Genomic DNA, 115343 nt, shown 5'->3' with positions numbered 1-115343 from the left:
TGGAGCGCAGGAACGGCGAGCACTGGGCCGGCGTGCTCTACATGCGCCGCCTGTCCATCTACGTCACCTGGCTCATGGCGCGCACCCGGGTCACGCCCAACCAGCTCACCTGGGTGATGACGGTGGCCGGGGTGCTGGCCGGGTTCGTGATCGCGCTGCCCGGGCTCTGGGCGGCCGTGGCCGCCGCCCTGCTCATCCAGGTCTACCTGCTGCTCGACTGCTCCGACGGCGAGCTGGCCCGCTGGACCGGCCGCACCTCGCTGACCGGCGTCTACCTCGACCGGGTGGGGGCCTACTTCGCCGAGGCGGCCGTGCTGGCCGGGCTGGGCTGGCGGGCCTCGGCCGTGCTGCCCGACTGGTACACCGTGCTGGGGGTGGCCGCCGCGCTCGGCGCCATCCTCATCAAGGCCGAGACCGACCTGGTCGAGGTGGCGCGGGCCAAGGGCGGCCTGCCTGCGGCGGGGGAGTCGGGCGCGGTGCAGTTCCGCTCCGGGCTGCTCGGGCTGGGGCGGCGCATCCTGTCGGCCACGAAGTTCCACCGCATCGTGCAGCCGATCGAGCTGTCGCTGCTGGCCCTCGCGACGGCCGTGATCGACGCGGTGCGGGGCGACCTCGCGGCGACCAGGGTGCTGCTGGTGGCCTGCTTCGTCGCGGCCTGCCTACAAGTCGTCCTGCATTTGGTCAGCATCCTGGCGTCGCGGCGGCTGGCGTGATCCGATGTCGGAACCGGAGCGGCCGCTCGTCCGTCGTATTGATCGGACGTCGTCGGTTCGGTGGGGGTTCACCCTCGGTTCCGATACGCTTAGCTCACCCTAGATTCAGGACCATGCGACCAGACTCGGTGATCATGAAAGAATGCTCCGCCCGTGTTCTCAACGCGTCAGGACAGTGATTCGTTGAAGATCTCGTGCGTCATCCTCACCATGGGCAACCGGGTCGCGGAGCTGAACCGGGCGGTCGAGTCCGCGCTCAACCAGATCGACGGCGACGTCGAGGTGGTGATCGTGGGCAATGGCGCCGACGTGCCCGCGGTGTCGGCGACGCCACCCGAAGGGTCGTCCGCGGTCGTCAAATCGATCCGGCTCGACCGTAACACCGGCATCCCCGCCGGCCGCAACCGCGGCGTGGAGGAGTGCTCCGGCGACGTCGTGCTGTTCCTCGACGACGACGGCTGGTACGCCGATCAGAAGGTCGTCGCCCACGTACGCGACCGCTTCGCCACCGAGCCCGACCTCGCGGTGATCTCCTTCCGGGTGATGGACCCCGACGGCGGCATCGGCCAGCGGCGCCACGTCCCGAGGCTGCGGGCCGGCGATCCGCAGCGCTCCTCGCCCGTCACCACGTTCCTCGGCGGCGCCTCGGCCATCAGGCGCTCGGCGTTCCTCCAGGTGGGCGGCCTGCCCGAGCGGTTCTTCTACGCCCACGAGGAAACCGACCTGGCCTGGCGGCTGCTCGGCGAGGGCTACCGCATCGAGTACGACGCCGAGACGGTGATGTACCACCCCCAGGTGCCGCCCACCCGGCACGCCGAGTTCTACCGGCTCAACGCCCGCAACCGGGTCTGGCTGGCGCGGCGCAACCTGCCCTGGCCGCTGGCGGTGCTCTACCTGACCAACTGGGTCGTGCTCACGCTCATCCGCGAGCGCCGCTCGCCGACCGCGATCAAGGCGTGGTTCCGCGGCTTCGGCGAAGGGCTGCGCACGCCCGCCGGCGAGCGGCGGCCGATGGCGTGGCGCACGGCGTGGCGCATGGTCAAGCTGGGCCGCCCGCCGATCGTCTGAGCCTCTGCGTCTCTCAGGCGGGTGACGCCTCGCCGAAGGTCATCTGCGCCCGCGCGACCGTCGTGCTGAACAGCGCCCGCTTGGGCAGCCCCAGCTCGCTCAGCTCCTTGGCGATGGGGTGGTTGCCCAGGCGGATCAGCGCCCCGCCCGGCCGCACCCGCGCGCCGCGGGCCCGTACGGACCACGGCACCCGCCGGGTGACCCCGTCGCGGTGGGTGTAGGCGTCCATGGGCGTCACCGCGGTCGCCCCCGGCACCGGGACGCCGGGCTTGATCAGCAGGTCGAGCACGAGCCGGCCGTCCTTGCGCAGCACACACCGCTTGTACGGCGACCCGAGCCGCAACTCGATGTCCGCCAGCTCCTTCGGGAACCCCCACAGCGTGCGCCCGGCCTCCAGCGTGAACCCCTGGTCCACCGGCAGCCAGTGCACGAACACCCCCGCCCTCAGCACCTCGCCAGGCCCAGGAGAGCCCGCCATGCCCGGCGGCCGGACCAGGAACGCCATGCCGAACTCGTGGTAGGCGTCGAGGTCGCCGTCGCGGTAGTCGACGAACACCAGCACGCAGACGGCCTTGCCGGGCAGCGCCTCGGCCACGTCGAGGCCGGAGTAGGCGATCACCGCCCGCGCGGCGTCGGCACGGACCGGGTAGACGGCACTGCACACCTGCGCGTCCCGCACCCGCACGGGGAACTCGACCGTCCGGCCCTGGATCAGTTGCGATGCCATGGCTTCAGTACATCAACCGCCACGCCGGGCCGCCATGCCCGCCGCGCCCCTGATGCCTACCCCGGACGTGAGGACGCGGGCGGCGCCGAGGCCCGCCCACGACTCGGCGTGACGCACGAAGGCCGCCGCGTGGTCGGGCCAGTGGTGGCGCAGCCGGGCCTCGGCGTGCCCGCGCGCCCCCAGCTCGGCCCGGCGGGCCGGGTCCTCCTTGAGGTCGAGCACGGCGTTCAGCACGGCGTCCACGTCCCGGGGCACGATCAGGCCGCACCCGGCGGACTCCACAGGGGCCGCGCCCTGGGGAGTGGTGACCACCGGGAGGCCGCGGCCCATGTAGTCGAGGATCTTCGTCGGCAGCCACGGCACCGTCTCGTCCGCCAGCGACAGGCCGGCGAGCGCGCCCTCGGCCATGCGCAGGGCGTGGCGGAGCGGCACGTAGCCGTACCAGTCGAGCAGGCCGACCCGCTGGGCGTCGCGCAGCAGCGGGCGCACACCGGGCTCGGCCGGGCCGATGAGGTCGAGCCGGACCCCGTACGGGGCCAGGCGCTCGGCCAGGGCGATCAGCTCCGTCACGCCGCGGTCGGCGGCGAGGCGGCCGAGGTGCACGATCCTGGCGTCGCCGGGCGGCGGCGGCTCGGCGGCGACGAACGTGGCCTCCGGCACCTCCGCCGAGGTGACGATCCGGTGCCGCCGCTCCGCGCGGGCGAGGCGGCGGGGCGTGACCCGCTCGCGTACGTCCCAGACGACCGGTGGGCGCCGGTGCGGCAGCGCCCGCAGCAGCCGGTGCTCGTGGACGACGAGCAGGTCCGCGTCCCTGAGCGCGCGCCTGAGCGCGGCGTGGGCCTTCCGGAGCGAGGCGCGGCGGGGCACGTCCACCGGCGTCAGCCCGGCCGCCGGGGTCACGTTGTGGTAGGTGAACGGCGCGACGTAGGTCACCTCGTGGCCCGCGTCGAGCAGCGCCCGGATCTGCCGGTGCATGATCCGGGCGTCCTCGGGATGATGGACGGTGGTGGCGACACATGCGCGCATGTGTCGATGCTCCGCGCCCACACGGTCACGGGCGTGAACTCGGGTGGAACGCTCGCCTAACTTCCGGCGCTCAGCTTCGCCGACGGCCGCCGGTAGAGCCAGGTCAGGCGTGGCTCCAGCACCCACTTGAAGAGGGTCCTGGTCTCCGGCAGGCACAGGATGATCGCCAGCGCGAAGCAACTGGACGCGATGGCCAGCACCCCCAGCGGCCCGAACAGCCACGGGAACTCCAGCCAGCCCATCTCCTTGGCGATCAGCACAGGGACGCCGTGCAGCAGGTAGCAGTAGAGCGTGCGGGTGCCGAGGTCGGAGAACCACGTCTCGCCCCGCGGCACCAGCGCCAGCACGGCGAAGCACATCGCCAGCGCGCAGATCAGCAGCGCCGTGCGCAGGCCGATGCCCATGTACCAGGACAGGTTGAGGTCGGCGTAGCTGTTCTTGTAGTAGAACGGGCCGAGCTTGGTGTGGGGGGCCACGAGGATCGCCACGGCGGCCGCGCCGAGGATCGTGAACACCGACACGATCTTGATCCAGCGCCGGTTGAGCATCTCGAAGTGCTCGGGCTGCATGACCAGGCCGATGACGAAGAACGGCATCAGGCCGAAGAAGCGGTCCATGCTGAAGTCACCGGAGATCTGGGAGAACCCGGCGAACAGGTAGATGGCGATCGCCACCGGCACCGGGTACTTCATGCGCTTCCACACCGGTGTGGACAGGCGCCAGAACAGCAGCGCCAGCAGATACCAGTTGAGCCAGGCCGGGTCGATGATGGTCAGGCTCCACTTGCTGCCCAGCGCGGTGCGGAGCGCGGCATAGCCGACCTCGACGATGACGTACGGGACCAGGAACGTGTCGACCAGCTTGTTGGTCTTGGCGTTGGAGTTCCAGAAGTTTCTGGACAGGTAGCCGCTGATCAGCACGAACAGCGGCATGTGGAAGGTGTAGATGAAGATGTAGAGCGCCCGCGAGCTGTCGGCGGCGAGCGTGGGCACCAGGGAGTGGCCCACGACCACGAGCGCGATCAGGACGAACTTGACGTTGTCGAGGAACGGGTCGCGGCGGCGACGCGGCGGCTCGGCCTCGGGCCGCGCCTCGGCCTCCGCGCCCTCACCGGGCCCGGTCTGCGCGGTGGCCCCGGTGGCGGTGGCGGTGGCAGCCCCGGTGGCGGTCCCGGCGGCGGGCCCGTCCGGACGGGCGTTCCCGGCGCCCGGCGGCGGGCCTGGACGCCCGGCAGGAGCGCCCGGGACACCCGGCGCACCCGCGTAGCCGGCCGGCCCGGCAGGGGCGGCAGGGGCGGCGGGCCGCTGGAAAGCGGAGCCAGGCCCCCGAGGAGCGGGATCGCGCGGCGGAGTGCCTTGGTGAGCGGGAGCGCCGGGGGCCCGGTTGGGCGGCCCCGCGTGCGAGCCCGGTCCCTGTGGTCCCGGTCCTTGCGCGGCCGGCCTCTGCGGGGCCGGTCCCTGCGGGCCTGATCCCTGTGCGGCTGGCCTCTGCGGGGCGGGTCCCTGCGGGGCGGGTCCCTGCGGGCCGGATCCCTGTGCGGCCGGTCCCTGCGGGCCTGATCCCTGTGTGGCCGGTCCCTGCGGGCGCGGTCCCTGGGGGCCTGCGACGCCGGGGTCGGTGCGGTCGCTCCAGATCGACTCCTCCGGCAGCGGCCACCGCGCGCCCGTCTGGGCGGGGCCGCCTTCCTCGCCCGGAGCCGCCTGGCCCCCGGGAGTCGTGGCCGGTCGGGAGAATCTGGTGTCAGACACGGGGGAAGTCGCTCAGCTTCGCTAGGGGCCGGGGAGCACGGCGCCAACGAGACGTGATGATCCGGTAACGATCCGGTGTCGCGCTGCGTCGCCGACCCGCAACACATTATCCCGCCCGTACGGTTCCTGTCTCCGACAGCCGTCCAGAATGCCGGGTTACACAGCGAATTTGGAGCCTCAGGTGCAGACGTTCTTCTGGTCGGCGGCGGTGATGGTGCTGTTCTTCACACTGTCCGGCAGCTTGGTGACCTTGACCGAGTCGAAGTCCTCGCCCACCACGAGCTGGATGACCGGCGCGCCCTTCGGCGCGGCCCCCGCGGCGGCGGTCGTGGACGTGTACGCCGACGGGTTGGTCACCTTGACCCGCCCCGACGCCGCCGTCGGCTTGGGCAGCACCGCGCCCGCCAGCGTGCCGGCGTAGTCGGGGGCCGTCTCGGCAGTCTTGGCGTAGTGGACCTCGGTCTTGGTCAGGCCGACGCCGCCCGGCGCCTCGTAGTTGCCGAGGCCGACGACGGTGAAGCCCTGCTCGGCGAGCTGGTCGGCGACCTCGCGAGCCTTGCCGACGGTCTTGGTGCCGTTGAGCACCTGCACCTTGACCTGCTCCGGCTTGATCGTGACCTTCGGCTTGCCGGTGCCCGCGCCGGCCGACGGGGCCGGGGTGGCGACCTCGGTGTCGGTCTTGATCGAGGTGAACAGCTTGGTGGCGTCGGGTTCCTTCCACACCACGCGGTTCTCGTCCTCCGGGTCGGGGACCCACGGGATGGTGGTGAACTGCACGCCGCCCGCCGTGAGCTGCTTGGCGCTCGTCGCGATCTCGATGAGCTGCTCGGGGTCGTTGGCGAGCTCGGGGTCCATGGTGACCGAGCCGGCCGCGGCGGAGATGAAGTCCCTGAGCTTGCCGACGTCGGTGAGCAGCTCGCTGCTGGTGGCCTTGGCGACGACCTTGCTGAGGAAGATCTGCTGGCGGCGGATGCGCTGGATGTCGCTGCCGTCGCCGTACTTGCGCAGGCGCACGTAGCCGAGCGCCTTCTCGCCGTCGAGCCGGCTCTTGCCGGCGGGCAGGACGAGCTTGCTGGCCTTGTCGTTGACGGCGGTCCTCAGGCAGATCTCGATGCCGCCGAGCGCGTCCACGATGTTCTTGAAGCCGCTGAAGTCGACCTCGACGAAGTGGTTGACGCGGATGCCGGTGAGGGTCTCGATGGTGGAGATGGTGCAGGCGACGCCGCCCGAGTTGTACGCCGAGTTGATCATGTCACGGCGCGGCGCCATCTCCTGCTTGGTGGTCTCGTTCTTGCACTTGGGGATCTGCACCATGGAGTCGCGCGGGAAGCTGATCAGCCGGGCCTTGTCGCGGTTGGGCGAGATGTGCATGAGGATGATCGTGTCGGTGCGTTTGCCGCCCGCGTCGGCCAGCCGGGCGGTCTGCTGGCCGTACCTCGCGTTGCCCGCGCCCGCCCGCGTGTCGGAGCCGACGAGCAGCACGTTGAGCGCGCCGGTGTCCGGGGGCCGGGGGTTGATGATGTCGTCCTTGACGCTCTTCTGGGTGATGTTGCCGAAGGCGTCGCGGAACGTCGCGTAGGCGGTCAGCGAGCCCGCCACCATGACCGTGGTGACGCCGATGCTGACCCAGGCCAGCACCCGCATCTTGCCGCCTCCGCCACCGCCACCGCCGCCGCGCCGTCCGCGCGGCGGCTCGTCGCCGGGCGGAGGGGGAGGGGGCGGTGGCACGGGGCTCGCGCCGCCGCCGGCGGCGGCCCTGCGGGCCATCCTGCTGCCTGGCTGGGTGGGCGCCGAGCGGTAGCCCTGCTGCGCGGTGTCGACTACCGGCGCGATCCTGTAGTCACTCATACGCCCCCTGGCCTCGTTCCTCGCGCCCGTGCGCCGGCTTGGTCCTGCCGCGCCATGAGATTAGGTGACGTTCCGAGTGTCCGGTGCGACGACCGCCGGAAAGTACCGTGACCTGGGCGTGATGTTTCCGCGGAGAAGCATACTCAGGACCGGACATAAGGGGGAATATTATCGCCGAACTCTTTGCCGCCCTCCGCGTTTGACCGCAGGTCAGGGCGGATGCTGAGGGCCGCGGCCAGGCACGCCAGGGGGACGGCCGGCAGCACGTACCGGTAGTCGAACTCCGCCGCCGCGGCCGGTGTGATCAACAGCACGATCGCCGTGGACCAAGGCAGCGCCCAGTACGCGCCCCCGGGGAGCCGTCCCCCCGAACGCCTGCGCCTGAGCGCCGCGACCGGGGGCACCAGGAGGGCAGCCAGGAGCACCGGGCCGGGCAGTCGCGCCATGCTCTGGTAGGCCCGCAGCCATCCCGCGTAGGGCTCGACGATCTCCGTGCCGATCGCGCCCTGCTCGTAGCGCTGGGCGAACTCCGCGCCCCGCTGCGCGGGATAGCGGCCGGGCGGTCCCGGCGGCGTGACCGGGAACTCGTAGTAGGCGTAGATCTCCTGGTCGGGGTAGACCGGCCGGTCCCAGCGGAACGTACGGGCCAGCTCGCCCAGGACCGAGGCGGCGTAGTCGAGCGGCTGGGTGAGGATCGCCCGCGCCGCGAAGCGGGCGGCGAGGTCGTCGGTCTCCTTGGTGAAGGTGATGCCCGGCAACTGCACGATCGGGGCGTCCTTGGCCCAGATGTACTCCTGCGAGGGCGGGCGCTGCTCCGGCGGGCGCGGGTCGCACAGGACCTTCAGGTCGGCGGGCGGGTCCATCCTGGCGCAGTCGGCGAACGACATCGTGCGGGCGTACAGGAAGACGCCGTTCGCGCCGACCAGGCCCACCCGCTGGTACGTGACGTAGAACCAGGCCCCGTACGCGACCACCGGCACCAGGGCCGCCGCCAGCAGCGCCCCGGTGGGCCGGAACCGCCGCCGCAGCAGGAACCAGGCCGCGAACACCACGATGAGCGGCTGTCCCACGGTCCTCGTCAGGGTGGCGGCGGCGAGCAGCAGGCCGATGGCGACGGCCGCGCCCGTACGGCGGGTGGCGCCCAGCGCCACGGCGGACACCACCAGGAACATGAACAGCGTGTCCGACACCAGCAGGTGCTCCAGCTCGACCTGGTAGGCGTCGAGCAGCACCGGCACCGTGGCGAGCGTCGCCGCCCAGCGCGGCGCCCGCCGGGCCACCCGGTAGATCAGCACGCCGGCGGCCAGGCCCATCAGGTGCTGGACCGCCGCCACGGCGGCGAAGGAGTGCAGCGGCTCCAGCAGCTTGATGAACATCGAGTAGCCGGCCGGGCGGACCAGGTCGGGACGCGGGTGGAAGACGGTGACGACGTAGGTGTAGGTGTCGGGGAACCACAGGGCCGGGCGATAGCCCAGCATGGCGAGGGCGCGGAGCAGCGTGCCGAGCGCGAGCACCACCAGGAACCACCGGTGCCGCCGGGCCAGGGACCTCAGATCGCGCGGCACGCGCCGCCGCCCCCGTCCCCGCCCCTGTTCCCGCGCCGCCGGCCCGTCCGCGCGAACCTCCTCCGTCACGCGCACGTCCTCCCGATCCAGTTCCGGCACGTGCCGTACGGTACCGGTTCCACGCGCCGCGACCGGATACGCTCGCTGCTCGATGGAACGTCTCCTCCCCGGCCGGGCGCTCGCCGCGCTGTCCGTCGCGCCCGCGCTGGCCGTGGCGGGCTGGCTGCTCGCCGGGCTTCCGCTGCTGCTGCTCGGCCGCTTCGCGCCGCTGCCCGCGCTGCTGCTCGGCCTGCCCGCCGCCGCCCTGGTGACCTGGGCCGGAACGCGGGCGCGCGCCGTGGTGGGGGAGACCGCCTGGTGGCAGGTCGCGGCGGTGACGGTGATCGCCGTGGCGTCGGGCGTGTTCAACGCCCTCCTGCACAGCGAGCAGTTGGCCGTCCGGCGCGACCCGGCGACCTACGCCCAGTACACCGCCTGGATCGCCCGCCACGGCGCGCTGCCGATCGACGTGCGCCCCGAGGCGTTCGGCGGGGCCGATCCCGCGCTGGTCTTCGAGAGCGTCGGGTTCTACCGGGTGGACGGGGGCGTGGCGCCGCAGTTCATGCCGGGGGCGCCGATGCTGTTCGCGCCCGGCGACTGGCTGGGCGTGCCGTTCGTGGTGCCCGCCGTGCTGGGGGCGCTCGCCGTGCTCGCCGTGGCCGGGGTGACCGCGCGGCTGGCGGGGGCGCGGTGGGCGCCGGTCGCGGCGGCGGCGTTCGCGGTCAGCCTGCCGGTCCTCTACACCTCGCGGACCACGTTCAGTGAGATCCCGTCGCTGATCCTGCTGTTCGGCGGGCTGGCGTTGGCCTACGACGCGCTGGAGCGGGCCGGCTGGTGGCGGGGCTTCTTGGCGGGCCTGGTGTTCGGGCTGGCCGTGCTGGTGCGGATCGACGGGCTACGGGACGTGCTGCCGGTGCTGGCCTTCGCCGGGCTGCTGGTCGCGATGCGTCGTGTCGGCCGGCCTCGGGGGGCGCTCGGGCCGCCGCTGCTGGCCGGGCTGGCGGCAGGGGCGGGGCTCGGGCTGCTGGCGGCGTACGTGCTGGCGCGGTCCTATCTGAACTATCTGTCGGGCTCGGTGCGGCCGCTGCTGCTGATCTGCGCCGCCGTGCTCGTGCTCACCGCGGCCGGCACGGCCGCCGCGCCGCTCCTGGCCCGCCTGCGGGCGCCGCGCTGGGCGCCGGCGGCGGGGGCGGGGCTGGTCGTGCTGCTCATGGCCGCGCTGTACGCCCGCCCGTGGTTCCAGACCGTCACCCGCGACCCGGTGACCGACGACGACCGGCGCACGTTCGACATGATCGAGGCCATCCAGCGGGCCAACGGCCTGCCGGTGGACGGCCGCCGCCTCTACTTCGAGCAGTCGCTGCACTGGGTCGCCTGGTACGTCGGCCTCCCCGCGCTCGTGCTGGCCACGCTCGCGGCGGCGCTGCTCACCCGGCGGCTGCTGCGCGACGGCACGCCGTTCGCCTGGCTGCTGCCGCTCGCGGTGATCGGCTGGACGACGGTCACCACGCTGGTCCGGCCCGAGATCACGCCCGACCATCCGTGGGCCGCCCGCCGCCTGGTCCCGGTCGTGATCCCGGGGCTGGTGGTGCTGGCCGCGTACGGGCTGGACCGGCTGCGGGCGTGGACCGGCGGCCGGCGCTGGGTGAGCGCGCTCGCGGTCGTGGCCGTGCTGGTCCCGCCCGCCGTGACCTCGATCGGCACCGCGTTCACGCCGGTCGAGCGGGGGGAGGCGGCGGCCGTGGCGGCCATGTGCGCGCGGCTGCCCGAGCGGGCCTCGGTGCTGATCGTCGAGCGGGTCACCGGCGAACGGTTCACCCAGGTCGTACGGGGGATGTGCGACCTGCCGACCGCCCGCGTGCGGCGGCCGGACGGCATGGACGTGGCACGCGACGACGAGACGCGGCGGCTCGCGGAGCGGGTGCGGGCGGCCGGCCGGGTGCCGGTCGTGCTGGCCGCCGAGGCCGACCAGGTCGCGAGGTACGGCACTCCCGTGCAGGTCTTCGCGCTCACCGCCCGCCAGGACGAACGCTCGCTCGTGAGCCCTCCGGACGGCACGTGGTCGCTGCGGATGAACGTGTGGATGGCCGTCCCCGAAGCAGCCGATGTGCACGCTTCCCCTGGACGGGCACAGTAACCTCGATCCCTGTGAGCACGCTAGAGACCCCCAAGAGTGGACCTGCCGTGGAAGAAGCGCCGTACGTCACCATCGTCCTGCCCTGCTACAACGAGCAGGACCACGTCATCGACGAGGTCGAGCGCATCACCAGGGCCATGGACTCCAGCGGCTACACCTACGAGCTGGTCGCCATCGACGACTGCTCCACCGACGACACGCTGGCCCGCCTGCACGAGGCCGCGCCCGCCTACCCCCACCTGCGGGTGCGCGCCTTCCACCGCAACGGCGGCTCCGGCACCGTGCGCCGCATCGGCAGCCAGGACGCCAGGGGCGAGATCGTCGTCTGGACCGACGCCGACATGACCTACCCCAACGACCGCATCCCCGACCTGGTGCAGATCCTCGACAAGGACCCCACGATCGACCAGGTGGTGGGCGCGCGCACCAGCGAGGAGGGCTCGCACAAGCTGCTGCGGGTGCCGGCCAAGTTCGTGATCCGCAAGGTCGCCGAGATGCTGGCCGGGCAGAAGATCCCCGACCTCAACTCGGGGCTGCGCGCCTTCCGCAAGTCGGTGGCCAAGCCCTATCTGCGGCTGCTGCCCCCCGGGTTCTCCTGCGTCACGACGATCACGCTGTCGTTCCTGTCCAACCAGCACGACATCTACTACCTGCCCATCGAGTACGCCAAGCGGGCCGGCAAGTCGAAGTTCAGCTTCGTCTCCGACGCCTACCGCTACATCCTGCAGGTGCTGCGGATGATCATGTACTTCAACCCGCTCAAGGTGCTCATGCCGCCCGCGCTCTGGCTGGTGGGCATCGGGTTCGTCAAGGGCGTCTGGGACATGATCCAGCACCCCTTCTACTTCCCGGCCAACACCGTCATGATCTTCCTGTCCGGGATGCTCATCGGGTCCGTGGCGCTGCTGGCCGACCTGATCGTGCGCTCGCGGGGAGAGTAGGCGCGTGCGGATCGCGATCGTCGGGCCGACTTACCCGTACAAAGGGGGCGGGGCGCAGCACACGACCGAGCTGGCGCACCGGCTGGCCGCGCTGGGGCACGACGTGGTGATCGAGTCCTGGCGGGCGCAATACCCGTCGTTCCTCTATCCGGGGCAGCAGACCATCTCCGCGCCCGAGGGCACCCCCTATCCGGCGACCGCGCGCCGGCTCGACTGGCGCCGTCCCGACGGGTGGCTGGCCGCCGGGCGGCGGATGCGCGCCGCCGACCTGGTGGTGCTGGCCGTGCTGAGCCCGGTGCAGGTCCCGGCCTACCTGGGCATCCTTGCCGGCCTCGGCCGCCGCGCCCCCGCACTCGCCCTCTGCCACAACGTGCTGCCGCACGAGCGCAAGCCGTACGACAGGCCGCTCATGAAGGCCCTGCTCAAGCGGGTGGACGCGGTGCTCGCCCACTCCGAGGAGCAGGCCGGGCTGGCCCGCGGGCTGGCCGCCACGCCGGTACGGGTGGCCGGGCTGCCGCCGCACCTGCCCGTGACCGGGGCGTCGGGATCGGCCGAGGTGCGCAGGCGGCTGCTGTTCTTCGGCATGGTGCGCCCGTACAAGGGGCTGGACCTGCTGCTGCGGGCGCTGCCCGAGGGCGTCTCGCTGACCGTCGCCGGGGAGTTCTGGGGCGGGCTGGACGAGACCGAGGCGCTGATCCGCGAGCTCGGCCTCGGCGACCGCGTGGAGCTGCGGCCCGGCTACGTGCCCGCGGACGACGTGCCGAAGCTGTTCGCCGCCGCCGACGCGCTCGTGCTGCCCTACCGCAGCGCCACCGCCAGCCAGAACGTGTGGCTGGCGCACGAGCACGGCGTCCCGGTGATCGCCACGCGGGTGGGCGCGCTCGCCGACCACGTCACCGACGGCGTGGACGGGCTGCTCGTCGAGCCGGGCGACGCCGGCGCGCTGCGCGCGGCCATCGAGCGCTTCTACGCCTCCGGCGAGCCCGAGAGGTTGCGGTCGGGGGTCAAGGCGGTCGATCCCGAGCCGTTCTGGTCGGCGTACACGGCGGCGCTGCTGGACACCGGCCGGGCCTGACGGCCCAGCAGGAACGACACCCCGGCCAGCGCGGCGTCGGCCAGCGTGAACGCCAGCCGCGACACGATGGCCACCGCCAGCGCCGGCGCGGTGCCGATGACCGGCCCGAGCACCAGCACCAGCGCGCCCTCCCTGATGCCCACGCCGGCCGGCACCACGACGGTGAGGATGCCGGTCGCCCAGGCGAAGGCGTAGGCCCCGGTGCCCGCCAGGTAGAGGTCGGTCCGGCCGGTGAGCAGCCAGATGTGCACGCCGTAGACGAACCAGCCGAGCACCGTCCAGGCCACCGCGACGACCACGGTGCGGCCGGGCAGCACGCTCTCCAGCGGCTCGCGCCGCGCCAGGCGCAGCGCCAGGTTGAGCCCCCAGCCCAGCACCTTCGGATGCAGGCACACGATGATCACGGGGACCAGCAGCACGAGGTACCACGCCTCGCGCACCGCCTCCAGCGAGCCCAGCGTGGCCGCGGCGATCGAGATCGCCACCCCGATGTTGATCACCAGTCCGAGCGAGATGGTGGCGAACGTCCGGCGCGGCGGGCTCCCGTGGTCGCGGCCGAGGTCCATCATCGCCGCGTACGCCCACACCGCGCCCGGGATGTACTTGCCGAGCTGGCCCACGAACATGATCCGCCCGGCGATCCGCAGCGGCACCCGCGTGCCGAGCCCCGCCATGATCTCCCGCCAGGCGACCAGCATGAAGAACTGGCCGAGCATCACCGCGAGGAACGACCCGAGCACCGCCCACGGCGACAGCGCGGCCAGCGCCGTGGTGGTGTCGTCCCAGTTGCGGGCCAGGCCGTAGCCGAGGAACCCGATGGCGACCAGGGCGAGGACGATGCGCAGCAGCCGGCGGAGCATTCGCTCAGGCTACGCGCGTCACGCCCGTGAGTGCCAGAGACCCGCGTCCGACCTCAAGCCCGTCCGAAGGTGGGTACTGTGGGGCCCCGTGGGGAAGCAACGCGTCGCGCAGCTCGCATACTCGGAGTTCCAGTCCGCCATGCTCGACGAGGGCAAGCGGCGGCGGAAGGCGGCGAAGATCATCGCCGTGCTGGAGCACTTCCGCGGGCCGCTCGGCGGGCTGACCGTGGCCGACATCGGCTGCTCGGCCGGGTTCATCGCCGACGAGCTGGCCCAGGCCGGCGCCAAGCACACGATGGGCGTCGACATCGACGTGCCGGGGCTGCGCAAGGCGGCCGACCGGTTCGGCGGGCGGGTGGCGTTCGTGTGCGGCGACGGCACCGCGCTGCCGTTCCCCGACGGCTCGGTGGACGTGCTGGTGTTCAACCACATCTACGAGCACGTGGTCGACCCCGACGCGGTGGTGGCCGAGATGCACCGGGTGCTGTCCGACGACGGGGTGCTCTACCTGGGGCTGGGCAACCGGCTCGGGGTCATGGAGCCGCACTACAAGCTGCCGTTCCTGTCCTACCTGCCGCCCGCGCTGGCCGACCGCTACGTGCGCGCCTCCGGCCGGGCCGACCACTACTACGAGCGTTTCCGCACCCGGCGCGGGCTGCGCAGGATGCTGCGGGCCTTCCACGTCTGGGACTACACCTTCCCGGTGCTGGCCACGCCCACGAGGTTCGCCGGGGGAGAGCTGTTCCCCGGCGTGCTCGGCAAGGTCGTGCGCACGGTGCTCGCCAGGACGCCGCGCGCGGTGCTGCGGCTGCTGCTGCCAGTGGTGCCGACCTACCTGTGGGTGGCGACCAAGCGGCCGGCGCGGCCCGTGGGGGCGGCGCTGCCGCAGCCGCCCGAGCGGGTCCGGCCGCTGTGAAAGCCGAGGAGAGCCCGGCCACCGGCGAGGTCGTCGTGCGGAGGCGCCGGCCGCGGGGGGCGCGGGGGCTGATCCGGGTCGCGTTCCTGCTGGTCGCGCTCGGGTTCGGCGGCTGGGCGGTGGCGCGGGAGTGGGACGGCGTGGTGGCCGGGTTCGCCCGGCTGTCGGCGCCCGCGCTGGCCGGGTCGCTGGTGGCCGTGGTGGCCGCGCTGCTCGGGGCCATGCTCACCTGGCGCACGCTGCTGGCCGACCTGGGCTCGCCGCTGCCGCTCAGTCCGGCGGCCAAGGTGTTCTTCGTGGGGCAGCTCGGCAAGTACATCCCGGGCGCGCTCTGGCCGGTGCTCGCGCAGATGGAGATGGGCCGCGACCTCGGCGTGCCCAGGGCGCGCAGCGCGGCGGCGTTCTTCCTGATGATGCCGATCCAGCTCGCCACCGGCCTGCTGGTGACGCTCGGCACGCTGGGCTGGGACCGTTATGGCTGGCTGCTGCTGGCCCTGCCGGCGCTGCTGGTGCTGCTGGAGCCCAAGGTCATCAACGCGGTGATCGCGTTCGGGCTGCGCAAGCTGAAGCGGGAGCCCCTGGAGCGGCCGCTCACCCGCCGGGGCATGCTCGCCGCGCTCGGCTGGGCGCTGGCCGGGTGGATCGCCTACGGCGTGCACCTCTACTTCGTCGTGCCGCAGGGCGGGCTGGTGTTCGCGGTGGGGGCGTTCGCGCTGTCGTGGTGCCTCGGCATCCTGACCTTCGTCGTGCCGGCGGGCGCGGGGGTGCGGGAGGTCGCCATGGTGGCCGTGCTGGCGCCGCACGTTTCGGGCGGCGCCGCCATCGCGGTGGCCCTTTCGTCCCGAATTGTCATCATTCTGGGTGACTTGATCTGCGCCGGTCTCGCGGGAATCACGGCAAGGCGCTCCTCGGTGTGATTTGGACCACGATTTAGGGGACGTTGGTCATAAGCTGAACTACAGAGGGGGACGTTCAGTCCCACGTTGATCTTGAGGGGAGAAGATCTGCGTATGCCTCGTGTGCTCGTCGATGCGGCGGCGGTTCCCGCCGACCGCGGCGCGCTTACCCGCTACGTGGACGGGCTCGTCGCTGCCCTGCACCGGGCCGGCGCCGATGTCGCTGTCGCATGCCAGCGTGCCGACGCCGAACGCTACCGGCGGCTCGCGCCCAGCGCGAACGTCATCCCGGGGCCCGTCTCGCTCACCAACCGGGCGGCCAGGCTCGCCTGGGAGCAGAGCAGCCTGCCGCTGCTCGCCCGCCACGCCGGCGCGGACGTGATCCACGCTCCCTACTACTCGATCCCGCTCGGCTCCGGCATCCCGACCGTCGTGACGGTGCACGACGCGACCTGGTTCGCCGAGGCCGACCAGCACGGCCCCCGCGCGTCGTTCTTCCGCTCGGCCACCCGCACCGCCGTGCGCCGGGCCAAGCGGGTGATCGTGCCGTCCAAGGCCACCAGGGACGAGCTCGTCCGGGTGCTGTCCGCCGACCCCACCAGCATCGACGTCGCCTACCACGGCGTCGACCTCGCGCTGTTCCATCCGCCGAGCGAGGACGAGATCCGCCGGGCCGCGCTGCGCCTCGGGCTGCACGGGCAGCCGTACGTCGCCTTCCTCGGCAACCTCGACCCGCGCAAGAACGTGCCCAACCTCATCCGCGGGTTCGCCTCGGCGGTCAAGGCGCTGGACAAGCCGCCCGCGCTCGTGATCGGCGGCGGCGTGCACGAGAACGACGTGGACGCCGCCTGCCGGGAGGTCGAGGCCACCGTCCGCGTCATCAGGCCCGGCTACTTGCACGGCCCCGACCTGCCGGGCTTCCTCGGCGGCGCGCTCGTGGTGGCCTTCCCCTCGCGCGGCGAGGGGTTCGGGCTGCCGGTGCTGGAGGCCATGGCCTGCGGCGCGCCCGTGCTCACCACGCACCGCACCTCGCTGCCGGAGGTGGGCGGCGACGCGGTCGCCTACACCGAGCCCGACTCCGACAGCATCGCAAACGCGCTCGGCGGGCTCCTCGCCTCGGCCGAGCGGAGAAAGCAGCTCCAGGAGGCGGGCCTCGCCCGCGCCCGCGAGTTCACCTGGGACGCCTCGGCCGAGGCGCACCTCAGCGCCTATCAACGCGCGATCGAATAGTTCGGTAACCTCACGGAATGATGGAGAGCTCTTTGCCAGACCTCGAGGCGATCCTCCTGGTTGGGGGGCAGGGCACGCGCCTGCGCCCGCTGACACTGGGCACGCCCAAGCCGCTGCTGCCGACTGCCGGGGTGCCGTTCCTGGCCCACCAGTTGGCCCGTGCGCGATCGTTCGGCGTCCGCCGGATCGTCTTCGCGACCTCCTACAAGGCGTCCATGTTCGAGCCGGCCTTCGGCGACGGCGCGGCGTTCGGGCTCTCCCTCAGCTACATGACGGAAGAGACTCCCCTCGGCACCGGCGGAGCCATCCGCAACGCGGCCGAGGCGCTCACCGCGGGGCCGTCCGACCCGGTGCTCGTGCTCAACGGCGACATCCTCTCCGGCCACGACATCGGCGAACAGGTGCGCCTGCACCGCGCGCGGCAGGCCGCTGTAACGCTCCATCTGACGGAGGTCGACGATCCGTCCCGCTTCGGCTGCGTCCCGACGGACGACGACGGGCGGGTCACGGCCTTCCTGGAGAAGACTCCCGAGCCGGTCACCAACCGCATCAACGCCGGCTGCTACGTCTTCACCCGCTCGGTCATCGACTCGATCCCCAAGGACGAGGTGGTGTCGGTCGAGCGGCAGACGTTCCCCGGCCTGATCGAGGCGGGCGAGCTGGTGCTCGGCTACGCCACCCGCACCTACTGGCTCGACGTCGGCACTCCGGCCGCGTTCGTGCAGGGCTCGCGCGACCTGGTGCTGGGCCGCCTGGACTCCCCGGCCGTGCCGGGGCCGGCGGGCGAGTTCCTCGCGCTGCCCGGGGCCGTCGTCGCGCCGACGGCCAAGGTCGAGGGCGGCACCACGGTCGGCGCGCGGGCGGTCGTCGAGGCCGGGGCCATCGTGACCGGCTCGGTGCTGAGCGACGACTGCGTGATCGAGACGGGCGCGGAGGTCACCGACTCGGTGCTGGGCAAGGGCGCGCGGGTCTGCGCGGGCACGGTGGTGCGCGGCGCGGTGATCGGCGACGGCGCCGTGGTCGGGCCGGGCAACGAGCTCCAGGACGGCGTACGCGTCTGGCCGGGCATCGAGCTGCCCGAACGCGCGCTCCGCTACTCCAGCGACGTCTGAGAGGCCGGGGCCGGGAGACGGCGTGACTTCCTCGACTCCCAGGCCCAGCCTCCCAGCAGGACCAGGACGGTGGTGATCACGACCAACGGGATCACCCAGATCCGGTCGCCGTACCTGATGCCCAGCTTCGCCAGCAGGACGGCCATGCCGTCGAAGGCGTAGAACACGGCGCCGGCGCCGGCCACGAACCCGGCGACGGCCCCGATGACGGCGACGGTCTCACCGGCGAGCGGCCGGAGGAACCGGGCCGCGCGGGCGCACAGCAGGCCGGCCAGGCCGTGCTCGACGACGAGGAGGACCGCCAGGGCGAGGCCCCATAAGGCGTGGTGGGACACGATGTGGCCGATGTAGTCCCAGGGGCCGCGGAACCCCCGGACGTCGAGGACGTCGAGCGCCTTCGCGAGGCCGAGGACGCCGAGCGCCAGGATGACCGCCGTCATCGCCGCGACGCCCTTGCGCTGCCATGCCCGCTCGGGGGCCCGCTCGGGGGCCCGCTCCGGCGGCGGGAGCATCCTCGTGCGGCCCATGCCCGGCCGCCGCTCGCCGAGCACGGCCAGCGCCTGCTCGACGGTCGGCCGGTTGCCCGGGTCCTTGTCGAGCAGCCGGGTGATGAGCGGCGCCAGCCGGCCCGCCCGTCGCGGCGGCGGCGGCTCCTCCAGCAGGACCGCGGTCAGCGCCGCCGGCTGGGTGTCGCGGCGGAACGGGGAGACGCCCTCGACGGCCTGGTAGAGGGTCGCGCCGAGGGAGAACAGATCGCCCGCGGGAAGCCCGTCGGTGCCGCGCAGCCGCTCGGGGGCCATGTACTCGGGCGAGCCGACGAGCATCCCGGTGGCCGTCAGGGTGGTGTCGGTGGTGTGGAGCGCGATCCCGAAGTCGGTGAGCAGGACCCTGCCGTCCGTGGAGAGCATGACGTTGGCGGGCTTGACGTCGCGGTGCACGATGCCGGCCCGGTGCGCCGCGCCGAGCGCCGCCAGCAGCGCGCCGGCGACGTGGGCGGCCCGCTCCACCGGCAGCGGTCCGTGCTCGTCGAGGTGCTCGGCCAGCGAGGAGCCGTCGATCAGCTCCATCACGATCCAGGGCAGGCCGTCGGGGACGACGTCGTAGATGGCCAGGATGTTCTCGTGGGTCCGTAACCGGACGGCGTTGCGGGCCTCGCGGGCGGCGCGTTCCAGCCGCTTGTCCTGCTCCGCCTGGGACATCCCGGGCAGCAGGTGCAGCTCCTTGACCGCCACCTCGACGTCCAGGACCTCGTCGTACGCCCGCCAGACCCGCCCGAACCCGCCGGACCCGAGCAGGGCGACCAGCCGGTAACGTCCGCCGACCCTGTAGCCAGGCTGCGCCGATGTCATCGCCATCCCGCCCATCTCGCCCCGCACGACCGTTGGCCAGACTAGATCACGGGGGCCGGCGCCGTGGCCCGTACCGCGATCCCGGGGGCCGCTCCACTCCGGCCGGCGCGGCACACTGAAGGGGTGAGGGAGCGCAGGTGGGCGCCGGACGGGCCGCTCGACGTCGGGCTGGCGTTGCAGCCGCACCGGCGCGGCGGCGGCGACCCCGCCTGGCGGCGGACCGCCGACGGGGCCCTGTGGCGCACCTCCAGGGCGCCCTCCGGCCCCTGCACGCTCCGGGTGAGCGTCGCGGGCGGCGAGGTGCTCGGGCAGGCGTGGGGGCCCGGCGCGGAGTGGGCGCTGGAGACCCTGCCGGCGCTGCTCGGGGCCGAGGACGACCGGTCCGGGTTCAGCGTCAGGCACGAGGTGCTGGCCGACGTCGTACGCCGCCACCCCGGCCTGCGCATCGGCCGCACCGGCCGCGTCATGGAGGCCCTGGTGCCGGCCGTGCTGGAGCAGAAGGTGGTGGGCCGGGAAGCCTGGCGGGCCTGGCGCTGGCTGCTCCACCACTACGGCGAGCCCGCCCCCGGCCCGGCCCCCGATGGCATGCGGGTGATCCCCGAGCCGGCCGTGTGGCGGCAGATCCCCTCCTGGCACTGGCACCGGGCGGGCGCGGAGGCGGTGCGGGCCCGTACGATCGCGACCGCCGCGTGGCACGCCGCCAAGCTGGAGGCGGCCCGCACCACGCAGGAACTCGACCGGCTGCTGCGCGCGCTGCCCGGCGTCGGGGTGTGGACCTCCGCCGAGGTGCGCCAGCGCGCGTTCGGCGATCCCGACGCGGTGAGCGTGGGTGACTTCCACCTGGCCAAGCTGGTCGGCTACGCGCTGACGGGGGAGAAGACCGACGATCCCGGCATGTTGCGGCTGCTGGAGCCGTACGAGGGGCATCGGCACCGGGCGACGGTGCTGGTGTGGCTGTCGGGGCTGCGGCCGCCGGCCCGGGGGCCGCGCATGCCGGCGCGCGACTTTCGGGCGTTTTGACCGACCCTGGGTGCGGGTGGTGAACTCAGCGCGCCGTACTGTGCCTGTATGAGTCCCGTGAACGATTCCGCGCTCCGCCGCGCTCTCGCCCGCGCCCGCGACGGCAAGACCCTCGACGTCACCGAGGCGACCGTGCTGCTGCACGCGCGGGACGAGCACCTCGACGCCCTCCTTGAGCACGCCTCCCGCGTCCGCGACGCCGGCCTCGAGGCCGCAGGACGGCCCGGCGTCGTCACCTACAGCAGGAAGGTGTTCATCCCGCTGACCAGGTTGTGCCGGGACCGGTGCGGCTACTGCACGTTCGCCACCGCGCCGCACAAGCTTGACTCGCCCTTCCTGAGCCCGGACGAGGTGCTGGAGATCGCCAGGCAGGGCGCGGCGATGGGGTGCAAGGAGGCGTTGTTCACGCTGGGGGACCGGCCGGAGGACCGCTGGCACCAGGCCCGCGAGTGGCTGGACGCGCACGGCTACGACGACACGCTGTCGTACGTGCGGGCCATGGCGATCAGGGTGCTGGAGGAGACCGGGCTGCTGCCGCACCTCAACCCCGGGGTGATGAGCTGGCGGGACCTGCAGCGGCTCAAGCCCGTCGCGCCGTCCATGGGGATGATGCTGGAGACGACGTCGCGGCGGTTGTTCGAGGAGAAGGGACAGCCCCACTACGGCTCGCCGGACAAGGACCCGGCGGTGCGGCTGCGGGTGCTGGAGGACGCCGGGCGCAGCAACGTGCCGTTCACCACCGGCATCCTCATCGGGATCGGGGAGACCGTACAGGACCGGGCCGAGTCGATCTTCGCGATCCGGCGGGTGGCCCGCGAGTACGGCGGCGTCCAGGAGGTCATCGTCCAGAACTTCCGCGCCAAGCCGGACACCGCGATGCGCGGCATGCCCGACGCCGACCTCCAGGAGCTGGCCGCCACCATCGCCGTCACGCGCCTGGTGCTCGGCCCGAAGGCCCGCGTCCAGGCCCCGCCGAACCTGGTGGACGCCGAGTACGCGCTCATGCTCCGCGCCGGCATCGACGACTGGGGCGGCGTCTCCCCGCTCACCCCCGACCACGTCAACCCGGAGCGGCCCTGGCCGCAGATCGAGGAGCTGGCGGCCCGCACCGCCGCCGCCGGGTTCGCGCTGCGCGAGCGCCTGACCATCTACCCCGAGTACGTGCTGGCCGGCGAGCCCTGGCTGGACCCGCGCCTGTCCGCCCACGTGGCCGCGCTCGCCGACCCGGCGACCGGCCTGGCCCGCGAGGACGCCGTGCTCGAAGGCCGTCCGTGGCAGGAGCCGGACGGCGGCTTCGTCCCGGCCGGACGGGTGGACCTGCACGTCGAGGTGGACACCGACGGGCGCACGCACGACCGGCGCGCCGACTTCGACCACGTCTACGGCGACTGGGAGGCGCTGAAGGACCGCCTCGGCACGGCGACGCCCACGACGCCGGGCGACGTGCGGCAGGCGCTGCGCAGGGCGGCGGCCGACCCGGCCGGGCTCACCGACGACGAGGCCGTGGCGCTGCTCGGCGCGGACGGGGAGGCGCTGGAGGAGCTGGCCGCCATCGCCGACGACCTTCGGCGGCAGGCGGTGGGCGACGACGTCACCTACGTGGTCAACAGGAACATCAACTTCACCAACGTCTGCTACACCGGCTGCCGGTTCTGCGCGTTCGCGCAGCGGCGTACGGACGCGGACGCGTACACGCTGAGCCTGGACCAGGTGGCCGACCGGGCGCAGGAGGCGTGGGAGGCCGGCGCGACCGAGGTGTGCATGCAGGGCGGCATCCACCCCGACCTGCCGGGGACCGCGTACTTCGACATCGCGAAGGCGGTCAAGGCCCGCACGCCCGACATGCACGTGCACGCCTTCTCCCCGATGGAGGTCATCAACGGGGCGTCCAGGACGAACCTGTCCGTACGGGAGTGGCTGGAGGCCGCCAAGGAGGCCGGGGTGGACTCGCTGCCGGGCACGGCGGCCGAGATCCTGGACGACGACGTGCGCTGGGTGCTCACCAAGGGCAAGCTGCCGGCCAAGGAGTGGATCGACGTCATCACCACGGCGCACAAGGTGGGCATCCCGACCACGTCCACGATGATGTACGGCCACGTGGACAACCACCTGCACTGGGTCAGGCACATCAAGCTGATCCGGCGGCTGCAGGAGGAGACCGGCGGGTTCTCGGAGTTCGTGCTGCTGCCGTTCGTGCACACGAGCGCGCCGATCTACCTGGCCGGCATCGCCCGCCCCGGCCCCACGGCGCGCGAGAACCGGGCCGTGCACGCCCTGGCCAGGATCCTGTTGCACGGCGCGATCGGCAACATCCAGTGCTCGTGGGTGAAGCTCCAGGACGATCTGTGCCGGCAGGTGCTCCAGGGCGGCGTCAACGACCTCGGCGGCACGCTCATGGAGGAGACCATCAGCCGCATGGCGGGCTCGGAGAACGGCTCGTACAAGACGATCAGCGAGCTGCGCGCCATGGTGGAGGTCACCGGGCGGCCGGTGCGCCAGCGCACCACCGAGTACGGCGTCCCGTCGGCGGAGCGGCTGGCCGCCTCGGCGGCGAGCGACGGCGTGTGCCAGAGCGTGCGGCGGGTGCTGCCCCTCGCGTAGTTGTAACTTGTTCTAACAACGGGTTGCGCCCCGAGTGCGGGTCCCTGACAGAATCGGCACGTGCGGTTGGGTCGGCATCGCGCCGCGCTCTCCACCGAGCAGCGGCGCAAGAAGGCGTTACGGCGTGGCGTGCTGGCCGGGCTCGCGGCCGTGGCCATCGTCGTCGCCTCGCTGACCGTGGTGTTCGGCGGCGCGGGCGCGCTGTGCTCCACACGGGAGCCCGTGCTGGTCAGCGTCGCGGCGGCGGTGGACGTCGCGCCCGCCGTCATGGAGGCGGCCGGGCGGTTCAACGACACCAAGGCGTCCGTGGGCGGCCGGTGCGTGCTCGTCCAGGTGACCGAGCAGCCGCCGGCCACCGTCCTGCGCACGCTCATCGGCGACCGCGCGGGCGTGCTGCGCGAGCGGCCCGACGGGTGGATCGCCGACTCCTCGGCCTGGATCCGGCTGGCCCGCCAGCAGGGGGCCAGCTCGCTGCCGTCCGGGGAGAGCGTCGTCGCGACCTCGCCGCTGGTGTTCGCCACACGGCAGTCGCTGGCGCGGCGCTTCTCCGTGGGCAACACCGAGATGAACTGGCGGATGGTCTTCCCGTCCACCGCGCGCGGGCGGCTGACGCCCACCGACGAGGAGCCCGACGTCGTACGCGTGCCCGACCCCTCGCTGGCCGGGGCCGGCATCGCGACCGTGGCCGCCGCCCGCGACGTGGTCGGCACCGGGCCCGAGGCCGACAAGGCGCTGACCGCGTTCGTCCGCTGGGCGCAGGCGGGGTCGGCCCCCGACTACCGCAGCATGCTGGCGGCCGTGGACGACCGTACGTTCTGGCAGCGGCCGGTGGTCATCGTGCCCGAGCAGTCCGTGTGGAACCACAACCAGCGGCCCTCCGCCGACCCGGTCGTGGCGCTGCACCCGCGCGAGGGGACCATCGACCTCGACTACCCCTACGTCGTCACCGCCACCGACCCGGTGGCGGCCGAGGCGTCCACCGCGTTCGCTGACTGGCTGACGGGGCCGGAGGCGCAGCAGATCGTGCGGCGGGCCGGGTTCCGGTCGGGCGACGGCAAGGAAGGGCCGATCTCGCCGGGGCCGCTGCTCCCCACGGCCGCCCCCAAGGTGCGCACGTCCGTCACCCCGCAGGACATCGACGAGGCGCTGCGCGCCTGGAGCCGGCTCGCCCCGCCCACCAACATCCTGGTGCTGGCCGACACCAGCAAGCACATGGCCGAGCCGCTGAAGGGCAGCACCCGCGTGCAGGTGGCGCTGGAGGCCGCCAGGATCGGGCTCCAGCTCTTCCCGGTGTCCACGCACATGGGGCTGTGGGAGTTCGCCGGCGGGCTGGGGCAGGTCAGGGGCTACCGGGAGCTGGTCGGGCTCGGGCCCATCAACGAGCCCGAACGCGGGCAGGTCGTCCGGCGCAGCCGCCTGGAGGAGGCCACCGCCACCATCACCGCTCATCCCACGCGGCCGAGCTCGCTCTACGACGCCGTGCTCAGCGGCTTCCGCCGGGTGAGCGGCGAGTACCGCGAGGAGATGAACAACACGCTGCTGGTGATCACGGCGGGCAAGGACGACGGCAAGGGCATCAGCCGCGAGCGGCTGGTGGACACGCTGCGCCGCGAATGGCGGCCCGACCGGCCGGTGCAGATCATCGTCATCGCCTTCGGCTCCGGCGTGGACCGCGCGGCGCTCGGCCAGATCACCGCCGCCACGAACGGCTCCCTGCACGAGGCGCAGCGGCCGGACGAGATCATCGACGTCTTCCTCGCGGCGCTGGCCCGCCGCCTGTGCCACCCCACCTGCAAGCCCCCCGCATAAAGAGGCCGCATGAGAGAGGGGACGCCCCTGGCGGAGCGTCCCCTTCCCGATCAGCGGGTCACACGCGCTGCCAGAGCGCCGGGACGTTCGGCGGCTCCCACCCGGCGAGCGAGGTGTGAGCCTGGACGCACCGGTAGGTGACGCCGTTGTAGGTGACCGTGTTGCCGACCGCGTACGCCACGCCCGCGCGCCACGTGCCCGACGGGGCGGTGGTGGTCGGCGTCGCGGTCGGGGTGGGCGTCCTGGTCACGGTGGGGGTGGCGGTCGGGGACGGGTTGCCGCCCCCGCCGACCTGCAGGTCGATGCAGGAGTAGAAGGCGTTGGCGGTGTCGGAGATGTTCCAGATCGCCAGGACCTTCTGGCGGCCGGTGAAGCCGGACAGGTTCACGGTGTGCGAGACCGTCGCGGGCGGCTGCTGGTTGTTGCCGCTGAACTCGGCGACCTTGGTGTTGCCGATGTAGTACTGGTAGTTCGCGGTCGCGTGCCGGGCGGTGAACGTCCAGGTGAAGGTCACCATGGTGCCCACCGACGCCACCGGCCAGGGCTTGCTGTCGTCGTTGAGCTGGGCGAACTGCCCCAGGTTGGCGTTGCAGGTGCGCAGGCCCTTCGGGCCCTCGACGCTCTGCGGCTCGTAGACGATGTTGCCGCAGTCGGGCACCTTGCCCTGGGCGCAGTTGGCCTGCCGGCTGGGCGGCGAGTTGACGTAGCCGTGAGCCAGGGCGGGGCCGGTGTTGAAGACCGTGGCGGCGATGGCCATCGCCGCCACGGCGACCAACGTGAGCATCCTTCGCATGAAAGCGGCTCCTTTACATGGGGGGATGCTCCAAATGTAAAGGAAACTTTCCTAACGGTAAATGGCTGGCTGACCGGGCGTGCGGGCTCCGGTCAGTACGGCCAGGTCAGCGCGTCACGATGAAATCGGCCGGATCGCGCGGCGCCCGGTCACGCGGCGGCGCGGCGGCGTGCCCCACGGCCACGCAGCCCATCGGGTCCCACGCGGCGGGCAGGTCGAGCACCTCGCGCACCACCGGCCGGCAGAACATCGTGGACGACACCCATGCCGAGCCCAGCCCCTCGACGGCCAGCTGGACGAGGAAGTTCTCCACCCCCGCGCCGGTCGCCACCACGAACATCTCCCGCTCGGCGGCGTTGCGCCGCTCGTCGCGGTAGGTGTGCGAGCCCTCCATCACCAGGCACGGCACCACCAGGTAGGGCGCGTTGCGCAGCACGTCGCCCCGGCGCACCCGCTTGGCGATCGACTCCTCGCTGAAACCGTCGCCCCGGAGGTCGGCGATCCAAGCCTCGCGCATCGCGTCGAGCAGTTTCGTACGCGTCTCGGGCGACTCGACCAGCACGAACCGCCACGGGGTGGTGTGGTGCGGCGCGGGCGCGGCGATTCCCGCCGCCACCGCCCGCCGCACGGCCTGCGGATCGACGGGCTCGGCGGAGAACTCCCTGATCGTACGGCGGGCGAAGACGACGTCCCGCGAGCCGTAGCGGAACAGGTCCTCGTCGGCCGGTCGCACCAGCGGCGCGACCCCCGGGCCTTCGTCGTCGGTCACCAGGTGGGCGAGCCCGCGGACGATCGCCACCGGCACCCCGTCGAGCTTGCCCTTGACCAGCTCGGCCGCGCCGGCGATCTCGTCGGCCAGCGCCGTCACGGTCGCGCTCAGCTCGTTGCCGTAGGCGTCGGACCGGCCGCGGAAGTCGTCGAGCGGGCGCACGCCCGCCACGCCGATCGCCACGTCGGTCAGCCCGTTGCGCCACGGCCGGCCGAACGTGTCGGAGACGATCACCCCGGCCCGCACCCCGGTCCGCTCCGCGAGGCCCGCCCGGATGCGCCGGGCCGAGGCGTCCGGGTCCTCGGGCAGGAGCAGGACGGTGCCCGGCTCGGTGTTGGAGGCGTCGACCCCGGCGGCGGCCATCACGAAGCCGTGCCGGGTCTGGGAGATCACGGTGTCGCCGCGCCGGGCGACCACGCGCTCGGTCTCGTCGGCGATGGCCCGGGAGCGGTCGGGGGCGTGGCGGACGCGGCCCTCGGCCTTGCTCACGATCTTCGAGGTGACCACGACGATGTCGCCGTCACGCACCTCGGCGCCGCCCAGCAGGGCGGCCACGTCGTCGCCCTCGCGCACCTCGCCGATGCCCTGGACGGCGATCACCTCGACGGTGGGGGGCTGCTGGGGGGTCAGGGTCATCGGGAGAGCTCCAGGGCCAGGTCGAGTGCGGTGCGGGCGATGCCGGCCGCGGCCTCGGCGTCGTGCATGAGGATGGGACGGGCCACGACCCGTACGCCGTCGAGCGCCACCCCGGCGTCCTCCTCGGCCACGAGCCAGCCGTCGATCAGGTCGGAGCCGTAGAGCTCCAGCACGGCCTGCGCGCTCGTCTCCACGCCGATGGCGGTCAGGCAGGCGTCGGCCATGCCGCGCACCGGCGCGCCGCCGATGATCGGCGACACCCCGACGACGGTCTTGGGCAGCAGCGCCTCGCGGATCCCCGGGACCTGGAGGATGGTGCCGATGCTCACGACCGGGTTGGACGGCGGCAGGATCACCACGTCGGCCTGCCGGATCGCGTCGAGCACGCCCGGCGCCGGCTTCGCCTGATCGACCCCCACCAGCGCGAACGACTGGGCGGGCACCGAGGCGCGCAGCCGTACCCACCACTCCTGGAAGTGCACGGCGCGCTTGCCGCGCTCGTCCTCGATCACCACGTGGGTCTCGCAGCGGTCGTCGGTCATCGGCAGCAGGCGCACGCCCGGCTGCCAGCGCGTGCACAGCGCCTCGGTGATCTGCGAGAGCGGGTAGCCGGCCTCCAGCATCTGCGAGCGGACGATGTGAGTGGCGAAGTCGCGGTCGCCGAGGCCGAACCACTGCGGCTCCACGCCGTACGCGGCCAGCTCCTCCTTGACCACGTGGGACTCCTTGGCCCGGCCCCAGCCCTGCTCCTCGTCGATGCCGCCGCCCAGGGTGTACATCACGGTGTCGAGGTCGGGGCAGACCCGCAGCCCGAACAGCGTGATGTCGTCACCGGTGTTGCCGATCACGGTGATCGTGGCGTCCGGCTCGGTCGCGCGCAGACCGCGCAGGAAACGGGCGCCGCCGATGCCGCCGGCGAGTGACACGATGTGCATGTCCCTCAGTCTTCCACTGGCCTTTCACCGGCCTTTCACCGGTCGCCCGAGGGTGCGGATTTTCACCGGCTGCAACCGTGTACTTGCAGGTATAGGCCGAATTGAGATGTAAGGGGTTGCTGGGACGCCCGACGTTTGACGGGGTAATGTGGCAAACTCCCTTCGGGCCAAAGGGTCCGTTGGGGGTTAGCTGTGAGCAAAATTGACGTCACGCGGCTGCGGGAGCCGGCCGCCTGGATCATGCTCGTCGCCGGACTGACGAGCGTGCTGCTGGCGATCGGGCACCTCCTCATCGGCTCGTCGTCCAGCTCGACCTTCACCGGTCGCGCGGCCTCGAACTTCTTCGGACTCACCGACCCGGTCGTGACCGCGTTGCTGCTCGGGGCGGTGCTCCTCGTCACCAAGATCGGCACGCCGTCGGACAAGGCCAAGCCCATCACGTACGGGGCGGCCGTCGGGCTGCTGCTCGCCTCCCTGTTCGGGATGCTGGCGCTGCTGCTCGGGCTGTTCGCCGGTGACGGCGCCCGGCCGACCGTCGAGTTCGTGCTCCTCGGGGTGCCCCGGCTGGCCCTGACGGGGCTGGCGCTCGTGTACCTCATCCCGCAGGCGCTGCCCGCGCGGCCGGTCGCCCCGGTCTACCAGGGCCACTCCGGCCAGCCACAGCCGGGCTTCGGCGGCCCGCAGGACCAGGCTTTCGGTCAGCAGGACCAGGGGTTCGGCCAGCAGGACCAGTCGTTCGGCCCGCAGGATCAGTCGTTCGGCCGCCCGGATCAGGCGTTCGGCCAGCAGGACCAGCAGTTCGGCCAGCAGGACCAGCAGTTCGGCCAGCCCCAGCAGGCCGGCTACGGCCAGCAGCCCCCGGCCCCCCAGCCCCCGGCCCTCCAGCCCTCACCCGGCCAGCACCCCGCCTCCCAGGACCAGCCGGCCCCCGGCTACGGCGGCCCGCAGGACCAGCCCGCCCCCGGCTACGGTCCCCAGGATCAGCCCGCGCCCGGTTACGGCCCTCAGCAGGACCAGCCCGCCCCCGGTTACGGCCCGCAGGACCAGCCCGCCCCTGGTTACGAGCCCGTCCCCGGTTACGGGCAGCCGCCTGTTGCGGCGCAGTACGAGCAGCCTGCCGCCGCCGGTTACGGCCAGCAGCCCCCGACGGGGCAGCAGCCCGTACCCGGCCCGCAGTTCCTCCCCGGCCAGCAGCCGGTCCCCGGGCAACCCGTGCCGGGTCAGCCGGAGCACCTGCCCGCCTACGGCCGCCAGCCGCTCTCCGGCCAGCAGCCGATGCCCGGACAGCCCGCCCCCGGCCAGCCCGAGCACCTGCCCGCTTACGGCCAGCAGCCGCCGTCCGGGCAGCACCCCGTGCCGGGCCAGCCCCAGCCGCTGTCGCCCCAGCCCCAGCCCCAGCCGTTGTCCGGCCAGCACTCCTTGCCCGGCGGCCAGTACGCCCCGCCCGCCGACCCTCAGCAGCCCGCCTACGCCCCCCAGCCGCCGCAGGCCACCGACCAGGCGTACCCCCAGGTCCGGGGCGCCCTTCCGGCCGCCGCGGCCGATCAGCAGCCCCATCAGGGCTTCGGCGGCCAGCCCGCCGACTCGCCCTACGCGCCCCCGCAGGGCCTCGGCGCCCAGGACGCCGGCGGATACGGCACCAACCCCGGCTTCGCCCAGGACCCGCAGCCGTTCCCCCAGAGCCAGCCGCAGTTCGGCCAGGACCCGCAGCCCTTCGGCGGCCAGGACCAGCAGCTGTTCGGCCAGCACTCCTACGCGCCCGCGGACACGGCCCCCACCGTCGACCGCCCGGCCGCCCCCGCCCACTCCCTCCCGGACTACGCCACCCCCGCGCCGTCCCCCGACTACAACACCCCGCCCCCCGTCGAGTACCAGCCCGCCCCGTACGTCCCCGCGGACAGCCAGCCCACCCTGTACGGCCACCAGAGCCCCAACCCGTACGCGCCCCCGGACTCCTTCGCCACCCCGGCCGACCAGTCCTACCCCACGGGTGAGACCTCCCCGAACGTCTCGTTCCAGCCGCCGCAGCAGCAGGCGTACTACGGTCAGAGCGCGTTCGACCAGCCGCAGCAGGGCGGCAGCCCCCTCACGGGCTACTCCGGCGCCGAGTTCGCCGCGACCGGCGCTCCCGCCTACCAGGAGCCCGACCCGCCCGTGGACCCGCGTTCCCAGCAGCTCCTCGACGCCTACCAGCAGGCGGAGACGTACCAGTCGCGCGCGTACGAGACCCCCTTCGGCCACCCGCAGCAGCCGCAGCCGCAGCAGCAGGGCGGCTACGAGCCGCGCCCGTACCAGCCGGCCCATCAGGCCCCGGCCGCTCCCGCCGCCCCCGCGTGGAACGAGGGCCAGACCGAGTCGACGATGCGGCTCGACCAGCCGCAGCTGCGCGGCGACGCCCTCGGTGACCAGGGCCGTCCTGGAGACGACCCGATCAACCCGACTGCCATATACACCCCCAACGAGCCACGCAGGTAACGAACCGGCAATGGACGGCTAGAGAGAAGGTGGGCCACGGGCGGGTGTCTATCCCGCCCTGGTACGGTTCGGACCGCTGACAGGTTGAACGACCCCTGGCGAGCCCATGTTTCAGGCGGGTTCGTCCGGGCGAGAACATCACATGCCAAGCACACCGGGGCGAGATCTGGTCTTTCCCCGGATACCTGCATGCCGCTTGACGCCGGACAGCGCACGCGCGTGTAATTACAGCCATGTTGTTATGCCTTCCCGTGGGTGGGTAATAAGGAAGGCGTTCATGGGGGGCTCCATTGCGGGCGGGCGGCAGGGAGGTGTGCAGTGACCGATCCGGTCATCGCACAGGATCAGCTTGACGCTGAAGAACTTGGCTGGCAGGAGCGCGCGTTGTGCGCGCAGACCGATCCGGAGGCGTTCTTCCCTGAGAAGGGCGGCTCCACCCGAGAGGCCAAGAAGGTCTGCCGATCGTGCGAGGTCCGTGCGGAGTGTTTGGAGTACGCACTCGAGCACGATGAGCGGTTCGGCATCTGGGGTGGACTGTCCGAACGGGAGCGCAGACGGATCAAGCGCCAGGCCGTTTGACATAGAGGAGGAAGGGTCACGTGGGTCCGCCCACGTGACCCTTTTTCGCGTTTTCTGACTGCTTCGGCATGTAAGGTGGGCGCGCCTGATCAACCCCCCAGGAGTCACCTGCACATGTCCCGTCCCTACGTCACCGTGGTCGTCGTCGCGCACGACGGCGGGCGCTGGCTGGGGGAGACGCTGCGGGCGCTGGTGAGCCAGAGCCGCAGGCCCGACCGCGTGATCGGCGTCGACAACGGCAGCAGGGACGGCTCGGCCGACCTGCTGGCCCAGGCGCTCGGCCGTGGCAACGTGATCTCCCTGCCCCGTTCGGCCGCCTTCGCCGAGTCGGTCGCCGAGGCGCTCGGCCGCCTTCCCTCCGCGGGACCCGACGAGTGGATCTGGCTGCTCCACGACGACTGCGCCCCCGACCGGTGGGCGCTGGAGGCCCTGCTCGCCGTGGCCGGGCAGGAGCCGAAGGCCGCCGTGGTCGGCCCCAAGCTGCGCGACTGGCTCGACCGCCGCCGCCTGCTGGAGCTGGGCGTGACGGTGGGCCGTACCGGCCGCAGGGACACCGGGCTGGAGCCGCACGAGTTCGACCAGGGGCAGCACGACGGCGTCCGCGAGGTCATGTCGGTCTCCACGGCCGGGATGCTGGTCCGCCGCGACGTGTGGGAGACGGTGGGCGGGCTCGACCCGTTCCTGCCGTTGTTCCGCGACGACCTCGACCTGTGCTGGCGCATCCGCAACGCCGGGCACAAGGTGCTGGTCACGACGTCGGCCGTGGCCTGGCACGCGGAGGCGGCGGCCCGCCGGCGGCGGCGCGTGACGGTGAGCGGCGACCACCCCCGCCGGCTCGACCGGCGTAACGCGATCTTCGTGGTCATGGCGAACCTGCCGTTCCGCGCGATGCTCTGGGCGCTGCTGCGGAACGTGCTCGGCTCGGCCTTCCGCACGCTGCTGTTCATCGTGGGCAAGCAGCCGGCGAACGCGCTGGACGAGCTGGTCGCGATGGGGTCGGTGCTGGTGCATCCCTTCCGGCTGATGCGGGCGCGCCGGGCCCGCAGTTACGGCCGCAAGAAGGGATATATACGCGTAAAGCGGTTGATGACCCCGCCGGGCGCGGCCTACCGCCGGCTGGTCGACATGGTGCAGAGCTTCCTCGCCGGCGGAGCGCCCGTGGACGCCGCCGGCCGCCACCACCACGCCGCCTCCTCTTCAGGAGAGGACGAGGAGCAGGCGCTCGCGCCGGACGACAGCGGCGCGGTCAAACGGTTCCTGTCCAGGCCCGGCGTCGTCCTCATGCTCGCGCTGGCCGCCGTCTCGCTGGTCGCCGAACGCTCCCTGCTGCTCGGCGACCGGCTCGGCGGGGGAGCGCTGGTGCCGGTCACCGGCGGCGCGGGCGATCTGTGGGCGTTCTACACCGAAGGCTTCCACGACGGCGTCGGGCTCGGCTCCGACGCCTGGGCCCCGCCCTACGTGGCGGTCGTCGCGGCCCTGTCCACGCTGGCGCTCGGCAAGACCTGGCTGGCCGTGTCGGTGCTGCTGCTCGGCTCGGTGCCGCTGGCCGGGGCCGCCGCGTACCTCGCCACCAGGCACGTCGTCCCGGCGGTGCCGGCGCGGGCGTGGGCGGCCGGCACGTACGCGCTGCTGCCCGTCGCGACCGGCGCCATCGCGGCCGGGCGGCTGGGCACGGCCGTGGTGTTCGTGCTCGTGCCGGTCTACGCCTCGCTCGGCACGACCCTGCTGTCCGCCGAGCCGCGCCGCGCCCGCCGCGCCGCCTGGGCGCTCGGGCTGCTGCTGGCGGTCGGTACGGCGTTCGTGCCGCTGACGTACCCGATGGTCGCGCTGCTCGGCGGGGCCGCGCTCGCGGTGCGGCGGCCGCGTGGCGCGGTGACGTCCGTCGCCATCGCGCTGCTCGTGCCGGTGGCGCTGCTGTTCCCCTGGCTGGCCGGGCTCGTGACGGAGCCGGGACGGATCCTGCGTGAGGCCGGGCTGCACGACCCCGCCCTGGTCGATCCCGCGCTCGCGCCCGAGTCGCTGCTCGCGCTCGCCCCCGGAGGGCCGGGACTGCCGCCGTTCTGGGTGACCGCGGGCCTGCTCGTGACGGCGCTGGCCGCGCTGCTCATGCGCCGCCAGCGGACGATCGTCGCCATCGGCTGGGGCGTCGCCCTGTACGGCACGCTGGTCGCGATCCTGGTCAGCCGCGTCGAGATCGAGGGGGCGCGGGCCTGGCCGGGAGTGCCGCTCGCGTTCGCCGGCACCGGGCTGGTCGTGCTCGTCGCCCTGACCGCGCACCGCCTGGCCGAGCTGCGCGCCGGCGGCGGCCTCCAGCGCCTCGGCGCGACCGCGGTCGTGGCGGTGGCCTTCAGCACGCCGCTGCTGGCCGCCGGCTGGTGGGTGGCCACCGGCGTACGCGGCCCGCTCACCGGCGACGCCCCCGACGTGCTGCCGGCGCTCGCCGCCGCGCGCAGCCAGAACGGCGAGCGCACCCTCGTCGTCAAGGGCACGGCCTTCACCGTGCTGCACGGCCGTACGCCGCTGCTCGGCGAGGCCGAGCTGCCCGTTCCCGCCGAGGCCGCCGCCCGCGTGGCCACCGCCGCCCAAGGGCTGATCGGCGGGCGCGGCGGCGACGCGGCCACCCTGGCCCAGCAGGGCATCGCCATGGTCGCGGTGGCTCCGCCCGTCCCGCCGGGGCTCGCGAGGACGCTCGACTCGCAGCCCTCGCTGGAACGCCTGAGCCTGTCGGAGTCCGGCGGCCTGTGGCGGCTGGCCGAGACGGTCACCCGCGTGCCGGTCCAGCCGGACAGCGTCCTGCACCGGCCCTGGTTGTGGGCGCAGGGCGTGATGGTGCTGGTCATGGTGGTCCTCGCCGCGCCCGGCCGGCGCGAGAGCCCGCAGGAGGCGCCCGCCGAGCCCGTCCCGGCCGCGCCCCTCCTGGCGGCGAGGGCGTCGTGAGGACCTTCGTCGAGAACAGGTACGGCCTCCTCGCGGTGGTGACCGTCGTGCTCGCGGCCCTGTACGGGCTCGCCTGGATCACCCGCCCCGCCCCGGCGGCCCCGGCCTCCTCCGCCCCGCGCAAGGTGCCGGTCGAGTCGGTCACCGCCGTCTGCCCGGGGACGAAGGGGGAGAAGGTCGGCGTCCATCTGCCCGGTTCGCTGACGTACGAGACCATGAAGAGCGGCGCGCCGTACGTGACCGACGGGCCCGGCGCGCTGGAAGCCGGCTACACCGTGCGGGCGACCGGGGGCGCGGAGCGCGGCCTGTCCGGGGTGCGCTGCACCGAGCCCGCGCAGGTCACCTGGCTCCTCGGCCCCGGCCCCGCCGACGCGGACGTGGTCCTCCGCCTCGCCAACGCCGACAAGGCCCCCGCTCTGGTGGACGTGCAGGTGCACGCTCCCGAGGGCCCGGTCTCCGGCGACAAGGGTGTGGGGCTGGAGATCCCGCCCGGCCGGGAGCGGGCGATCGACCTGCGTACGCTCGCGCCGTCGGCCGAGATCACGGCCGTCGGCGTCACCACGATCCTCGGCCGGGTCGCCGTCTCGGCCCGCGTCGTCCTGGAGAGCGGCGGCGTCGACTGGCTGCCCGCCGCGGCCGCGCCCGCCACCCGCGTGGTCGTGCCCGGCATCCCGGGCGGCGGCGGAGGCCGGCAGCTCCTCGTCGCCGCCCCCGGCGAGACGGACGCGGTGGTGCGGGTGCGCGCGGTCGGCGAGGACGCCGAGTACGCGATGCGCGGTCGCGAGACGCTCGACGTGCCGGCCGGCGGCGTCGTCTCCGCGGACGTCACCACCGGGCTCGGCGCCTCGCCGGCGGCCCTCGTCCTCACCTCGAACGTGCCGATCGTGGCCGGCGTGGTCATGACCGGCACCGGTCAGCACCAGGACGTCGCCTTCACCGCCGGCACGCCGTCACTGGAGCTGGGCAGCGCGGTGGCCCGCAACGGCGCCGGCTCCCGCCTGGTGCTCACGGCGGTCGGCGGCGCGGCGGGCAAGGTGCGGGTCCAGGTGGTGGCGGGCAAGGGCGCGGCCGAGCCGCCGTTCGACGTGGACGTGCCGGCGAACCGCACCCGGAGCGTCCGGCTCAAGGCGCGCGGCGACTTCGCGATCGTGGTGACCCCGGTGTCCGGGGAGGTCTACGGCGGCCGGGTGCTGGAGGAACGACTGAAGGACGGGCTCATGTTCACCGTCCAGCCGCTGGCCCCGGCGCGGGTGTGGACCCTGCTGCCCCCGCTCACGGACACCGCGCGCGTGGTCGCCCCGTGAGGTCAGCGGCGGTCGTCGTAGCCGGGGTCGACGGTCTCGGGGGAGAGGCCGAGCAGCGTGGCGACCTGCTCCACCACGGTGTCGTGGACCAACGCGCCGAGCGTGTCACGGTCACGCGCCCTGGCCTCGAGCGGGCGGCGGTAGACGACCACCGCCGCCGGGTTCTGGCCGCTGGCGGCGTCGGCGCGGCCGAACGGGATCGGGTCGGAGGTCAGGCGCGGACCGTCGTCCAGCTCGCTGAGCGGCGGCACATCCTCGACCGCGAACTCCACCGCCGAGAGCTGCCGCTCCCAGCGGGGCCGCAGCCGGTCGACGGCGTCGAGCACGAGGTCGTCGAAGCGCTCGCTGCGCGACCTGGCCATCGGGACATGCGAGGGGGCGAGCGGGCCGCGAAGCCCGCGACCGTGGCGATCGCGCCGTCTGGGACCGCGCCGTGGTGTCACACGGCAAGTGTACGGGGACGATCCACCCGATCACCGTACGACGGGGCCGCTCGGGTAGCCAAGGGGTGATCCTTTCGTACGCCCCCGCCGGCGGCCGTCCGGCGATCCCGGCAGGTGGTCCGGGGTACTTCATCGGGGCATGTGGGTGGAAAGGCTGAGACAGGTGTCCGAATTGTGGCGACACGCTCGTTAAGAGCGCTCAGATAGTGGCGCCTCGCACTCTTACCAGATACGGTCCCTCCGTGAGCCCCGTCCGCCGCTGTTCCCGCACCGCCTGCAGCCAGCCTGCCGTCTTCACGCTCACGTACGTATACGCCGACTCGACCGCTGTTCTCGGCCCCCTGGCGACGTACGCGGAGCCACACTGCTACGACCTGTGCGCCGAACACGCCGAACGGCTGACCGCTCCCCGTGGCTGGGAGGTGGTGCGGCTGCCCACGGACGGCGCCTCACCCAGCTCTGACGATCTCGAAGCCCTGGCCAACGCCGTCAGGGAGGCCGCCCGCCCGGCCCGTCCCGGCAGCGGCGAGCCGGTCGGCGACGGCGTCGAGGTCGGCCGGCGGGGCCACCTGCGCATCCTCCGCTCGGCGCAGCCCAACCGCGGCGAGAGGTGAGACGCGCTCTTCCCCGCCGGCCGGTAAAGTCGAAGGTCATGTCCGCGGTCGAGTCGTAGGAGTTCCGATTAATCGCACGTTCTCCCTGGTCGCCTTCGACCTGGACGACACACTGGCGGTGTCCAAGTCCCAGATCGACGAGCGGATGGCCGCCCTCCTGGCGCGGCTGCTCGACGCCGTCGAGGTCTGCGTGATCTCCGGCGGGCAGTTCGCCCAGTTCCAGACCCAGGTGCTGCGCCACCTGCCGATCGACGACGGTCAGCGGGCCCGGCTGCACCTCATGCCGACCTGCGGCACGCGCTACTACCGCTGGAAGGACGGCGACTGGTCCCTGGTCTACGCCGAGGACTTCGCCGAGGCCGAGAAGGCGGAGATCATCGAGGTGCTCACCCGGTCCGCCAAGGAGCTCGGCCTCTGGAGCGACGACACCTGGGGCGACATCATCGAGGACCGCGGCAGCCAGATCACCTTCTCGGCCCTCGGGCAGCAGGCCCCGCCGCCCGCGAAATACGCCTGGGACCCCGACGGCGCCAAGCGCCGCCTGCTGTGCGCGCGGGTCTCCGAGCAGCTGCCGGACCTGGAGGTCCGCGGCGGCGGCTCGACGTCGGTCGACATCACCCGGCAGGGCGTCGACAAGGCGTACGGCATCGGCCGCCTGCTCGAAGCCCTCGACCTGTCGATCGACGACGTGTTGTTCGTCGGCGACCGGCTCGACGAGGGCGGCAACGACTACCCGGTCAAACTGATGGGCGTGGAGTGCGTGGCCGTCGAGGGCTGGGAGCAGACCGCCGAGTTCGTGGCAGACTTCCTCGCGCGAGAAGGACGCGATGGCGCGGTGTCCGTCGGTTGATCCGCCGACCGTGGACGCGGGCAGGCTCGGCCCGCCTGCGCGTCGCGCCGTGGTGTTACGGTCAAGCTGGTGACGGATAGCGAGATGGGTGAGCGTGTGAAGATCGACGACTGGCTGCTGGAGATCCTGGCATGTCCGGCGTGCAAGGCGCCCCTGCGCGCCGAGTCCGAGTCCGAGGAGCTGGCCTGCACCGGCTGCGGCCTGGTCTACCCCGTCCGGGATGACATCCCCGTTCTGCTCGTCGACGAGGCCAGGAAGCCGTGACCTGGGAGCCGGACCGGCTCGACGACCAGGCTCATCTGAGCGAGGCCGACCCCTCCGGCATGCTGCCCGCGGTCGCCGCGTCCGCGGCGCAGGTCCGCACCGGCGCCCGCGTGGCCGCCGAGGCCCACCTCGACCGGCTGGTCGCCCACGGGCGGCCGAGGGCGGTCGTGGTGGCGGGCATGGGCGGCTCGGGCATCGCGGGCGACCTGCTCGCGGCCGTGGCCGGCTCGGGTGTGCCGCTGCCGATCGTGACCCTGCGCTCCTACCAGCTCCCCGGCTGGGTGGGCGCGACCGATCTCGTCATCGCCGTGTCCGGCTCGGGCGACACCGAGGAGACCGTGTCGGTGGCCACGCAGGCCGTCCGGCGCGGCTGCACGCTGCTCGGCGTGGGGCCCGCGGGCTCCCCGCTGGAGGCGATCGCCCTGCAGGCGTCGGCGAGCTACGTGGCGGTGCCGGTCACCGGCCAGTCGCGGGCCAACCTCTGGCTGCTGGCGATCCCGACCCTCGTGGCCGCCGCCGCGCTGCGGCTGGTGAGCGTCGAGCCCGACCTGTTCGAGCGGGTGGCGGGGTCGCTGGAGGACATGGCGCACCGGTGCCGGCCGTCCAGCGACACCTTCATCAACCCCGGCAAGTCGCTCGCGATGGACCTCGCCGAGAGCGTCCCGGTGATCTGGGGCACCTCGGCGGTCACGCGGGTGGCGGCCACCCGGCTCACCGGACAGCTGGCCGCCAACGCGAAATATCCGGCGATCTGCGGCGAGCTGCCCGAGGCGGGCCACCACCAGGTGGCCGTGTTCGACGGGCCGATGGCCGAGCGCGACATCTTCGCCGACACCTCCGGGCGCACCCTGCGGCTCGTGGTGCTGCGTGACGTCGAGGAGCATCCCCAGGTGACGCGGCAGCGCGAGGTCGCGCTGCGGCTGGCCCGCGACCGCGACGTGCCCGTGACCGAGCTGGTCGCCGAGGGCGCGCATCCGCTGGAGCGGATGGCCTCGCTGATCGGGCTCGGCGACTACGCCAGCGCCTATCTCGCGCTGGGTTACGGCATCGATCCGACCTCTGTGTCGGCGATCACAGAACTCAGGGCAAGAATCTCCCAATAGGATCCTCTCCAAGCCTCAACCCTATGAGTGGAGAAGACCGGTGAGCGCGAGCGGCGGAACAAAAGCGATCATTGCGGCCCTGACCGCCAATTTGGCCATCGCGGTGGCCAAGTTCGTGGCGGCGGCGTTCACCGGATCATCGTCGATGCTGGCGGAGGGCATCCACTCCGTCGCCGACTCGGGCAACCAGGTGCTGCTGCTCATCGGCGGCAAGCGGGCGGCGCGGGCCAGCACCAAGGAGCATCCCTTCGGCTACGGCCGCGAGCGCTATTTCTACGCCTTCGTGGTCGCGGTGGTGCTGTTCACGATCGGCGCGGCCTTCTCGCTCTACGAGGGCTGGCACAAGATCTCCCACCCGACGGGCGTCGAGTCGCCCATCTGGGCCTTCGGGGTGCTCATCTTCGCGATCATCGCGGAGGGCTTCTCGTTCCGCACCGCGATCAAGGAGTCGAACGCGGTGCGCGGCAAGCAGTCGTGGGTGGCGTTCGTCCGCCGGTCGAAGTCGCCCGAGCTGCCCGTCATCCTGCTGGAGGACCTCGGTGCGCTGCTCGGCCTCATCTTCGCGCTGTTCGGCGTGACGATGGCGGTGATCACCGGCAACGGCATCTGGGACGGCGTCGGCACCATGATGATCGGCCTGCTGCTGGCGATCATCGCGGTCGTGCTGGCCATGGAGACCAAGTCGCTGCTGGTCGGCGAGGGCGCCTCGCCCGAGGTGGAGACCCGCATCCGCGCCGCGCTGGAGAGCGCGCCCGAGGTGGAGCGGATCATCCACATGCGCACGCTGCACCTCGGCCCGGAGGAGCTGCTGGTGGCCGCGAAGATCGCGGTCGAGCACAACGACACGGCGGCCGAGGTGGCGCGCGGCATCGACGAGGCCGAGCGGCGCATCCGCGAGGCGGAGCCGATCGCCCGGGTCATCTACCTGGAGCCCGACCTCGACCGGCTGCGCACCCCGGCGTCCAACTGAGCCCTTCATCCGCCTGACGGGCGGTGGCCGGGCCGCAGCAGGCGCAGGGCCTTCTCCTTCTCGAAGTCGAGGGCCCTGCGCGGCACCGGGATGCGCCCGATCCGCACCCCGAGGTCGCGTACGGCGGCGGCCACCGCGGGCTCGCTCAGCACCCGCAGCGCGAACGCCAGCTCGGCCGGCGAGACGTCGAACCGCTTCTCCAGCTCCACCCCCTGCGCCACCGCGGCCAGCTCCTCGGGCCCGAACCGGCGGTGCGCGCCCTGCTCACGCACGGGCGGCAGCAGCCCGAGCGCCTCCCGGTAGCGAAGCATTCGAGGGGACATGCCGAGCCGTCTGGCCGCTTCCGTGATGCGCATCCTTACATTCTTACGTCAGTTTCGCCGTCCCGTGGATGCGACCGCTGCCCGGCGCCGCCTAGACTTCTCGCGACAATCATCAGTCAGCGCGAGGGGAAACCCATGGACTTCAAGGTCGCCGACCTTTCACTTGCCGACTTCGGCCGCAAGGAGATCCGGCTCGCCGAGCACGAGATGCCCGGCCTGATGGCGGTCCGCAAGGAGTACGCGGCCTCCCAGCCCCTTCGCGGCGCGAAGATCATGGGCTCCCTGCACATGACGATCCAGACCGCCGTCCTCATCGAGACGCTGGTCGCCCTCGGCGCCGAGGTCCGCTGGGTGAGCTGCAACATCTTCTCCACCCAGGACCACGCCGCCGCCGCGGTGGTCGTCGGCCCCGACGGCACCCCCGAGGACCCCAAGGGCGTCCCGGTGTTCGCCTGGAAGGGCGAGACGCTGGAGGAATACTGGTGGTGCACCGAGCAGGCGCTCACCTGGCCCGACGGTGACGCCCCCAACATGATCCTCGACGACGGCGGCGACGCCACGCTCCTCGTCCACAAGGGCGCCGAGTACGAGAAGGCCGGCGCCGTCCCGCCCGCCACGGCCGACGACCCGGAGGAGTGGCACGTCATCGTCGACCTGCTCACCCGCACGGTCGGCGCCGACAAGCGGTGGACCCGCATCGCCGAGAGCATCAAGGGCGTGACGGAGGAGACCACCACCGGAGTGCACCGCCTGTACGAGATGCACAAGAACGGCCAGCTCCTCTTCCCGGCCATCAACGTCAACGACTCGGTCACCAAGTCGAAGTTCGACAACAAGTACGGCTGCCGCCACTCCGTCATCGACGGCCTCAACCGCGCCACCGACGTGCTCATCGGCGGCAAGGTCGCGGTGGTCTGCGGCTACGGCGACGTCGGCAAGGGCTGCGCCGACGCGCTGCGCGGCCAGGGCGCCCGCGTCATCGTCACCGAGATCGACCCGATCTGCGCCCTCCAGGCCGCCATGGACGGCTTCCAGGTCACCACCCTGGACGAGGTCGTCGGCATCGCCGACATCTTCGTGACCGCCACCGGCAACTTCAACATCATCACCGCCGAGCACATGGCGAAGATGAAGCACCAGGCGATCGTCTCCAACATCGGCCACTTCGACAACGAGATCGACATGGCCGGCCTCGCCAAGCTGCCCGGCATCGTGAAGAACAACATCAAGCCGCAGGTCGACGAGTGGGTCTTCGAGGACGGCCACTCGATCATCGTGCTCGCCGAGGGCCGGCTGATGAACCTGGGCTGCGCCACCGGCCACCCCAGCTTCGTCATGTCCAACTCGTTCACCAACCAGGTGATCGCGCAGATCGAGCTGTTCACCAAGACCGCCGAATACCCGATCGGGGTCTACACGCTGCCCAAGCACCTCGACGAGAAGGTGGCGCGGCTGCACCTCGACGCACTCGGCGTCAAGCTCACCGAGCTGACCAAGGAGCAGGCGGCCTACATCGGCGTGCACGTCGAGGGCCCGTACAAGTCCGACCACTACCGCTACTGATCCGCTGCGGCAGGCCATGGACCTGAGGGAAAGCGGCGAGCGGCAGATCTCCTGGGCCGCCCGCTCGATGCCGGTGCTCACCGCCATCGGCGAGCGGTTCGCGCTGGAGCGGCCGCTCGCCGGGCTGAAGATCGCGGCCTGCCTGCACGTCACGGCCGAGACGGCCGTGCTGATGGGGGCGCTGCAGGCGGGCGGGGCGGAGATCGCCCTGGCCGCCTCCAACCCGCTGTCCACCCAGGACGACGTGGCCGAGGCGCTGCGCGGCTACGGGATCGGGGTGCACGCCCGCGCGGGCGTCGACCGGGCGGCCTACTACCGGCACATCCACCAGGCTCTCGACGTGGGGCCCGATCTCGTGCTCGACGACGGCTGCGACCTGGTCAACATCCTGCACACCGAGCGCGTCGACCTGCTGGAGCGGGTGGGCGGCGGCTGTGAGGAGACCACGACCGGCATCATCAGGCTGCGCCAGATGGCGGCGGAGGGGGCGCTGCGCTTCCCGGTCGTGGCCGTCAACGACACGCGCACCAAGCGCATGTTCGACAACAGGTACGGCACCGGCCAGTCCACCCTGGACGGCATCATGCGGGCCACGAACACCCTGCTCGCGGGCCGTACGGTGGTCGTGGCCGGCTTCGGCTACTGCGGGCGGGGCGTGGCCGAGCGGGCCAAGGGGTTCGGGGCGCGGGTGATCGTGACCGAGATCGACGCGGTCAAGGCGCTCGACGCGACCCTCCAGGGCTACGAGGTGCGGCCGATGGCGCAGGCCGCGCTGCTCGGCGACCTGTTCGTCACGGTGACCGGCAACCGCGACGTGATCAGGGCCGAGCACCTGTCGGTCATGAAGGACGGGGCGATCCTGGCCAACGCGGGGCACTTCGACGTGGAGATCGACGTCCGGGCGCTGGACGAGCTGGCCGGCGAGGTGCAGCGCGGCGTCCGCCCCAACACCGACCAGTACGTCATGCCCGACGGCCGCCGCCTGCTGCTGCTGGCCGAGGGGCGGCTGGTCAACCTCACGGCGGCCGAGGGGCATCCGGCCGCCGTGATGGACATGTCGTTCTCCGCGCAGGCCCTCGCCGTGGAGTGGCTGGCCGCCGAGCGCGCCGGCCTCGCGCCCGGCGTGTACGACGTCCCGGAGGAGATCGACCACGAGGTGGCCAGGCTCAAGCTGGCCGCGGCCGGGATCGGCATCGACCGGCTGACCGGCGAGCAGGAGGACTATCTGCACTCCTGGCGCGTGGGCTCCTGAAGCTCAAGCAGGTGGCAGCTCGCGCTCGATCTGCTGCATGCGGCGGATCTCGGCGGTCTGCTCGACGCTGACCTCGCTCGCCAGCTCCTCGATGCGCATGTGCGAGCCGCTGCTCAGCACCTGCTCGCACATCTTGATCGCCCCCAGGTGGTGGTTGATCATGAGCTGCAGGAACATCCGGTCGAACGCGGCGCCCTTGGCCGCCTTCAGCGCGTCGAGCTGCTCCGGGGTGGCCATGCCCGGCATGCCGTCGTGCGCGGCGTGGTGATCGGGCTCCTTCTGCCCCTGCTCGCGCAGCCAGCCCGTCATGTACTGGATCTCCGGCCCCTGGGTGGCCTTGATCCGGTCGGCCATGCCCTTCACCTTGGCCGACTCCGCCCGGCTCGGCGCGAGCAGCGCCATGTCGAGCGCCTGACGGTGATGGATGATCATGTCCTGGACGTAGATGACGTCGGCGGCGTTCGCGGTCGGCGAGGGCACGGCGGTGGCGGCCTCGCCGGGGCCGAGCGTCCTCGCCTGCTCGCCGGGACGCCCGGGGGCGATCACGGGCGCGGTCGAGTCCGCCCGTGGGGCCGGTGGCGGGGAGGACGAGCAGCCGGAGAGCGCGATGCCGGTGAGGGTGACGAGCGTGCCTGCGATGACGTTGAGCGCGGAGCGCACCCAGCCTCCCTGACTGAGGGTGTAGAGAATGCGCACTCTAAGCCAATGACAGGTGGATTGAAAGAGGGCGAATCGGAACAAAATTTGACAGTTTGGACGCTGGCTAGCGGGGCTTCGGCGAGTCAAGATGGCGTAGATTTATGCTCCCTTTATAGGAGGATTGACCGGTGTTAAGCCCCCGCAGGGCCCTCATCCTGTTCGCGGCGGTCGTGGCGCTGGCCGGCACCACCCTGCCCGCCCAGGCCGCGGACATCCCGGCTCCCGGCGAGATCGTCATGAGCCCCAACATCACGCACGTCACCAACGTGCCGAAGCCCGAGGCCCTCGCCGACATCCACACCGACATGGCCTTCCAGGGCGACTACGCCTACGTGGGCAACTACTACGGGTTCTCCATCTACGACATCAAGAATCCGAAGAAGACGCGGCTGGTCAGCTCGCTGGTCTGCCCCGGCGGCCAGATGGACGTGTCGGTCTACGGCAACCTGCTGTTCGGCTCCGTCGACTCCTCCCGCAACAACGACTCGTGCGCCAGCACCTCGCAGCCCGCCAGCGTCAAGGAGTCGTGGGAGGGGATGCGCATCTTCGACATCTCCGACAAGGCCAACCCGCGCTACATCAAGTCCGTCGAGACCAATTGCGGCTCCCACACCCACACGCTGGTGCCCGACCGCAGGGGCGAGAACGTCTACGTCTACGTCTCCTCCTACAGCCCGAGCGCGGCGTTCCCCGACTGCCAGCCCCCGCACGACCTGATCTCGATCATCAAGGTCCCGCTGCGGAACCCGACGGCCGCGTCCGTGATCGCCACGCCCAACCTGTTCCCCGACGGCGGCTTCGGCGGCGTGCCGGGCAGCTACCCCAACGGAAAGTCGGCCACGACCGGCTGCCACGACATCACGGCCTACCCGGAGAAGGGCATCGCCGCGGGCGCCTGCATGGGTGACGGCATCCTGCTCGACATCCGCGACCCCGAACAGCCCAAGGTCACCGCCCAGGTCCGCGACGAGACGAACTTCGCCTTCTGGCACTCGGCCACGTTCAACAACTCCGGCACCAAGGTGATCTTCACCGACGAGCTCGGCGGCGGCACCCGGGCCACCTGCAACGAGGCCATCGGCCCGAACCGGGGCGCCAACGCCTACTACGACATCGTCGGCGGGCAACTCGTCTTCAAGGGCTACTTCAAGATCCCGCGCCACCAGGCCGACACCGAGAACTGCGTCGCGCACAACGGCTCGCTGATCCCGGTCAAGGGCCGCGACATCATGGTGCAGGCGTGGTACCAGGGCGGCATCTCGGTGGTCGACTTCACCGACTCCGCCAACGCCAAGGAGATCGCCTTCTTCGAGCGCGGCCCGGACGCCACCGCCCCGGCGCTGAGCGGCGGCTTCTGGTCGGCGTACTACTACAACGGCTACATCTACGGCTCCGACTTCAACCTCGGCCTGGACGTGCTGAAGATCAACGACCCGCGGACGAACCAGGCGAACAGCGTCAAGTCGCGCCTGCTCAACGCGCAGACGCAGGAGAGCTACCCGGACCACGGTCACGGCCACGGGCCCGGCCACGGTCACTGACGTCAAGGAGGCTCCCGAGTTGTCCATCCCGCGCCGCCGCTCCCTAGCGGCGGTCGCGGCGGCCTTCGCTCTGTCGCTGACCGCGACCCCCGCGACCGCCACCGCGACCACTGCCGACATTCCCCCCGCCGACGCCGTCGTCACCAGCGGGAACGTCACCCACGTGCTCAACATCCCGAAGCCCGCCCCGCTCGCCGGCACCATCAACACCGACCTCGCCTTCCAGGACGGCTACGCCTACGTCGGCAACTACGGCGGCTTCTCCATCTACGACATCCGCGACCCGAAGCGGGCCAAGGTGGTCAGCTCCGTCGTCTGCCCGGGCTCGCAGATGGACGTCAGCGTGTACGGCAACCTGCTGTTCAGCGCCGTCGACTCCTCCCGCAGCGACGACTCCTGCAACAGCACGGCCCTGAGCGCCGACCACAAGGAGGCGTGGGAGGGCGTCCGCATCTTCGACATCTCCGATAAGGCCAACCCGCGCTACATCAAGTCGGTCGAGACGAACTGCGGCTCCCACACGCTGACCCTGGTGCCGGGCAAGGGCCGTGACCAGAACAAGAACGTCTACGTGTACGTCTCGTCGTACAGCCCGAGCAGCACCTTCCCGGACTGCCAGCCGCCGCACGACAAGATCTCGATCATCAAGGTGCCGCTGAAGAAGCCCGCCGAGGCGGCCGTCGCGGCCACCCCGGTCGTCTTCCCCGACGGCGGCAACGAGACCCAGCCCGGCCTGCTCGTGCCCACGAGCGGCTGCCACGACATCACCGCCTACCCGGAGAAGGACATCGCGGCGGGCGCCTGCATGGGCGACGGCGTGCTGTTCGACATCCGCGACCGGCTCAACCCGCGGGTGACCGCCCGCACCACCGACCCGAACTTCGCGTTCTGGCACTCGGCGACGTTCAGCAACGACGCCAGGAAGGTCGTCTTCACCGACGAGCTCGGCGGCGGCGGCCTGGCCACCTGCAACGAGGCCACCGGCCCCAACCGGGGCGCGGACGCTATCTACGAGATCGTCCACGGCCAGCTCGTCTTCAAGAGCTACTTCAAGATCCCGCGCTACCAGGCCGACAGCGAGAACTGCGTCGCGCACAACGGCTCGCTGATCCCGGTCAAGGGCCGCGACATCATGGTGCAGGCGTGGTACATGGGCGGCCTGTCCGTCTGGGACTTCACCGACGCGGCCAACCCGAGGGAGATCGGCTACTTCGAACGCGGTCCCCGCGCGGACGGCAGCGGCGGCGGGATCTGGTCCGCCTACTACTACAACGGCTACATCTACGGGGCCGACTTCCACGCCGGCCTGGACATCGTCAAGATCGACGATCGGCTGACCGACAGCGCCCGGCACGTTCGGACGGGTCGGCTGAACGTGCAGACCCAGGAGTCGTACCGGCCCGACAAGGGCCACTGACCCGCTGAGCGGCGGCGGTCGTCCCGAGGCAGGGGCGGCCGCCGTCCGTCATTGCGGGGGCGCGAACCCGCCCGGAGTGACACCCGCCCCGGGACTCGGCGGCGCCGGAGGGGGAGCGTAGGAAGGCTGGGGCGGAGGAGCGTAGGAGCTCGCGGGCGGGGGCGCGTACGAGCTCGCGGGCTGGGGCGGCGGCGGGTACGAGGGGCGCGGGGGCTGTGGACCGGCCGCGACGCCGGCGCGCAGCGCCAGCCGGGCCTCCTCGCGGCGCCGGCGCTCGGCCAGCACGGCGCTCAGGTACGCGTACGGAGGCACCCCGGCCGGCGCGGCGGGCGAGACGAACGCCGCGGTCTGGGCCGCGATCCGCATCCCCATCTCGTGCCGGACCTGCGGCGACAGGTCGTGCCAGCGCAGCAGGTATTGCCGGGCCGCCTGCGCCACCTCGTCAGGCAGCCGCGACAGCTCCAGCGTGGCCGCCCAGGCGGCGAGCGGCGGCGGCATCTGGACGGCCTGCCCGCTCTGCCGCGGCGCCCGGTCGGAGATGACGATCGTGCCGGCGAAGATGTCGCCGAGCCGCTTGCCCCGCTGCGAGACCAGCGAGGAGATCAGCGCGGGCGCCCCGGAGAGCATCCAGAACTCCACCAGGCCCGCGAGCCCGCGGAACAGCGCCTGCCTGAACCGCTCGGGGCTGCCGTCGTCGCTCACCACCCGCAGCCCGAGCGCCAGCTTGCCGAGGCTGCGCCCCCTGCTCACCGACTCGAAGATCACCGGGTAGCCGACCATCACCAGGACCATCAGCGCGACCATGACGGCCGCGAACGCCGCCGGGTCCGACACCGTGGCGAACGCCCCCAGCAGCACGTAGGCCCCCACCAGCACGGTCACCTGCACCGCCAGGTCGATGACGATCGCCAGGGCGCGCGAGGGCATCTGCGCCACGCGTACCTCGACGACGACGGCGTCGCCTGTCACAACCTCCGACATATCTGGAGCCTAACGGCTCGGCACAGGTGAGTGAGCGGCCAGAATGTTCGGGTGGACATCGACGCGTTCATCGCCGCACACCGCCCTGCCTGGGACCGGCTCGACCATCTGGTGAAGCACCGCTCGTCGCTGACCGGCGCCGAGGTGGACGAGCTGGTCGACCTCTACCAGCGGGTGGCGACGCACCTGTCGATCGTCCGCTCCTCGGCGCACGACCCCATGCTCGTCGGCCGCCTGTCGGCGCTGGTGGCGCGGGCGCGGTCGGCGGTGACGGGGGCGCACGCGCCCGCCTGGCGGGAGTTCGTCCGGTTCTTCACGGTGTCGTTCCCCGTGGTGGCCTACCGGGCGCGGTGGTGGTGGCTGGCCGCCACGCTGGCGAGCACGGCGGTGGCGTGGGTGATCGGCGCGTGGGTGGCGGGCAACCCCGACGTGCAGGCCGCGATCGGCACGCCCGACGAGATCACCCAGCTCGTCGAGCACGACTTCGCCGACTACTACTCGGAGCACCCGGCGGCGTCGTTCGCAGGGCGGGTGTGGACCAACAACGCCTGGTTGTCCGCCCAGGTGGTCATCTACTCGGTGCTGCTGGGGCTGCCGATCCCGTACGTGCTGTTCCAGAACGCGGCCAACGTCGGCGTCTCCGGCGGCCTCATGGCCTCCCGCGACAAGCTGGACATCTTCTTCGGGCTGATCACGCCGCACGGGCTGCTGGAGCTGACCGCCGTCTTCCTGGCGGCGGCCGTCGGCATGCGGCTCGGCTGGACGGTCATCGACCCCGGGCCGCGCCGGCGCACGGAGGCGCTGGCCGAGCAGGGGCGGGCCGTGATGAGCGTGGCGCTGGGGCTGGTCGTGGTGCTGTTCGTGTCGGGGCTGATCGAGGCGTTCGTCACCCCGTCGCCGCTGCCGACCTGGGCCCGCGTGGGGATCGGCGTGCTCGCCGAGGTGGCCTTCCTGGCGTACGTCATCGGCTTCGGCCGCCGGGCCGCGCTGGCCGCCGAGACCGGCGACCTCGAACGCGCCCCAGACGTCGCCCCAGCCGCCTGACGCGTCCCAGAAGCCGCGGACCCGGAAGCCGCTACAGCCGGCCGGCCGCCTTCAGCGCCAGGTAGGCGTCCGCCAGTGCCGGTGCGATGTCCTCCGGCGGGGCGTCCACGACCTCGACCCCGGCCCGCCGCAGCCGGGCGGTGATGCGCCGGCGTTCGAGCTGGGCGTGCTCGGCCGCCGCCGCGTCGTAGACCTCCTCGGCCGAGCCCCGCCGCGCCGCCATCGCGGCCACCCGGGGGTCGGACACCCCGGCCACCAGCAGCAGGTGCCGCGAGGCGAGCTGTGGCAGCACCGGCATGAGCCCTTCGTCCATGGCCGCCCCGTTGAGGTCGGTCAGCAGCACCACCAGGCAGCGCCGCCTGGCCCGCGACAGCACGGCCGCCACCATGCCCTGCGCGTCGGCCTCGACCAGCTCGGCCTCGATCGGCGCCATGACGTTGACCAGCGACGACAGCAGCTCGGTGCGGGAGGCGCCGCCCACCCAGGCGCGTACGGCCCGGTCGTAGGCGAGGAAGTCGACCTGGTCGCCGGCGCGGGCGGCGAGCGCGGCCAGCAGCAGCGCCGCGTCCATCGACCAGTCGAGCCGCGGCCAGCCGGGCACCGGCCGCGGGTCGGGCCGGGCCAGCAGGCCGCCGCCGCCCGGCGTCGCGCCCGCCAAGGGGATCGGCGCGTCGCCCACCCGGCCCGCCGACGTGCGCCCGGTGTCGAGCACGATCAGCACCCGCCGGTCGCGTTCCGGCCGCCAGGTGCGCACCACCACGTCGTGCCGGCGCGCCGTGGCCCGCCAGTCGATGGAGCGCACGTCGTCGCCGACGACGTATTCGCGCAGGGAGTCGAACTCGGTGCCCTGGCCGCGTACGAGCGCGGGGTGTTGCCCGTCGAGCTCGCGCAGCCGGGCCAGCCGCGAGGGCAGGTGCTTGCGCGACAGGAACGGCGGCAGCACCCGCACCGTCCACGGCGCGCGGTGGCCGCCCTGCCGCGCGGCCAGCCCGAGCGGCCCGAGCGAGCGCACCGTGACCGCCACCGACGAGCGGTCGCCGCGCCGGGTGGGGTCGAGCGTGACCACGATCTTGCGCCGTTCGCCCTTCGGCACGTCGAGCCGCGCGACCCGCGGCGTGGCCCCGGCGGACGGCGGCCAGGCGTCGCGCAGCACGCCCCGCACCCGCCTGGACCCGGGGTTCTCCACGACGAGCTCGACCGTGGCCCGCTGCCCGAGCCGGACCAGGGTGTCGCCGGACCGGTGCAGGCGCAGCGGACGCACCGCCCCCGCGAACGTCAGGTCGATCACGATCGCCGCCGCCAGCAGCAGGCAGACGCCGGCCAGCGCCGCCCCGGGCTGCGGCGCGAGCATCACCAGCACGATCCCGAGCGCGGCGACCAGCCCGGCCCGCCCCGTCAGCGCCATCAGCGCGGGACCGGGACCGAGGCCAGGATGCCGTCGAGCAGGCCGTCGGCGGTCGCGCCCTCCAGCTCCGCCTCGGGCCGCAGGCCCACGCGGTGCCGCAGCGCCGGCCTGGCCAGCGCCTTGACGTCGTCGGGGGTGACGTAGTGCCGCCCGGACAGCCATGCCCACGCGCGGGAGGCCGCGAGCAGCGCCGTCGCCCCTCGCGGCGAGACGCCGAGCTGCAACGACGGCGAGTTCCTGGTCGCGCGGGCCACGTCCACGATGTAGCCGAGCACCTCGGGCGCCACGTGCACCTGGGCCGCGGCCTCCCGCCCGGCGGCGAGATCGGCGGCGCTGGCGACCGGCTTGACCTCCGACAGGTCGCGCGGGTCGAAGCCGCGGGCGTGCCGCTCCAGCACCGCGATCTCCTGCTCGCGCGGCGGCAGCGGCACGGTCAGCTTCAGCAGGAAGCGGTCGAGCTGCGCCTCGGGGAGCTGGTAGGTGCCCTCGTACTCGACCGGGTTCTGGGTCGCGCAGACCACGAACGGGTCGGGCAGCGGCCGGGCCGACCCCTCCACGCTGACCTGCCGCTCCTCCATCGCCTCCAGCAGCGCGGCCTGCGTCTTCGGCGGGGTGCGGTTGATCTCGTCGGCCAGCAGCAGGTTCGTGAAGACGGGACCCTCGCGGAACTCGAACTCCGCGGTCTTCGCGTCGTAGATCAGCGAGCCGGTCACGTCGCCCGGCATCAGGTCGGGCGTGAACTGCACCCGCTTGAAGTCCAGCGACAGCGCCGCGCTCAGCGTGCGCACCATCAGCGTCTTCGCCACGCCGGGCACGCCCTCCAGCAGCACGTGCCCCTTGCACAGCAGCGCGATGACCAGCCCCGTCACCACCGCGTCCTGGCCCACGACGGCCTTGGCCACCTCGGCGCGGAGCGCGGCGAGCGCCTCCCTCGCCGTGTCGGCGGACGTCGTCACGCGGTAACTCTCCTCAGAGTTCACTGACCTGCCTTTCCATGAGGTGCAAGTATGTGGCCAGGGCGACGAGGGCCGCGTCGTCCGCGGGCGGCGGGCCGTACAGTGCCGCGCCGACCCGGTGCGCGTCCTGGCCGGTACGGGCGGCGAGCGCGGCGACGACCTCCCGGCCGCCGGCTCCGGTGGCCAGGCCGAGCCGGGGGGTCAGCCGGTCGATCGTGCCCGCGCGCAGCGCCTCGGCGGCCCGCTGCCTGGCCCGCCTGGCACGGTAGAGGCGGCCACGGCCCTCGATGGTCTCGGCCGCGCGTACGACGACGGGCAGGCGCTCGGTCACCACCGGCCCGAGCCGCCGGCCGCGCCAGAGCGCGGTGACCGCCACCGCGATGAGCGCCATGTAGACGGTCCAGCGCACGTTGTCCGGCATGAGGTCGCTCAGCGACTGGCCGCGTTCGCCCGGCAGCTCGGCGACCGGCGGGTTGTCCGGCCGTACCAGCCAGGTCACCGGCCTGCCGGTGCCGATGAGGTTGAGCGCGAGTGCCGCGTTGCCGTCCTCGGGGAGGCGGAGGTTCGTCATGAACGAGCCGTCGCCGACGACCGTCGTCGTGCCGCCCGCGCGGGAGTAGGACACCAGCGTGTGGCCCTCGGTGGTGGACGGGTAGCAGAGGGCGGCGCCGGGAGGGCCCTCGAAGGCCGTGCCGCCCATGTACGCGCTCCCCGCCGCCCGCGCGGCCGGCAGGGCGCACTCCGGCTCCCGCGAGCGGGTCCGGGCCGCCTCCGGGACGGTGCGCACCTCGGGCGCCAGCGCGGCCAGGCCGGGCAGGTCGCCGACGATCAGCCGGTCGCCGGGGATCGCGGCCAGGGCGTACTCGTCGGCGTAGGCCGTGTCGGTGACCAGCAGCAGCCGGGGGCCGCCCGTCGTGGCGAGCCGGGCGGCCGCCTCGGCGGAGTCGACCCGGTCGATCTGGACGCCGCGCGCCCGCAGCAGCTCGGCCAGCGCCCTGGACCCGGCGAGCGAGGTGTCGGCCGGGTCGAGCGCGCGCGAGGGCCCGCGCTGCGGGGCGAGCAGGACGCCGAGCACCGCGATCAGCACGACGAGGGCGCCCAGGAGCACGATCAGGCGGCCCGAGCGCCAGGTGGAGCGGAGGGTCGGCGAGGTGGGTGCGGAACCGCCCGGCGGGTCGCCGGGGACGACCCCGTCCCGGGTGACGACCGGCTCCCCGAGCGCCGCCCCACCGGGGGCGAGCGACCCGTCCGCAGGCGCGCTCACAACGCCCTCCCGTTGCTCGCCGGCGGGTTCATGACGCCTCCGCCTGCGACCGCGAGCGGGACCGGGCGGGCCTGGCGCAGGCGGTCGTCGAGGCCGGCCATGGTGGCGTAGGCGTCGGAGGTGCCGGGCACGCCGCCGTAGGTCACGTCGTCGAAGGAGCGGGCCGCCGCCGCCAGCTCGGCGGCGAGGTCCGGCAGCGCCGCGGCGGCCTCGGCGGCCAGCTCGTCGGCGGTGCGGCCGGGCATGCCGTCGACCAGCGCGCGTTCCTCCAGGTCGCGGGCGATGGCACGGAGCCGCTCCTGGATCGCCTCGCTCCAGCGGCCCTCGCCGGCCAGCCGCTCGGCGGCCCGGCGGTGCTCGTCGGCGGTGCGGACGCGCTCGCCGTACAGGCCGCCCGTGACCAGGCCCCGCCGCCTCGACATGCGGCGGAGCTGCCACGAGACCAGCGCGGCCGCGGCGACGACGAGCGCCAGGATGACGACGCTCGCGACGATCCCGCCGACCGGGCCGTTGCCGAAGGCGGCGTCGGCGAGGTCGCCGAGGAACTGGTTGAAATGCCGCAGGAGCATGTCGGGCAGGGACTCGCGCTCGTACGGTGACTTGAGGAGCTCCTCCGCGGCCCGCCGCGCGGCCTCCTCCCTCCCGATGGGGCTCACGACCCGGCGGAGTTGGACGGGTGCCAGAGCTCGTCGGCCGAGCCGTGCACCCAGCCCTGGCGCTGCTGCTCGATGGCCGCCGTCTGCAGCACGAGGTCGAACGCCTCGCTGCGCATGCGCCGGTCGGCGTACAGGAGACCGGAGACGCCCGACTCGAAGGGGTAGGTGAACATGGCGCTGAGCGTGCCGCCGATCGCGATCAGCACGGCCGACACGACGGCGTTGACCATCGAGCCCGTGCCGAGCATGCCGAACAACGTGCCCGCGATCGTGAACGGGACGGAAAGGACGCCCGCCACCAGGCCGACCAGCAGCGACGTGAGCAGCAGGATGCCGAACACGCGCCAGAAGTCGCCGGTGACCAGCTGCCAGGAGCGGCGCATGGCGTCGATCGGCCCCCGGCCCTCCAGCACCACCGCCGGCGAGGCGAACGCGAAGCGGGTGCGGAAGAACAGGTAGTAGGCGATGTAGAGGACGAAGAACACGACGATCAGCCCGAGCAGCCCCCCGGCGCCGGTGCCGTTGGCCACCAGCGCGACGCCGATCACCACGAACGCGATCAGCGGCACCGCCATGATGACCACCATGAGACCCACGACGCCGAACAGCGCCGGCACCCGGCCCTTGACCAGGTGCCACGCCTCGCCCGCCGTGAGGTTGCCGCCGAAGACGGCCCGGCCGAGTATGCGGGTGATCACCCCGGTCAGCAGCGTGACCACGACGAACTGGATGGCGTAGGAGATCAGGGTGCCGCCGTACTGGGCGGCGAGGCCGGCCATGCTGCTGTCGAGCTGCTCGGGGTTCTCCATGGCGGAGGGGTCGGTGAGCACGCTGCCCATGCTGTCGAGCACGAACGCCTGCCCGATGGCCATCGGCACGGAGGCGAGCAGCGCGGCGACGGCCGAGAGGCCGAGCACCGCCTTCGGGTTGGAGCGGATGAGCTTGATGGTGCCGTCGAGCATGTCGCCGAGGCCCAGCGGGCGCAGCGGGATGATGCCGGGGCGCAGCACGGGGGGCGGCGGCATATAGCCGTAGCCCTGCTGCGGGCCGGGCGGGTGCGGGGGCTGCGGGGCGTAGGGCTGCTGCTGTGGAGCCTGCCCGTACGGCTGCCCGTAGGGCACCTGCTCGGGGGAGCCGGGCGCGGTCCACGGCGAGGCCGGCGGGGCGCTGTAGGGCGGCGGCTGTTCGGCCGACCAACCTGGGGGCGTCTCGGGCGAGGGACCGTGACCGTCTGACATATCCCAATCCTGGCATGCTGGGAGGGAGCTTGGCGTCCCGGAGGCGATTCGCTGCCCGATGACCCATTGTTCACGGGGGAATCTGGCATGGATCTGCACCAGGGATGGCCTAAAGACGCTCCGTTACCGCAGACTTGGGACTGCGGTCGCGGGGGCGGAGCTGAAAATCGCCTTTTGCACGGCTCAAGTCACACTCATGGGCCTACCAAGGGTAACCTTCAGCGATCGTGCGGGTATGTCCCAGAATGCGTAGAACGAATGAGGGGCCATGAAAGGTCGCGTGCTGGTCGTCGACGACGACGCCGCTCTCGCCGAGATGCTGGGGATCGTGCTGCGGGGCGAGGGGTTCGAACCATCCTTCGTCTCTGACGGCGACAAGGCGCTCGACGCGTTCCGGGACACGCGCCCGGACCTTGTCCTGCTCGACCTGATGCTGCCGGGGGCCGACGGCATCGACGTGGCGCGCAGGATCAGGGCCGAGTCCGGGGTCCCGATCGTCATGCTGACGGCGAAGAGCGACACCATCGACGTCGTGCTCGGCCTGGAGTCGGGCGCCGACGACTACATCGTCAAGCCGTTCAAGCCGAAGGAGCTGGTCGCGCGGGTGCGCGCGCGGCTCCGCCGTACGGACGAGCCGACGCCGGAGATCCTCCAGATCGGCGACATCACCATCGACGTGGCCGGCCACTCGGTCAAGCGGGGCGAGGAGACCATCAACCTCACGCCGCTCGAGTTCGACCTGCTCGTCGCGCTGGCCCGCAAGCCGCGCCAGGTCTTCACCCGCGAGGTCCTGCTCGAACAGGTGTGGGGCTACCGGCACGCGGCCGACACGCGGCTGGTCAACGTGCACGTCCAGCGGCTCAGGGCCAAGATCGAGAAGGACCCCGAGCACCCCGAGATCGTGGTCACGGTCCGCGGCGTGGGCTACAAAGCCGGACCCGCCTGACCCGCCCGCCCCCATCCGCCATGCCCCCGACGAAGACCAAGCGTTCCCGTCGGCGGACGCCACGCCAGATACTCGGCGGCGTCCGCCGGCGGGTGCGGCGTGCGGCGGGCAGGGCGCGCAGCGTCTGGCGGCGCTCGCTGCAGCTCCAGGTGGTCACCAGCACGCTGGTGATCTCCGTCGTCGTGGTGGTGGTGCTCGGCACGTTCCTGTCCGAGCAGATCAACCGAGCCGTCATCCAGAGCAGCCAGCAGTCCTCGGTCAGCGAGGCCAACGCCGACCGGCTGCAGATCGCCGACGCGCTCGCGCCTCCCGACGACGACCAGGCCAAGGCCCCCGAGGCGGGCAAGGTCGTGGTCAACCCGCTCGACGAGGTGATGGGCGCCGTCACCGGCTCCGTCGACGGCGGCTCCAAGAAGCGCTACGACGTGCTCATACTCAACGTCGCTGCCCCCGGGCAGTCGCGCGCCTCCGGCCGCCTCGTGCCCGGCAACGTGCCGCCCGCCCTGCGCGCCGGGCTGCAGCGCAACATCACGAAGCTGGTCTACGACAAGCCCATCGTCTCCATCGAGCGCGTCGCGCTGACCGGGCAGAGCCAGCCGCGCCTGATGTACATCGTCGGCGGCATCGTCCACGAGCCCTTCAGCGGCCAGAACTACGAGGTCTACCACTTCTTCCCGCTCGACGAGGAAGAGGCGCTGCTGTCCAACGTCCGGCTCGCCATCGTCGTGGTGGGGCTCGGGCTCGTGCTGCTGCTGGCGGCCATCGCGTACCTGGTGGCCAGGCAGGTCGTCACCCCCGTCCGGCTGGCCCGTCAGGCCGCCGAGCGGCTGGCCGCGGGCAAGCTGGACGAGCGGCTGAAGGTACGCGGCGAGGACGACCTCGCCCGCCTGGCCAACTCCTTCAACGAGATGGCCGCCAACCTGGCGCTCAAGATCCACCAGCTTGAGGAGCTGTCGCAGGTCCAGCGGCAGTTCGTCTCCGACGTCTCGCACGAGCTGCGCACCCCGCTGACCACCGTCCGCATGGCCGCCGACCTGCTGTACGACGCCCGCGAGGACTTCGACCCCATGGCCGCCCGCTCGGCCGAGCTCATGCAGGCCCAGCTCGAACGGTTCGAGTCGATGCTGGGCGACCTGCTGGAGATCAGCCGCTACGACGCCGGCGCGGCCACCCTCGACCTGGAGCCGGTCGACGTCACCAAGGTCGTGCTGCGCGCGATCGAGGACTCCGAGGCGCTGGCCGAACGCCACGGCACCCGCTTCGAGCTGCGGCTGCCGCCCGAGCCCTGCATGGCCGAGATCGACAACCGCCGGGTCGAGCGGATCCTGCGCAACCTGCTGTTCAACGCCATCGAGCACGGCGAGGGCAGGGAGATCGTCGTCACCGTCGGCGCGGACCGCGACGCCGTGGCGGTCGCCGTACGCGACCACGGCATCGGCCTCAAGCCGGGCGAGGACACCATGGTCTTCGACCGGTTCTGGCGGGCCGACCCGTCGCGGGCGCGCACCATCGGCGGCACCGGGCTCGGCCTGGCGATCTCCCGCGAGGACGCCACCCTGCACGGCGGCTGGCTCCAGGCGTGGGGACAGCCGGGCGAGGGCTCGCAGTTCAGGCTGACGCTGCCGCGCACGGCGGGGGCCGACCTCAAGGGCTCGCCGCTGCCGCTCGTGCCGCCCGAGATCGAGATGCGGCGCACCTGGCGCGGGTCCATGACGCCCGTGCTGCTGCCCGCCGTGGGGGACGGGGCGCTCGATGACGAGGACTAGGCGGCTCTGCGCCGTCGCGGCGGTGGCCGCGGCCGTGGCGCTCACGGGCTCGGGGTGCTCGGTGATCCCGGTCAGCGGCCCGTACGTGGTGGACGACACGGGCAGCGGCGACCCGCTCAGCAAGCCGTTCCAGCGGATGATCGCCACCCCGCCGCAGCCCGGCTGGGGCCCCCAGGACGTGCTCAAGGGCCTCCAGGCGGCCATGGCGGCCTACGACGACGACCCGACGGTCCTGCCCCAATACCTGACGCCCGAGGCGCTGCGCGGCTGGAGCCCCGAGGGCGCGGTGACCGTGCTCGACGACGCCTGGAACTGGACCTTCGACCTGGGCGACCAGGACGGCACCGAGTCGGTGCAGAAGATCTCCGTCAAGGCCCCCCAGATCGCCAGGATCGAGGAGGACGACACCTACGTGCCGCTGGCGGGGAACTGGGCGCGGCCGTTCGAGCTGGTCAAGGTCGAGGGCGTCGGCTACCGCGTGCGCGGCCTGCCGCAGGGACTCATCCTCACCAAGTCCGACGTCGCGCGGGCCTACCGGCCGACCAAGCTCTACTACCTCGGCAGCGGCACCCAGGACCGGCTGGTGGTGGACAGCGTGCGGCTGCGGCTCAAGCCGACCAAGACGTACGCGCAGGTCGTGCTCGAACGGCTGCTCAAGGCGCCGAGCGCCGCGCTCCAGGGCGCGGTGAGCACCAGCTTCCCCTCCGGCACCAAGGTCGAGTCGGTGCGCTCGGGCGAGGACGAACGGGTCGTCATCAACCTGTCGGGCCCGATCGACCCCCTCGACCTGAGCGGCGAGCACGGCCTCATGGCCCAGATCCGCTACAGCCTCACCAACAACGACGTCGCCAAGGGCCGCGCCATCGAGGTGCAGGTGGACGGGGAGCAGTATTCCGTCTCCCAGCCCAACGTCGACCAGGGCTGGCTGGACAACGGCGTCAACACCGACTACTACGTCGACAAGGGCGCCGTCCACTACATGACCAACGAGGGGCCGGGCGGCGCCATCGCCGGGCCGGCCGGGCAGCCGCGCGAGGGCTACTCCAACTTCGCCCTGTCCAAGCAGGGCGACCTCGTCGCCGCCCAGACCTCCACCGGCATCTCCATCACCCCCGCCACCCAGGAGGGGCAGTGGCAGGAGGTCATCCCGGGCTCCCCGGAGGACCTCACCGCGCCGTCCTGGCACCGCGACGGGTCGCTGTGGACGTTCGACCGCAAGAACGGCGTCGTGCTGCGCTACGAACCCGGCGCCAACCGGCCCGCCGAGCGGGTCGCCGCGCCGGGGCTGAAGGGCTGGGACGTCACCCGCATGCGCATCGCCAGGGACGGCGTACGCGTGGTGCTGACCACCCGCGAGAACATCGTGCACGTCGGCGCGCTGACGCAGACGGGCGGGCTGATGCTCAGCAACGTCCGGGTGCCGACGGCCAGGGAGCCGGGCGGCGTCATCGAGGACCTCGCCTGGCGCGACGACGAGCACGTGCTCGTGCTGGTCAAGAGCAACGCCGGTCAGACGCTGAACGAGATCGACATCGGCGACGGCGACATCACCGAGATCCCGCTGAAGAACCGGCTGCGCCGGGTCGCGGCGCTCAACGAGCACGTGCTCGCGCAGGCGGAGACGGGCAAGGGGAAGGGCTCGGAGATCCTGGAGCTCGCGCAGGACCAGAGCTGGAAGACCAGGATCGAGTCGAACGCCGAAGCGCCCCTGTTCCCCCTGGGCTGAGCCGGTCAGTTCACCAGGACGATCTTCCCGCGGGCGTGGCGGCTCTCGCTCAGCTCGTGCGCGGCCGCCGCCTCGGCGAGCGGGAACGCCGCCGCGACCGGCACCCGCAGCCGCCCACGCGCGGCGAGCTCGACCGCGACGCCGAGGCCGTGCACCGCGAGCGGGTCGGCGCCCGTCCCGGGGTCCGCGCCCGGCGCGCCGTGCGACAGGTGCACGCCGTGGGCCGCCGCCGTGAGGTCGGGGGCGATGGTCACCACGCGCGCCGGGTCCCCGGCGACGGCGACCAGATCGGGCAGCGCCCCTCCGGCGCAGTCGAACACCGCGTCCACCCCGCCCGGGGCCAGCGCGCGGACCCGTTCGACGAGACCGGTCCCGTACGTCGTCGGCTCCGCGCCGAGCGAGCGCAGGAAGTCGTGGTTGCGCTCACTGGCCGTGCCGATCACGGTGGCGCCGCGGGCGACCGCGAGCTGCACGGCGACCGTCCCCACCCCGCCGGCCGCGCCCTGGACCAGCACCGTGTGCCCGGCGCCGGCCCCGAGCCGGTCGAGCACCCGCGTGGCCGTCTCGACGCTGCCCGCGGCCCCACCGGCCTCCTCCCAGCTCCACGCGGCCGGTTTCGGCGCCCAGGCCACCAGGACCGCGTGGTCGGCGTTGGCGCCGCGCGTCGTCGCCGCGGTCATGCCGAACACCTCGTCGCCGGCCTCGACGCCCGTGACGCCCTCGCCGACCTCGTCCACCACGCCCGCGGCGTCGAACCCGGTGCGGAACGGGAACGTCACCGGCACCACGTCGCGCAGCTCGCCCGAGCGGATGCGCGTCTCTCCCGCCGACAACCCGGACGCCCGTACGGCGACGCGGACCGTACCCGGCCCGGCGTGCGGCTCCTCGACCTCGGCGACGTGCACCACGCCCGGACCGCCGTACTCGGAAAACTGGACTGCTCTCATGCGCCGTACCGTAGGTGGGCAGCCCGTCCGTCCGACCGAAGTGAGAGCGGTGACGGCCGAAATGAGTCAGAAGTCGCGCTCGGACGCCCGCGACAACCGCGCGCGCATCCTCGCGGTCGCCCGCGCGGCCTTCGCCGCCGAGGGACCCGGCGTGCCGATCCGCGAGATCGCCCGGCGCGCCCAGGTCGGGGCGGCCACCGTCTACCGGCACTTCCCGACCAAGGAGGCGCTGCTCGCCGAGGTCGTCGCCGAGCCGACGGCCCTGTGCTCGGCGGTCGTCGAGGCGGGGCTGGCGGAGTCGGATCCGTGGCGCGGGTTCTGCCTGGTGACCGAGAGGCTGATGGAGGCGCGCGCCCGTGGCCGGGGGCTGTCCGGCGCTCTCGTCGCGCGGCTGCCGTATCTCGGGGCGGAGCGCGAGCGTTCGGTCCGGCTGCTGCTCCGGCTCGTCCGGCGGGCGAAGGAGACGGGCGGCCTGCGGGCGGACTTCGTGCTGGAGGACCTCGTCCTGGCGGTGACGGCGAGCGAGGCCATCCGCGCCGGGTCGCCCGAGCTGCGGGCCGCGGCCGCGCGCCGGTTCGCGGCCCTGATGATCCAGTCGTTCCGCGCCGACCCCGTCCCCGCGCCGCTTCCGCCGGCGGTCCGGCTGCTCAGCTGAGCCGCCCGCCCGGGCCGGGCCCGGCCGCGCGGGCGTCGGCGGGCACGTCGGCGGGCTGCTCGGGTGAGCCGATCGCCCGGGGCGGGAACTGTCGGTGGCGGCGGGCATGCTGGCGGGCGTGCTGGACGCCGTGCTCGACCTGATCCTGCCCCCGGCCTGCGCCGGTTGCGGCGCCAAGGGGCCCCGGTGCTGCGCCGCGTGCGTGGCCGACCTGACCGCCCGGCCGGCCAGGCGGTGGCCGGACCCGTGCCCGCCCGGCCTCCCCGACTGCTGGTCGGCGAGCCCGTACGACGACCGCACGCGCCGCACCATCCTCGCCTACAAGGAGCGGGGCGCGGTGACGCTGGCGGCGGTCCTGGCCGAGGCGCTGGCGTTCACCGCCGTCACGGCGCTCTCCCGCACCCCCGGCGCCCGCCGCGCGCTCGCGGCCGGCTTCGCCGTCGTGCCGGTCCCCAGCACCCGGGCCACGGCCGGCGCGAGAGGCCACGACCCGGTCGCCCGCCTGGCCCTGCTCGCCTCCCGCGCCCTGTGCGCGCTCGGTCTGCCCGCCCGCCCCTGGAACGGCCTGACCCAGGTCCGCTCCGTGACCGATCAGGCGGGCCTGAGCAGCGCTGAGCGGGCGGTCAACCTCGCCGGGTCACTACGGGTCACCCGCCCCGCGACAGGCCCTCCAGCGCCCTGTGCGCTGCTCGTGGACGACATCGTGACGACCGGCGCCACCCTCGCCGAGGCCGCGCGGGCCCTCCGATCTGCCGGAACACCGGTCCCGCTGGCGATCACGGTCGCCGCGACACACCGAAGATCTAAAAAAGCATTACGGTGACGGTGCGTGAAAGACGCGACCGACCAGGCCCTCCCCAGGAGGTCACATGTCGCTTCCCCACGGGATGCCGCCACAGTGCTCGACGAGCGATCCACGGCCGGCCATAGCGGACGCCGCCCGATTAAACGGGGCATCAAAACACCCCTGTCCGGCCCGCCGATATCACGCAACGTGATCGTCCGGACAACCCTCCGGCTGACATTCGCCCAGGATGCGGATAGCGTTCGGACATGGCACCCGTTCGGGTCCGTGGTTGCGCAGAGCCGGGGCTCCCGGCTCTGCTAGCCGATGCCAGCCGCAGGCAAAACGGTCCACGTAAGGCGACTCTTTGTCGACCGATCACGGTGCGGCTTAGGGGTAAGTCCTGCCTTCCCGAGAGGTCAGATGCCTCTCGCCAGAAGAGAAGGGCAGTAGTGGCAACAGAGCTGCGAGACCCTCAGCAGGCGGATGTGGGGTCGAAGACCAGGTCGGCCGGACGGGTGCCAACAGAGTTCCCGGTGATCACGAGTCGGAAGAGGGTAACGGTGACAGAAAGGCAGACAGCAGGCCTCGCCCGATCGGCAGCTCGTCGGGCGCTCTTGCTCAGTCGTTAGACGGAAGGGGGGCTTTTGCATGGACATCATCGTCAAGGGCCGACACACGGGTGTGAGTGATCGGTTCCGCGACCAAGTGACGACCAAGCTGGCCAGGATCGAACGTCTGGACAACAAACTCATCCGAGTCGATGTGCAGGTGTCGAAGGAACGCAATCCGCGCCTCGCGGGACAGCGGGAGCGCGTCGAGCTCACCATCCACTCCCGAGGGCCGGCCATCCGCGCCGAGGCCTCGGCCGACGACCGGTTCGCCGCCCTCGACCTGGCGCTGGACAAGCTGGAAGGCCGGCTGAGGCGGGCCGCCGACCGGCGCAAGGTGCACCACGGCAACCACTGCCCGCCCTCCGTCGCGGAGATCACCGCGACGCTTCCCGACGTCGCCGGACTGCCTCCCCAGGAGCCCGTGGCGCCGAAGTCCACGGCCGAGGAGAGCGAGCCGCTCCAGCGGGCCGGCGACGACTACACCGGCGTCACCTACGACGACAAGACCGACGAGGACATCGTCCCGATCGAGATGGACGGCGAGGGGCCGCTCATCGTCAGGGAGAAGTTCCACCGGGCCGAGCCGATGACCATCGACCAGGCGCTGCTGGAGATGGAGCTGGTCGGCCACGACTTCTACCTCTTCCGGGACAAGGAGAGCGGTCAGCCGAGCGTCGTCTACAACAGACGCGGGTACAACTACGGCGTGTTGCGGCTCGTAGAGCCCTGATCGCTTACTGAAAAAGATCTTCTCGACCACCCGAGGACCGCGGCACACGTGCCATCATGGCGGTTACGGCTCTGGCCCCCCGACGAGGAGGAGACGTGAGCGAGCTCAGTCAGGTTCAGCCGAGCGAGCGAAGCGAGGGAAGCGCGGTCGCGAGGCGGATCAAGGAGGCCTCGTGAGCGAGTCCGACGAGGCCCGCGCATCAGCGAGCGAGCCCATTCGCGTGCTGATCGTCGACGACCATGAGCTGATCAGGCGCAGCCTGGCTCTGGCGCTGGCGGCTGAGCCCGACATCGAGGTGGTCGGTGAGGCGAGCGACGGGCAGGAGGCGGTTGAGTTGGCCGACCGCCTCATGCCCGACGTCGCGCTCATGGACGTGCGCATGCCGCGGCAGGACGGGATCGAGGCCACGAAGGGCATCAAGGCGTCGGTCCCCAGCACCCGCATCATCATGCTCACGGTGAGCGACGAGGAGGAGGACCTCTTCGAGGCCATCAAGGCGGGAGCCACCGGCTACCTCCTTAAGGACGTGCAGATCAACGACGTCCCCGCCGCCGTGCGCGGCGTGCACGAGGGCCAGTCGTTAATCAACCCGGCGATGGCGGCCAAGCTCATCAGCGAGTTCGCCAACATGAGCCGCAAGGAGGCCGAGCGGCCGCCCCAGCTGCCCGTCCCCCGGCTGACCGACCGCGAGATGGAGGTCCTGCGGCTGGTCGCCAAGGGCATGAACAACCGCGAGATCGCCAAGCAGTTGTTCATCTCCGAGAACACCGTGAAGAACCACGTGCGCAACATCCTCGACAAGCTGCAGCTGCACTCCCGCATGGAGGCAGTGGTCTACGCGGTGCGGGAGCGCATGCTGGAGATCACCTAGCGAAGCCCCCGCCCCCTCCCCGCCTGACTATCCCGGCGCGTTCACCATGGTGACGAGCTCCGGCGGATCGGCGCGTTCGACGCGTACGCTGTCGCAGCCGACCCACTCGGCGGCCGACCACAGGGCGTCCGCGAACGCGCCGGCCCACTTGGCGGGGGACAGGCCGGGCTCCAGGTGCACCTGCCTGGCCACCAGGGTCGTGCCCTCGCGGGCCGGATCGACCCGGCCGATCAGCCGGCCCCCGGCCAGCACCGGCATTGTGAAGTAGCCGTGCACCCGCTTGTGCTTGGGGACGTACAGCTCCAGGGTGTAGGTGAAGCCGAAGATGCGCTCGGTACGGCCGCGGTGCCAGATGAGGGAGTCGAACGGCGAGACCAGCGTGGTGCGGTGCCGGCCGCGCGGCTCGCTCGCCAGCGCGGCCGGGTCGGCCCACGCGTTGGCCTGGCCCTTCTTGCCCGGCCAACCCGCGACCGTCACCGGCGTCAGCCCGGCGGCCCCGCTGAGCAGCGCCTCGTCGAGGATCGCCGCGAAGCGGCCCTTCAGGCGGAGGAAGTCGATCAGGTCGGTGCGGTTGGCCACGCCCAGTGAGCGCCCGGCGATGCCGGCCAGTCGCGTGATGCACTCCTCGTCCGTCAGGTCCTGGGCGAGCAGGTCGGCGGGGATCGCGCGCTCGGCCAGGTCGTAGACGCGGCGCCAGCCGACGCGGCGGGTGCAGACCAGCTCGCCGATGTCCAGCAGCCACTCCAGGCCGATCTTGGAGTCGGACCAGTCCCACCACGGGCCGCCGTTCTTGGCGCCGCCGACGTCGGAGGTCATCAACGGGCCCGAGTCGCGCACCTGGTCGAGCAGCTTGTCGACGCCGTCGGGGACCTCGTGCCAGCGGAACTTGCGGTCGCGGAAGGCGCGGCGGCGGAACGAGTAGAGAGGCCAGTGCTCGACGGGCAGGATGCAGGCCGCGTGGCACCAGTACTCGAAGCTCCGCGCCGGGTCGTGCCAGTAGGCCCGCTCCACCGCCGGCCTGCTCACCGCGCCCAGGCGGGCGTAGGCGACCAGCTCGTGGGAGCGGGCGAGGACCGAGATCGTGTCGAGCTGCACGGCGCCCAGCCTGCGCAGCATGGCGTGCACCCCGCCCTTGCGCGCGTCGGCGCCGAGCAGGCCCTGGGCGCGCAGGATGAGGCGCCGCGCCTCGTCGAGCGTGAGGTCCACGACGCCGCCGCCCACATTTCCGCCACCGGCCACCCTCGCGCCGGCATCCGCTCCCGCTCCCGAGTGGGCGTCCGGCCTCAGCTCGTTGCCAGGCGGCGTCTCGGTGTTCGGTGTCGCCAGGGTCCTGGGGGGCGGGGGCGCTGCCGTGGCGAGGGGCTGCCTGTCGTCGGCTGCGGCGGCGCTCACCAGGGCGGCGTCCGGGACGTCGGCTCCCGGGGCCGGGTCGCCGAGGGTGACGTCCTCCACGTTGAGCGGCTGCGCGTCTTCAGGGCGGTGCATGCGTGCAATCTAGCGGCGGCCACCGACAATTCCGGCGGCGGTGGGCCGGACGGACCGGTCGAGGAATGGCCGGGCGTTCCCCCGACACGCCGACGAGCGGCGGAAAGCATCACCTGGGGAAAGTTTGGAGCAGGCAGGAAGAAGGGGAAGGGGCTGGGCAAAAAGAAAGGCGGGCCACCCTGTCAGGGGCCCGCCTCGCAGATCGCGGTGCGACGGTCGTCGTCCGCCGACGTCAGCGGTGATCCTCGGCCCGCATGCCCACACGCGGCGCGTCGATCACCACGTCGGTGAAGATGTCGAAGACGAGGGCGAGAATGCCACCCACGACGAACACCCCCGCGCCGATCCACACGAGCGTCCAGCTGGCGACGGTCAGCCCGAAGCCGGCCACGATGGTTCCGGCCAGCATGACCGTCACCGCCAGCCACGATGACGCCCGTCCGCCGTGACTGCCGAGATCCTCCGTTTGCTCCGACTTCTGCCCCTCAACCATGCTTAATCCTTCCTTTGCCGGTTATGCCGCAATACGTGCGGGCCGGCGGTCAACCGGCATACCCTCTGCCTTGCCCCCATTCTCCCAGACCAGTCCTGCGCCCTCGTCGGCACGGTGGCTGTGTCTGGTTGCTGAAGCGCCTACGATGGCACTCGGGGAAGTTTGTCTCGGCCTCTCCTCCTGGCGGCGCCGCCGGGGTAGACCTGCGAGGAGCTTTACAAAAGTGCCAGCCATTCTCGACAAGATCCTGCGTGCCGGCGAAGGCAAGACCCTGCGCAAGCTCAAGCGGATCGCAGACCAGGTCAACTCCATCGAGGACGACTTCACGAGCCTGTCCGACGCGGAGTTGCGCGCGCTGACGGACGAATTCAAACAGCGCTACGCGGACGGCGAAACCCTTGACGATCTGCTTCCCGAGGCGTTCGCCACGGTGCGCGAGGCGGCCCGCCGCGTGCTGGGCCAGCGCCCCTACGACGTGCAGATCATGGGTGGAGCCAACCTCCACATGGGCAACATCTCCGAGATGAAGACCGGTGAGGGCAAGACCCTGACCTGTGCCCTGCCCTCCTATCTCAACGCGCTGTCCGGCAAGGGCGTCCACGTCGTCACGGTCAACGACTACCTGGCCAGGCGCGACGCGGAGACGATCGGCCGCATCCACCGTTTCCTCGGCATGGAGGTCGGCTGCATCGTCTCCGGGCAGCAGCCCGACGAGCGCCGCAAGCAGTACGAAGCCGACATCACGTACGGCACGAACAACGAGTTCGGCTTCGACTACCTCCGCGACAACATGGCGTGGTCGCTGGAGGAGTGCGCCCAGCGCGGCCACAACTTCGCGATCGTGGACGAGGTCGACTCCATCCTCATCGACGAGGCCAGGACCCCGCTGATCATCTCCGGTCCCGGCGAGCAGTCCGGCAAGTGGTACCAGGAGTTCGCCAAGATCGTGCCCCGCCTGCGCAGGGGCGTCGAGGCGAAGAACCCCGGCGAGGAGAGCACCGGCGACTACATCGTCGACGAGAAGAAGCGCACGGTCGGCATCCTGGAGGCCGGCGTCGAGAAGGTCGAGGACTGGCTCGGCATCGACAACCTCTACAAGCCCGAGCACACCCACCTCGTCGGCTTCCTCAACAACGCGCTGAAGGCCAAGGAGCTGTTCAAGCGCGACAAGGACTACATCGTCTCCGAGGGCGAGGTCCTGATCGTCGACGAGTTCACCGGCCGCGTCCTGCACGGCCGCCGCTACAACGAGGGCATGCACCAGGCCATCGAGGCCAAAGAGGGCGTCAAGATCAAGGACGAGAACCAGACGCTCGCCACGGTCACCCTCCAGAACTACTTCCGCCTCTACGACAAGCTGGCCGGCATGACCGGTACGGCCGCGACCGAGGCCAACGAGTTCCACCAGACGTACAAACTGGGCGTCGTCCCCATCCCGACCAACCGGCCGATGATCCGCAAGGACCAGGCCGACGTGGTCTACAAGAACGAGGACGCCAAGTTCAACGCGGTGGTCGAGGACATCAAGGAGCGCTACGAGCGCGGCCAGCCGGTCCTCGTCGGCACCACGTCGGTGGAGAAGTCCGAGCGGCTGTCCAAGGCGCTCAAGCGCCGCGGCGTGCCGCACGAGGTGCTCAACGCGAAGAACCACGAGCGTGAGGCCGCGATCATCGCCGAGGCGGGCCGCAAGGGCGCCGTCACCGTCGCCACGAACATGGCCGGTCGAGGCACCGACATCATGCTCGGCGGCAACTCCGAGTTCCGGGCCGACCAGGAGCTGCGCCAGCGCGGCCTCGACCCGGTCGAGACGCCGGAGGAATACGACAAGGCCTACCCCGAGGCGCTGGAGAAGGCCCGGGCCGCGGTCAAGGCCGAGCACGACGAGGTCACCGAGCTCGGCGGCCTCTATGTGCTGGGCACCGAGCGCCACGAGTCGCGCCGCATCGACAACCAGCTCCGCGGACGTTCCGGCCGTCAGGGCGACCCCGGCGAGTCGCGCTTCTACCTCTCGCTCGGCGACGACCTGATGCGCCTGTTCAACTCGGCGCGGGTCGAGGTCATCATGACCCGGCTCAACATCCCCGACGACCAGCCGATCGAGTCCGGCATCGTCTCCAAGGCCATCGCCTCCGCCCAGCACCAGGTCGAGCAGCAGAACTTCGAGATCCGCAAGGAAGTTCTGAAGTACGACGAGGTGATGAACCGCCAGCGCAAGGTCATCTACTCCGAGCGCCGGCGGGTGCTGGAGGGCGCCGACCTGCACGACCAGGTGCAGGCCTTCGTCGGCGAGGTCATCGACGGCTACGTCCAGGGCGCCACGGCCGAGGGCTTCGCCGAGGAGTGGGACCTCGACAAGCTGTGGAAGGCGTTCGGCGAGCTGTTCCCGATCACGGTCACCGTCGCCGACCTCATCGAGGAGGCGGGCAGCCGTGAGGAGCTGACCGCCGAGCTGATCAGCGAGAAGGTCAAGGCCAACGCCATGGAGGCGTACGCCAGGCGCGAGGAGGAGATCGGCTCCGAGACCATGCGCGACCTCGAACGGCGGGTCATCCTGTCTGTTCTCGACCGCAAGTGGCGCGAGCACCTCTACGAGATGGACTACCTGCGCGAGGGCATCGGCATGCGGGCCTACGCGCAGAAGGACCCGCAGATCGAATACCAGCGCGAGGGGTTCGAGATGTTCGCCGCGATGCTCGAGGGCATCAAGGAGGACTCCGTGGGCTTCCTGTTCAACCTCGAGGTCGAGGTGCAGGAGAACCCGATCGTGGAGGAAGAGGACGCGGTCATCGCGGAGACCCGCTCGATCATCGCGCGCGGGCTGCGCGGGCCCGAGCGCCCGGCCGAGCTCGAATACTCCGCGCCCGGTGAGCAGGGCGAGGTCGAGCACACCCGGGTGCGCACCACTCCGGCCGAGCGGGCCGCCTACGGCAACGTGGAGCGCAACGCGCCGTGCCCGTGCGGGTCCGGCAAGAAGTACAAGCGGTGCCACGGCGACCCCAAGAACGCCGCCTGAAGCGCGCGCTGACGTGACGGAAGGACCTCCGCCCCGACGGGCGGGGGTCCTTCCGTCGTCCGGGGACGGGTTCAGGCGGTCTCGACGTCGGTGCAGAGCCAGTGGACGCCGTGGCGTTCGAGGCGGACGGCGAGGACGCGGTCGCGTTCGCCGCAGCGTACGATCACGCACATCTCGATGACGCCCTCGCGCGGCTCCGTCACGTGGACCCGGCGGACGAACGGGGCACGGCCGGTGCTGAACAGCAGGCCGGTCCCCGTGAGGTGCCGGTAGGCGCGGCCGGTGAGCTGGTCGGCCAGCGTCTCGGGGGAGCGGCAACCGGCCAGCACCTCGGCGAGGGCCTGGCCGAGGTGGCGCAGGCGGCGTTCGTCGGGGGCCGCGCCCGGCGGCCCCCAGATCATGGGGCTGAGGGCCAGGGCGCCGTCGGTGTACGGGATGTGGGGGGCTGCCGACACGGGTCCTCCTTCTCGCGGGAAACGCCTTCAGGAGTTTTCGGTCCGGCTCGGTTGTACGTGCCGCGCCAGCTTCTCGCGTACGTGCCGGGCAACGTCCGGGTTCGCCCGGGAAGGGCGCCGGAAGTTGGTGCGGCGGGCCCCCGGTTCCGGACGGAAACGGCCGGAGCTAAGGGGTGTCCGTAACCTCGCGGCCCGGGGTGGGCAGGTTCAGGGCACGGATGAGCACGGCGAAAAGCGCGTAATAGAGGACGAAGTACGCGACCCCGAACCCGAGGATGAGCCCGAGGCCGTGCGTGTTCGACTTGCCGGCGTTGAGGAGCAGGTCGATCGCGCCGCCGGAGAACGTGAACCCCAGCCGCGCCCCCAGCTCGGCCATGAGCGCCATCGACACGCCCGTGAGCAGCGCGTGCACGGCGAACAGCACGGGCGCGACGAAGATGAACGCGAACTCCAGCGGCTCGGTGATCCCGGTGACGAAGGACGTGAGCCCGGCCGACAGCAGGATGCCGCCGACCGCCGGGCGGCGCTCCGGCGGGGCCGCGCGCCACATGGCGACGGCCGCCCCGAGCAGCCCGAACATCATGACGGGGAAGAAACCGGTCATGAAGACGCCCGCGCCCTGCTCGCCGGCGAAGTAGCAGTTGAGGTCGCCGTCGGCGTCCCGGGTCGCGCCGCGCACGCCGGCCCGGCAGTCCGGCAGCGTGAACCAGACGATGGTGTTGAGGAAGTGGTGCAGGCCCACGGGGATGAGCAGGCGGTTGGCGACGCCGTAGATGCCCGCTCCGGCCGCGCCGTGGACGGACAGCCAGTCGCCGGCCCCGGCCAGCCAGTCGCCGACCGGCCGCCACAGCAGGCCGAAGACGACGCCGAGCAGCAGCGCGGCGACGGCGGTGACGATGGGGACCGAGCGCCGGCCGCCGAAGAAGGCGAGCCAGGCGGGCAGCTTCACCCGGTGGAAGCGCTGCCAGAGCAGGGCGGCTGTGAGGCCGATGACGATGCCGCCGAGGACCCCGGTCGGGTTCTGGGCGCCGGCGTCGATCGTGCGGGTGCCGTCACGGAGGACGAGCAGGACCTCGTCGTACACGGCGCCCTCGCCCGCGTCGAAGAACAGCGTCCTGGTGACGCGGTCGAAGACCAGGTAGCCGACCAGGGCGGCGAGGGCGGTGGAGCCGTCGGACTTGCGCGCGAAGCCGATGGCCACGCCGACGGCGAACAGCAGGGGCAGGTTCTCGAACAGGGCGCCGCCGGCGGCGGCGAGGACCCGCGCGAGCGGCGCCAGAGCGGGCACGGCGCCGAGCAGGTCGTCCTGGCCGAAGCGGAAGAGCAGGCCGGCGGCGGGCAGGACGGCGATGGGCAGCATGAGCGAGCGACCGATGCGCTGCAGCACGGCGAGGGCCGAGCTGAAGGGGCGCTTGCCGGAGCCGACGGCCGTCATCGCCACCCCCGCTCGCTGGTCGGTCTGCGGGGGATCGGGGTGTTCCTACCACTGCGGCATCGGCAGAAAACGGATCAGGTGACCAGGGAGGGCAGAGGGCGCGGGACGAAGGCGCAGCGGTAGGCGGCGTCCTGGACGAGCTGCGGCGTCAGCGTGATGCCGGTCAGGTGCTCGGCCAGGATGAAGGCGGGCCCGTCGTGCGGATCGAGGTGCCAGTGGCCGGTCTCGATCTCACGCATGACGGCGGCCAGTTCGTCGGGCACCTCCTCGGTGTAGCCCTCCTGCGGGTAGAAGGCGAAGCGGAGCCGCCCGTCCTCGAACCAGAGGAAGTTGTCCAGGCCCTTGACGTCGAGGTAGGCGTGGGAGACCACGCGGGTGCCGGCCGACAGCGGCGCCAGGATCTCCTCCGACCAGGCGAGGTCGCCGAGGGTCTCGACGACGATCGTCCAGTCGCCGATCGCCGTGAGGCCGAAGAAGTGGCCGCGGTCGTGGAACCTGCGGCCGGCCTCGGTCTCCAGCTCCTTGAGCGTCATGGGCACGAGCTCCTCCGGCCGGCCGCCCAGCCGGGCGGTCACCTGCTCCGGCGTCAGGTCGCGGACGTAGGTGAGCCCGTAGGAGCCCGCGAGCAGGGGGTAGCTCTCCTCCGAGAGCCAGTCGAAGATCATTGCGTCATCCTGGCAGTCACGGCCGACATTTCACGTCTCGCCGGAATCGACGTCCGGTTCGGGCTCGCGGCCCGGGGTCATGATGTCGAGCCTGCGGATCAGGAACGTGAACACGGCGTAGTAGACCACGCCGTAGACCAGGCCCAGCAGGAGGATGCCGGGCACGTTCTGGGTGTTGGACTTGCTGGCGTTGAGCAGCATGTCGAGCAGGCCCGCGGAGAAGCCGAAGCCGAGCTGCCCGCCGATCAGCGTGGTGAGCGCCATCGCCAGGCCGGTCAGCAGCGCGTGCACCACGAGCAGGAGCGGCGCCACGAAGATGAAGGCGAACTCGATCGGCTCGGTGATGCCGGTGACGAACGACGCCAGCGCCGCCGACAGCATGATGCCGCCCACCGTGGCCCGCCGGTGCCTGGGGGCGGCCCGCCACATGGCGAGCGCGGCGGCGGGCAGCGCGAACATCATGACCGGGAAGAAGCCCGCCATGAACTGCCCGGACTGCGGGGCGCCGCCGAAGTAGCAGTTCCAGTCGCCGACCAGGACATGGCCGTTGACCTCGCACTGCGGGACGACGTACCAGACCACGGAGTTGACGAAGTGATGCAGGCCGAGGGGGATGAGCAGGCGGTTGACGAGGCCGTAGATGCCGGTGCCGACCGGGCCGAGCGCGGTCAGGGCCTCGCCGGCGTGCCGGAACCACTCGCCGATGACCGGCCACAGCCAGCCGAAGAGCACGCCGATGAGCAGCGCCACGATGGAGGTGATGATCGGGACGAACCGCCGCCCGCCGAAGAACGCCAGCCAGGTGGGCAGCTTGATCCGGTGGAAGCGCTGCCAGAGCAGCGCCGCGACCAGGCCCATCACGACGCCGCCGAGCACCCGCGTGGGGTTCTGCATGCCGTAGTTGATGATCTCCCGTACGCCGCCCTGTGCCTGGAGCTCCTTGATCGAGACGGTGTCCCTGATGTCGGAGCCGAAGAACATGACCTTGGTGACCCGGTCGAAGACCAGGTAGCCGACCACGGCGGCGAGCGCCGTGGAGCCGTCGGACTTGCGCGCGAAGCCGATCGCGACGCCCACGGCGAACAGCAGCGGCAGGTTCTCGAACAGCGCGCCGCCGGCCGCCGCCAGCACCTCGGCGACCGCGCCCATCCAGGACAGGCCGGCGACGTCGGCCAGGCCGCCGGGCTCGGCGCCGTTCGAGCCGAGCATGTCGGGCTGGCCGAAACGCAGCAGCAGGGCGGCGGCGGGCAGGGCGGCGATGGGCAGCATGAGCGAGCGGCCCATCCGCTGCAGCACGGACATGACGCGCGCGAACGGCGAGGGCCGGGCGGCGGCGGTCTCGTTCACCGGGCGTTCCTCCGGGGGTGGGAGCACCGGGCTTCCGGCAGCCTGGGGAGCTCTGGGGGCGTCAGCCCCGTCGTACGGGCATCTCGAGCATGGTGCGGAGCTGGTAGCGGTCGGCGCGGTAGGTGGACACGCCCAGCTCCGCGCAGACGCCGCCGGAGAACGACCGGCGCTGGAGCAGCAGCACGGCCCCGCCGCGCGGCAGCTTCAGCAGGTCGGCGTCGCTCGGATCGGCGATGCCGCCGTCGATGGTGAGCTCACCGGCGTCCATGACGAGACCGTAGCGGCTCTCCAGCAGCTCGTAGAGCGATTTGTCCGACAGATCGTGCTCGGCCAGGCCGGGGGCGAGCTTGACCGGGATGTGCGCCCGCTCGATGGACAGCGGCTCGCCGTCGGCGGTGCGCAGGCGCTCGATGAAGTGCACCTCCTCGCCCGGCTGGATGCCGAGCTCCTTGGCCAGGTGGGCGCTGGCGCGCACGATGCGCCGGTCGAGGTCGCGCGAGCCGGGCACCATGCCGCGGGCCCGCATGTCGTCGCTGAACGAGGTGAGCTGCAGCGCCAGCTCGATCTTCGGCCGGGCCACGAACGTGCCCTTGCCCGGCACCCGGTGCAGCCGGCCCTCCGAGACGAGGTGGTCGACGGCCTGCCGGACGGTCATCCTGGACAGGCCGAAACGCTGGCACAGCTCACGCTCGGACGGGATGGCCGCGCCGATGCTGAGCTCGTTGCTGTCGATGAGGTCCAGCAGGATCTCGCGGAGCTGGAAGTATTTGGGCACCGGGCTGTCCGGGTCGATGTGGGCCACGGGATCCTCCCCTCGTTCCGTTCCATGTGATGGGCTATGGTTCGTACTGGTCTAGTCCGGACTAGACCACAGGTCGCAAAAGGCGGTCAAGCCCGATCCGGTACGAGTTGAAGGATGAGCCCACCGATGACCACGAAGATGCGCAGCGAGATCGCCGAGCAGCCGGCCGCGCTGCGGGCCACACTGGACTCCCTGCTCCCCAGGATCGGCGAGGTGAGAGCGGTGGGCGAACGCACCCGCCAGCTGCTGTTCATCGCGCGTGGCACCTCCGACAACGCAGCAGTTTACGGCCGCTACCTGGTCGAAGCGCACGCCGGGCGGCTCTCCGCCCTGGCCGCGCCGTCGATCGCCACCACCTACCGGCGCAAGCTCGACCTCGACGGCGTGCTGGCCGTGGCCATCTCCCAGTCGGGACGCACCGAGGAGATCGTGGAGACGCTGGCCTGGGCCAAGGACTGCGGGGCGGCGACCGTCGGCGTCACCAACGGCGGCGCGGACAGCCCGCTCGCGCAGGCCGCCGACGTGGCGCTGTGCACCGAGGCGGGGGAGGAGAAGGCCGTCCCCGCGACCAAGACGTACACCACGCAGCTCGCCGCGCTCGCCGTGCTGGCCCTCGGCCTCGGCGCGGACGTGGACCAGGACGACCTGCGGCGGGTCCCCGACGCGGTGGAGAAGCTGCTCGACGAGCCCGGCGACCTGGACGCCGTGGTCGAGGGGCTGCAGGACAAGCCGGGCGTGGTGGTCTCCGGGCGCGGCCTGGCGTTCTCGACCGCGCTGGAGACCGCGCTCAAGCTCAAGGAGGCCTGCTACCTGCACGCCATGGGCCTGTCCTACGCCGACCTGCTGCACGGCCCCATCGCCGTGGTCGACGCCGACACCCCGGCGCTGCTGGTCGCGGCCGAGAACAGCCCGACGCTGCCCGGCACGGTGGCGCTGGCCGAGCGGGTGGTGGCCGCGGGGGCGGCGGCGTACACGATCGGTGGCGGCGAGGGGCTGGCGCGGGCCGGCACGGCCGCGCTCAACGGTCCCGACCTGCCCGAGTGGGTGGCCCCGATGGGCCTCATCGTGCCGGGGCAGCTGCTCACCGAGGCGCTGGCCAGGCGGCTCGGCGTCGACCCCGACGCGCCGCGCGGTCTGAACAAGGTCACCCAGACGGACTGATCTAGCCTGGTCGGCAAGAGCTAGGGAGGCCGGATGGCGGCGGATGTGAACGCGATCATCGCCGGGCTCGGCGGGGCCGACAACATCATCGAGATCGAGCCCTGCATCACCCGGTTGCGGACAGAGGTGCACGACGCGACCAAGGTCGACCAGGCCGCGTTGCGGGCGGCGGGCGCGCACGGCGTCATGGCCGCGGGCAACGTGGTCCAGGTCGTCGTCGGGCCGGAGGCGGACACCATAGCCAGCGACATCGAGGACATCATCGGCTAAGGGCGAGGACCATGACGACTGTTCTCGCCCCGGTCGAGGGGGCGGCCGTGGGGCTGGCAGCCGTGCCCGACCCGGTGTTCTCCGCGGGCCTGGTCGGTCCGGGAACGGCCATCGACCCGCTGCGGGGGCCAGGCAAGGCCGTGGCCCCCATAGCGGGAAAAATCATGAAACTGCATCCGCACGCGTACGTCATCGTCGGCGACGACGGCAAGGGCGTGCTGGTGCACCTGGGCATCGACACGGTCCAGCTCAAGGGCCGGGGCTTCCGGCTGCTGGCCGCGGAGGGCGACCGGGTCAGCGCCGGGCAGCCGGTCGTCGCGTGGGACCCGGCGGCCGTCGAGGCGGGCGGCCGCTCGCCGGTCTGCCCTGTGGTGGCGCTCGACGCGACGAACGGGGCGGTGACGGGCGTCGCCGAGGGGGCAGTGCATGTGGGGGATGAGCTCTTCCGATGGGACTGACCTTTGGGACCGCGGCTGCCGGGAAAGCGACACAATAGGCACGCCGCCGATTTTGCCCCCCGGTCGGCGGGTTCATCGCACGCGCGTCCGGCCACTGGTCCGGACCGGCAGAAGGAGGAGTCGATGGGTGAGCGCAAGGTCACCGTGGCGGCGGAGGTGGGGTTGCACGCCCGTCCCGCGGCGACGTTCGTCCAGAGGGCCATGAAGGCCCCGATGGACATCACGGTGGCGAAGATGAACAGTGCCAAGGCCCCGGTCAGCGGCAAGAGCATCCTCGCCATCATGGCGCTGGACGTCCGCCAGGGCGAGACCGTGGTGATCAGCGCGGAGGGCGAGGGCTCGGAAGACGTCCTCGACGAGCTGGCCGAGATCGCCGGCACGCCATGAACCTGCGGGGGGTGGGGGTCAGCCCGGGCTTCGGGCACGGCCCCGCTTATGTGCTCTCCGTCTCGGTGCCCGAACCCCCCGAGGGCGCAACGTACACCGGCGAGGCGGAGCAGGAGAAGGAGCGCGCGATCACCGCGCTCACGCAGGTCGCGGGCGAGCTGGAGGCGCGCGGCCATCGTGCGGGCGGCGAGGCCGAGGAGATCCTGGTCGCCCAGGCGCTGATGGCCGAGGACCCCGGCCTGGTCGTGCGGGTGCGCTCGCTGATCGAGCGCGGCCTGGCCGCCCCGAGAGCCGTCTACGAGGCGTTCGCCCGCTACCGGGAGGTGCTCGCCGGGTCCGGCGGCTACCTCGGCGAGCGGGCCGCCGACCTCGACGACGTCAGGGACCGGGTGATCGCGGTGCTCTACGGCATCGCGATGCCGAGCCTCCAGGGCGCGCCGGCGGAGCCGTACGTGCTGGTCGCCCGCGATCTCGCGCCGGCCGACACCGCGCTGCTGGTGCGCGAGCACGTGGCCGCCTTCGTCACCGAGGAGGGCGGCCCCACCAGCCACACGGCGATCCTGGCGAGGGCGCTCGGCGTGCCCGCCGTCGTCGCCTGCCCCGGCGCGACCGCCATCAGGCCGGGGGCGCGCGTGCTGGCCGACGGCACCTCGGGCGAGGTACGCGTCGCGCCGGCCGAGGCCGACGTCGCCGAGGCGGTCAGCGCGAACGCCGTGCGCCGGGCCGCGTACGCGCAGGCCGAAGGGCCGGGCCGGACCTCCGACGGCCATCCGGTGCCGCTGCTCGCCAACATCGGCGGCCCGGCCGAGCTGGACGCGGCCGTCGCCGCGGGCGCCGAGGGCGTCGGGCTCTACCGGACCGAGTTCCTGTTCATGAACCGCACCGAGGCTCCCACGGCCGAGGAGCAGGCGCCGGCCTACCGGGAGGCGGCGCGGGCGTTCCCCGGCGGCAAGGTGATCGTGCGCACGCTCGACGCGGGCGCGGACAAGGCGCTGGCGTTCCTGCCGGTCCCGCCCGAGCCGAACCCGGCGCTGGGCGAGCGCGGGGTGCGCGTGTTCCGCCGGTTCCCGCAGGTGATGGAGGCGCAGCTCGACGCGCTCGCCGCGGCCGGCGACCTCATGGTGATGGCGCCGATGGTGGCCACGGCCGAGGAGGCCGAGTGGTTCACGCGCGCGTGCCGCTCGCGCGGGATCGCGCAGGCCGGCGTGATGATCGAGGTCCCGTCGGCCGCGCTGCGCGCCGGCGACCTGCTGAGCGCGGTGGACTTCGTCTCGATCGGCACCAACGACCTGTCCCAGTACGCCTTCGCCGCCGACCGCCAGCTCGGCGCGGTGAGCGCGCTGCAGGACCCGTGGCAGCCCGCGCTGCTCGACCTGGTCGCGCTGACCGCGACGGCCGCCCGGGAGGCGGGTAAGGCGTGCGGCATCTGCGGCGAGTCGGCCGCCGATCCCGCCATGGCCTGCGTGCTCGTCGGGCTCGGCGCCACCACGCTGTCGATGGGGGCCGGGGCGTTGCCCGCCGTACGGGCCGCGCTGGCCGCGCACACCTTCGACGAGTGCCGGCTGGCCGCCGAGGCCGCGCGGGACGCGGTCACGGCGGTGGAGGCGCGGGCCGCGGCCCGGGCGTACCTGCCCGCGCTCGGGCGTCTCGGTGTCTAGATTCTGGATACCTTTGGAGTCATGCTGCGACGACGACTCGGTACGACGGGCCTGCTCGTGATCGCTCTCACCGCGTGTGCCGGAGGCGGCGGCACGGCGGGAGCGACCCCGACGGGAGGGAAGGCCGCCCCGCCCGCCCCGAGCGCGAGCCCGAGCGCGAGCCCGTCCGCGTCGCAGTCCGACCCGGTCGCGCGGGCCCTGGCCGGGCTCAGCGTCGAGGAGAAGGTCGGCCAGCTCTTCATGCCGGTCCTCTACGGCACCACGGCCGCCTCCTCCTCCGGCGAGAACCAGGCCCGCTACGGCGCCCCGACCCCGGCCAAGGTGATCGCCCGCTACCACCTGGGCGGCGTGATCCTGTTCCCGCACAACGTCAAGGGCGTCTCCCAGGTCGTCGGCCTGACCAACGGCCTGCAGCGGGCCTCGAAGGAGGTCCCGCTGCTCATCGGCACCGACCAGGAGAACGGCCTGGTCTCGCGCATGTCGGCGCTCATGACCGACTTCCCCGGGGCGTCCGTGATCGGCGCGACCGGGGACCCGGCGTGGGCGCGCAAGGTCGCCGCGGCGACCGGCGCGGAGCTGCGGGCGCTCGGCGTCAACCTCGACTTCGCGCCGGTGGCCGACGTCAACATCGACCCGCGCAACCCGGTCATCGGGTCGCGGGCGTTCGGCAAGGACCCGCAGCGGGTGGCCAAGATGGTGGCGGCGTCGGTGAAGGGCTTCGCCGACGCGGACGTGGCCGCGACCGCCAAGCACTTCCCGGGCCACGGCGACACCTCGGTGGACAGCCACACCGGGCTGCCGGTGATCAAGCACACCAGGGCCGAGTGGGAGCGCATCGACGCGCCGCCGTTCAAGGCCGCGATCGGGGCCGGGGTGGACGCGGTCATGAGCGCCCACATCGTCTTCCCCAAGCTCGACCCGTCGGGCGACCCGGCGACGCTGTCCAAGCCGATCCTGACCGGGCTGCTGCGGCAGAAGCTCGGCTACGACGGCGTGATCTCCACCGACGCGCTCAACATGGCCGGGGTGCGCCAGAAGTACAACGACGGCGAGATCGCCGTGCGCGCCGTGCTGGCCGGGGCCGACCTGCTGCTCATGCCCAACGACCTGCCGAAGGCCTACGACGCGGTGCTCGCGGCGGTGAAGTCGGGCCGCATCAGCGAGCGGCGCCTCGACCAGTCGGTCACCCGGCTGCTCAAGCTCAAGCAGGCCAAGGGCTACCTGGCCGAGGCGCCGACGGCCTCGGTGAGCCGCGCGAACGACGTGCTGCGCTCCGCCGCGCACCGCAAGCTGACCGCCCGGGTGAAGTCGGCGGCCGACTAGGCGTTCTCATCAGGCGTCGCGCCGCCGCAGCGCCAGGGCGCCCAGGGCGAGGGCGGCGGCGGCCCACGCGGCGAGGACGCCGAGACCGGCCCACGGGGTGAGCGGGAGCGCGGCGGCGTCCGTGGTGGCCTGCACGGCGAGGCCCGCGTTCACCGGGGACACCGTCCAGAGCAGCCGCTGGACGTCCTCGTCGGCGACCAGGCGCACCGCCAGCGGAAACAGGTAGAGCAGGCCGAGCACGACCCCCGCGGCGGCGGCCGGCTCGCGTACGACGACCGCGATCCCCACGCTGAGCAGCGCGACCAGGCCGAAGTAGAGCACCGACCCGGCGGCGGCGCGCAGGGTGGGGCCGTCGAGCAGCGACAGCGGCGGGTAGCCGTGCTCCGGGGTGAAGCCGCTGCCCGGCAGGAGCAGCCGCCCGGCCAGCACCGACCCGAGCACCGCGACGGTCCCCGCGGCCAGCGCCGGGCCGGTGACGACGGCGGCCTTGGCGGCCAGCAGCACGCCCCTGCGCGGCACCGCGGCCAGGCTGGTGCGGATCATGCCGCTGCCGTACTCGCCGCAGACCGCCAGCACGGCCAGCAGGGCGACCAGGGCCTGGCCGAGCTGCACCCCGGTCAGGGCCAGCCGGGTGGCGTCGTGGCCGCAGCCGGCCGCCTCGCAGCGGACGACCGTGGCCGTGAGCGCGCCCAGGGCGACGGTCAGCACGGCCGTCCCGGCCAGCAGCCCGGCGGGGCCCGGCACGGTGCGGAGCTTCGTCCACTCCGCGAGCGTCGCCCGCCTCACGCGTCCTCCCTGTTCAGTCGGCGTACGGCGAGGGCGAGCACGAGGGCGGCGTACCCGCAGAGCACGGCGAACCCGGCCCAGGGCGGCAGCGGGTAGAAGCCGCCCGCGGGCGTGTGATGACCGAACACCTGCGGGTACTCGGGGATGCTCTGCTGGACGGCGAAGCCCGCCGCGGGCGTCACCCGCAGCAGCCAGTCCGCGACCGGCTCGGGCAGCACGGACGTGGTCGCGAGCACGTACGGCACCAGGACCGCGGCGACGGCCGCGATGACCCCGGCCGCGCCGCGCCGCAGCAGCGCGCCGAACGCGAGGGCGAGCACGGCGCTCACCGCCAGCACGCCCGCCACGCCCGCGGCCACCCGCAGCTCGGTCAGCGCGGACACCGGCAGGAGGTGGACGCCGTTGCCCGCGAGGACGAGCCCGGCGAGCGGCAGCGTGACGGCGGTGGCCGCGAGCGATCCGGCGAAGGTCGCGGCGAGGACCACCACGGCCTTGGCCACGAGCACCCGTCCGCGCCGCGGGCTCGCCAGCAGCGTCGTGCGGATGAGCCCGCGCCGGTACTCGGAGGTCACGGACAGCACGCCCACGACGATCACGGCGACCAGCGCGAACATCGCGCCTGCCAGGGTGTTCTCGACGGTGCTCCCGACGGTCAGGGGGGCGATGTCGCCCACGCCGGTGATCGTGTACGTGCCGCCGGACTCCCGGAACCCGCCCGGGTGGTGCGGCGAGCCGTCGAGCTCGTAGGAGACGCCGATGTCGTCTCGGGAGAACGCCCCGCCGGTGCCCTCCCCGCGTACGTCGAGCCGGTCCATGACGGCGGTGACCTCGGCGAAGCGGGAGGTGACGGTGGATCCGCCGACGGCGTTGCCGCTGACCCGCACGTCGCCGGGGGAGGCGGCGAACAGGCCGATGCGGGCCCGCTCCGGCAGCCCCGGCAGGCGGACGGCGGCGACCTTCGTCCACCGGACGCCGTCGGCCGACTCCTCGCCGGTCACGGTGTCGCCCGCCCGCGTGAGGCGCAGCCAGCGGGGGGTGGACGGGGTGACCTTGCCGGGCAGCCCGGCGACGTCCTCGGTGAAGTCGTGCTGCATGCGGACGCCGTGCTCGGCGGTGACCATGACGGCGGCGTAGGAGGCCCCCTGCCGGGTGCTCGCCTTGATCATGAGGCCGGCCTTGGCCCACGGGGTCATGGCGGCGGCGACGTTCCTGACGCCGGGGACGGCGTCGGGGAGGCGGATCCGGCCCGACATCGCGCTCACCCGCACGGTGATCGAGCCGTCGCCGCGCAGCGGCTGGTGGGCGAAGAAGAACTTGTCCTCGACGGCCTCGCCGCCGGGGCCGCGCGGCGGGACCGGGCAGGGCACCTCGACCGGCCCCTTCGAGCAGGAGGCGTGGCTGCCGGCCGCCGACAGCAGGCCGAGCCCGACGACGAGCAGCGCCGCGAGCACCAGCCCCGCGGGCCCGCCGGGGGCGGTGCGGAACTTGGTCCACTCGGCGTGGACGAGCCGCGCGAACCCGTCGCGCCCGGCTGTGCCGAGCGGCGAGCGGTAGGGGGTGGTCTTGGTCATCGGGCCGCCCCTCGGTACTCGACGGCGTCCCTGGTCAGGTCCAGGTACGCCGCCTCCAGCGTGGCCCGGTGCGCGGCCACCTCCGCGAACGGCACCTCGCGCGCCGCCAGCAGCCGGACGACCTGCTCGGCGGCCAGCCCGTCCACGGTGAGCGTCTCCCGGTCCTGCACGGTCACCGTGGCTCCGGCCTCGGCCAGGGCGCGCATGGCCGCCTCGCGGGCGGTCGTGCGCAGGCGTACCCGGCCGCCGGAGGCGCGGGCGATGAGGTCGGCCACGCTCGTGTCCGCCACCACCCGCCCCCGTCCCGCCACCACGAGGTGCCCGGCGGTGTCCTCCAGCTCGCTCATCAGGTGGCTGGAGACCAGCACCGCCCGCCCCTCGGCGGCGAGCGCGCGGAGCAGGCCGCGCATCCACACGATGCCCTCGGGGTCGAGGCCGTTGAACGGCTCGTCCAGCAGCAGCACCGGCGGGTCGCCGAGCATCGCGGCGGCGATGCCGAGCCGCTGGCGCATGCCGAGCGAGTAGCCGCCCGCCCGGCGGCGGGCCGCCGCGCCGAGCCCGGCCAGCTCCAGCACCTCGTCCACCCGGCGGGCGCCGAGGCCCTGGGAATGGGCGAGCCAGAGGAGGTGGTGGCGGCCGGTGCGGCCCGGCTGGAGGGCGGCCGCGTCCAGCAGCGCGCCGACGTGCCGGAGCGGGGTGCGCAGGGTCGCGTACGGGCGCCCGCCCACCAGGGCGTGGCCCTCGTCGGGGGCGTCCAGGCCGAGCACCACGCGCATGGTGGTGGACTTGCCCGCGCCGTTCGGGCCGACGAAGCCCGTGACGTGGCCGGGGTGGACGGTGAAGGTCATCCCGTCCAGGGCCTGGTGTGAGCCGTACCGCTTGCGCAGGCCGGAGACTTCGATGGTTGCTTCCACGGTTACGAAGCTAGGGAGCGGGCCGGGGCGGGGTCGTCACGCGTGTGAGTGATCTTCGGGGGCTACATGGGGTCCCTCGTGTGAGGGATGCGGGGGGCGCGGTGGGGCGGTGACAATGGGGTTCGTGGCGATCGGGCAGGGTTTGGGCGTTCTATGGGGGGCGCGGCCGGTGGACGGCGGCGCGGGCCGCCGCCGCGCGCTGGTCGTGCTCGGGCTCCTGCTGGCCCTGGTCGCGGTGGTGGAAGTGCTCGCCGGCCAGCCGATCGCCGGCAGCTGGTCGGTCAGCGTCCCGGCCGGGGGGCCGGCGTCGTCCCAGAGCCTCCTGACCGACGGGTCGGCCCCGCCTCCGGAGGACGTGGCCGATGGAATGGCGTGGTCCCGTGGGCCCGGGGGGCCGCTCCGCCTGCTGGTGCTGCCGTTGCTGGCGCTCGCCACCACCCTGCCGCTCCCGCTCCTCGCGGCGCAGCCGATGATCGCGGCGGCCGTGGGCGGTGCGGCGGCCGTGCTGTCGGTGGGGGCGTTCCACACGTTGACCGTCGCCGGGGCGGTGGCCCAGGTGATCGCGCTCTACCGGGCGGGGCGGCACGGGCGGGCCGGCCCGGCGCTCGCGCTCGCGGCCCCGTTCCCGGCGCTGGCCCTGCTTCTGGTGGCGGGGCTTCCGGTGGCGGGGCTCCCGGCGGTGGGGCTTGCGGTGGCGGCGGGCTCCTCGGCGGGGTTTCCGGCGGCTGGGGTCCCGGTGGGGGAGCTGGTCCTGGTGCTGGCCTGCCTGGCTCCGGTCGCCGCGCTCGGCGGCATCGCGCGGGCGGCCCGCGCCACGGCGGGCGCGCACACCGCCGCCCGGCGGCAGGCGGCCGGCGACCTGCTGGAGCACACCGCCCGCGGCGAGCGGGCGCGCATCGCGCGCGAGCTGCACGACGTCGTCGCCCACCACATCTCCCTGGTCGCCGTCCAGGCCGAGACCGCGCGGCTGGCCGTCCCCGGGATGCCGCAGGCGGGGGCCGAGCGGCTGCTGGCCATCGGCGACACCGCCAGGCAGGCGCTCACCGAGATGCGCCGTCTGCTCGGCGTGCTGCGCGAGGACGACGGCACCGAGGCGTCCTGGCGCCCCCAGCCCGGCCTGCGCCTGCACGAGCTGAACGAGCTGCTCGACGGCTCCCGCGAGGCGTCCGGCGCGGCCACCCGGCTCATCCTCCGTGGCGCGCCGGCCGAGCTGGACCCGGGGGTGGAGCTGGCGGCGTACCGGATCGTGCAGGAGGCGCTGACCAACGCGCGGCGGCACGCGCCCGGCGCGGCCGTGGACGTGGAGCTGCACTACACCGGGGCCGGCCTGCGGCTGTCGATCAGGGACAACGGCCCCGGCCCGCTCGACGGGGAGGGCGGCCACGGGCTCGCCGGCATGCGGGAGCGGGCCGCGGCCGTGGGCGGCGAGCTGGTCACCGGCCCCGCGCCCGGCGGCGGCTTCCTCGTCCGTGCCGTCCTGCCGGGCAGGGAGAGCGCCGCGTGAGCGCGCCGATCAGGGTCGTCATCGCCGACGACCACCTGGTGGTCCGTACGGGGTTCGGCGAGCTGCTGGACACCCAGCCCGACTTCGAGGTGGCCGGCCGGGCCGCCGACGGGCTGGAGGCGGTGCGGATCTGCCGCGAGGTGAAGCCGGACGTCGTGCTCATGGACGTACGGATGCCCGGAATGGGCGGCATCGAGGCGACCAGGGAACTGGCCGGACCCGGCGGGCCCCGGGTGCTCATCCTGACCACGTTCGACCTCGACGAGTACGTCTACGACGCCCTGCGCGCCGGCGCCAGCGGCTTCCTGCTGAAGGACGTCACCGCCGAGCGCCTGTTCGACGCGGTGCGCGTGGTCGCGGCCGGCGAGGCGCTGCTGGCCCCGGCCGTCACCCGCCGCCTGATCGGCGAGTTCGCCCGCATGGGCCCGCGACCCCCGGTGGCGACGCTCGGCACGCTCACCCCGCGCGAGACGCAGGTCCTGCGGCTGGTCGCCGAGGGCCTGTCCAACCCCGAGATCGCCGCCAGGCTCGTGGTGACCGAGGAGACGGTCAAGACGCACGTGAGCCGGGTGCTGAACAAGCTGGGGCTGCGCGACCGGACGCAGGCGGTCGTCGCCGCGTACGAGACGGGCCTGGTCGTGCCGCGCGGCCGGCAGCCGTGACGCGTGCCGCGCGGCCGCGACGGTCAGAAGTCGAAGTCGTCGATGTTGGACTTGTCGAACACGGTCGGCTTGCCGAGCAGCACCTCGCCCTTGGCCCCGACCGTGTAGTCGCCCAGTTTGCCCGCCTTGAACGTCTCGCCCTCGGCGCCGGTGATCTGCCCGGAGGCGAGCGCGGCGGCCGCGTACGAGGCGAGATAGCCGAGGTCGGCCGGGTTCCACAGCTCGAACGCCTCGATCGTGCCGTCCTTGACGAACTTGCGGAGCTGGTTCGGCGTGCCGAGCCCGGTCAGCTTCACCTTCCCCTTGTACGGCGAGTCCGACAGATAGCGGGCCGCCGCCGCGATGCCCACGGTCGTCGGCGAGATGATGCCCGCGAGGTCCGGGTACGAGCGCAGCAGCCCCTGCGTCTCGGTGAAGGACTTCTGGTCGTCGTCGTTGCCGTAGGCGACCTTGACCAGCTCCATGTCCTTGTACTCGGGCTTGCTCAGCTCGTCCTTCATGAACTCGATCCAGGTGTTCTGGTTCGTCGCGTTCGGCGTGGCGGACAGGATCGCGATCTTGCCCTTGTTGCCGAGCTGCTTGGCGAGGAGCTGCACCTCCGTACGGCCCAGGTCCTCGGCGCTCGCCTGGTTGACGAAGATGTCGCGGCCCTCGGGCGCGGTGTCGGAGTCGTAGCTGACGACCTTGATCCCTGCGGCCCTGGCCTGCTTGAGCGCGGGCACGACGGCGTTCGGGTCGTTCGCCGAGATGACGATGGCGTCCTGCTTCTGCTGGATCAGCGTGTTGATGTAGGACACCTGCGAGGACGCGCTCGCGTCGGACGGGCCGACCTCCTTGCCCTCGCCGCCGAACTCCCCGGCCGCGTCCACGCCGCCCTTGTCGGCGATCGTGAAGTACGGGTTGTTGACCTGCTTCGGCAGGAAGGCGATCTTCAACCCCTGCTTGAGCGGGGCGTTCGGATCGGCGGCCGGGGCGGACGACGCCGTCCCGGCAGGGGCGGACGACTGCTGCTGCTGGACATCGCTCTTGGTGGTGCCGCCGCACGCGCTGGTCAGCAGCACGAGCCCGGCGAGGAGCGCCACGGGACGCCAAGGGGTGCGCGTTGTCATGAAACGGACTTCCCTTCCACTGGTGATGGTGTGCGCCGTCGCCGGGCCGCCCCCAGGTTCGGCGCCAGCACGGAGGCGACGAGCAGCAGGCCCGTCACGAAGTTGAGCACCTCGTTGGCCACGTCGGCGAGGATCAGCGCGTTGCGTACGACGCCGAGCAGCAGCACCGCCATCAGGACGCCGGGCAGCGTGCCCTTCCTGCCGAAGATCGACACCCCGCCGAGCAGCACGGCGGCCACCACCGCGAGCTCCAGGCCCATGCCGTTGTCGGCGCGGGCGCTGGCGTAGCGGAAGGTGTAGATCAGGGACGCCAGCGACGCCATGACCCCGGAGGCCACGAACAGCCAGAGCTTGACGCGCTTGACCCGGATGCCGGAGAAGTAGGCCGCCTCGACGTTCGCGCCGATCGCCACGATCGACCGGCCGAGTCCGGTCGCGTGCAGCAGCAGCGCCGCCACCACGGCCAGCACGGCGACCAGCACCGTCGCGAGCGGCACCGGCCCGATCGAGGAGGTGGCGAGGCCCGTGTAGGCGGGCGGCAGGTCGGCCACCGCCTGGTCGCCCAGGATCACGTACGCGAGCCCGCGGAACAGCGCGAACGTGCCGATCGTGACCGCCAGCGAGGGCAGCCCGAGCCGGGTGACGAGCAGCCCGTTGACCGCCCCGCACGCCGCGCCCACCAGCAGGCAGATCGGCATGATGACCTCGATCGGCAGCCCGGCGTTCCACAGCGCGCCGAGCACCGCGCAGGACAGGCCGAGCGTGGAGGCCACGGACAGGTCGATCTCGGCCGCCACGATCACCAGCGTCATGGTCAGCGCCATGAGCGCGATCTCGGTGGTGTCGAGCAGCAGGAACGAGACGTTGGAGTCGTTCGCGAAGCCGTCCACGCCGAGCGAGGCCCACACCGCGACCCCGGCCAGCAGCACGGCGATCAACGTCTCCCAGCGGCGCAGCGCGTCAGTGTTCATGGGACCTTCGGCGGCGCAGGGCCGCGGCCACGCGCAGCGCGAGCAGGCGGTCGAGGACGATGGCGGCCAGCAGCAGGGCGCCGTTGATCGCGGTCTGGGCCAGGGCGTCCACCCGGAGCACGGCGAGCGCGCTGGTGATGGAGGCGAGCAGGACGGCGCCGAGCGCGGCGCCGTAGACGGTGCCGCTGCCGCCGAAGATGGCCACGCCGCCGACCACGACGGCGGCGATGACGTCGAGCTCCTTGCCGGTGGCGACGGTCGCGTCCACGGTGCCGAACCGGGCGGCCCACATCACGCCGGCCAGCCCGGCGAGCGCGCCGTTGGCGACGAACGCGGTGAGGACGCGGCGGCGTACCCGGATGCCGGCCAGCACCGCCGCCTCGGGGCTGGAGCCGATGGCGTACAGCTCGCGGCCGGAGCGCAGGTTGCGCAGCATCCAGCCGACGGCGAGCAGCACGGCCAGGGCGATCAGCGCGGGCAGCGGGACGCCGAGGACCGAGCGGGTGCCGAGGGCGAGGAAGCCCTCCGGCATGTCGGCGGCGTTGACCTGACGGCCGCCGGCCCAGGCGTAGTCGATGCCGCGGAAGGCGTACAGGGTGCCGAGGGTGGCCACCAGGGCGGGCACCCTGGCCGCGCCGACGAGCAGCCCGTTGACCGCGCCGCAGGCCGCGCCGAGCGCCACGCAGCCGGCGACGACCAGCGGGACCGGCACGCCGGGGTGGTCGGCCAGGACCAGAGCGCCGCCGAACGCCGACAGGCCCACGACCGAGCTGACCGAGAGGTCCACGTTCCTGGTGATGACGACGAGCGTCTGGCCGACGGCGAGCAGCGCGACGATGGCCGAGTTGAGCAGGATGTCGCGGATGCTGCCGTAACTGAGGAAGCTCGGGTTCGCCGCGCCGGTGACGGCGAACAGCGCGCCGAGCGCGACCACGATGCCGAGCTCGCGCACCCGCGCCACCCGGTCCACGAGCCGCCGCCCGCCGCCCCGGCCCGCGCTCGCAGCACTGCTCACGGGCGGCCCCTTCCTGTCGCGGCGGCCATCACGCTCTCCTCGGACGCCTCCGCCCGGTCCAGCTCGGCGACCAGCCGCCCCTCGTGCATGACGAGCACCCGATCGGCCATCCCGAGCACCTCGGGCAGCTCCGAGGAGATCATCAGCACCGCCACCCCGCTCGCGGCCAGCTCCGACAGCAGCCGGTGCACCTCGGCCTTGGTGCCCACGTCGATGCCGCGGGTGGGCTCGTCCACGATGAGCACCGACGGCCGGCGGGCCAGCCACTTGGCCAGCACCACCTTCTGCTGGTTGCCGCCGGACAGCACGTTCACCGGGTCGCCCAGCCGGGCGAACTTCAGCCGCAGCCGCACCGCCCAGTCCCTGGCCCGCTCCCGTTCGGCGAGGCGTGAGATCAGCGGCCCCCTGCGGAGCGCGGCCAGCCCGGCCAGGCCGATGTTGCGCTCGATGGACAGGTCCATGACCAGGCCCTGCTGGCGGCGGTCCTCCGGCACCAGCGCCAGTCCGGCCGCCATGGCCGCCGCAGGCCGGGCCGGGCGCAGCCGCCTGCCGTCCACCTCGACGGCGCCGGCGTCCCAGCGGTCGATGCCGAACACGGCCCTGGCGACCTCGCTGCGCCCGGCCCCGACCAGCCCGGCCAGCGCGACGATCTCGCCCCGCCGCACCTCGAAGGACACGTCGGTGAAGACGCCCTCGCGGGTGAGCCGGCGCACGCTGAGCGCGACCTCGCCGGCCGTGGTGTCCTGCTTGGGGAACAGGGACGCAAGCTCGCGGCCGACCATGCGGCGTACGAGGTCGTCGGGGGTGAGGTCGCCGATCGGGTCGGTCGCGACGAGCGCGCCGTCCCTCAGAGTGGTCACCCGCTGGCACAGCTCGAAGATCTCCTCCAGCCGGTGCGAGATGAACAGCAGCGCGACGCCCTGCTCGCGCAGCGTCCCCGCCACGCCGAACAGCCGGGCGACCTCCTGGCCGGACAGCGCGGCGGTCGGCTCGTCCATGACCAGCACCCTGGCCTGCCTGGACAGGGCCTTGGCGATCTCGACAAGCTGCTGGTCGGCGATGGACAGGCCGCGGGCCGGCCGGTCGGGGTCGAGGTGCACGCCGAGCCGGCCGAACAGCTCGGCGGTGGCGGCGCGCATGGCCCGCCGGTCGAGCCCGAGGCGGGCGCGCGGCTGGCGGCCCATGAAGATGTTCTCCATGACCGACAGGTCGGGGAACAGCGTCGGCTCCTGGTAGATGACCGCGACGCCGGCCCGCTGGGCGTCGGCGGGGCCGGCGAACTCGACCGGCTCCCCGTCGAGCAGGATGCGCCCCGAGTCGGGGCGGTGCACGCCGGACAGGATCTTCACCAGCGTGGACTTGCCCGCGCCGTTCTCGCCGGCGAGGGCGTGCGCCTCGCCGGCGCGCAGCTCCAGCGACACCTCGCGGACGGCGCGGACCGCGCCGAACGCCTTGCTCACCTGTAAGAGGGACAGGACGGGTGTGTCTTCCATGCCGCCATCCCGCGAAAAATCGTTTTAAGCGGTGTGCCAGGACGTTATTTCAGCGGATGGCGGCACGTCAATAGTCGATCAAGGGTCACGGCCGGAAGTGCCGCAGCACCTCCGGGTTCGCCATCGCGTCCGGGTTGGCCGCCTGCTCCACCGGGGCGCCCAGCAGGATCTTGCGCACCGGCACCTCCAGCTTCTTGCCCGACAGCGTGCGCGGGATGCCGGGCACCACCCGGATCTCGTTCGGGACGTGGCGCGGCGACAGCTCCTGCCGCAGCGCGCCGCACAGCGCCCGCTCCAGCTCCGGGGTCAGCTCGGCGCCCTCGGCCAGCGTCACGTACAGCAGCAGCCGGCCCTCCTGGCCGAGCTGGCCCGTGTCGATCACCAGGCTGTCGGCGACCTCCTCGAACCGCTCGACCACCCGGTAGAACTCGCTGGTGCCCATCCGTACGCCGCCGCGGTTGAGCGTGGAGTCGGAGCGGCCGTAGATGACGCAGCTCCCGTCCTCGTTCACCTTGATCCAGTCGCCGTGCCGCCACACGCCGGGATAGACGTCGAAGTAGCTCTCGGCGTAGCGCTCGCCGGCGGGGTCGTTCCAGAACATCACCGGCATCGACGGCATGGGCTGCGTGATCACCAGCTCGCCCACCTCGCCCACGACGGGCTTGCCCGCCGGGTCGTACGCCTCCACCTTCGCCCCCAGCGACCGGCACGGGATGATGCCCGCCCTGATCGGGTGCAGCAGGGTCGCCCCGACGAAGCCGGTGCACACGTCCGTGCCGCCGGAGAACGACCCGACCGGCACCCCTGGCAGCGCGCCCGCCACCCACGCGAACCCCTCGGGCGGCAGCGGCGAGCCCGTGGAGCCCACCCCGCGCAGCCGCTCCAGCCCCTCGGGCTCGATCCCGGCCTTGAGCGAGGCCATGATGTACGGCGCCCCGGTCCCGAAGTACGTCACCCCCTCCGAGGCGGCGATCCGCCACAGCGCGGCGGGGGAGGGATGCGTCGCCGCGCCGTCGTACAGCACGGCCGTGGCCCCCACCAGCAGCGCGCCGACGAGGTAGTTCCACATCATCCAGCCCGTGGTGGTGTACCAGAAGAACACCTCGCCCTCGCCCAGGTCCTGGTGGAAGGAGAGCGACTTCAGGTGCTCCAGCACGATGCCGCCATGGCCGTGCACGATCGGCTTGGGCAGCCCGGTGGTGCCGCTGGAGTAGAGGATCCACAGGGGATGGTCGAACGGCACCCGCTCGAACTCCAGCGGCGCGGCCTCCGCCCGCAGCCCCTCCCAGCCGATCACCTCGCCGTGCGGCACCTCAAGGGTGTGCGGGGGCGTGGGCTCGGCCTGCTGCGGCGCCCGGCCGTCACCGGCGGCGGCCAGGTAGGGGATCCAGACGGTGGCTCGCAGCGTGGGCAGCGCGGCGGCGATCTCGTTGACCGCGGCCGAGCGGTCGTAGCTCTTGCCGTTGTAGTGGTAGCCGTCCACCGCGATGAGCACCTTGGGCTCGATCTGCTTGAACCGGTCGACGACGCTCGGCACCCCGAAGTCGGGGGAGCCGGCCGACCAGATCGCCCCGAGCGAGGCGGTGGCGAGGAAGGCGATGAGGGCCTGCGGGATGTTCGGCAGGTAGCCGGCCACCCGGTCGCCCCGCCGCACGCCCAGCCGGACCAGCCCGGCCCGCACCCGGGCGACCTCCTCGCGCAGCTCGGCGAAGGTCAGCTCCTGGCGGGCGCCGTCCTCGGAGACGAAGATCACGGCGGTGCCCTCGTCGCGGCGCAGCGCGTTCTCGGCGTAGTTGAGCGTGGCGCCCTCGAACCAGCGGGCGGCGGGCATCGTGCCGGACAGCACCGGCCCGTCGCCGCGCTCGCCGATCACCTCGAAGTAGTCCCAGATCGAGGTCCAGAACGCGGCCGGGTCCTCGACCGACCAGCGCCACACGCTCTCGTAGTCCTCGCCCGTCCTGCCCAGCCACTCCAGGTAGCGGGTCAGCCTCGCCCGCGCGGCCACCTCTTCGCCCGGCTCCCAGAGAAGCTCGCCCTCAGCAACCATGTGCCCCATCCTGTCGCCCGTTCCATGGAGAGTCCTACCTCTACCCCCCACATAACTAGCTACCGTCTCAGGTGGTCCACCGCCATACGGGCGGCGGTGCCGATCACCGCGTCCGCACGCGGCTGGTTCAGCGCTGTGGAGAAGGAGCGGGTGAAGACGGCGACCGCGTACCGGCCGCCGTCGGGGTACTCGACCACGCCTGACTCGGTGCGCAGCGTCGGCAGCGTGCCGGTCTTGCCGCTGACGGCCACGTCGTCGTACGGGAAGCCGGAGGCCAGCCGGTGCGGCCACACCTGCATGTTGAGCACGCCGCGCATCCACGCGCAGGACGCGGCCGAGGCGATCTCGTCGCGCCAGATCAGCCCGAACAGCCGGGTCAGCTCCCGGGGCGTGCCGGCGTTGCCCCAGGCGGGGTCGAGCGCCCGCATCCGGGCCACCTCGTCAGGATCGAGGTACGGCCACCCGTGCCCGGCGTCGGCCGCCATGCTCTCGTTGATCTCCTGGCTGCTCTGCCGCACGCGCGTCACGTCCAGCCCGTACGCCGCCAGCATGGCGTTGACCGCCTCCCGCCCGACCCGCCGCAGCAGCACGTCCGCCGAGGCGTTGTCGCTCACCGCGATCATCAGGTAGGCCAGGTCCCGCAGCGACATCGTCACCTCGTCGAGCATCGCCGAGACCCCGGTCGGCCCCGTCGACCGGCCGGCCGCCGGCACCGTCACCCGCTCGGCCGGATCGAGCAGCCCGGCGTCGGCCTGCCGGCAGAGCTCCACCAGCAGCGGCACCTTGAACATCGACGCCACCGGCAGCGGCTCGTCGGCCCCGTGCCCGATCTCCCGCCCGGTGTCGACGTCGGCGGCGTGCAGCCAGCCGGTGACCCCCGCCACCCGGAACAGCGCCTCGAAGTCGGGCCCGCTCATGCCAGCATCCCCGGCCTGCAGCTGACGCGCCGCGGCGGCACCGCGCCCTCGTCGGTCATTCCGGCGCTCTCCTTCAACGTCCGTACGGCGACGGCCGAGAAATCGCCGGCCGCGGCCGTCTCGCCGCGCCAGGCCGTGGAGACCCGGGACGCGATCGGCGAGCCTAGCAGCGGCCGCCACGCCAGCCCCGGCGCCTCCACCTCCGGCCCGAACGCGACCGCCGCGCCCGCCAGCACCAGCCCCAGACCCGCGCCCTGGTGCACCTGCGGCGGCACGTACCCGTGGCGGCGGCAGGCCGCCAGCACCTCGGCGTGCAGGCCGGGCTCGCCCTCCTTCGGCGGCATCAGCAGCTCCCGCCCGGCGAGGTCGGCCAGATGCACCTCGCCGACCCCGGTCAGCGGATCGCCGTCGGGCAGCAGCACACCCTGGACCTGCACCAGGACCTCGCCGAACCGCAGGCCGGGCGCGGAGACCGGGTGCCGGACCAGCCCGACGTCGATCGTGCCCTCGGCGAGCGCCGTCACCTGGTCGGCGGTCCAGATCTCGGCGGGCGCGAGCCGCACCTCCGGATGGGTCTCACGGAACCGGGCGACCAGCGCCGCGATCACCGTGGCGGCCAGATCGGGCGGCACCCCCACCCTGAGCACCGTCCCGCGACCCTGCCTGGCCAGCTCGTGCAGCCGGTCGGCGCGGGCGACGATCTCGCGCGCCTCACCGAGCAGCAACCGGCCCGTCTCGGTGAGGCGCACCTGACGGGCCGAACGGTCGAACAGCCGCGCGCCCAGCTCCTCCTCCAGCCGTTTGATGCGTTGGCTGAGCGGCGGCTGGGCCATGCCGAGCCGGATCGCGGCGTTACCGAAGTGGAGTTCCTCGGCGACCGCGATGAAGTAGCGAAGGTGCCGGACGAGGTCCACGAACAGGCACTATATCGAGATTTGTCATTTGCGACGTTCCATATCAAAAGGGACTTCTGGTGGTCCGCGTCACCGTTCTCGCGCGGGGGACTCCGGGTCCGCTCGCGCAACGCGTGGTACGACCGCTCCCGCGGCTGGCCCCCGGAGGCCGGCGACGGAGCTCTCGCCGCCACCACGCCCAACATGCGCGCCCATCTCGCCTGGAGCATCGGCGAACCCGGTACGACGGACGGACCACCCTCGCAGTGCAGGGCATGGCCGCCCAGACGGCGGCGCGCGGGCACGCGGAAATGGGCGAGCACCCCGAGGACGAGCCGCCGTGGATGTACTTCTACGACGACGGCTGGTTCGACATGCAGCGCGGGATGGCCGAACTCGCGCCCGATCAGCCGGCAGTCCGGCTGTCACTTCTCATGTTCTGAAGAAGGCTGATCAGGGCTGATGCCGTCCAGGACGGCCGAGCATCAGTCCCACGCGTTGAAGAGCAGCTCGCCAAGGGTCTTCGGCTTCCAGTACTCGATCTGCTTCCACTCCGCGGCGGACAAAGCAGTGGTGTCCACCTTCGTCAGCGGCGACATGAGCAGTGACGCACCCAAGACGGTGAAGCCGAAGGGGCTGAGGGCGACCGCCCAGGCAGGTGGGGCCAGGAACTCGTCGGAGTACGCCCACCGCCGATCGCTCACGAACGCGACCAGCGGAAACTGAGCCTGGAACAGGGCGAGGTGTGCTCCATCCCGGTCGTTGATCGTGGCGCTGTGAAAGCTCTGCGGATATTCGCGTTCCGCAAAATCCCCGACCTGTCCGCGGGCCCTCCGGGCTGCGGCGTACCAGGCTTTACGACACCTTCTGGGATCGGTCTCCGGCACCGGAGGTTCGCTGACGTGGCGAAACCCCGTCACGCCCCGCTCCAGCCGGAAGACCAGGTGTGAGCTGTCCATCTTCACCCCCGTCGCGAGAGCGGGCCACTCACGGACACGATCATACGCAAGAGTTGTGCCGACCTGCCCTGAGGGAGAGTCAGGCGACTTGGTAGCACTGCCATACGCCGTCTTCGTTACGGGCCTCCACTCCTTCGTAACGCCGATATCTCAATTGGCATGCTAAATTCATGTCGATCTTCTCTCGGCAGGTCCAGATGTTGTTCACATTGGCGGCGTCAACGCTGACGCTGGGCCTGAAGGCATATTTGCAGTAGCCGCGTATGTCGGCGATTCCCCCGAGGGGCCGTTTTCCCGGAGCGTAGCAGACGCCACTCTCGGCACTGGCGGAGGTGAATCGAAAAGCGAGATCAGTCCGAGAATATTGCCAATTGCAGGCGGCTTTCAAGTCTATGCGGGACGAACAGAACTGCTGGTCGTTCGTCTCATAGTTCAATGCTATGCAGGACGAGGCCAGATCGACTCCGCCGAGAGCTGTGTCCGGCGGTCCGGCGAGCTTGATCCCCCAGACGACGCCGGCGCCGACAAGAGCGCAGGAAAGGGCGGCAGCGAGCAACACTTTCACCCAGGCGCGGGCATTCTTGACAGCCTTCGAAAGTTCCCCGACCAGCTCTTTTAGTATCTCTAGGACCTGAGTGAGCATCGCGGCTTCCTTGGGTCGCTCGCCACCAAACACACCGACGAGGTCCAGAACGGCAGGCCGTCCAGGTAACGGGCATGTTAAAGCGCTTGAGTCTTGTGCGCAATATCGCAAAGGGTGGGAATCGAGTCACCGTCGTGATCATATTCACGATTCCGGAGCTCTGTCTCCGGCCAGGGGTAGTTGTGCCGGCTACTCCGATAGTTCAAGTGAGTGGGTTCAAATGCTGGACGCGCGGTGTCTGCAAGTCGTCGCTCAGCAGCCCCTTGGCGGTGGGACTCAGCCATTGGCCGACGGCGCTGGTCCAGCTGTGGCGTACCGGGCGACGATGGTGCGGACGGCCTCGTCGACCACCTGAGCGACGCGTTCGGCGCTCATCTCCCAGCCCGGCACCAGGAGGGTCGGCCAGAAGACGTAGTTGGAGATCATGCCCAGGAACTGCGTGGCTGCGAGGTCCACGTCCTCGACCCGCACCGTTCCCGCCTCGTGCTCAGCCAGGAGGTAGCTGCGTACGGACTCGAAGTAGGGCATCTTCCCTTGCGAGAACTGCGCATGGGCCAGCTCGGGGAACCGCGGCAGCTCGGCGATGACGATCCGGAACAGGTCGGTCATCTGGGGCCGGCTCAACAGCTCGGCGTAACGGCGACCGATGGCGCTGAGCCCGTCGACGACGTTGCCCGCCGGCGGAGGATCCTCCTCGTCGGCGGTTGACCAGGACTCGGTGACGATGGCGTCGAACAGGGCGGCCTTGCTCGGAAACTGCTTGAACAAGGTGGCCCGCGAAACGCCCGAGCGCTCTGCGATCCGCGCCAGCGACGTCCGGTCGTAGCCCAACTCGAGAAATAGTGCGGTCGCGGCCGTCACGATCAGTGCGCGCTTTTCCTGGGCGACGCGCTGGTGGTACGTCGATATGACCTTGCTCACGGACCGAGTATACGAGATGAGTGGCTTGACTCACCACTGCCGCCGACCTAGTGTCGAGGCAGTGGCGAGTCGCTCGGCTCGCCATCGGCCGGCCGTTCATCGCCGATGATCCCGGTCGGTCACCCACGTACCGAAGGAACATCGGATGAACCGCTTCGACAACCAGACCGTGCTCGTGACCGGTGGGACCGGCGGCCAGGGCTCGAGCCACGTACGCGCCTTTCACGCAGAGGGAGCGAACGTGGTGATCGGCGACATCGACGCCGAACGCGGCGCCGCTCTCGCCGACGAACTCGGGCCCCGCGCTCGCTTCACCCGACTCGACGTCACCGACGAGAGCTCGTGGTCCGCCGCCGTGCTGGCCGCCGAGAGCGCCTTCGGCGCCCTGAACGTGCTCGTCAACAACGCGGGCGTGCAGAACCCGCCGGCGACGATCGAAGACACGGAGCAGGCCACCTGGTCGCGCATCCTCGACATCAACCTCACGGGGGCCTTCCTCGGCATCAAGGTCGCAGCCCCCGCTCTGCGCCGCGCAGCAGGGGGAGCCATCGTCAACATCGCCTCGACGATGGGCCTGGGCGGCACGGCGCACTACGCGCCGTACGTCGCCAGCAAGTGGGCCGTGCGCGGCCTTACCCGAACGGCAGCGCTCGAGCTCGGCCGGGACCACATCCGCGTGAACACCATCCACCCCGGCGTGATCGCGACCCCCTTCATCCAGGAACCGGCAGCCGGCGCCACTGCGGCAATCGCCGACTTCTACTCACCCGAGCCTTTCGCCATCCCCCGACTCGGAGAGCCGACCGACGTCACCCGGCTTCTCCTGTTCCTCACGTCATCGGACGCGTCGTTCATCACGGGGTCGGAGTACGTCATCGACGGTGGACTCCTCCTCGGGCCCGCCCTTCAGAGCGAGGCCGCATGAGCGGTCCAGACACGACCGGATGGAACGACTCCGCACGTGACGCGTCTTTGTCGCACCTGCCCGATCACATCCGGCGAGCCATCGAGATCACACCCGCAGCAGGCACCAGCGAACGGATCATCGACATCACGACGCTGGGGCGACGCACCGGCCGGCCACGCCGCATCGAGATCTTCTTCTACCGGGCTGCGGGCGCCACCTACCTGTGCAGCGGCGCCGGCGGTGCCGCGACCGACTGGCACGCGAACCTTCTCGCCAATCCCGACTTCACCTTCCACCTCAAGAACGGGGTCCGTGCAGATCTGCCCGCACGGGCCACGCCGGTCACCGACCCGGCTGAACGCCAGGCCGTCCTGGCCGAGATCGTCGCGGATCTCAACCAGCCCCACGACCCCGGCACCATCCGGCCGACTCGGCTCGGAGACTGGGCTGACAGTCGGCTGATGCGCATCAGCTTCCGCCATCGGCCGTGATCGCGGCGGCGGCAGCGTGTTTATACACGGCAAGAGATCTTCCGCACACCGTTGTCTCCATTCGCTGTGAGCCACGGCACTCCTGGCCTCCGCGATGCAGCAGGGAAGATGCCGGGCCAGGCCCGCGAACAGGGACCATATCCATTTCCATAAGGATGGAAGTCCCATATCACTATTGGACATCCCAGTGGCCGCTCTGGTCTGCTCGGCCGCATGGCACCACAAACGGGGACAACGTATGCCTATCTTCAGCCGGAGGGGCCACTGAAACGGCGACGACGCCGCTGGCCCTGGCTGCTCGCCGTGCTCCTGATCCCGGTCGTGGCCGCGGGCGGCGTGATCTGGGCGTTGCGCACCGAAGGGTCGGCCGAGGAGGCCGCCGACCGTTACCTCGCCGCCTGGAGCGACCAGGACCACGCCGCCATGCGGGAGCTCGTCGCCGACCCGCCCGCCGACTTCGAGGTCCGGCTGCGGCGGTTCCGTACCGATCTGAAGATCACCGAGGCGAGCTTCCACCGGCCGATCTCCGGCGGGCCCTTCGCCGACAACGGGCCGGACGACGAGGGGTACCTGAGCTTCACCGCGAAGCTGTCCGGCGTGCGCGACTGGGAGTACGACGGGCGGCTGCGCATGGTCGAGCGTGGCGGCGCGTGGAAGGTCGCCTGGACGCCCGCCGCCCTGCACCCGCTGCTCACCACCCCGAGCCGTTCCCTGCGCGCGGTGACCGAGAAGGGCGAGCCGCCGCAGGTGCTGGCGGCCGACGGCACGCCCGTCAGCACGCCGGACGCGCCCGGTTCGGTGCAGCAGCTCGTCGAGGGCGTCAAACAGACCTACCCCGATCGGTTCAAGGTCCGGAACCGGGTCCACATCGACCTCTACGAGGGGGACGAGCGGGTGAAGACCGTGGTGCCCGCCGGCGGTGTACGGCCCGTCAAGACGACCCTCGACCTCGCCGTCCACCGGGCGGGCGCGGCGGCGCTGGAGGACGTCACCCAGCCCGCCTCGCTCGTGGCGCTGCGGGCCTCGACGGGGGACATCCTGGCCGTGGTCAACAAGCCGGGCGGGTTCAACCGGGCGCTGCTCGGGACGTACCCGCCGGGGTCCACGTTCAAGGTCGTGACGGCCTCGGCGCTGGTCGCGGACGGCGTCAGGCCGGGGCAGCGGGTCGCCTGCCCGGCCGAGAAGAACATCGGCGGCTTCCCGTTCCACAACGCCGGGTTCGAGGACTTCGGGACGCTGACCTTCCGGGAGGCGTTCGCGCACTCGTGCAACACGACGTTCGGCGAGATGAGCGTGGCCTCGCTCGGCGGGGGGCGGCTGGCGGAGGTCGCGCGGAGCTTCGGCTTCGGCACGCCGATCACGCCCGGCGTGCCCGCCGTACGCGCGGAGTTCCCCGACCCCAAGGACGACACCGACCTCGCCTCCGCCGCCATCGGCCAGGGGCGGGTGCTGGCGAGCCCGCTCAACATGGCCTCCGTCGCCGCCGCCATCGCCTCGGGCGCGTGGATCCCGCCCCGGCTCGTCCTGGAGGAGCACCCCGGCGGCCAGGACCGCGGGCCCCGGCCGCTGGAGCCCGCCGTGGTGGCCGCCCTGCGCACCCTCATGCCCGCCGTCGTCACGGACGGGACCGCGCAGGCCGTACGCTTCCCGGCCGGCACGGCGGGCAAGACCGGCACCGCGGAGTACGGCTCGGGCGAGGAGCCGCCGGCGCACTCGTGGTTCATCGGCTACAAGGGGGACGTGGCCTTCGCCGTCATCGCCGAGGGCGGCGGCGCCGGCTCAGCGGTGGCGGCCCCGGCCGCCGCCCGCTTCCTGCGGGCGCTCGGCTGAGGTCAGCCCGCCTTGCGGGTGGCGGGGGAGGTGAGGGCGGCGACGGCGTTGACGACCTCGGAGGCGTTGGAGAGGTCGGGGAGCACCAGGTCGGCGCCGGCCTCCCGGAGCTCGGCGGCCATCGAGCGCCCTGAGGCGACGCCGATCATCGCGGCCCCGCCGATCCTGGCCGCCTGGACGTCACGGACGGAGTCGCCGATCACCACGGTGTTGGCCGCCGTGAAGGTCGTGCCGAGCCGCGCCTTGGCCCGCCCCTGGGCGACCTGGAGCAGCGTCGCCTTGGGGTAGGGCTCCTCGCCGTAGCCGCCGAGCTCGAAGTCGACGAACTTGTCCAGCCCGAACGCCTTCAGCTTGAGCACCGCGTTGCTCTTGATCGTCCCGGTCAGCACGGTCTGCGCCACGCCGTCCAGCCGGGCCACCGCCCGCAGCGCGTCCTTGGCCCCGGCCATGGCCCGCCCCTCCTTGGCCAGCCGTCCCTTGCGCGCGGCGAAGGCCGTGGCCAGCGCGGCCAGGAACCCCGGCAGATGGTCGTCCTCGGCCTGCACCCCGTTGACGGCGAGCGTCTCGAAGACGACCTCGGAGTCGGGCCGGCCCATGGGCGGGACGAGCTTGACCAGCGGGCGGCCGGTCACGGCCCGGAACGCCTCGGCGTAGGCGTCTCTGGTCACGATGGCGACGTCGACCAGCGTCAGGTCGACGTTCCACAGCACAAGGCGGTTGATGGCAGCCTCCTGGAAGGAACACTGCAAGGGTAAGGGCGGCGCGCCCGCGCGGGCCCGCCGTCCGGAAGATTCCGTATGACCGGCGTCAGGCGAAGTCGAGCGCGGCGGCCAGCGTGTCCACCACCGGGAGCCCGGTGGCCTCCAGCTCGGCCCTGGTGGACATGCCGCCGGTGTAGAGCACGGCCCGCGCGCCCACGTGGCGGGCGGCCATCCCGTCGTCCACGCTGTCGCCGATCACCAGCACCTCGGCGGGGTCCACGTCGAGCGACCGGATGTGCGCGGCCATGTGGGCGGCCTTCTCGCCGCCGGTGGTGCCGTGCAGGCCGTCGATACGGGTGAAGTGCCGGGTGATGCCGAACGCGTCCACCTTCGGCACCAGGTGCGTGTGCGGCGCCATCGAGCAGAGCGACTGCGTGCCGGTCCAGCCGGTGAGCACCGTCTCGGCGTCGGCGGCGAGCCCGCAGACCTCGCTGAGCCGGAAGTAGTGCTCGTGGAAGCCGTCGTCGAGCAGCTCCCACTCGCCCTCGTTGAGGGGGCGGCCGAGCAGGCGCTCGTAGGCGACCCAGATGGGCCGGGTGTAGACGGCGCGGAAGCCGTCGGCGGTGAGGGCGGGCAGCGCGTACGCCTTGAAGACCTCGTTGGTGGCCCCGACCACGGCGTCGATGTCGTGGAACAGCGTGCCGTTCCAGTCCCAAATGATGTGTTTCGTCATTTGGGGCACAGCTTATTAGCCGGGGGAGACATTTCCCCGCGAAGCCCCCGGGACGCGACCGACCGGCCGCGGCCCGGGGACGTGCTCAGCCGCAGGCCTTGGAGGTGGTGCCGGTGCCGGTCTGGCCGCCCCGGCCGCCGTTCCACTGGACGGAGGCGCTGCCCCACGTGCAGACGTTGTTGCCGTAGAGCATGTTGCCCCAGTGCCGGCCGCCGTTGCCCTTCTTGAACTGGAAGGTGTCGCTGGCGCCATTGCGGTAGACCCGGATGGTGCCGGACGCGGAGGTCATCGTGGTGATCTCGGTCCAGTTGGTCTTGCACTTGCCCGACCACATGAGCTTGACCGTGCCCACCTGGTCGTTGAACCGGGTCTTGATCGCGGCGGTGCGCACGACGCGCGCCGAGTTGCCGCAGCCGCTGCGGTACGGGTCCTTGTGGTCGTAGGGCTTCAGCGCGGCCTGTGCGTGGGCTGGGGAGCCCGCCAGGAGGGTGACCGCCGCTGCCCCGATCGCGGTCGCCGCTACGCGAAGCTTCACTGGGAATCGACTCCTCGTGTAAGAAACAGTGCTGCGTCGGGACATTAGCGATGATCCGCGCCGGACGGTCAAGGTTTTGTGATCTTTGTCATGATCGCAACAGGTCGGGGATCTCCTGGGTGGCGTACCACATGAGCTCGTGGGCCTCCGCCCCGTCCACGGTGAAGCGGGCGTCGTCGTCGCCCTCGTCGGCGGCGGGCAGCGCGGCGAGCGCGGCCTCGACGTCGGTGGCCGCCTCCAGGTCGTCGATGTGCACGGCGGCCACCTTGGTCAGCGGCACCGCCTGCGCGAGGCGGACGCGGGCGCGCTCCTCCAGGTCGGCGCCGGCCCTGGCGGCGCCCTCCGGCACCTCGGCGGCGACCACCACCCGGCGGGGCGGCGCCTGGACGCCGTCGGCGCGGTCGGCCGCCAGCATGCGCAGCGAGGCGCGGGCGGCCTCGGTCAACGCCACGTATTCGAGCTCCTCGGTGTCGCCCGAGGCGTACCACTCGGTCAGCGCGGGGGTCACCGCGTAGCCGGTCAGCGGGGCCGGGCCCAGCTCTCCCAGCTTGACCGCGGTGGCCAGGGCCGGGAGGGTGCACGGCAGATAGACGCGCATCACGAACCTTTCGTGCTTCAGGCCGCCGGGAACGGCCCGGCGGGCAGGGCACCTATCATGCCCGCCGGAGCGTGAGGCTTAGCAGAGACTCGAGCTCCGCGATGGTCGTGTCCGGGTCGCGGTGGTGGATCCCGGCCATGCCGAGGGCGCGCGCGGCCGTGATGTTGGCCTCGATGTCGTCGATGAACACGCACTCCGCGCCGGGCAGCCCGATGAGGTCGAGGGCGTGGTGGAAGATGCGCGGCTCGGGCTTGCGCATGCCGACCTCGCCCGAGATGACCACGGCGTCGAAGATGTCGTCCCAGCCGTCGCGCTGGTAGGTGTGGGACCAGGAGTTGGAGACCAGGCAGGTCCTGACGCCGTGGGCGCGTACGTCGCGCAGCATGTCGTGCATCGCCTCGACCCGCTCGAACCCGGCGAACATGCGCTCCAGCAGCCCGTCGGCGACCGGCGGCACCCCGTCCAGGGTCAGCAGCCGGGCCGCGAGGTCGCGTTCGAACGCGGGCCCGTCGAGCTCGCCGCGCTCCAGGGCGTGCACGGCGTTCTCGCCCGCGCCCTCGCCGTAGGCGTGGTCGATCATCTCCCGCATCACGGAGCGGTAGTGCTCGCCGTCGATCCGGTCCGCCTCGATCCACTTGGCGATGGAGTCGGCGAGACTGGTCGTGAGCACCCCGCCCCAGTCGATCAGCACACCCGTGACCACGGCCACCTCCAGGCTCGAACTCCGTTCTAGAGTAAGACGTCCCAGGAAATGCCGATAAATCAGGCTAAATTGCCAGGTCAGGAGCCGGCGAGGCCCAGCAGCGGCAGGCACGGGCCGAGGTTGTGGATCTCGACGCCCGGGGTCTCGCTCCAGTCCTCGGCGGCCAGCCGGAAACGCTGCGTGGCGACCGGCTCGCCCTTGCGGGCGTGCATCATGATGCCGTCCTCGCGGTAGCCGAGCTTGCGCGTGACCGCGAGCGAGGCGTGATTGTCCTCGAACGCCTCCGTCACCGCGTGCCGCGCGCCGAGCCCGGCGAAGGCCAGGTGCAGGACGGCCGCCCGCATCTCGGTGCCGATGCCCCGGCCGTGGAAGCGCCGGCCGAGCCAGGAGCCGGAGCCCAGCTCGCGGGTGACGGCGAAGTTCCTGGCCTGGATCCCCTGGGTGCCGACGACCTGGCCCTCGTACAGGACGGCGAACTCCAGCGCCCAGTCGTCGGCGGTCAGCGCGCCCCAGGCGCGGAAGTGGTACTGCGCGGTCCGCCTGGCCCGCTCGGCGGGCTCGCCGTCCGTCCAGGGGAACAGGAACGGCATGAAGCCGTCCTCGTGAACGCCCTCGGCGGCGCGGTCGCCCAGCTCGTCGAGGTCTTCCAGGGACGGGACGCGCAGCACGAGACGCGGCGTCGTGATGGACAGGTTGAAAAACGGCCAGTTACGCATATCGCCACATCTTCCCTGAGCAGATGGGAGGATCGCGACTTGTTTTCCGAAGCGAGAAGGTGCTTATTCGATGATTCGGGTACGCGCGCTATATGAGGACTAAGGTACGAGGAATAGCCGCACTCATCCTGGGATGCGGTTTTTCAGCGGTGATGAGCGTGCCGGCCGCGGCCGATGAGGAAACAACCACCGTGACCGTCATGCGGCCGGGCGACCGCAGCGAGGAGGTCAGGGCGCTGCAGCGCTGGCTCCACGAGCGCGGCTTCTACTTCGGCCGGTCCAACGGCGTCTACGACGAGCAGACCAAGTTCGCCGTCTGGGCCTTCCAGAAGAGCCGCAGGATCATGCCGAAGGCCGTGATCGGCCCCGAGATGCTGAAGGCGTTCGACCGGCGCTCGCGCCTGCGGCCCCTGGTGCCCAAGGGCGCCGCGAACCGGGTCGAGGTGGACCTGACCTACCAGCTCCTCACCGTCTACCGCAACCGCCGCCCGGTGCTCACCTCGCACATCTCCTCGGGCGCCGAGGTGCGTTACTGCGAGGGCGGGCGCTGCGGGAACGCGATCACGCCGGTGGGCGACTTCCGGGTCACCAGCCGCGCGCCGGGCTGGACGACCGGGCGGCTCGGCTCGATGTACAACTCGCTCTACTTCGTCGGCGGGATCGCCATGCACGGCTCGACGCAGGTGCCGCTGCGGCCGGCCTCGCACGGCTGCGTACGGGTGCCGATGGCGGTCTCCAAGCGGCTGTTCGAGCTGGTCAAGGTCGGCGAACCGGTGTACGTGCGCGGCAAGATCCACCGGGCCAAGGGCCAGGACAAGTCCTGAGCGGGGTCACACGCCCTGCGGGAGCCGGAAGAGGCAACCGGGGTCGTAGGCGGCCTTGACCGCCGCCAGCCGCGCCGCGTTGGGCCCGTAATACGCGCTCCGCCAGTTCGTTAAATCGGGGTCGATGTAATTCACATACGCATGTTCCCCGAAATATTCGGACATGTCGGCGTGTATCGCCCGCAACCATGCCCGATCCATTCCTTCCTGATAATACTGTACGCTGTAAAGGGCTGCCCGATGCGGAAAGGCCGTGGCCGCCGGCGCCACCCGTCCGATCGCGCCGCCCATGGCGTCCAGCAGCACCGAGTGCCGCCCGCCGCGGGCCACCCCCTTCACCAGCGCCCGGATCCCGTCCGCCGGCAGCCGCCGGTAGGCCAGGTGCGACCGGGCGGCGAACGCCGTGCGCGGGATCCGCCGGCACTCGGCCGTGCTCCGCGACCCGCAGCCGCCCATGACCTTCATGGCCTCCAGGTGGGACACCGTGCGCGCGTACCGCCGGGCGGGCCGTCCGAGCCGCGCGACCAGCGGGGCCAGCGCCCGGTCCAGCGCCGCCGCGCCGCCGAGGAAGGTGCCCACGACCTCCACGTCCAGCCCGGCCGCCGAGCGCGTCAGGTGCAGCGACGACCACAGCTCGTCCGGCGCGGACGGGGCCCACGCCTGCCACTCCCGCACCGCCGCCTCCGCCCGCGCCCACGGCCAGTGCAGGAAGAACACCGTCGCCCGGCCGGTCGCGAACGTACGGAAGGTGAAGGACACGGCCACGCCGAAGTTGCCGCCGCCCCCGCCCCGGCAGGCCCAGAAGAGGTCGGGATGGCGGGAGGCGTCGCAGTCGAGCACCCGCCCGTCGGCCGTCACCACCCGGACCGCCTCCAGCGCGTCGCAGGTCAGGCCGTGCTTCCTGGACACGACGCCGAGGCCGCCGCCGAGCGCGAGACCGCCGATCCCCACCGTCGGGCAGGAGCCGGCGGGCACGCTCACGCCGTGCCGGGCAAGGCGGTCGTAGACGTCGATGAGTCTCGCCCCGGCGCCGACCGTGGCCCGGCCGGCCGAGTAGCGGACCGACGACATCCTGGACAGGTCGATCACCAGTCCGGTGCCCGTGGACCAGCCCGCGTACGAGTGGCCGCCCGAGCGGGCGGTGACGGGGATGCCGCCCGCCCGGGCGAAGGCCAGGCACGCCGCCACGTCGGCCGCGCTCGCGCAGTAGGCGAGCGCGGCCGGCCTGATCCGGTCGTAGGCCGGGTTGAACAGGCGGCGGGCGGCGGCGTACCCGGCGTCCGCGGGCAGCACCAGCGTCCCGCCCAGCCGCCCGCGCAGCGCCCTCCAGTCGGGGGCGGAGGCGAAGGCGGCGAGCGGGGCCACCGCCGCCGCGCGCAGCAGATCCCGGCGATCCATGAACGTCCTCCCCGTCGTGGTGCCCAACGGTGAGACGCCGGCATGGAGCACCGGGTTCGTCACGAGTCCGTCACCCGGCCGCCCCTCCTCCGGCGCCGGCCCGGGCCAGCCGGGGCACGCTCGCCGCCTTCATCACGCCGTCCTTGACCAGGCGGAGCGGGGATCCGGTCGACTTCGACGGGCCGGGCCCGTGCCCGTCCCCGCTCGTGCCGGCCAGTCGCAGGGCGAGCGCCGGGCACATGTCCACCGCCCGCCGCGCCTCCTTGGCCATCCAGGCGGGCACGTTGCGGAACGACGGGAAGCCGTAGTCGTCCAGCTCGACGAACTCCGGCAGCAGGTGCGCGCACAGCCCGTGGCCCTGGCAGCGCGACCAGTCCACCTCCAGGCGGTACTCCAGCTCGGGCGCGCGCTCGGGCATCGGCATGACGCCGCGCACCGGCCGCCCGCACGAGCCGTGCTCCTGGTGAAGCGCGATCTCCGCCTCGAAGGCGTCCAGCGCCGACAGCACGAACTTGGCCGTGCCGTCGGGGTGGAAGCATGCGCCCCGCCGCTCGACCAGCCGGACGGCCCGGCGTACGGCGTCCACCGAGCCGGACCCCTCGACCAGCGCGTTCATGAGCTTGGCCACGTCCGGCAGGCCGAGCCGGCAGGGGCCGCACTGGCCGGCCGACTCGCCCGCCAGGTAGGAGGCGACCCGGGCGGCCTCGCCCAGCGCGCACGTGGACTCGCCCAGCGGCACGATGATGCCGGCCCCGAGGGTGGCGCCGGCGGCCTTCATGCCCTCGCGGGAGATCACGGCGGTCTCGACGGCGTCGGCCGACAGCCACGCGCCGTGGTAGCCGCCGATGAGCACCCCGTCGCCGATGTCGGCCTCGCACATGGCGAGCACGTCGGCCAGCAGGGTGCCGGTCGGGGTCTCGATGACGGCGCCGTCGGCGGCGCCGCCGCTCACGGTGAGCAGGATCGTGCCGGGCTCCTTGGCGGTGCCGACGGCGGCGTACTTCTGGGGGCCGTACTCGGCCAGCAGCGCGAGCTGCGCGTACGTCTCGGTGTTGGACAGCAGTGTCGGCAGCCCGTCCACGCCGCTCGTGGCAGCCCGCTTCTTGCGGCCTGGCGGGATGCCCTCCTCGCCGTTGACGGCCTTGACCAGCGCGCCGCCCTCGCCGGAGATGAAGCGCTCCTTGATGCCGACCACCCGGATCGGCACCCGGCTCTCGGCCCCGCCGGAGACGTTGGCCGCCCGGCGCTCGGCCACCGCGGCGGCGACGGACGCCTCGGCCACCTCGCCCCCGGCCGTCGCGACCACCACCTCCCTGGCTCCCAGGGCCTCGGCGGCCAGCACCGCGCCGTCGAGGACGAGATGCGGGTTGCGGGTCAGCAGCATGGCGTCCTTCGAGCTGGCGGGCTCGCCCTCGGCGCCGTTGACCAGCACGACGCTCTCGCCGTTCGAGCCGGCCGCGTCGGCCACGGCCCGCAGCTTGCGCGCGAACGGGAAGGCCGCGCCGCCGCGCCCGCGCATGTCCACCTCATTGGCGTACGAGATGAGCTCGCCCAGCTCGCGCGGCTCCACGAGGCCGTGGAGCGTGCGGTGGGCGGGCAGGTCCAGCCGACGGCAGTGGTCCAGCCCGGCGGTCAGCCGGGCCGGACCCATGCGCAACACCCTGGGCACTCTGGCCGGGATCACGGTCGCTCCTTCGCGATGGCAATCGAGTTACTCAACCGGCCTCCCGGTATCTGCGGCGAGCCTCCGCGAGGCTCACCGGCGCGTTCCTCGCCCCCGCCGTGGCGGCGGCTGTCGTGCTTGCGGCGACCCGCTGCGGCCGCTCGGCGGGCACGCCCACGGCCGCCGGAGCGGTCACCGCGGGTCCTTCGACCCGCTCGGCCACCACGGGCGGCCTGCGGAGCGAGGCCAGCACGCGCACGATCAGCGCGCCGCCGACCGCCGCCAGGCTGGCCACGTACGACCAGGCCACCCAGCCGGCCGCCGGGCGGCCGGCCGTGAGTCCGTGCATGATCGCGATGGGCCAGGCCAGGTACGCGGCGGAGTGCATGACCCGCCACATCCACGGCCTGTTCCGCGTCGCGAAGCGTCCCCGGATCATCCCCGTGACCACGGCCAGGACCATGAGGTCGAGGGCCACCGTCCCGAGGGCCACGTAGATCCCGGCCACCGGCACGAAGGCCGCCCCCAGCGGGATGTGGCCGAGACTGATCATGAGGGAGACGTGCGTGATCAGGTAGGCCAGCCCGATGAGGGCGGTGGCCCGGTGCGCGAGCTGCGCCCGGACCCGGTTCGCCGGCGACAGGAAGACGCGCTCGGTGGTGATGATGCCGAGCGCGACCGTCGCGGTCAGCAGCACCAGGGCGAACACGCCCGCGTAGAACTCGAGGAAGCCGACCCCGCGGCCGAGCAGTTCGATCCCACGCTCGGTCCTCGTCAGCGCGAACGCCGACAGCAGGACCGCCATGACCATGGCGCTGGCCCCCAGCCGGACGCTTCGGGTGTCCAGCTGGGTCGCGTGGTGCCGGGGGTGTCGTCTGTGGAGCATCTGTTTCCCCTCCAAGGTCGGGTGAGGGTGCGACTCGGAAGGCGGATGACCCTTCGCGGGCGCGGTTCTCTAGGTCAGCAACGGCGGCCCCGGTTGATGCAGGAGACGACGGTCTGCATCAGCCGGTCGGGCATGACGTTGGCGAAGTCTGCGTGGTCCGTGACCGGGTTGTGCTTCTGCTCGGGGAAGGCGTCCAGCGCGTACGAGGGACCCTGCGGCACCGAGTAGGCGAGCGTCATGCGGAGCTGCGGGATGGCTCGCGTACCCTGCGGACAGGCGCCGTTCTGGTCGGGGAAGACCACGTGCGTGCGATGGTTGGCGCTGTCGGTGTTCTGTCCGTCCCAGCAGCTCGGGAAATCCAGAATACGAAGGACGAGGCTGCCGCGCGGGCAAAGCGGATATTTGTCGGTAGTTATGCGATTTTGGAATCCCGTGCAGGACCACGCGGCCTTCGCGTTGGCCGTGCCGTTGGTCGCGGCCTTGGCGTCACCGGTGATGATCCGCAGGAACCTCGGCATGGCGACCACCCGGGAGCTGGCGTTGCCGCGGAACTGGAGCTGCACCGCGCGGGCGGTCAGCTGCTGGCCGACGTTGCCGTCGGGGTCGTTGTCGTTCGCGTCGACCTTGCGGTTGCGCAGCACCGGCCAGAAGTACGTGGACCGGTCGCCGAGCCGGCAGGTGGTGCCCGCCGCGGCCAGGCTCTCGTCGGTGGAGAAGGCGTCCGTCGACAGGTTGCCCACGTAGTCGTGCAGGTGGTGCGCCCCGTTGCTCACGCCGGGGGCCACGATGAAGTTGTCCGGGTTGTTGTGCTTGTTCTCGTTCCTGCCGCACTGGGAGACGAAGGTGCCGCGGGAGCCGTTGCGGTTGAAGCGCGCGTTCACCCGCTGCGGGGCGACCTGGCGGATGTCGACGAAGTCCTCGGGAAACGGGCCCAGGTCGGCGCAGGCGGCCTCGTCGGGGTCGTTCGTGGCCGAGCCGGTGGGGGAGGCGGTCGGCGAGGCGTTGCCGCCGCCGGGGTTGTTCCGGGTGGGGACGGGCGTCGCGGTCCTGGTGGGGTTGTTGCGGCGGCGGGAGAACGTCGAGGCGGTCTGCTCGTCCTCGGGGGCGGCCTCGGGGGCGTCCTCGGGGGACGCGGCCGGGTCGAGCAGCTTGGCGCCGCCCTGAGGCGCCTGCTGGTCCTGCCCCTGCTGCTGGTCGCCGTTGTTCTGCTGGTTGTTCTGCTGGTTGTTCTGGTCGCCGTTCTGCTGCTGGTCGTTCTGGCCCTGGTTCTGGTCCTGGCCTTGGTTCTGGTCCTGACCCTGGTCCTGGTTCTGGCCCTGATCCTGGTTCTGACCTTGATCCTGGCCCTGGTCCTGACCCTGGTTCTGGTTCTGGTCCTGCTGGTCGTCCTGGCCCTGTTGGTCGCCGTTGCGCCGCTGCCGGTTGTTGTTCTGCTGCTGACCCTGCGAGGCCTGCTCGGCCGGGTCGCAGTGGTCGGCCAGTGCGGGGGCGACGCCGATGACGGCCGCGGACACCAGCCCGCTAGCCACCACGGCCAAGGCGGACATGGCCGCGGCCATGCGTCTGGAACTCGTCATTTAGTGTCTCCTCATGTCGACCGCCAGAGCGACGGGTGGTGCAGGTGAGGGCGTCGGGGGCTCCGGGAGTTGCTGGAAGTCGACCAGGCCCGTGGACTCCAGAAGAGTCATGTGGCGCATCACGAAGTTGATGCCTTCCTGGGCGAACTTCCTGATCTCGGCGTTGCGGGTGCCGGCCCGTACGCTCGCCACGACGGTGAAGACCTTGCCGTGCGCGGCACGCAACAGGTTCGCGTAGTCCTTGTCGAAGGCGGGGCCGCTCTCCGCCGCGAGCTGGGCGAGCCAGCGTTGCTGGTCGGCGTTGGGCTCGTCGGGGATGACCACGCCGAGCTTCTTGGCGGCCTGGACGGTCAGGGCGTCCAGCTTCTTGTGATCTTCCATGATCAGCCGGCCCACCTCCTTGACCCGCTGCGACTCGGCGCGGGTCTGGGCCATGTCGCCCGCGGGCATCTCCCAGAGACCGGCCTGCCGGACCTTGACCAGCAGGTCGCGGTCTGCGGCGGTGAGCGGTCCCGCGGACGTCTGCGTGAACTGGGCGGCCGCCGGATCGATCGACGGGGGCATGACCAGCACGATCGTCACGGCGGCGGCCAGGACGAAGCCACCGAGCATGAACAGCTCGCCTCGCAAAAGCCTGTGCATGGTCGGAGGTACGCGGCGGCAGCGGGTCAGGTTCAGCTATGGCCGGGAATAGTTAGAAATGACTGGAGTTATCGGAGTGGCTACCGGACCGATAACAAAGGTGTAAAGATGTGCCCCGTGCTAGGTCACCTCGACGGCAGGTTCGAGAGTGCTGATGCCGAGGCGGAGCACCGCATCGCGGTGCTTTACCAGGAGTTCGGCGGCCCTCTGCTGCGCCACGTGCGCAAAAGTACTGGTAACGACCTCCAATGGGCCGAAGACGTCGTGCAGGAGACGCTCGTCCGAGCCTGGCGTAACTCGGCAAGACTGCAATGGGAACCAAGCCTCTTATGGGCGTGGCTACTGACGGTAGCCCGCAGGATCGTCATCGACGGACGTCGACGCAAGAGCGTGCGGCCTCACGAGGTCGAGCCGCCCGAAGTCGACATGATGGCGGTGCCGGACGGCTCTGAGCGAGCCCTGTCGGCGATGGTCGTCGCCGACGCGCTCCGCAGTCTGTCCGACGAACACCGCGAAGTCATTGAGCAGACCTACCTCCGAGACCGTACGATAAGTGAGGCGGCGGAGATTCTGGGGATTCCGCCGGGCACGGTGAAGTCCCGGCTCTACTACGGCATCCGGGCTCTCCGCGAGCTGCTGCGGGACAAGGGGGTAGCCGGCTGATGCATGACGAGGTGGCCGCCTACGTCCTCGGCGTCCTCGATGAAGAGGAGCACGAGGCGTTCGAGCGCCACCTCGACGAGTGCGAGCAGTGCCGGCGCGAGCTCGTCGAGCTCGTCGAGTTGCCCGAGCAGCTCGACGAGCTGAAGCACACCCCCTCCGCCTCCGACGACGATCCTCCTATGTCCATGTCGCGTTGACGTCCATCCCCTTTTCGGGTGGTATCGGTAACGGCAAGGCGTTCAGGGGGAGGTGTTCGGTGGGCATCGACGGTGATGCGCTCGTTCCCCGGCATCCCCGGCCAGGTCCTGGAGGCGATGACGCCCCAGGGCCTTCTCACGTCGTCCCCGGCCCCTGCCGCGGCGTTCGTGCTGTGGGATGCTGTCCCGGCCGCCCCCTGCCGGCGGGGCCTGCCGCGGGTCCGCACGCGCCCGCACTACTACTTCCCGCTGTCCCGGGAACAAGAGCCTGGCCGTATCCGGCCCGGCCAACCCTCACAAAGGAGTGAGACCTGACATGCCCCTCGACGAGGCCAAGGACGAGCTGCTCCAGCGAGCGGCCGAGCACTGCGTGGCGAGCAGCGAACACGTGATCACCGAGGAGGCGCTCTCCTTCCTGCGGCTCTACTACCGCCACGTGGCCCCCGAGGACCTGCTGCACCGCGACCCCGTCGACGTGTACGGCCCCGCGATGTCGCAGCGCCAGCTCGCCGAGCAGCGTCCCCAGGGCCGGGCCGTGGTCCGCGCCTTCACCCCCACCATCGAGGGGAACGGGTGGGACCCCGGCCACTCGGTGGTCGAGGTGGTCACCGACGACATGCCGTTCCTGGTCGACTCGGTGACGATGGAGCTGGACCGGCACGACCTCGGCATCCACCTGCTGGTCCACCCGCAGATGCGGGTGCGCAGGGACATGACGGGCCGCATGCTGGGCCGTGGCCAGGAGGACGTCACCGGCCAGATGCTGGTCGAGTCCTGGATCCACATCGAGATCGACAGGCAGGCCGACCCGGCGGCGCTGAAGGCGCTGGAGAACGACCTGCAGCGGGTGCTCACCGACGTGCGCCACGCGGTCGAGGACTTCAGGAAGATGCGGGCGGTCGCCGTCCAGGTCGCCGAGGACCTCAGCATGAGCCCGCCGCCGCTGGAGCCGGCCGAGGTCGAGGACAGCATCGACCTGCTGCGCTGGCTCGCCGACGGGCACTTCACCTTCCTCGGCTACCGGGAGTACCGGCTGGAGGACACCGACCGGGGCGAGGCGCTGCGGGCGCTGCCGGGCGCGGCGCTCGGCATCCTGCGCGACGACCGGATCGGCTCCGAGAGCTTCTCGGTGCTGCCGCCCGAGGTGCGGGCCAAGGCGCGCGAGAAGCAGCTCATGATCATCACCAAGGCCAACTCGCGGGCCACCGTCCACCGGGCGGCCTACCTCGACTACATCGGGGTCAAGATGTTCTCGCCGGACGGCGAGGTCATCGGCGAGCGCCGCTTCCTCGGCCTGTTCACCCACGTGGCCTACAACGAGTCGATCTCCCGCATCCCGGTGCTGCGCCGCAAGCTGGCCGACGTGCTCGAACGCGCGGGGCTCGCCCCCGACAGCCACGACGGCAAGGACCTCATCGAGATCCTGGAGTCGTTCCCGCGCGACGAGCTGTTCCAGACCTCGGTCGAGCAGCTGCTGCCGATCGCGCTCGGCGTGCTGCGGCTGCGCGAGCGCAAGCAGGTGAAGCTGTTCCTGCGCCGCGACGACTACGGCCGCTACATCTCCTGCCTCATCTACCTGCCGCGCGACCGCTACACCACCAAGGTCCGGCTGAAGATGCAGGAGGTGCTGCTCAAGGCGCTGGGCGGCCGGTCGCTCGACTACAGCGCGATGATCGGCGAGTCGTCGCTGGCCCGCCTGCACGTCGTGGTGCGGGGCGAGCGGGGCAAGCAGCTCCCGCCGCCGCGCGTGGACGTGGAGGAGCTGGAGGCGCGCCTGGCCGCCATCACCCGCTCCTGGGAGGACGACCTGGCGGTCGCGCTGGCCGAGATGACCTCCGAGGAGGAGGCGCCGGCGCTCACCCGCCGCTACGCCTCCGCCTTCCCCGAGGGCTACAAGGCCGACTTCCCGCCCAAGGTGGCCGTGGTCGACCTGCGCCGCCTGGAGGAGCTGGTCGCGGGCGGCGACGGCGGTGAGGTCGGGATCAACCTCTACGAGCCGTACGACGCGGCCGAGGGGGAGCGGCGGCTCAAGATCTACAAGATCGGCTCGCCCATCTCGCTGTCCCACGCGCTGCCCCTCATCCAGCGGCTGGGCGTCGAGGTCGTGGACGAGCGGCCCTACGAGGTCGACCGGGACAACGACCCGGCCACCAAGAACGCCTGGATCTACGACTTCGGCCTGCGCTACACCCCGTCGGCCGACGTGGACAGGAACGACTTCAAGCGCCTGTTCCAGGACGGCCTGCGCGCCCTGTGGACGGGGCGGGTGCAGGCCGACGACTTCAACGCGCTGATCCTGCGGGCCGGGCTGACCTGGGAGCAGGTCGAGATCCTGCGGGTGTACGCCAAATACCTGCGGCAGGCGGGCAGCACGTTCTCGCAGCCGTACATGGAGAAGGTGCTCACCGGCAACGTGCGGCTGGCGCGGCTGCTGGTCAACCTGTTCGAGGCGCGGCTCGACCCGCGGCGGGACGAGGACGTGCGGTGCGACCTGGTGGACGCGCTGAACGAGGAGATCCTGGGCGCGCTCGACGAGGTGGCCTCGCTGGACGAGGACCGCATCCTGCGGGCGTACCTGGAGATGATTCAGGCGACATTGCGCACCAATTACTTCCAGACGGTGGATGGGCACCGCAAAACGTACATATCTCTCAAATTCGACCCGCAGGCCATCAGCGTGCTGCCGTTGCCGCGGCCGAAGTTCGAGATATTCGTCTACTCGCCGCGGGTGGAAGGCGTGCACCTCCGGTTCGGGAAGGTGGCGCGCGGCGGTCTGCGGTGGTCGGACCGGATGGAGGATTTCCGGACGGAGATCCTGGGCCTGGTCAAGGCGCAAATGGTGAAAAACACCGTTATTGTCCCGACTGGGTCTAAAGGTGGATTTGTCGTTAAGCGTCCTCCGGTGGGCGGCACCCGCGAGGAGCTGATGGCCGAGGGCATCGCCTGCTACCGCACCTTCATCTCCGGCCTGCTCGACGTCACCGACAACCTCGTGGACGGCAAGGTCGTGCCCCCGCGCGACGTGGTCAGGCACGACGGCGACGACACCTACCTCGTCGTCGCGGCCGACAAGGGCACCGCCACCTTCTCCGACATCGCCAACGCGGTGGCCAAGGAGTACGGCTTCTGGCTCGGCGACGCCTTCGCCTCCGGCGGCTCCATCGGCTACGACCACAAGGCCATGGGCATCACCGCGCGCGGCGCCTGGGAGTCGGTGAAATACCACTTCCGCACGACGGGCGTGGACACCCAGACCACCGACTTCACCGTGGTCGGCATCGGCGACATGTCGGGCGACGTGTTCGGCAACGGCATGCTGCTGTCCGAGCACATCCGGCTCGTGGCCGCCTTCGACCACCGGCACATCTTCGTCGACCCCGTCCCCGACGCCGCCCGCTCCTACGCCGAGCGGCGGCGCCTGTTCGAGCTGCCGCGCAGCTCCTGGGAGGACTACGACCCCGGGCTGATCTCGGCGGGCGGCGGCGTCTTCTCCAGATCCGCGAAGTCCGTCCAGATCACGCCGCAGATGCGCGAGGCGCTCGGCATCCCGGCCGGCGTCACCTCGATGGCGCCCACCGACCTGATCAGCGCCATCCTCAAGGCCCCGGTCGACCTGCTGTGGAACGGCGGCATCGGCACCTACGTCAAGGCGTCGTCCGAGTCGCACGCCGACGTCGGCGACAAGGCCAACGACGTGCTCCGCGTCGACGCCGCCGACCTGCGCTGCAAGGTCATCGGCGAGGGCGGCAACCTGGGCATGACCCAGCTCGCCCGGATCGAGTTCGCGCGCGACGGCGGCCTGGTCAACACCGACTTCATCGACAACTCGGCCGGCGTCGACACCTCCGACCACGAGGTGAACATCAAGATCCTGCTCGACCAGGTCGTCCGCGACGGCGAGCTGACCGACAAGCAGCGCAACCAGGTCTTCACCTCGATGACCGACGAGGTCGCCCAGCTCGTGCTGCGCGACAACCACGCCCAGAACGTGGTCCTCGACGCCGCCCGCGCCCAGGCCGTCGAGATGCTGCACATCCACTCCCGCTACCTGCGGCGGCTGGAGCGCGAGGGGCTGGTCAACCGGGAGCTGGAGTTCCTGCCCTCGGACAAGACGCTGGCCGAGCGCCGCCAGGCGCGGCTCGGGCTGACCTCGCCCGAGTTCTCGGTGCTGCTCGCCTACACCAAGCTGGTGCTGGACGCCGAGGTGCTGGGATCCGACCTGCCCGACGAGCCCTACCTGGAGTCGTGGCTGGTCTCGTACTTCCCGTCGGCCCTGCGGGAGCGGTTCCGTCCGTACATGGACGCGCACCCGCTGCGCCGCGAGATCATCACCACCTGCGTGGTGAACGAGCTGGTCAACTCCATGGGCACCACGTTCATGCACCGCTTCGGCGAGGAGACCGGCGCCTCCGCGCCCGACATCGTGCGGGCCTGGCTGGTCGCGCGCGAGCTGTTCGACCTGCCGAGCTTCTACCGGGCGGTCGAGGCCCTCGACAACCAGGTGGACACCGCCACCCAGATCGCCATGCTGCTGGAGGCGCGCAAGCTGGTCGAGCGGGGCACCCGCTGGCTGCTGGCCAACCGCCGGCCGCCGCTCGACCTCGCCGGGTCGGCCGGCTTCTTCATCAAGGGCGTCAACGGGCTGCTCGCCCACATCCCCAAGCTGCTCACCGGGCCCGACCTGGCCGCGTACGAGGACCGCCGCGACGCCTTCCTCGCCCGCGGCGTGCCGCAGGAGCTGGCCGAGCGGGTGGCCGGGATGGTGCCCGCCTACTCCACGCTCGACCTGGTGGAGATCGCCTCGATCGGCGAACGGCCGGTCAGCGAGGTGGCCGAGGTCTACTTCGACCTGGCCGACCGGCTCCAGCTGGCCCGCCTGCGGGAGCGCGTGATCGCGCTGCCGAGGGACAACCGCTGGAACTCCATGGCCCGCTCGGCGCTGCGCGACGACCTGTACGCCGCGCACGCCTCGCTCACCCAGGACGTGCTGGCCCACAGCGAGCCGGGCCTGGCGCCCGAGGAGCGGCTGGCCCGCTGGTCGGAGGCCAACTCGGCGGCCGTCTCGCGGGCCAGGCAGACGCTGTCGGAGATCTGGGAGAGCGACAACTTCGACCTGGCCACGCTGTCGGTCGCGCTGCGGGCCGTCCGCACGCTGGTGGCCGCCAGCAACCTCCCCTACACGGAGGCGTAGTCACCGGTCTCCCGGGCGCGGCGGCGCCGCGCCCGGGGGCTCACGTGCCGGTGGCGCGCGTGAGGCCCCCGTCGTGGGCGATCACGGCCGCCGCCCCCGCCTTGGCGATGGGCGGGACGGCGGTGGCGTACTGGTGCGTCTCGACCAGCCGCAGCGTACGCCGCAGCACCGTCGAGTTGATCGCCCAGCGGGCCGCGTCGGGCACCGGGATGTAGTCGTCCTCGGCCGTCTTGGTGGTCGTGGTCGTGGTGCGCGACAGCGAGTATTGGATCAGCGCCCCGCCGTCGGCGGTGCGCAGCGCGTACACGGGGAAGCTGTCGGCGCTGAAGATGGAGTCGTAGCTGAAGCCGTCGGCCTTCGCCTGCTCCCGCAGCGAGGCGATCTGCTCGGCCACCTCGGTGGTGTAGGGGCCGGCCGCCACCAGCCCGGCCGTCACGCCCGACGAGCCGGTCTCGGCCACGCTGGCGTGCACCGGCTGCATGAACTGCGGGCTGATGGTCACGCTCTTGTCGTCAGGAGCCAGCGCCGTGGCGTAGCCCTCGGCGTCCTCGGCGATCTCCGGCAGCTTCTGGCCGGGCAGGAGCTCGGCCGCCGAGCTCAGCCGCCACCGGTCGGATCTGGCGAAGGTCAGCAGCGTCGGCCGGCCGTCGCGGGTCGCGAGCGCGGTGAACCAGGGCGCCTGCTCGTCGGGCCTGAACCTCGGCACGAAGAGGGCGGGCGCGCCCCATCGGTAGCGGGGCGGCGCGTAGTCGGTGGACAGGTAGGCGGCGAGGCTCAGCGGGGTCTGCCCGCCGGTCGTGAGGTCGACCGCCATGCGCAGGCGGCCGTCGAGGTCGCTCTTGACGCGCAGCGTGTCGTCGGTGGCGGTGATCTCGGTGAACACCTCGGCGGCCTCGGCCTTGGTGACCGCGACCAGGCTCGGCGAGGGCGACGACGAGGGCGTGGGCGTGGCCGACACGGCGGCGGCGGAGCTGGTCGGAGGGGGCGGCGCGGCGTCGGCC

General features: G+C 72.1%; 102 protein-coding genes (2 of these 102 running past the window's edge). 50 read left to right on the top strand and 52 right to left on the bottom strand.

Features of this window, described 5'->3' with window-relative positions:
- Together ABD292_RS22530 and ABD292_RS22525 are read left to right on the top strand one after the other, a co-directional pair.
- Positions 1-713: the 3' portion of a CDP-alcohol phosphatidyltransferase family protein gene (locus ABD292_RS22530; protein WP_329584760.1), read on the top strand. The gene continues 55 nt to the left of window position 1, outside the view; only the last 713 of its 768 coding nucleotides appear in the window; the start codon falls outside the window, past its left edge; its stop codon occupies positions 711-713.
- A gap of 183 nt (positions 714-896) precedes the next feature.
- On the top strand, positions 897-1781 hold the full coding sequence (locus ABD292_RS22525) for a glycosyltransferase family 2 protein (RefSeq protein WP_329584757.1): 885 nt from the start codon (positions 897-899) through the stop codon (positions 1779-1781).
- 13 nt (positions 1782-1794) lie between these two features.
- Here the strand turns inward: ABD292_RS22525 and ABD292_RS22520 are convergent, their stop codons facing one another.
- From ABD292_RS22520 to ABD292_RS22500, 5 genes are all read right to left on the bottom strand, one after another.
- A complete protein-coding gene (locus tag ABD292_RS22520; protein WP_344210284.1) occupies positions 1795-2508 on the bottom strand; it encodes an acetoacetate decarboxylase family protein in 714 nt (237 codons plus the stop codon).
- A gap of 12 nt (positions 2509-2520) precedes the next feature.
- Entirely contained in the window at positions 2521-3534 is a 1014-nt protein-coding gene (locus tag ABD292_RS22515) for a glycosyltransferase (RefSeq protein ID WP_344210282.1), read from the bottom strand.
- Between the two features lie 56 nt (positions 3535-3590).
- Positions 3591-5282, bottom strand: coding sequence for an acyltransferase family protein (locus tag ABD292_RS22510; protein ID WP_344210280.1), 1692 nt, complete (start codon positions 5280-5282; stop codon positions 3591-3593).
- Between the two features lie 177 nt (positions 5283-5459).
- Positions 5460-7130 (bottom strand): LCP family protein, encoded by a 1671-nt coding sequence (locus ABD292_RS22505; protein WP_344210278.1) that lies wholly within the window; start codon positions 7128-7130, stop codon positions 5460-5462.
- A 143-nt stretch (positions 7131-7273) separates the two neighbouring features.
- The gene (locus ABD292_RS22500; protein WP_344210276.1) at positions 7274-8794 is read right to left on the bottom strand and encodes an ArnT family glycosyltransferase; all 1521 of its coding nucleotides are present in this window, start codon (positions 8792-8794) and stop codon (positions 7274-7276) included.
- A gap of 52 nt (positions 8795-8846) precedes the next feature.
- Between ABD292_RS22500 and ABD292_RS22495 the strand changes: the two genes are divergently transcribed.
- From ABD292_RS22495 to ABD292_RS22485, 3 genes are read left to right on the top strand one after another with little or no spacing between them, the layout of a single operon-like run.
- A complete protein-coding gene (locus ABD292_RS22495; protein ID WP_344210274.1) occupies positions 8847-10871 on the top strand; it encodes a hypothetical protein in 2025 nt (674 codons plus the stop codon).
- 11 nt (positions 10872-10882) lie between these two features.
- A complete protein-coding gene (locus ABD292_RS22490; protein ID WP_344210272.1) occupies positions 10883-11812 on the top strand; it encodes a glycosyltransferase family 2 protein in 930 nt (309 codons plus the stop codon).
- Between the two features lie 4 nt (positions 11813-11816).
- Complete coding sequence (locus tag ABD292_RS22485) at positions 11817-12887, top strand: glycosyltransferase family 4 protein (RefSeq protein WP_344210270.1); 1071 nt, start codon at positions 11817-11819, stop codon at positions 12885-12887.
- Here the strand turns inward: ABD292_RS22485 and ABD292_RS22480 are convergent.
- The gene (locus ABD292_RS22480; RefSeq protein WP_344210268.1) at positions 12779-13747 is read right to left on the bottom strand and encodes a lysylphosphatidylglycerol synthase domain-containing protein; all 969 of its coding nucleotides are present in this window, start codon (positions 13745-13747) and stop codon (positions 12779-12781) included. The two genes, ABD292_RS22485 and ABD292_RS22480, sit on opposite strands and share 109 nt — an antisense overlap.
- 88 nt (positions 13748-13835) lie before the next feature.
- On the opposite strand from ABD292_RS22480, the gene ABD292_RS22475 reads away from it, so the two are divergent.
- From ABD292_RS22475 to manB, 4 genes are all read left to right on the top strand, one after another.
- Positions 13836-14663, top strand: coding sequence for a class I SAM-dependent methyltransferase (locus ABD292_RS22475; RefSeq protein WP_344210266.1), 828 nt, complete (start codon positions 13836-13838; stop codon positions 14661-14663).
- On the top strand, positions 14660-15580 hold the full coding sequence (locus ABD292_RS22470) for a lysylphosphatidylglycerol synthase domain-containing protein (protein ID WP_344210264.1): 921 nt from the start codon (positions 14660-14662) through the stop codon (positions 15578-15580). Before ABD292_RS22475 ends, ABD292_RS22470 begins: the two co-directional genes overlap by 4 nt.
- A gap of 93 nt (positions 15581-15673) precedes the next feature.
- Positions 15674-16789: a glycosyltransferase family 4 protein gene (locus ABD292_RS22465; protein ID WP_344210262.1), complete on the top strand. Its 1116-nt coding sequence runs from the start codon at positions 15674-15676 to the stop codon at positions 16787-16789.
- Positions 16790-16821: 32 nt separating this feature from the next.
- On the top strand, positions 16822-17901 hold the full coding sequence (gene manB / locus ABD292_RS22460; RefSeq protein ID WP_425565142.1) for a mannose-1-phosphate guanylyltransferase: 1080 nt from the start codon (positions 16822-16824) through the stop codon (positions 17899-17901).
- Here manB and ABD292_RS22455 read toward each other — a convergent pair.
- Positions 17883-19256: a serine/threonine-protein kinase gene (locus ABD292_RS22455; protein WP_344210258.1), complete on the bottom strand. Its 1374-nt coding sequence runs from the start codon at positions 19254-19256 to the stop codon at positions 17883-17885. The two genes, manB and ABD292_RS22455, sit on opposite strands and share 19 nt — an antisense overlap.
- A gap of 117 nt (positions 19257-19373) precedes the next feature.
- Between ABD292_RS22455 and ABD292_RS22450 the strand changes: the two genes are divergently transcribed.
- Genes ABD292_RS22450 through ABD292_RS22440 form a run of 3 tightly spaced genes read left to right on the top strand, consistent with a single transcriptional unit; the run spans position 19374 to position 24680 of the window.
- Complete coding sequence (locus ABD292_RS22450) at positions 19374-20270, top strand: DNA-3-methyladenine glycosylase family protein (RefSeq protein WP_344210256.1); 897 nt, start codon at positions 19374-19376, stop codon at positions 20268-20270.
- A gap of 48 nt (positions 20271-20318) precedes the next feature.
- Positions 20319-22871 carry a bifunctional FO biosynthesis protein CofGH gene (locus ABD292_RS22445; protein WP_344210254.1) on the top strand — a complete coding sequence of 851 codons (2553 nt, stop codon included), beginning with the start codon at positions 20319-20321 and terminating at the stop codon, positions 22869-22871.
- A gap of 60 nt (positions 22872-22931) precedes the next feature.
- Positions 22932-24680 carry a substrate-binding and VWA domain-containing protein gene (locus ABD292_RS22440; protein ID WP_344210252.1) on the top strand — a complete coding sequence of 583 codons (1749 nt, stop codon included), beginning with the start codon at positions 22932-22934 and terminating at the stop codon, positions 24678-24680.
- Positions 24681-24738: 58 nt separating this feature from the next.
- On the opposite strand, the gene ABD292_RS22435 is transcribed toward ABD292_RS22440, so the two are convergent.
- The 3 genes from ABD292_RS22435 to cofD form a co-directional block, all read right to left on the bottom strand.
- On the bottom strand, positions 24739-25473 hold the full coding sequence (locus tag ABD292_RS22435; protein ID WP_344210250.1) for a lytic polysaccharide monooxygenase: 735 nt from the start codon (positions 25471-25473) through the stop codon (positions 24739-24741).
- Between the two features lie 106 nt (positions 25474-25579).
- On the bottom strand, positions 25580-26878 hold the full coding sequence (locus ABD292_RS22430; RefSeq protein ID WP_344210248.1) for a coenzyme F420-0:L-glutamate ligase: 1299 nt from the start codon (positions 26876-26878) through the stop codon (positions 25580-25582).
- The gene (cofD, locus tag ABD292_RS22425) at positions 26875-27813 is read right to left on the bottom strand and encodes a 2-phospho-L-lactate transferase (protein WP_344210246.1); all 939 of its coding nucleotides are present in this window, start codon (positions 27811-27813) and stop codon (positions 26875-26877) included. Before cofD ends, ABD292_RS22430 begins: the two co-directional genes overlap by 4 nt.
- Before the next feature lie 192 nt (positions 27814-28005).
- On the opposite strand from cofD, the gene ABD292_RS22420 reads away from it, so the two are divergent.
- The 4 genes from ABD292_RS22420 to ABD292_RS22405 all read left to right on the top strand — a co-directional run bounded on the left by ABD292_RS22420 (position 28006) and on the right by ABD292_RS22405 (position 35108).
- Positions 28006-30288, top strand: a complete 2283-nt coding sequence (locus ABD292_RS22420) for a hypothetical protein (RefSeq protein ID WP_344210244.1) — start codon at positions 28006-28008, stop codon at positions 30286-30288.
- Positions 30289-30606: 318 nt separating this feature from the next.
- On the top strand, positions 30607-30867 hold the full coding sequence (locus tag ABD292_RS22415; RefSeq protein ID WP_020546325.1) for a WhiB family transcriptional regulator: 261 nt from the start codon (positions 30607-30609) through the stop codon (positions 30865-30867).
- Positions 30868-30981: 114 nt separating this feature from the next.
- Positions 30982-33804, top strand: coding sequence for a glycosyltransferase (locus ABD292_RS22410; RefSeq protein WP_344210242.1), 2823 nt, complete (start codon positions 30982-30984; stop codon positions 33802-33804).
- Positions 33801-35108 carry a DUF5719 family protein gene (locus ABD292_RS22405; RefSeq protein WP_344210240.1) on the top strand — a complete coding sequence of 436 codons (1308 nt, stop codon included), beginning with the start codon at positions 33801-33803 and terminating at the stop codon, positions 35106-35108. The genes ABD292_RS22410 and ABD292_RS22405 overlap by 4 nt, the downstream gene beginning before the upstream one ends.
- A gap of 2 nt (positions 35109-35110) precedes the next feature.
- Here ABD292_RS22405 and ABD292_RS22400 read toward each other — a convergent pair whose 3' ends face one another.
- Positions 35111-35470 carry a metallopeptidase family protein gene (locus tag ABD292_RS22400; protein ID WP_344210238.1) on the bottom strand — a complete coding sequence of 120 codons (360 nt, stop codon included), beginning with the start codon at positions 35468-35470 and terminating at the stop codon, positions 35111-35113.
- A 323-nt stretch (positions 35471-35793) separates the two neighbouring features.
- Between ABD292_RS22400 and ABD292_RS22395 the strand changes: the two genes are divergently transcribed.
- The 5 genes from ABD292_RS22395 (at position 35794) to ABD292_RS22375 (ending at position 39352) form a co-directional block, all read left to right on the top strand.
- Positions 35794-36165 carry a DUF3499 domain-containing protein gene (locus ABD292_RS22395; protein ID WP_344210236.1) on the top strand — a complete coding sequence of 124 codons (372 nt, stop codon included), beginning with the start codon at positions 35794-35796 and terminating at the stop codon, positions 36163-36165.
- Positions 36166-36232: 67 nt separating this feature from the next.
- Positions 36233-37015, top strand: coding sequence for an HAD-IIB family hydrolase (locus ABD292_RS22390; protein WP_344210468.1), 783 nt, complete (start codon positions 36233-36235; stop codon positions 37013-37015).
- Between the two features lie 84 nt (positions 37016-37099).
- Positions 37100-37279, top strand: coding sequence for a Trm112 family protein (locus tag ABD292_RS22385; protein ID WP_344210234.1), 180 nt, complete (start codon positions 37100-37102; stop codon positions 37277-37279).
- Positions 37276-38382, top strand: coding sequence for an SIS domain-containing protein (locus ABD292_RS22380; protein WP_344210232.1), 1107 nt, complete (start codon positions 37276-37278; stop codon positions 38380-38382). Before ABD292_RS22385 ends, ABD292_RS22380 begins: the two co-directional genes overlap by 4 nt.
- Before the next feature lie 40 nt (positions 38383-38422).
- Complete coding sequence (locus ABD292_RS22375; protein ID WP_344210230.1) at positions 38423-39352, top strand: cation diffusion facilitator family transporter; 930 nt, start codon at positions 38423-38425, stop codon at positions 39350-39352.
- A 5-nt stretch (positions 39353-39357) separates the two neighbouring features.
- On the opposite strand, the gene ABD292_RS22370 is transcribed toward ABD292_RS22375, so the two are convergent.
- Positions 39358-39708, bottom strand: coding sequence for a MerR family transcriptional regulator (locus ABD292_RS22370; RefSeq protein WP_344210228.1), 351 nt, complete (start codon positions 39706-39708; stop codon positions 39358-39360).
- 102 nt (positions 39709-39810) lie between these two features.
- Between ABD292_RS22370 and ahcY the strand changes: the two genes are divergently transcribed.
- The gene (ahcY, locus tag ABD292_RS22365; protein ID WP_344210226.1) at positions 39811-41238 is read left to right on the top strand and encodes an adenosylhomocysteinase; all 1428 of its coding nucleotides are present in this window, start codon (positions 39811-39813) and stop codon (positions 41236-41238) included.
- Between the two features lie 16 nt (positions 41239-41254).
- Complete coding sequence (locus tag ABD292_RS22360) at positions 41255-42490, top strand: adenosylhomocysteinase (RefSeq protein WP_344210224.1); 1236 nt, start codon at positions 41255-41257, stop codon at positions 42488-42490.
- 3 nt (positions 42491-42493) lie between these two features.
- On the opposite strand, the gene ABD292_RS22355 is transcribed toward ABD292_RS22360, so the two are convergent.
- A complete protein-coding gene (locus ABD292_RS22355) occupies positions 42494-43150 on the bottom strand; it encodes a DUF305 domain-containing protein (RefSeq protein ID WP_344210222.1) in 657 nt (218 codons plus the stop codon).
- 167 nt (positions 43151-43317) lie between these two features.
- Here ABD292_RS22355 and ABD292_RS22350 point away from each other — a divergent pair, with 167 nt between their 5' ends.
- A complete protein-coding gene (locus tag ABD292_RS22350; RefSeq protein WP_344210220.1) occupies positions 43318-44730 on the top strand; it encodes an LVIVD repeat-containing protein in 1413 nt (470 codons plus the stop codon).
- Positions 44731-44749: 19 nt separating this feature from the next.
- Complete coding sequence (locus ABD292_RS22345; RefSeq protein ID WP_344210218.1) at positions 44750-46147, top strand: LVIVD repeat-containing protein; 1398 nt, start codon at positions 44750-44752, stop codon at positions 46145-46147.
- A gap of 48 nt (positions 46148-46195) precedes the next feature.
- On the opposite strand, the gene ABD292_RS22340 is transcribed toward ABD292_RS22345, so the two are convergent.
- Positions 46196-47128, bottom strand: coding sequence for an RDD family protein (locus ABD292_RS22340; RefSeq protein WP_344210216.1), 933 nt, complete (start codon positions 47126-47128; stop codon positions 46196-46198).
- A gap of 51 nt (positions 47129-47179) precedes the next feature.
- On the opposite strand from ABD292_RS22340, the gene ABD292_RS22335 reads away from it, so the two are divergent.
- Entirely contained in the window at positions 47180-48172 is a 993-nt protein-coding gene (locus ABD292_RS22335) for a stage II sporulation protein M (protein WP_344210214.1), read from the top strand.
- A 31-nt stretch (positions 48173-48203) separates the two neighbouring features.
- Here the strand turns inward: ABD292_RS22335 and ABD292_RS22330 are convergent, their stop codons facing one another.
- Genes ABD292_RS22330 through ABD292_RS22310 form a run of 5 tightly spaced genes read right to left on the bottom strand, consistent with a single transcriptional unit; the run spans position 48204 to position 53691 of the window.
- Entirely contained in the window at positions 48204-49577 is a 1374-nt protein-coding gene (locus ABD292_RS22330) for a DUF58 domain-containing protein (protein ID WP_344210212.1), read from the bottom strand.
- A complete protein-coding gene (locus ABD292_RS22325; protein WP_344210210.1) occupies positions 49577-50533 on the bottom strand; it encodes an AAA family ATPase in 957 nt (318 codons plus the stop codon). The genes ABD292_RS22330 and ABD292_RS22325 overlap by 1 nt, the downstream gene beginning before the upstream one ends.
- A gap of 13 nt (positions 50534-50546) precedes the next feature.
- The gene (locus ABD292_RS22320) at positions 50547-51797 is read right to left on the bottom strand and encodes a DUF4350 domain-containing protein (RefSeq protein ID WP_344210208.1); all 1251 of its coding nucleotides are present in this window, start codon (positions 51795-51797) and stop codon (positions 50547-50549) included.
- Positions 51794-52453 carry a DUF4129 domain-containing protein gene (locus tag ABD292_RS22315; RefSeq protein ID WP_344210206.1) on the bottom strand — a complete coding sequence of 220 codons (660 nt, stop codon included), beginning with the start codon at positions 52451-52453 and terminating at the stop codon, positions 51794-51796. The genes ABD292_RS22320 and ABD292_RS22315 overlap by 4 nt, the downstream gene beginning before the upstream one ends.
- Positions 52450-53691 (bottom strand): DUF7847 domain-containing protein, encoded by a 1242-nt coding sequence (locus ABD292_RS22310; RefSeq protein ID WP_344210204.1) that lies wholly within the window; start codon positions 53689-53691, stop codon positions 52450-52452. The genes ABD292_RS22315 and ABD292_RS22310 overlap by 4 nt, the downstream gene beginning before the upstream one ends.
- Before the next feature lie 268 nt (positions 53692-53959).
- Here ABD292_RS22310 and mtrA point away from each other — a divergent pair, with 268 nt between their 5' ends.
- The 3 genes from mtrA to ABD292_RS22295 are packed head-to-tail and all read left to right on the top strand — an operon-like array spanning position 53960 to position 58129.
- The gene (mtrA, locus tag ABD292_RS22305; RefSeq protein WP_043620615.1) at positions 53960-54637 is read left to right on the top strand and encodes an MtrAB system response regulator MtrA; all 678 of its coding nucleotides are present in this window, start codon (positions 53960-53962) and stop codon (positions 54635-54637) included.
- A 20-nt stretch (positions 54638-54657) separates the two neighbouring features.
- The gene (mtrB, locus tag ABD292_RS22300) at positions 54658-56403 is read left to right on the top strand and encodes an MtrAB system histidine kinase MtrB (protein WP_344210194.1); all 1746 of its coding nucleotides are present in this window, start codon (positions 54658-54660) and stop codon (positions 56401-56403) included.
- Positions 56390-58129 carry an LpqB family beta-propeller domain-containing protein gene (locus tag ABD292_RS22295; protein WP_344210192.1) on the top strand — a complete coding sequence of 580 codons (1740 nt, stop codon included), beginning with the start codon at positions 56390-56392 and terminating at the stop codon, positions 58127-58129. The genes mtrB and ABD292_RS22295 overlap by 14 nt, the downstream gene beginning before the upstream one ends.
- A 5-nt stretch (positions 58130-58134) precedes the next feature.
- Here the strand turns inward: ABD292_RS22295 and ABD292_RS22290 are convergent, their stop codons facing one another.
- The gene (locus ABD292_RS22290; RefSeq protein WP_344210190.1) at positions 58135-59076 is read right to left on the bottom strand and encodes an NADP-dependent oxidoreductase; all 942 of its coding nucleotides are present in this window, start codon (positions 59074-59076) and stop codon (positions 58135-58137) included.
- Positions 59077-59137: 61 nt separating this feature from the next.
- Here ABD292_RS22290 and ABD292_RS22285 point away from each other — a divergent pair, with 61 nt between their 5' ends.
- From ABD292_RS22285 to ABD292_RS22270, 4 genes are all read left to right on the top strand, one after another.
- Complete coding sequence (locus tag ABD292_RS22285; RefSeq protein ID WP_344210187.1) at positions 59138-59731, top strand: TetR/AcrR family transcriptional regulator; 594 nt, start codon at positions 59138-59140, stop codon at positions 59729-59731.
- Positions 59732-59825: 94 nt separating this feature from the next.
- Positions 59826-60554 carry a ComF family protein gene (locus ABD292_RS22280; protein ID WP_344210184.1) on the top strand — a complete coding sequence of 243 codons (729 nt, stop codon included), beginning with the start codon at positions 59826-59828 and terminating at the stop codon, positions 60552-60554.
- A 612-nt stretch (positions 60555-61166) separates the two neighbouring features.
- Positions 61167-61859 (top strand): ribosome hibernation-promoting factor, HPF/YfiA family, encoded by a 693-nt coding sequence (gene hpf / locus ABD292_RS22275; protein WP_344210181.1) that lies wholly within the window; start codon positions 61167-61169, stop codon positions 61857-61859.
- Positions 61860-62031: 172 nt separating this feature from the next.
- Positions 62032-62730 carry a response regulator gene (locus ABD292_RS22270; protein ID WP_020541374.1) on the top strand — a complete coding sequence of 233 codons (699 nt, stop codon included), beginning with the start codon at positions 62032-62034 and terminating at the stop codon, positions 62728-62730.
- Between the two features lie 27 nt (positions 62731-62757).
- On the opposite strand, the gene ABD292_RS22265 is transcribed toward ABD292_RS22270, so the two are convergent.
- Both ABD292_RS22265 and ABD292_RS22260 read right to left on the bottom strand, forming a co-directional pair.
- Positions 62758-64215, bottom strand: a complete 1458-nt coding sequence (locus ABD292_RS22265) for a winged helix-turn-helix domain-containing protein (protein WP_344210177.1) — start codon at positions 64213-64215, stop codon at positions 62758-62760.
- Between the two features lie 232 nt (positions 64216-64447).
- Entirely contained in the window at positions 64448-64708 is a 261-nt protein-coding gene (locus ABD292_RS22260; protein ID WP_344210175.1) for an HGxxPAAW family protein, read from the bottom strand.
- A 223-nt stretch (positions 64709-64931) separates the two neighbouring features.
- Here ABD292_RS22260 and secA point away from each other — a divergent pair, with 223 nt between their 5' ends.
- The gene (gene secA / locus ABD292_RS22255; protein ID WP_344210173.1) at positions 64932-67721 is read left to right on the top strand and encodes a preprotein translocase subunit SecA; all 2790 of its coding nucleotides are present in this window, start codon (positions 64932-64934) and stop codon (positions 67719-67721) included.
- A gap of 71 nt (positions 67722-67792) precedes the next feature.
- On the opposite strand, the gene ABD292_RS22250 is transcribed toward secA, so the two are convergent.
- From ABD292_RS22250 to ABD292_RS22230, 5 genes are all read right to left on the bottom strand, one after another.
- A complete protein-coding gene (locus tag ABD292_RS22250; RefSeq protein WP_344210171.1) occupies positions 67793-68176 on the bottom strand; it encodes an Rv3235 family protein in 384 nt (127 codons plus the stop codon).
- Between the two features lie 166 nt (positions 68177-68342).
- A complete protein-coding gene (locus ABD292_RS22245) occupies positions 68343-69611 on the bottom strand; it encodes a PTS transporter subunit EIIC (RefSeq protein ID WP_344210466.1) in 1269 nt (422 codons plus the stop codon).
- Between the two features lie 74 nt (positions 69612-69685).
- Positions 69686-70276 (bottom strand): DUF6461 domain-containing protein, encoded by a 591-nt coding sequence (locus ABD292_RS22240; protein ID WP_344210169.1) that lies wholly within the window; start codon positions 70274-70276, stop codon positions 69686-69688.
- Between the two features lie 30 nt (positions 70277-70306).
- A complete protein-coding gene (locus tag ABD292_RS22235; RefSeq protein WP_344210167.1) occupies positions 70307-71623 on the bottom strand; it encodes a PTS transporter subunit EIIC in 1317 nt (438 codons plus the stop codon).
- 61 nt (positions 71624-71684) lie between these two features.
- On the bottom strand, positions 71685-72425 hold the full coding sequence (locus tag ABD292_RS22230; protein ID WP_344210165.1) for a GntR family transcriptional regulator: 741 nt from the start codon (positions 72423-72425) through the stop codon (positions 71685-71687).
- A gap of 126 nt (positions 72426-72551) precedes the next feature.
- Here ABD292_RS22230 and ABD292_RS22225 point away from each other — a divergent pair, with 126 nt between their 5' ends.
- The 6 genes from ABD292_RS22225 (at position 72552) to nagZ (ending at position 77682) form a co-directional block, all read left to right on the top strand.
- The gene (locus ABD292_RS22225) at positions 72552-73586 is read left to right on the top strand and encodes an SIS domain-containing protein (RefSeq protein WP_344210163.1); all 1035 of its coding nucleotides are present in this window, start codon (positions 72552-72554) and stop codon (positions 73584-73586) included.
- A 33-nt stretch (positions 73587-73619) separates the two neighbouring features.
- A complete protein-coding gene (locus ABD292_RS22220) occupies positions 73620-73856 on the top strand; it encodes a PTS sugar transporter subunit IIB (RefSeq protein ID WP_020541384.1) in 237 nt (78 codons plus the stop codon).
- 11 nt (positions 73857-73867) lie between these two features.
- Positions 73868-74314, top strand: a complete 447-nt coding sequence (locus ABD292_RS22215) for a PTS sugar transporter subunit IIA (RefSeq protein ID WP_329584643.1) — start codon at positions 73868-73870, stop codon at positions 74312-74314.
- Positions 74315-74437: 123 nt separating this feature from the next.
- Positions 74438-74701, top strand: coding sequence for an HPr family phosphocarrier protein (locus ABD292_RS22210; RefSeq protein ID WP_329584642.1), 264 nt, complete (start codon positions 74438-74440; stop codon positions 74699-74701).
- Positions 74698-76359 (top strand): phosphoenolpyruvate--protein phosphotransferase, encoded by a 1662-nt coding sequence (gene ptsP / locus ABD292_RS22205; protein WP_344210160.1) that lies wholly within the window; start codon positions 74698-74700, stop codon positions 76357-76359. Before ABD292_RS22210 ends, ptsP begins: the two co-directional genes overlap by 4 nt.
- 21 nt (positions 76360-76380) lie before the next feature.
- The gene (gene nagZ / locus ABD292_RS22200; protein ID WP_344210158.1) at positions 76381-77682 is read left to right on the top strand and encodes a beta-N-acetylhexosaminidase; all 1302 of its coding nucleotides are present in this window, start codon (positions 76381-76383) and stop codon (positions 77680-77682) included.
- Positions 77683-77691: 9 nt separating this feature from the next.
- Here the strand turns inward: nagZ and ABD292_RS22195 are convergent, their stop codons facing one another.
- From ABD292_RS22195 to ABD292_RS22185, 3 genes are read right to left on the bottom strand one after another with little or no spacing between them, the layout of a single operon-like run.
- Entirely contained in the window at positions 77692-78468 is a 777-nt protein-coding gene (locus tag ABD292_RS22195) for an ABC transporter permease subunit (protein WP_344210156.1), read from the bottom strand.
- On the bottom strand, positions 78465-80039 hold the full coding sequence (locus ABD292_RS22190; RefSeq protein WP_344210154.1) for an ABC transporter permease subunit: 1575 nt from the start codon (positions 80037-80039) through the stop codon (positions 78465-78467). The genes ABD292_RS22195 and ABD292_RS22190 overlap by 4 nt, the downstream gene beginning before the upstream one ends.
- The gene (locus tag ABD292_RS22185; protein ID WP_344210152.1) at positions 80036-80953 is read right to left on the bottom strand and encodes an ATP-binding cassette domain-containing protein; all 918 of its coding nucleotides are present in this window, start codon (positions 80951-80953) and stop codon (positions 80036-80038) included. Before ABD292_RS22185 ends, ABD292_RS22190 begins: the two co-directional genes overlap by 4 nt.
- Before the next feature lie 124 nt (positions 80954-81077).
- On the opposite strand from ABD292_RS22185, the gene ABD292_RS22180 reads away from it, so the two are divergent.
- Positions 81078-82457, top strand: a complete 1380-nt coding sequence (locus ABD292_RS22180) for a sensor histidine kinase (RefSeq protein ID WP_344210150.1) — start codon at positions 81078-81080, stop codon at positions 82455-82457.
- On the top strand, positions 82454-83119 hold the full coding sequence (locus tag ABD292_RS22175) for a response regulator (protein WP_344210148.1): 666 nt from the start codon (positions 82454-82456) through the stop codon (positions 83117-83119). The genes ABD292_RS22180 and ABD292_RS22175 overlap by 4 nt, the downstream gene beginning before the upstream one ends.
- 23 nt (positions 83120-83142) lie before the next feature.
- Here the strand turns inward: ABD292_RS22175 and rhaS are convergent, their stop codons facing one another.
- The 7 genes from rhaS to ABD292_RS22140 all read right to left on the bottom strand — a co-directional run bounded on the left by rhaS (position 83143) and on the right by ABD292_RS22140 (position 91585).
- Positions 83143-84228, bottom strand: coding sequence for a rhamnose ABC transporter substrate-binding protein (rhaS, locus tag ABD292_RS22170; RefSeq protein WP_344210146.1), 1086 nt, complete (start codon positions 84226-84228; stop codon positions 83143-83145).
- Positions 84225-85199: an ABC transporter permease gene (locus ABD292_RS22165; protein ID WP_344210144.1), complete on the bottom strand. Its 975-nt coding sequence runs from the start codon at positions 85197-85199 to the stop codon at positions 84225-84227. Before ABD292_RS22165 ends, rhaS begins: the two co-directional genes overlap by 4 nt.
- Positions 85189-86214 (bottom strand): ABC transporter permease, encoded by a 1026-nt coding sequence (locus ABD292_RS22160; RefSeq protein ID WP_344210142.1) that lies wholly within the window; start codon positions 86212-86214, stop codon positions 85189-85191. The genes ABD292_RS22165 and ABD292_RS22160 overlap by 11 nt, the downstream gene beginning before the upstream one ends.
- The gene (locus ABD292_RS22155; RefSeq protein WP_344210140.1) at positions 86211-87707 is read right to left on the bottom strand and encodes a sugar ABC transporter ATP-binding protein; all 1497 of its coding nucleotides are present in this window, start codon (positions 87705-87707) and stop codon (positions 86211-86213) included. The genes ABD292_RS22160 and ABD292_RS22155 overlap by 4 nt, the downstream gene beginning before the upstream one ends.
- 85 nt (positions 87708-87792) lie before the next feature.
- Entirely contained in the window at positions 87793-89754 is a 1962-nt protein-coding gene (locus tag ABD292_RS22150; RefSeq protein WP_344210138.1) for an acetoacetate--CoA ligase, read from the bottom strand.
- Between the two features lie 59 nt (positions 89755-89813).
- Positions 89814-90671, bottom strand: a complete 858-nt coding sequence (locus tag ABD292_RS22145; RefSeq protein WP_344210136.1) for a serine hydrolase — start codon at positions 90669-90671, stop codon at positions 89814-89816.
- Entirely contained in the window at positions 90668-91585 is a 918-nt protein-coding gene (locus ABD292_RS22140) for a LysR family transcriptional regulator (protein ID WP_344210134.1), read from the bottom strand. The genes ABD292_RS22145 and ABD292_RS22140 overlap by 4 nt, the downstream gene beginning before the upstream one ends.
- A 254-nt stretch (positions 91586-91839) precedes the next feature.
- Here ABD292_RS22140 and ABD292_RS22135 point away from each other — a divergent pair, with 254 nt between their 5' ends.
- Complete coding sequence (locus ABD292_RS22135) at positions 91840-92007, top strand: hypothetical protein (protein ID WP_344210132.1); 168 nt, start codon at positions 91840-91842, stop codon at positions 92005-92007.
- 42 nt (positions 92008-92049) lie between these two features.
- Here ABD292_RS22135 and ABD292_RS22130 read toward each other — a convergent pair whose 3' ends face one another.
- From ABD292_RS22130 to ABD292_RS22120, 3 genes are all read right to left on the bottom strand, one after another.
- On the bottom strand, positions 92050-92523 hold the full coding sequence (locus tag ABD292_RS22130; protein ID WP_344210130.1) for a hypothetical protein: 474 nt from the start codon (positions 92521-92523) through the stop codon (positions 92050-92052).
- Positions 92524-92602: 79 nt separating this feature from the next.
- The gene (locus ABD292_RS22125) at positions 92603-93166 is read right to left on the bottom strand and encodes a hypothetical protein (protein ID WP_344210128.1); all 564 of its coding nucleotides are present in this window, start codon (positions 93164-93166) and stop codon (positions 92603-92605) included.
- Positions 93167-93442: 276 nt separating this feature from the next.
- Positions 93443-94075, bottom strand: a complete 633-nt coding sequence (locus tag ABD292_RS22120; RefSeq protein WP_425565145.1) for a TetR/AcrR family transcriptional regulator — start codon at positions 94073-94075, stop codon at positions 93443-93445.
- 157 nt (positions 94076-94232) lie between these two features.
- On the opposite strand from ABD292_RS22120, the gene ABD292_RS22115 reads away from it, so the two are divergent.
- The 3 genes from ABD292_RS22115 (at position 94233) to ABD292_RS22105 (ending at position 97315) form a co-directional block, all read left to right on the top strand.
- Complete coding sequence (locus ABD292_RS22115; RefSeq protein ID WP_344210125.1) at positions 94233-95012, top strand: glucose 1-dehydrogenase; 780 nt, start codon at positions 94233-94235, stop codon at positions 95010-95012.
- Positions 95009-95485, top strand: a complete 477-nt coding sequence (locus ABD292_RS22110) for a nitroreductase/quinone reductase family protein (protein ID WP_344210122.1) — start codon at positions 95009-95011, stop codon at positions 95483-95485. Before ABD292_RS22115 ends, ABD292_RS22110 begins: the two co-directional genes overlap by 4 nt.
- 303 nt (positions 95486-95788) lie before the next feature.
- Positions 95789-97315: a penicillin-binding transpeptidase domain-containing protein gene (locus ABD292_RS22105; protein ID WP_344210120.1), complete on the top strand. Its 1527-nt coding sequence runs from the start codon at positions 95789-95791 to the stop codon at positions 97313-97315.
- A 2-nt stretch (positions 97316-97317) separates the two neighbouring features.
- Here ABD292_RS22105 and ABD292_RS22100 read toward each other — a convergent pair whose 3' ends face one another.
- From ABD292_RS22100 to ABD292_RS22075, 6 genes are all read right to left on the bottom strand, one after another.
- Positions 97318-98025, bottom strand: a complete 708-nt coding sequence (locus ABD292_RS22100; protein ID WP_344210118.1) for an HAD family hydrolase — start codon at positions 98023-98025, stop codon at positions 97318-97320.
- Between the two features lie 97 nt (positions 98026-98122).
- The gene (locus tag ABD292_RS22095; RefSeq protein ID WP_344210117.1) at positions 98123-98749 is read right to left on the bottom strand and encodes an HAD family hydrolase; all 627 of its coding nucleotides are present in this window, start codon (positions 98747-98749) and stop codon (positions 98123-98125) included.
- Positions 98750-98834: 85 nt separating this feature from the next.
- The gene (locus ABD292_RS22090; RefSeq protein ID WP_344210116.1) at positions 98835-99284 is read right to left on the bottom strand and encodes a DUF2690 domain-containing protein; all 450 of its coding nucleotides are present in this window, start codon (positions 99282-99284) and stop codon (positions 98835-98837) included.
- An 88-nt stretch (positions 99285-99372) separates the two neighbouring features.
- Positions 99373-99882 carry a DUF6912 family protein gene (locus ABD292_RS22085; RefSeq protein ID WP_344210115.1) on the bottom strand — a complete coding sequence of 170 codons (510 nt, stop codon included), beginning with the start codon at positions 99880-99882 and terminating at the stop codon, positions 99373-99375.
- Between the two features lie 55 nt (positions 99883-99937).
- Entirely contained in the window at positions 99938-100591 is a 654-nt protein-coding gene (locus tag ABD292_RS22080) for an HAD family hydrolase (RefSeq protein WP_344210113.1), read from the bottom strand.
- A gap of 71 nt (positions 100592-100662) precedes the next feature.
- A complete protein-coding gene (locus ABD292_RS22075) occupies positions 100663-101301 on the bottom strand; it encodes a GNAT family N-acetyltransferase (protein WP_344210111.1) in 639 nt (212 codons plus the stop codon).
- Positions 101302-101501: 200 nt separating this feature from the next.
- Here ABD292_RS22075 and ABD292_RS22070 point away from each other — a divergent pair, with 200 nt between their 5' ends.
- On the top strand, positions 101502-102125 hold the full coding sequence (locus ABD292_RS22070; RefSeq protein ID WP_344210464.1) for a L,D-transpeptidase family protein: 624 nt from the start codon (positions 101502-101504) through the stop codon (positions 102123-102125).
- Positions 102126-102131: 6 nt separating this feature from the next.
- On the opposite strand, the gene ABD292_RS22065 is transcribed toward ABD292_RS22070, so the two are convergent.
- The 5 genes from ABD292_RS22065 to ABD292_RS22045 all read right to left on the bottom strand — a co-directional run bounded on the left by ABD292_RS22065 (position 102132) and on the right by ABD292_RS22045 (position 108291).
- On the bottom strand, positions 102132-103523 hold the full coding sequence (locus ABD292_RS22065) for an FAD-binding oxidoreductase (protein ID WP_344210109.1): 1392 nt from the start codon (positions 103521-103523) through the stop codon (positions 102132-102134).
- 70 nt (positions 103524-103593) lie between these two features.
- Positions 103594-105207, bottom strand: a complete 1614-nt coding sequence (locus tag ABD292_RS22060) for an NADH-ubiquinone oxidoreductase-F iron-sulfur binding region domain-containing protein (RefSeq protein WP_344210107.1) — start codon at positions 105205-105207, stop codon at positions 103594-103596.
- Between the two features lie 31 nt (positions 105208-105238).
- On the bottom strand, positions 105239-106072 hold the full coding sequence (locus ABD292_RS22055) for a ferric reductase-like transmembrane domain-containing protein (protein WP_344210105.1): 834 nt from the start codon (positions 106070-106072) through the stop codon (positions 105239-105241).
- A 74-nt stretch (positions 106073-106146) separates the two neighbouring features.
- The gene (locus ABD292_RS22050) at positions 106147-107649 is read right to left on the bottom strand and encodes a DUF1996 domain-containing protein (protein WP_344210103.1); all 1503 of its coding nucleotides are present in this window, start codon (positions 107647-107649) and stop codon (positions 106147-106149) included.
- Positions 107650-108291: a DUF4142 domain-containing protein gene (locus tag ABD292_RS22045; protein WP_344210101.1), complete on the bottom strand. Its 642-nt coding sequence runs from the start codon at positions 108289-108291 to the stop codon at positions 107650-107652.
- Between the two features lie 117 nt (positions 108292-108408).
- Here ABD292_RS22045 and ABD292_RS22040 point away from each other — a divergent pair, with 117 nt between their 5' ends.
- The 3 genes from ABD292_RS22040 (at position 108409) to ABD292_RS22030 (ending at position 114342) form a co-directional block, all read left to right on the top strand.
- Complete coding sequence (locus ABD292_RS22040; RefSeq protein WP_344210099.1) at positions 108409-108954, top strand: sigma-70 family RNA polymerase sigma factor; 546 nt, start codon at positions 108409-108411, stop codon at positions 108952-108954.
- Positions 108954-109151 (top strand): zf-HC2 domain-containing protein, encoded by a 198-nt coding sequence (locus tag ABD292_RS22035; protein ID WP_091079819.1) that lies wholly within the window; start codon positions 108954-108956, stop codon positions 109149-109151. Before ABD292_RS22040 ends, ABD292_RS22035 begins: the two co-directional genes overlap by 1 nt.
- A 316-nt stretch (positions 109152-109467) precedes the next feature.
- Positions 109468-114342, top strand: a complete 4875-nt coding sequence (locus ABD292_RS22030) for an NAD-glutamate dehydrogenase (protein ID WP_344210096.1) — start codon at positions 109468-109470, stop codon at positions 114340-114342.
- 40 nt (positions 114343-114382) lie between these two features.
- Here ABD292_RS22030 and ABD292_RS22025 read toward each other — a convergent pair whose 3' ends face one another.
- Positions 114383-115343, bottom strand: the 3' portion of a protein-coding gene (locus ABD292_RS22025) for a DUF8094 domain-containing protein (protein WP_344210094.1). It continues 71 nt past the right edge of the window; 961 of the gene's 1032 nt are visible here — the last part of the coding sequence; its start codon lies off the right edge, out of view; the stop codon is at positions 114383-114385.

The sequence above is a fragment of the Nonomuraea bangladeshensis genome (assembly GCF_039529455.1).
Classification (GTDB): Bacteria; Actinomycetota; Actinomycetes; order Streptosporangiales; family Streptosporangiaceae; genus Nonomuraea; species Nonomuraea bangladeshensis.
Note: the sequence above shows the minus strand (reverse complement) of the source record. Positions and strands in the feature narration are given on the sequence as shown.

What these genes read in the sequence shown, in the direction of transcription:
- ABD292_RS22520 (WP_344210284.1), bottom strand. Translation starts at nt 2,508, where the DNA reads ATGGCATCGCAACTGATCCAGGGCCGGACGGTCGAGTTCCCCGTGCGG.
- ABD292_RS22515 (WP_344210282.1), bottom strand. Translation starts at nt 3,534, where the DNA reads ATGCGCGCATGTGTCGCCACCACCGTCCATCATCCCGAGGACGCCCGG.
- ABD292_RS22505 (WP_344210278.1), bottom strand. Translation starts at nt 7,130, where the DNA reads ATGAGTGACTACAGGATCGCGCCGGTAGTCGACACCGCGCAGCAGGGC.
- ABD292_RS22495 (WP_344210274.1), top strand. Translation starts at nt 8,847, where the DNA reads ATGGAACGTCTCCTCCCCGGCCGGGCGCTCGCCGCGCTGTCCGTCGCG.
- ABD292_RS22480 (WP_344210268.1), bottom strand. Translation starts at nt 13,747, where the DNA reads ATGCTCCGCCGGCTGCTGCGCATCGTCCTCGCCCTGGTCGCCATCGGG.
- ABD292_RS22465 (WP_344210262.1), top strand. Translation starts at nt 15,674, where the DNA reads ATGCCTCGTGTGCTCGTCGATGCGGCGGCGGTTCCCGCCGACCGCGGC.
- ABD292_RS22455 (WP_344210258.1), bottom strand. Translation starts at nt 19,256, where the DNA reads ATGGCGATGACATCGGCGCAGCCTGGCTACAGGGTCGGCGGACGTTAC.
- ABD292_RS22445 (WP_344210254.1), top strand. Translation starts at nt 20,319, where the DNA reads ATGAGTCCCGTGAACGATTCCGCGCTCCGCCGCGCTCTCGCCCGCGCC.
- ABD292_RS22435 (WP_344210250.1), bottom strand. Translation starts at nt 25,473, where the DNA reads ATGCGAAGGATGCTCACGTTGGTCGCCGTGGCGGCGATGGCCATCGCC.
- ABD292_RS22430 (WP_344210248.1), bottom strand. Translation starts at nt 26,878, where the DNA reads ATGACCCTGACCCCCCAGCAGCCCCCCACCGTCGAGGTGATCGCCGTC.
- cofD (WP_344210246.1), bottom strand. Translation starts at nt 27,813, where the DNA reads ATGCACATCGTGTCACTCGCCGGCGGCATCGGCGGCGCCCGTTTCCTG.
- ABD292_RS22410 (WP_344210242.1), top strand. Translation starts at nt 30,982, where the DNA reads ATGTCCCGTCCCTACGTCACCGTGGTCGTCGTCGCGCACGACGGCGGG.
- ABD292_RS22400 (WP_344210238.1), bottom strand. Translation starts at nt 35,470, where the DNA reads ATGGCCAGGTCGCGCAGCGAGCGCTTCGACGACCTCGTGCTCGACGCC.
- ABD292_RS22385 (WP_344210234.1), top strand. Translation starts at nt 37,100, where the DNA reads ATGGGTGAGCGTGTGAAGATCGACGACTGGCTGCTGGAGATCCTGGCA.
- ABD292_RS22370 (WP_344210228.1), bottom strand. Translation starts at nt 39,708, where the DNA reads ATGCGCATCACGGAAGCGGCCAGACGGCTCGGCATGTCCCCTCGAATG.
- ahcY (WP_344210226.1), top strand. Translation starts at nt 39,811, where the DNA reads ATGGACTTCAAGGTCGCCGACCTTTCACTTGCCGACTTCGGCCGCAAG.
- ABD292_RS22360 (WP_344210224.1), top strand. Translation starts at nt 41,255, where the DNA reads ATGGACCTGAGGGAAAGCGGCGAGCGGCAGATCTCCTGGGCCGCCCGC.
- ABD292_RS22340 (WP_344210216.1), bottom strand. Translation starts at nt 47,128, where the DNA reads ATGTCGGAGGTTGTGACAGGCGACGCCGTCGTCGTCGAGGTACGCGTG.
- ABD292_RS22330 (WP_344210212.1), bottom strand. Translation starts at nt 49,577, where the DNA reads ATGGCGCTGACGGGGCGGGCCGGGCTGGTCGCCGCGCTCGGGATCGTG.
- ABD292_RS22310 (WP_344210204.1), bottom strand. Translation starts at nt 53,691, where the DNA reads ATGTCAGACGGTCACGGTCCCTCGCCCGAGACGCCCCCAGGTTGGTCG.
- mtrA (WP_043620615.1), top strand. Translation starts at nt 53,960, where the DNA reads ATGAAAGGTCGCGTGCTGGTCGTCGACGACGACGCCGCTCTCGCCGAG.
- mtrB (WP_344210194.1), top strand. Translation starts at nt 54,658, where the DNA reads ATGCCCCCGACGAAGACCAAGCGTTCCCGTCGGCGGACGCCACGCCAG.
- ABD292_RS22295 (WP_344210192.1), top strand. Translation starts at nt 56,390, where the DNA reads ATGACGAGGACTAGGCGGCTCTGCGCCGTCGCGGCGGTGGCCGCGGCC.
- ABD292_RS22290 (WP_344210190.1), bottom strand. Translation starts at nt 59,076, where the DNA reads ATGAGAGCAGTCCAGTTTTCCGAGTACGGCGGTCCGGGCGTGGTGCAC.
- ABD292_RS22285 (WP_344210187.1), top strand. Translation starts at nt 59,138, where the DNA reads ATGAGTCAGAAGTCGCGCTCGGACGCCCGCGACAACCGCGCGCGCATC.
- hpf (WP_344210181.1), top strand. Translation starts at nt 61,167, where the DNA reads ATGGACATCATCGTCAAGGGCCGACACACGGGTGTGAGTGATCGGTTC.
- ABD292_RS22265 (WP_344210177.1), bottom strand. Translation starts at nt 64,215, where the DNA reads ATGCACCGCCCTGAAGACGCGCAGCCGCTCAACGTGGAGGACGTCACC.
- ABD292_RS22260 (WP_344210175.1), bottom strand. Translation starts at nt 64,708, where the DNA reads ATGGTTGAGGGGCAGAAGTCGGAGCAAACGGAGGATCTCGGCAGTCAC.
- ABD292_RS22245 (WP_344210466.1), bottom strand. Translation starts at nt 69,611, where the DNA reads ATGACGGCCGTCGGCTCCGGCAAGCGCCCCTTCAGCTCGGCCCTCGCC.
- ABD292_RS22240 (WP_344210169.1), bottom strand. Translation starts at nt 70,276, where the DNA reads ATGATCTTCGACTGGCTCTCGGAGGAGAGCTACCCCCTGCTCGCGGGC.
- ABD292_RS22225 (WP_344210163.1), top strand. Translation starts at nt 72,552, where the DNA reads ATGACCACGAAGATGCGCAGCGAGATCGCCGAGCAGCCGGCCGCGCTG.
- ABD292_RS22220 (WP_020541384.1), top strand. Translation starts at nt 73,620, where the DNA reads ATGGCGGCGGATGTGAACGCGATCATCGCCGGGCTCGGCGGGGCCGAC.
- ABD292_RS22215 (WP_329584643.1), top strand. Translation starts at nt 73,868, where the DNA reads ATGACGACTGTTCTCGCCCCGGTCGAGGGGGCGGCCGTGGGGCTGGCA.
- ABD292_RS22210 (WP_329584642.1), top strand. Translation starts at nt 74,438, where the DNA reads ATGGGTGAGCGCAAGGTCACCGTGGCGGCGGAGGTGGGGTTGCACGCC.
- ptsP (WP_344210160.1), top strand. Translation starts at nt 74,698, where the DNA reads ATGAACCTGCGGGGGGTGGGGGTCAGCCCGGGCTTCGGGCACGGCCCC.
- nagZ (WP_344210158.1), top strand. Translation starts at nt 76,381, where the DNA reads ATGCTGCGACGACGACTCGGTACGACGGGCCTGCTCGTGATCGCTCTC.
- ABD292_RS22190 (WP_344210154.1), bottom strand. Translation starts at nt 80,039, where the DNA reads ATGACCAAGACCACCCCCTACCGCTCGCCGCTCGGCACAGCCGGGCGC.
- rhaS (WP_344210146.1), bottom strand. Translation starts at nt 84,228, where the DNA reads ATGACAACGCGCACCCCTTGGCGTCCCGTGGCGCTCCTCGCCGGGCTC.
- ABD292_RS22165 (WP_344210144.1), bottom strand. Translation starts at nt 85,199, where the DNA reads ATGAACACTGACGCGCTGCGCCGCTGGGAGACGTTGATCGCCGTGCTG.
- ABD292_RS22155 (WP_344210140.1), bottom strand. Translation starts at nt 87,707, where the DNA reads ATGGAAGACACACCCGTCCTGTCCCTCTTACAGGTGAGCAAGGCGTTC.
- ABD292_RS22150 (WP_344210138.1), bottom strand. Translation starts at nt 89,754, where the DNA reads ATGGTTGCTGAGGGCGAGCTTCTCTGGGAGCCGGGCGAAGAGGTGGCC.
- ABD292_RS22145 (WP_344210136.1), bottom strand. Translation starts at nt 90,671, where the DNA reads ATGAGCGGGCCCGACTTCGAGGCGCTGTTCCGGGTGGCGGGGGTCACC.
- ABD292_RS22135 (WP_344210132.1), top strand. Translation starts at nt 91,840, where the DNA reads ATGGCCGCCCAGACGGCGGCGCGCGGGCACGCGGAAATGGGCGAGCAC.
- ABD292_RS22130 (WP_344210130.1), bottom strand. Translation starts at nt 92,523, where the DNA reads ATGGACAGCTCACACCTGGTCTTCCGGCTGGAGCGGGGCGTGACGGGG.
- ABD292_RS22125 (WP_344210128.1), bottom strand. Translation starts at nt 93,166, where the DNA reads ATGCTCACTCAGGTCCTAGAGATACTAAAAGAGCTGGTCGGGGAACTT.
- ABD292_RS22115 (WP_344210125.1), top strand. Translation starts at nt 94,233, where the DNA reads ATGAACCGCTTCGACAACCAGACCGTGCTCGTGACCGGTGGGACCGGC.
- ABD292_RS22110 (WP_344210122.1), top strand. Translation starts at nt 95,009, where the DNA reads ATGAGCGGTCCAGACACGACCGGATGGAACGACTCCGCACGTGACGCG.
- ABD292_RS22095 (WP_344210117.1), bottom strand. Translation starts at nt 98,749, where the DNA reads ATGACGAAACACATCATTTGGGACTGGAACGGCACGCTGTTCCACGAC.
- ABD292_RS22085 (WP_344210115.1), bottom strand. Translation starts at nt 99,882, where the DNA reads ATGCGCGTCTATCTGCCGTGCACCCTCCCGGCCCTGGCCACCGCGGTC.
- ABD292_RS22075 (WP_344210111.1), bottom strand. Translation starts at nt 101,301, where the DNA reads ATGCGTAACTGGCCGTTTTTCAACCTGTCCATCACGACGCCGCGTCTC.
- ABD292_RS22070 (WP_344210464.1), top strand. Translation starts at nt 101,502, where the DNA reads ATGCGGCCGGGCGACCGCAGCGAGGAGGTCAGGGCGCTGCAGCGCTGG.
- ABD292_RS22065 (WP_344210109.1), bottom strand. Translation starts at nt 103,523, where the DNA reads ATGGATCGCCGGGATCTGCTGCGCGCGGCGGCGGTGGCCCCGCTCGCC.
- ABD292_RS22055 (WP_344210105.1), bottom strand. Translation starts at nt 106,072, where the DNA reads ATGCTCCACAGACGACACCCCCGGCACCACGCGACCCAGCTGGACACC.
- ABD292_RS22050 (WP_344210103.1), bottom strand. Translation starts at nt 107,649, where the DNA reads ATGACGAGTTCCAGACGCATGGCCGCGGCCATGTCCGCCTTGGCCGTG.
- ABD292_RS22045 (WP_344210101.1), bottom strand. Translation starts at nt 108,291, where the DNA reads ATGCACAGGCTTTTGCGAGGCGAGCTGTTCATGCTCGGTGGCTTCGTC.
- ABD292_RS22035 (WP_091079819.1), top strand. Translation starts at nt 108,954, where the DNA reads ATGCATGACGAGGTGGCCGCCTACGTCCTCGGCGTCCTCGATGAAGAG.
- ABD292_RS22030 (WP_344210096.1), top strand. Translation starts at nt 109,468, where the DNA reads ATGCCCCTCGACGAGGCCAAGGACGAGCTGCTCCAGCGAGCGGCCGAG.